The organism is Massilia aurea, from assembly GCF_024753205.1.
GTDB lineage: Bacteria > Pseudomonadota > Gammaproteobacteria > Burkholderiales > Burkholderiaceae_D > Telluria > Telluria aurea.
The window spans coordinates 689,982-805,324 of sequence record NZ_JANUGZ010000004.1 but is presented as its reverse complement, the minus strand read 5'-3'; the positions used below and the strand labels follow the sequence as shown (position 1 = coordinate 805,324).

Genomic DNA, 115,343 nt, shown 5'->3' with positions numbered 1-115,343 from the left:
CACCGGACTACATACCTGGGGCAAGCACTTCCTGATCGAGACACCCGACGTCATCCTGCGCGTCCACTTTCTGCTGTTTGGCACCTACCGCGTCGACGAGGACCGCGACAAGCCGCCGCGCCTGTCCATCGGCGTGGAAGACGGCGGCGCCATGAATTTCTATGCCTGCGCGATCCGCGAGATCGACCGCGCCACCTTCGACGCTTATGACTTCAGCGCCGACGTGATGGGCGCGACCTGGGACCCGGTCAAGGCGCGCAAGAAGCTGCGCGCCGCGCCCGATATGCTGGCCTGCGACGCCCTGCTCGATCAGGAGATCTTCTCGGGCGTGGGCAATATCATCAAGAACGAGGTGCTGTTCAGGATTCGGGTCCATCCCCTCTCGACGATGGGCGCGCTTCCCGCACCCAAGCTGCGCGCCCTGGTGGACGAAGCGCGGCAGTACAGCTTCGACTTCCTGGGCTGGAAAAAAGCGTTCACGCTCAAGGAACACTGGCTGGCCCACGCCAAGAAGATCTGCCCGCGCTGCGACATACCGTATTCAAAAGCCAAGCTCGGCACCTCGGACCGGCGCAGCTTCTACTGCGAGCGTTGCCAAAAACGCTATACCTGACGCGTTCTGTCACGTCGCTGCAACATCCTCACTGGCCCATGGGGCCAGTTGTTACATCCCCCTCTCAAAATTTAATATTGCTTCTTGTTAAGGGTCATGCGCCGTACTACAATCGACTTGACTCCGAGCTACTTTTGTTGTGAAAAACATAGTCTGCTCGCTTAACCCTGGCCTCCCCCACGAATCGGAATCGTCCATGTCCTTCTTGTCGTCCGCTGCGCCCAAACTCGCACCCTGGAAAGTCTTGCTGGTGGACGACGAACCCGATATCCACGACATCACCAAGCTGACCCTGACGCGCTTTCGCCTCGACGGCCGTGCGCTCGCCTTCATACACGCCTACAGCGGCGCCGAAGCCAAGGAAATCCTGGCGCGCGAGAAGGACATCGCACTGGTGTTCCTCGACGTGGTGATGGAGCGCGAAGACAGCGGCCTGGAAGTAGCGCGCTGGATGCGCCAGGACCTGGACAACCAGTTCACCCGCATCGTGCTGCGCACCGGTCAGCCGGGTCAGGCGCCGGAAGAACGGGTGATCGTCGACTACGACATCAACGACTACAAGGAAAAGACCGAGCTCGATCGCACCAAGCTATTTACGACGACGTTCGCCGCGCTGCGCGCCTACCGCGACATCATGAAGGTCGAGGAATCGCGCCGCGTCCAGCAAACCTACCGTGAAGGCCTGGAACGCGTGATCGCCGCGTCTGCGCACATCTTCCAGCAACGCAACCTGAAGGACTTCGCCAACGGCCTGTTGCTGCAGGTCGTGGCCCTGCTGCGTCTGGAACAGAGCATGCTGCTGCGCCTGAAGGCGGCCAGCGTGATCACCGGCCAGAGCCAGTACGAAGTGCTGGCCCAGATCGGTGACATGGAGGGCGACGAAATCGGCCCGGAACTGGTGGCGCAGCTGGACGATGCGCGCCACAACCGCATTTCACGCCTGCACGGCGACACCTATGTCGGCTACTTCCCGAACAACAGCGGCAAGGCGTCGCTGCTGGTGCTCAAGGGTGTGGACGAGATCTCGGACATCGATGCGCAAATGCTGGAGGTGTTCTGCTCGGGCGTGGCCATCGCGTTCGACAATATTTTGCTGAACCAGGAAATCACCGATACCCAGGCTGAACTGATCCTGCGCCTGGGCGACGTCGTCGAATCGCGCTCGCACGAGGCCGGCAACCACGTGCGCCGCATGTCCCAGGTCTGCCACATGCTGGCCCAGGCTTCGGGCATGCCCGAAGACGAGACGGCGGTGCTGATGCACGCCGCGCCAATGCACGACATCGGCAAGATCGCCACGCCCGATGCGGTGCTCCTCAAGCCAGGCAAGCTGACTGATGCCGAGTGGACCATCATGAAGCAGCACCCGACCGTGGGGCTGCAGATCCTGGACGGCTCGCAGCGCCCGATCCTGAAGGCAGCGGCGGTGATCGCGCACCAGCACCACGAAAAATTCGATGGCACCGGCTATCCGCAGGGGCTGCGCGGGCAGGACATCCACCCGTACGCGCGCATCGTGGCGGTGGCCGACGTGTTCGACGCCCTGAGCCACGCGCGCTGCTACAAGGAAGCGTGGCCAGCCGCCAAAGTGACCGAGCACCTGCGCGAGGTGGCCGGGCACCACCTCGACCCGACCTATGTCGACCTGTTGATCCGGAATATGGACAAGGCGCTGGCGATCAACGCGCAGTGGCCCGACTGAGCTGCGCTCCCTATGAGCCTATCGATTACTTGAACGCAGCGCGCAGCGCCGACGCATCGAAATAGATTTGACGGATCACCGGATGCTCGGCGGCCACTGCAGTTTCGATGCGGCCGATCGCCGCCTCCACCTTGTCGATCGACAGCCCCCGACGGAACTGAACCGACGCGGCCAGCAGCACTTCTTCTGGTCCCAATTGCATCGTGCGCAGGCTGGCCACGCTGTCCAGCGCCGGCTCGCGCAGGAACAGCGCTTTCAATGCGGCCAGCTCATCATGGTCGATCGCTTCGCCCACGAGCAGGCCGCCGGTCTCGCGCGCCAGCATGAAGGCGGCGCCGATCAAGAGCAGGCCGATCACGATCGAGGCGGCCGGGTCGATGTACGGATTATTGAAATAGTGGCCCAGCGCAATGCCCGCTGCGGCAATTCCAAGGCCCAGCAGCGCGGCGGAATCCTCGATGAAAATCGTGAAGACCGATGCATCCTTGCTCGCACGGACCGCTTGCCACAGCGTCGCACCGGGTTTGCGCGCTGTGTTGAGTTCCTTGCGCGACACGTTCCAGCTATACCCTTCGAACAGGGCAGCCACGCCAAGGACGACGTAGCTCCACATCGGGTCTTCCAGTGGCGGCGGGTTTTGCAATGCATCGACGCCGTGGTAGATCGATAATCCGCCGCCCAGCGAAAACACCGACAGCGCAACGATCAGCGCCCAGAAATACAGCGACTTGCCGTAGCCGAACGGATGCTTGCGGTCGGGCGCGCGGGCGCTGCGGCGTTCGCCCAGCAGCAACAGGAATTCATTGCCGGTGTCGACGGCCGAGTGGATGCCCTCGGCCACCATCGCCGCACTGCCGGTGATGCCGGCGACGATGAATTTGGCCACCGCGATGCCCAGGTTGGCGGCGATTGCCGCATAAATGACTTTTTGCGAGCCCTGGCGTGGCGCGTCTTGCTTGTTTTCGTTCATGGACTCTCCAAATGGGGAGCCCAGCGTAAAGAACCTGCAGCAACGCATCTGTACGGCGACGCACGTGCCCGCTCGATCGTGGCACTAGGCCGCCAGTTTTTCCTTGCGCTGCGAACGGGGAAAACGCAGGTGGTACGTCAGCCCCTGCCCCGGCGCGCTCGTGGCCCGTACGGTCCCGCCCAGCGCGCCGGTCACCAGGTTGTACAGGATGTGCGCGCCCAGGCCGCTGCCGCCGGTGCCGCGCCGCGTGGTAAAGAACGGATCGAACAATTTGTCGAGCGTGGCTGCATCCATCCCCGCCCCATCGTCCGCGTACTCCATGATCACCCAGCCATCGCTGCCGAGCGCGGCGCGCAGCGTGATGTTGCCGGCCTGCTCGTGCTCGAAGCCGTGCACCAGCGAATTCATGACCATATTGGTGAGGATCTGCGACACGGCCCCGGGAAAGCTGTCGAGCAGCAGGTCGGGCGGGCAATCGACCGCGACCTTCACCGGGCGGCCCTTGAGCTTCGGGTGCAGCGACAGGAGCACCTCGTTCAGGTATGCGCCCAGGTTGAAACTGCGGATATCGTCCGACGACTGGTCCACCGCCACCTGCTTGAAGCTGCGCACCAGGTTCGCGGCGCGCTGGGTGTTGGTGGTCATGATGCGCAGCGACTGGTCGACGATGTCGAAGAAGCTCGCCAGGCTCTCTGCCGTCATCTCGCCTGCCGCCAGTTCTTCGCGCGTGAGTTTCAGCTCCTGTACCAGGTGGCTCGTGGCCGTCACGCAGATGCCCAGCGGCGTGTTGATCTCGTGCGCCACGCCGGCCACCAGGCGGCCGAGCGAGGCAAGTTTTTCCTGCCGCACCAGTTCGGACTGCGCCTCCTGCAGCGCGTGCAGCGCGTCGTTCAGCGCCGCGTTCTGCTGCTCGAGGGCTTCCTTGGTCTTGCGGATCCGGCGGTCGGCCTGCATGCGCGCAATCGCCACGGCCACGTGGCTGGCCATGAACGCCAGCAGGTCGAGGTCGGCCTTGCTGTAGACGATCGCCGGGTCGTAGCTCTGCACGACGATCACGCCGTACGGCTGGTCGTTGACCAGCATCGGCGCGCCCATCCAGCTGGCAATATCGGTGCTCCCCATCGGCTCGGCCACGGTGCCGGCGTCAACGAGCGCCCTGAAGCTGGCCACGTCGTGCAGCTGCGCCTGCTTGGTCGACAGGATGTGCGAACACATCGCCTTGCCGAACGGAAAGCGCAGCAGCGGTGGCGCGCTGTCTTTCTGGTCGACGAAGTACGGGATGCTGATCTCTTGCGTGCGCTGGTGGTACAGCCCGATCAGGAAGTTGTCGGCCACCATCAGCTCGCCGATGATGCGGTGCAGGCTGGCGCTGAGCTGGTCGGTGTCGAGCGCCTGCGCCGACAGGTCGGCGATCTCGTACAGCGCGTGCTGGATCTTTTCGGCGCGGCGACGCTCGGCAACCTCGTGCGCCAGCGCGGCCGTGCGCGCCGAGACGGCGCGTTCCAGCCGGTCCATGCTTTGCAGGCCCTGCAGCGCGTTTGAGACATGGTTGGCGATCAGCCCGAACAGCGCAATGTCTTCCTCGCTGTAGGTCTGCTCGGCAGAGTAGCTCTGGATGACGATCGCGCCCAGCGCCTGGTGGTTCTGGTCGAGCAGCGGACAGGCGACGAAATGCTCCGGCGTGCTGCCGTTGCCCCAGCGTCCGGCCGCCTTGCGGTGGCGCTCGTTGAATTCGGCCGCCGTCAGCACCAGCCTCTGGCGGTTGAGCAGCACCCAGGCCGTGGGCGACTGATCGGGCGAGGCGAGCCGGATGCGTTCGAGCGGATCGCGCGCGCCGTCGGCTTCGTCGACAAAATAGGGAAAGCGCACGGTGCCGTCTTCACGGTCGGCCAGCGCCACATAGAAGTTGGCCGCATACATGATGCGGCCCAGCGCGCCGTGTACGGCCCGGATGAATGCGGTGATGTCGCTGCAGCTGGTCGAGAGTTGCCCGATATCGAGCAACATCGACTGCACCGCTTCCAGCCGGTCAAGACGTTCCATACGTTCCCCCACCTGTTCACAGAATGCATCTGATGATGCGCAGAGGAAATAGTAGCAGCTTGGGGCAGGACGCAGCAGCTTGCCGCGCCCGGCTGTGGCTTTTTAGCGCGGCGCGCGGAAGTCGTTCTCGACCCAGGCCTGCGCCGAACTCGGCGTGAGCTTGAAGGTGGGCGCCACGCGCACGCGCGCAACCTGCTCGCCCATCTCGTCGGTGGCGGCCAGCATCGCGTACGGGTCGTCGTCGTCCGGGACGATATCGAGCGTGACCTTCAGTTCGCCCTGCTCGGTGAAGATGTACAGGTTCTTGTGCAGGATCGCGTGCATGTGCTGCTCGTGGCGGCGAATGACTTCGGACGCCGTCTTGATCAGCGTGTTGAAGGCATTGGTGTCGAGCGGCTTCGGGTTCTTCTTGTCGCGGCCCATGGTCCAGGGACCAACCAGCGCCGGTTCGGGCTCGCCATCCTTGTACATTGCCACGGCCCAGCCTTCATCGTCGTCGTTCTTGATCACGCGCGCGGTCCAGCCATTGCCCTGCCACAGCCGGGGTTGCTGCACGGGGCCGGTGTCCTCGCTGCCGTCGTCGCTGTCGGGGTCCAGCATCTGGTCGTTCATGGGTCGGTGTCCTCGGCGCTTGCGCGCCCAAAACCACGATCATAGAGGAAACCGGCCCCATGAAAAAGGCCGCACGCCACTGCCGCGAGCGATTGACTGAAATAGTCGGTAACTAAGCCGGACAATCATCGACGATGCGCGGACAGCGCCACGACGGGCCGGGTGGTGGCATGATCGGCGGGCCAACGGGGATCGGGCGCGGATCGCCGTTGGGCGCCGGCGTATCGCGGTTGAACGGCGTGATGATGATGGGCGGAATGGCCGGTGGCGCCGAGGGCGGATCCTTCGGTCCACCGGACGCGCGGGCCAGGTCGTGGAAGGCGTTGGGCACAGCGTACATGGGGTCCCCCTGAAACAGAGCAGGCTGTCAGTATAGGAAACGCTGCCGTGATTACAAGGTTGGAATTGGCAGCGATTCTGCCCGACCCGGCGCATGCACATTTCATCCCGTTAAACATGCAGCCTGTCGCACGCGAGTGGCAGCGCACGTGCGCCGCGCCTACAGTTTGAGCATGCAAGACCGACACGCTCAACCCAACCATTCACGAGGACTGCCATGAAAAAATACGCCCCCTACGTCATCCTGTTCCTGTTTGCCGCCATGCTGTGGAATCTGTTCGACTGGAGCGGCGACATGACGGTCAATCTCGATGGCGACCAGATCGACGGCCCGCTGGGCTTCCTGCTCGCCACGCTGTTCACGGGTGGCGGCATGCTGCTGGCCGTGTTCATCTCGGTGATCACGGTGGCAGTGCTGGCGGTGGTGTTTGCCGGGGTCGGCGTGATCCTGATCGGCTCGCTGGCGATCGGCGCACTCGTGCTGGCGCTGGCGATGTCGCCGCTGCTGCTGCCGCTGGTGGTTGTCGTGGCGCTCGTGTGGTACGCCATGCGCCGGCCGCGCCCGGTCACGCTGGACAAGGCCGCGGCAGCGTAACAGCCTAGCGCGCCACGTACTGCGCGTAACCCCGCGCACGCAGGGCGCACGCCGGACACGTGCCGCAGCCGTGGCCCCAGGCATGCGCCTCGCCCCGCTCACCCAGGTAGCAGGTGTGCGTATCGAAGCGGATCAGATCGACCAGCGCTGCGCCACCCTCCTGCTCCGCCAGTTCCCAGGTCTGGGCCTTGTCGATCCACATCAGCGGGGTCTCCACCTTGAGCCGTGTGGCCATGCCCAGGTTCAGCGCCACCTGCAGCGCCTTCATCGTGTCGTCGCGGCAATCGGGGTAGCCCGAGAAATCCGTCTCGCACATCCCGCCCACCAGCACGTTCAGTCCGCGCCGATAGGCCACCGTGGCCGCCACCGTCATGAACATCAGGTTGCGGCCCGGGACAAACGTATTCGGCAAACCGTTTTCCTGCATCTCGATCGCGACATTGCTGGTCAAGGCCGTGTCGGAGATTTTGGAAATCAGGGACAGGTCGATCATGTGATCCTCGCCCAGGCGCGTGTCCCAGTCGGGATTGAGCGCGCGCAGCTTGGCCAGCACGCCGGGGCGCACGGCCAGTTCGATCGCATGGCGCTGGCCATAATCGAAGCCGATCGTCTCGACCCGCGCATAGCGCTGCAGCGCCCAGGCCAGGCAAGTGGTGGAGTCTTGGCCGCCGCTGAACAGGACGAGCGCGGTATCGGTAGAGAGGATGGTCATGGTGGTAAAAGAAGGTAAAAAGGCAGGGGTCAACCGTCAATTCTGGCACAGATCGCGGGCACCGTGGCCGATAAAGCCGTGTTTGTCCAGACGCGCGCGCGCAACATTTCACGTCCGCCATCGACTTTGCCAATCAGTTAAGATGCGAACGAGTCACCCAATGGAGCGTCACGTTGTCACGATCGAATCCCCACCCGCGCAAGGGTCCCCGCCAGCGCACACTTCCTCCGCTGTTGCAACGCTCCCTGCTGGGTGTCGGCGCATTCGTGTTTGCCACCACTGTCTATGCGCAAAGTACGACGGGCGTCGATTACACGGTGCGCATCGACGCACCGCGCGCGCTCGAGACGCTGCTTGAAGAGAACCTCGACCTGATGCGCTGGCGCGGCAATTCGCGCGTCGACATCGACCAGCTGCAACGCCTCGTCAAAGAAGCGCCGGCGCAAGCCACCAGCCTGATCGCCACCGAGGGTTATTACTCACCGAAAGTCTCGGTTGGCCTGGATACCAGCGGTGCACGGCCGGTCGCGCGCGTGATCGTCGATCCGGGCCAGCCGGTGCTGGTCGGTGATGTCGACCTGGTGCTGCAGGGCTTCGCCGCTTTTGAAGAAGGCGGCGCACCCTTCGACGCCGGCGCCCTGCGTAATCGCTGGACGCTGCCGGTGGGCAGCCAGTTCCGCCAGTCCGACTGGGAAGGCGCCAAGAAAGGCCTCGTGCGCGACATCGCGCAAAGCCGCTTTCCGCGCGCGCGCCTGGTCGAAACCAGCGCGACCGTCGATCCGGATTCGCGCCGCGCGCTGCTGCGCGTGGTGATCGATTCGGGCCCCGAGATGCGCTTCGGGAATCTGCGTATCCGCGGCCTGAAGCGTTATCCGGCCGAGGTCATCACCAACCTCAACAAGATCAATCCGGGTGACCAGTACAGCGAAGCCGCGCTGCAGGCGCTGCAATCGCGCGTGCAGGACACCGGCTACTTCGCCAGTGTCGAAGTGAGCGCCGACATGCGCGCCGTGCTCAATGCCGAAATCGCCGACATCAAGGAAGACGCCGACAGCGACGCCAACCCGGCCACGCCGGAACCGGCGACCGGCCCGACCACGCTGCCGGTGATCGTGCGCGTGACCGAAAACAAGCAGAAGAACGTCGAGGCCGGTGTGGGCTTTTCGACCGACACGGGCGGCCGCGCGCAGCTGAGCTACGACGACCTGAACGTGTTCGGCAAGCGCTTCAAGAGCGACCTGATCTACGAACAGAAGCGCCAGACCGCCAAGGGCGAACTGTTCTGGCCAACCACGGCCAAAGGCTACAACGACAGCATCAGCGCCGGTGTCGAACGCGAAGACCTGCGCGGCGAACTGACCACGCTGGCCAGCGTCGCCGCGCGCCGCGCCTGGGGCTCGCCGCTGCTGGAGCAAAGCGTGACGCTCGAAGCGCTGACCGAAGAACGCGAAGTGCAAGGCCTCGAACCCACCCGCACCAAAAGCCTGCCGCTCACCTACAGCATCACGAAGCGCAAGCTCGACAGCCTGATCCTGCCGACCAACGGTTATGTGGTCAATGCGCAGCTCGGCGGCGCCGTTCTGCCGATCCTGACGGACGAGAAATTCCTGCGCATGTACCTGCGCGGCATCTACTACAAGCCGCTGGGCCCGGCCGGCACGCTGATCCTGCGCGGCGAAACCGGCGCCGTGGCCTCGAAAGAGAAGCTCGGCGTGCCGAGCACCTTCCTGTTCCGCGCCGGCGGCGACCAGTCGGTGCGCGGCTACGGCTACCAGGAGCTGGGTGTGCAGGAAAACGGCGCCACCGTGGGCGGGCGCTACCTGGCCACCGCCAGCGCCGAATACCAGTACTGGTTCAAGCCGCCCTGGGGCGTGGCCGTGTTCTATGACGTCGGCAATGCCGCCGACAAGTTCGGCGACCTCAATCCCAAGTCGGGCTACGGCGTGGGCGCGCGCTGGCGCAGCCCGGTCGGTCCGATCAATGTCGACCTGGCCTACGGCCATGCGGTGCGCAAGGCGCGCCTGCACTTCTCACTCGGATTCACGTTCTGATGGATACACCTGAAAACACCCCGGCGCCGACGCCTGATCAACCCCAAACCAACCAACGCCGCTGGCCGCGCCGCGTCGCGATCGGCCTTGTCGCCACCGGCGTCATCGTCGGCGGCACGCTCTGGTACCTGGGCCGCGAAACCACCCTGCAGATGATCGCCCAGCGCGTTGCCAGCGCCACCGGCGGCAAACTCACGCTCACGGGCGTGAGTGGCAGCCTGTACGGCAAGATGCACATCGAACGCCTGATCTGGCGCACCGACGAACAGGTCATCACCGCCAACAAGATCGACATCGACTGGTCGCCGGGCCAGGTGCTGTCGGGCGGCATCCTGATCGACCAGCTGTGGGCCGCCAGCGTGCGCATGCAGACGCTGAAGGAAACCGACGAGCCGTCCGTGCTCCCGACCAGCCTGGCCCCGCCATTCCGCATCGAGGTCGACGACGCTCGCCTGGCCAATATGACGATGGTGAACATCGGCGGCGCCGAAACGCGCATCGACAATATTCGCGCGCGCGCCAAGGGCGACAAGCGCAGCTGGGTCGTGCAGAACGCAACGGCGGCCACGCCATGGGGCCAGGTCGCCGCCAATGCCACTGTCGGCGCGGCCCGTCCCTTCAAGATCGACGCCACCGGCAGCCTGACGCAATCGCAGGCCAGCGCCGGCGCACGCGCCGCGCAGTTGCAGATCAAGGTTGGCGGCGACATCCAGAACGCCACGCAGATCGACGCCACCGGCACCGCCGGGCGCGCCATCGGCGACGCTCACTTCACGCTGGCGCCGTACGCCGAGATCCCGCTGCGCGCGCTGCGTATCAATGGCCGCAACGTCGATCCGGGCTTCTTCAACCCTGCCCTGCCGACGGCTGACCTGACCTTTGCAGTGGCCGGCAAGCTGGACGAACAACGCAATATCAGCGGCAGCGTCGACATCACCAATACCGGGCCGGAAGGCACGATCGACCAGCAACGCCTGCCGCTGCGCGCAGCGCGCGGCCAACTGGGCGGCAACCTGTCAGCGCTGAACGTCTCGAACGTGCTGCTCGACTTCGGCGCGGCCGGCAAATTCACCGGCACCGGCGGCGTGCAGCGTACCAAGGACGAAGAAGGCATCGGCACCGCGCGCTTTGCGCTGCACACCGACCGCTTCAACCTGCGCGAAGTGCATTCGGCCATGAAGCCGACGGCGATCAAGGGCGATATCGCGGTCACCAACGAAGCGACGCGCCAGACGCTCGAGGCGAACCTGATCGACGCCGGCCTGCGCCTGACGGCACTGGCCACGCTGGAAAACAATGTGGCCACGCTGCGTGAAGCGACGCTGCGCGCAGGACGCGGCAGCGTCACGGCCAGCGGCACCATGAACCTCGAAGGCGACCAGGCCTTCAAGGCCACGGCCAACGCCAGCCGCTTCGACCCATCCGAATTCGGCGACCTGCCCGCGGCCGACATCAACGCCACGGTCAATGCTGCCGGCGTCCTCACGCCCGCGTGGAAGGTCGACGCCGACTTCGCCGTGCGCCAGAGCCGCCTGATGAACCAGCCGCTCAGCGGCAAGGGCAAACTCACGGCCGACGCCAAGCGCTTTGCCGGCATCGACGCCAACCTGGCGCTGGGCCAGAACACGGTCGACCTGAAAGGCGCGTTCGGCGGCGCCGGCGACCGCCTGCAATGGCGCCTGGACGGCCGCCAGCTCGCCGCCGTGCGCGCCGACCTGTATGGCGCGGTGGTGGCCAACGGCGTCGTCACGGGCACCATGGCGGCGCCGCGCACGACGTTCGACGTCAACGCGCGCAACCTGGGCTGGGTCGATGCCCAGCGCAAGAACAACAGCGGCGTCGTGCGTGCCCAGGGTGAAGCCTGGCTGGGCGGCCCCGAGGATGCACGTGTGGTCGAAGTCAAGGCCACCGGCGCGACCGAACGCTTCAACCCGGCCGCCTTCGGTTCGCCACTCGCCGGCAATATCAACTCGACCTTTACCGGCAGTGGCCGTGCCGGCGCCGACTGGCGCGGCGCGCTCGACCTCAAGGTGGTCGACTCGACGCTGGCCAATTCGCCGTTCTGGGGCCATGCGCGCCTGGCAGCAGACCGCCGCCACGTGTCCGACGCCAACGTCGACCTGCACGTGGGGCCGAACGTCATCGCTGCCACCGGCAGTTTTGGTGCCGCGCGCGATGCGCTCAACTGGCGCATCGATGCGCCGCAGCTGGCCGCGTTCGGCCCCGAGTACGGCGGCGTGCTGCGCGGCTCGGGCGTCCTGTCCGGCACCGCCGACACGCCATCGCTCACGGCGACCATCGCCGGCCAGAACCTGCGCGCTATGGGCACGCACACGGTGCGCTCACTGAAAGCCAGCGCCAACCTCGGTTCCGGCCGCGGCGCGAGCGACCCAATGGTGACCGATGTCGAGGTGCTCGACTACGTCAACGGCGACACGCGCGTGGCGTCCGTACGCCTGAAAACCGACGGCACCCGCGGCGCGCACACGCTGCGCCTGTCGGCGCTGGGCGATGCGTTCGATGCCAATGCCGAACTGCGTGGCGCCTTCTCGAAGGACACCTGGAGCGGCACGCTGGCCGCGCTGCAGAACCGTGGCCGCTATGCGATGAACCTGCAAAAGCCGGTGCCGTTGACGATCGGCGGCGCACCAGGCGTCGGTCTCGCTGGCCTGGCCAGCCCGGAGCGCATCGCCTTCAATGGCGCCGTGATCGCCCTGCCGAACGGCAGCATCACGGTCGACGCGCTGACCAAGGACGGCCCGCGCTGGGCCAGCCGCGGCCATGCCGACAATGTGCCGCTGACCTACCTGGCGCAGTTCTCGCCAGCGCTGGCCGACAACGCACGCGGCGACCTGACGCTGGGCGCTGCCTGGTCGGTCGACATGCGCGCGCCGCAGGCACCAGGCGCTGCGCCTTCGCTGGCCGGCAATGTGCGCGTGTTCCGCGAAAAGGGCGACGCCATCGTCGGTGGCGACACGCCCGTGCCGCTTGGCCTGCGCCAGCTGGAAGCGCGCGCCGAAGTGGTGGGCAGCAGCCTGCGCGTGAACCTGGACCTGGACGGCGCCCGCACCGGCGTGGCCAAGATCGACGCCAACGCGCAGATGATCAACGGTCGCCTGGAGAGCGCCAGCCCGCTGCGTATGACGGCCAATGCCAATATCCCGTCGATCGCCTGGCTCGCAGCGCTGGCTGGCCAGCCGGGCCTGGAACTCGACGGCGCGCTGCGCGTGGCGATGACGGGTGGCGGCACGATCGGCAAGCCTAGCCTGAACGGCAATCTCGATGGCGACAAGCTGGGCGTGCGCTGGGCCGAACAGGGCGTGAACCTGCGCAACGGCGAACTGCGCGCACTGCTTGGCGGCGACCAGCTGCGCATCGAGAAGCTGTCGTTCCAGGGCCGCCAGGGCGGCGCCGCCGCCAGCGGCTACGTGCGCTTCGCGGACGGCGCGCCGACGATGGACATTCGCCTGAACATGGACAGGCTCGAAGCCCTGTCGCGCCCGGACCGCACCGTGATCCTGAGCGGCCAGGCGTCGCTCGTGCGCGACGCCAGCCGCTTCGCACTGGAAGGCAAATTCCGCGCCGACCGCGCCCTGATCGAATTCGCGCCGCAAGGCACGCCGACGATTTCGGACGACGTCATCGTGCTGGGCCGCGCCACCACCAAGCCAACACCAAAAACCAGCGAGAAGGAAGTACCGCTGACGGTGGACCTGGCCGCCGATCTGGGCGACGACTTCCACATCCGCGCGATGGGCATCGACGCCTACCTGGCCGGCACCGCCCGCGTGCGCATGACGGGCAGTGGCCAGCCGCGCATCAACGGCACCATCCGCGCGCTGAACGGCACCTACGCCGCGTATGGCCAGAACCTGTCGATCGAACGCGCCGTGATGACCTTCAGCGGCCCTTACGACAACCCGTCGCTCGACATCCTCGCGGTGCGCAAGCGCCCTGAGGGCGAGCAGCTGTCCGAGACCAACGTCGAAGCCGGCGTGCAGGTGCGCGGCACGGCGCAATCGCCGACGGCACGGCTGGTGTCGACGCCGAACGTGTCCGACAGCGACAAGCTGTCGTGGCTCGTGCTGGGCCAGGGCATGGAAGCAGCCAGCGGCGACCAGAAAGGCGTGCTGGCGGCAGCTGCCGGCGCCCTGCTGGGCGGCAGCGGCGGCACCGGCGGCATCCAGTCGAAGATCGCCAACTCGCTGGGCGTGGATGAACTGGGCCTGAAACAGGGCACTGGCGGCGGCGATGGTTCGGGACTGGAAAGCACCGTGGTCACGGTCGGCAAGCGCATCTCGCAGCGTGCTTACCTGAGCTTCGAGCAAGGCACCAGCACCGCATCGAGCCTGGTGCGCCTGCGCTACAAGCTCACGCCGCGTATCTCGCTGCAGTTCCAGACCGGGACCAACAGCGCACTCGATATTCTCTATTCGTGGGCGTTTGACTAAGCTGGTCTAAACAGCAGCGGGCAACCCTGCCCGCTGCTGTCCCACGGCGCCCGCCATGCGCACCAGGCGGCCCAGCAGCACCCCGTTGAACACACCGAACACCAGGCAGATCGTCGCGGCCACCGCCAGCTGGTGCGCCAGCTGCGGCTGGATCACCAGCACGACCGACGTGATGTACTTTGTCAGAAAAATCGCCAGCATCAGGATCAATGGCATCACGCTGCCACGCACCAGCACGCAGTCCGGCGCCGTACCGGCTGCGATGCGCGTGCGGCCGAACCGCCAGGCCAGCAGCATCGCCGCCGCACAGCCGGTGACCCAGGCGGCTACCAGCACCATTCCCATGTCGAACTTGAGCGCCATATCGTTCAGCGACAATCCCAGCATCACCAGCGGCAGGATCAGCATCCGGCGCAGCGTCAGTTCGCGATCGCGCATCTCGGCGACGCCGCGCCAGAGCAGGAACGCGAGGATGGCCCAGACATACAGGGGCGTGTGGGTCAGGATCTGGATCAGCATGGCGGACTCCGTAACAGGTAGAAGGTGCATGCATTGTGCGGACGCGCCGGGCGCCGCGGCATCCCGTGCGACGAAGCAGTGCCCGGGCGGCGCGAACCGCCTGCCGCGCGGCGCGAACTTTGCGCTGGCCGGGTAGAATCTGGCCATGGCAAGCAAACATCCCATCTTTCCCGGCCCACGCACCGCACGCGGCGCAGTGCTCGCCGTGCTGTTGTCGAATGCCGACCAGGCCGGCAGCGAACCGCTGCGCGGGCGCGTCACGCTGGCCGCGATCGTGCGCGCGCTGAAACGCAAGTACCACTGGCCGATCGAGACCACCAGCTTCCCGTCCAACGATATCGACGGGCGCGCCACCTGGGCCACCGTCTACAGCCTGCCGCAGGGTGTCATCGATACGGCGCTGGCTGGCAAGGGCAGCGACTGGCTGCGCAGCACCCGCAGCGGCGGCGAGGCCGATCAGGCTTGATCCCGCATGGCCCGCGACAACATCAACGATATCCTCGTCTTCATCGCCGTTGCGCGCGAGCGCAGCTTCACGCGCGCCGCCGCCAAGCTGGGCATGAGCCAGTCGGCCCTCAGCCACATCGTGCGGGGGCTCGAGGAGCGCCTGGGCGTGCGCCTGCTCACGCGCACGACGCGCAGTGTCTCGCCCACCGAAGCGGGCGAGCGCCTTCTGCAGAACGTGGGGCCGCGGCTGGAAGAAATCGATGCCGAGATCACGGCCATCACCGACCTGGGCGACAAGCCCGCCGGCACCGTGCGCATCACCGCGATTGACCACGTGATTGACACGGTGCTCTGGCCGCGCATCGCCCCACTGCTGCCGCAGTATCCCGAGCTGCACATCGAAATCAGCTCGGACTACCGCCTGGTGGACATCGCGGCCGAGCGCTTCGACATCGGCGTGCGCCATGGCGACCAGGTAGAAAAGGACATGATCGCCGTGCGCCTGACGGCCGACGTGCCGATGCGGATCGTCGGCGCGCCCGCCTACTTCGCGCGCCGGCCGGCGCCGGCCTCGCTGCAGGATCTCATGACGCACAACTGCATCAATCTGCGGCTGGCCAGCAGCGGCGGGCTGTATGCGTGGGAGCTGCTGCATGATGGCCAGCCCATTGAGGCGCGCGTGCGCGGCCAGGCGGTGTTTACCAACGTCCATCACATGCTCGCTGCGGCGCTCGATGGCGTGGGCGTGACCTTCCTGCCCGAGAGCCTGATCGCGCCGCATGTAGAGGCCGGGCGCCTGGTCAGCGTGATGGAAGACTGGTGTCCCAGCTTTCCCGGCCTGCACGCCTACTACCCGAGCCGGCGCCATTCGTCGCGCGCGCTGGGCCTCGTGATCGACGCGCTACGTTATACCGAATGAACTACAGGGGCTGAACGACGCGGCCCGCGCGCGCCGCCAGCAATGCCAGCAAGCTGGCCGCGACCAGCACGGCGGCGCTGAACCCAAACGTGGCGCCATGGCCGCTGGCGTCGAACAGCAGACCACCACCGGTGGCACCGAGCATGATCGCCAGCTGCACCACCGCGACCATCAGGCCACCGCCAGCTTCGGCATCGCGTGGCAACGTGCGCGCCAGCCAGGTCCACCAGCCCACCGGCGCCGCCGTCGCCACCAGTCCCCAGATGGCCAGCAGCACCGTCGTTGCCGCCACTGACTGGCCGACAACGAGCAGCGCCGCCGCGATCGCCGCCATGATGAGCGGGATCGCGATCAGGACCGGGTACATGCGCGCCTTGAGCACGGAGCCGATCAGCGTTGTGCCGATGAATCCGGCCACACCCAGCACCAACAGCATCAGCGACAGCGTCGAGACATCCACGCGGGTGACGGTTTCAAGGAACGGCCGCAAATACGTAAACAGCGCGAACTGCCCCATGAAGAACAGGCTTGCCGCCGCCATGCCCAGGCACACCGCGGGGCGCTTCAACAACGCGAACATGCTGGCCGGCGCCTGCCGGTTCTCGGGGCGCAGCGCCGGAAGGCTGAACCAGAGCCAGGCCAGCGCCAGCGTCGCCACCGGCACCAGGCAAAAGAAGGCGCCGCGCCAGCCGATCACCCCGCCCAGGTAACTGCCCGCTGGCGCGGCAATCACCGTGGCCAGCGCATTGCCGCCATTGAGGATGGCCAGCGCGCGCGGCACGTCGGCCGTGGGCACCAGGCGCATCGCGGTGGCCGCCGACATCGACCAGAAGCCGCCGATGGCCACGCCGATCAGCGCGCGGCCGACCATGAACAGCGGATAGTTCGGCGCAAACGCGGCCACGGTGCCCGAGGCGATCATCAGGCCGGTCAGCGCCAGTAGCAGCGTCTTGCGGTCGAGCCGCCCCACGACCGACGTCAGGCATAGACTGGTCAGGAGCGCGAACGCGCCGGAAATGGCAATCGACTGCCCGGCCTGCCCTTCGGTGATGCGCAGGTCGGCCGCCAGTGGCGTGAGCAGGCTGACCGGCATGAATTCGGACGCGACGAGGGCAAAGGCGGCAAGCGACATCGCCAGCACGGCGCCCCACGCCGCGGGCGCGGCCGACTTGCTGTCGCAAGCGACGGAAATGGTTGGATTCATAGTGAAGGCAAGAGTGGAAAACAAACGCTCCTCCTGCACCGGGGGCGCAGGAGGAGCGGAGAGACGCGGCCCGCGACGGGGCCGAAGAAAACTTACGCGGCCAGCGTGGCGCTGTCGATCACGAAGCGGTACTTGACGTCACCCTTGAGCATGCGCTCGTAGGCGCCGTTGATCTCGTCGGCGCGGATCATCTCGATGTCCGACACGATGCCGTGTTCGGCGCAGAAGTCGAGCATCTCCTGGGTTTCAGGGATCCCGCCGATCATCGAACCGGCGATCGCGCGGCGCTTCATGATCAGGCTGAATACCTGTGGCGACGGATGCGGCGAATCCGGCGCGCCGACCAGCACCATGGTGCCGTCACGCTTGAGGATCTGCAGGAACGCGTCCAGGTCGTGCGGCGCAGCCACCGTGTTGATGATCAGGTCGAGGGTCTTGGCCTGCGCCGCCATGGCGTCGGCATCCTTCGAGATCACGACTTCATCGGCGCCCAGCGCCAGCGCATCGTCGCGCTTAGATGCCGACGTCGTGAAGGCCACGACGTGTGCGCCCATGGCGTGGGCCAGCTTGATGCCCATGTGGCCCAGACCACCGATGCCGACGATGCCGACCTTCTTGCCGGGACCCGCGTTCCAGTGGCGCAGCGGCGACCAGACGGTGATGCCGGCGCACAGCAGCGGCGCCACGGCGGCCAGCTGCTCTTGCGGGTGCGTCACGCGCAGCACGAAGCGCTCGTGCACGACGATCTGTTCGGAGTAGCCGCCCAGCGTGTGGCCCGGTGCATCCGGGGTTGGCCCATTGTAGGTGCCGACCATATTGTCGCAATAGTTTTCCAGGCCTTCGCCGCAATCGGCGCACGCCTTGCACGAGTCGACCATGCAGCCGACACCGACCAGGTCACCGACCTTGTGCTTCGTGACGTGGGCGCCGATGGCCGACACACGGCCAACGATCTCGTGGCCTGGCACGCAGGGAAACTGTGAGCCGGCCCATTCGCCGCGCACGGTGTGCAGGTCGGAGTGGCAGACGCCGCAGAAGTCGATCGCGATCTGCACGTCGTGCGCGCCAGGTGCGCGGCGCGTGATGTCCATCGATTCGAGGGCTTGGTCGGGCGCGTGGGCGCCATAGGCTTTGACAGTCATGGGAATCCTTGTGGTGGTCTTGCTTGTTTACTTGATGTAGCGGGATGGCCGCAGGGCCGCAGGTCACGCAAAGGCGCGGCGGCACTGGGTGAATCTACCAGCACTCACTATAGCCTTGCTGGCGCGCGAGAGTAAGGCCGATTCGCGCATGGGGGATATGACGCTCCCTCATGAATGCACCGCCCGGCCAGGCACGCCGGCTTGCGCCATACCATCGACGCCGGTGGCACAATACGTTCGGGAGAGCATGCATCATGCAGGGCGACGTGCATCCCCGGTCCCATTCCATGGAGCGCAGGCGCATTGACACCATCCAACGACAATCCGGCCCTCGATTTTCTGCGCTTGTCCAGCAAGCGCAGGCCCGTGGTGCGCTTCGTGGTCGCGGCGACGGTACTGGCCTGCATCCTGCTGGTGGCCTTTGCCGCGTGGTTTATCGAGACGACGCGCCAGGCGCAGATCGCGCAGACCACGGTCGCCACCAGCAATGTCGCGCGCATGGTCGGGGCCCAGGTCGAATCGGCCATGAAGACCACGAGCATGGCGCTGGCCAACGTCGCCGAGCGCGTCGAACACGATGGCACGCGCCCCGCGGCGCTGGCGCGGTTGCAGGCGCACCTGGTCGACCTGACCCACACGACACCCGAACTGCACGGCATCTTCGTGTATGGCGAAGATGGCGCTTGGCTGGCCACGTCGCTGGACCAGCCGGTCATGGCAAACAATGCCGACCGCGCGTATTTTCAGTACCACCGCGAGCATCCGGGGCGTGGCATCCACGTGGCCCATCCGGTGCGCAGCCGCTCGAGCGGCATCTGGATATTGCCGGTGTCGCGCCGCATCGACCATGCCGACGGCAGCTTTGCCGGCGTCGTGCTGGTCACGCTGAAGGTCAACTTCTTCGAACAGATCTACGACGACCTCGATGTCGGCCGCACCGGCACAGTGCTGCTGGCGCTGGGCGACGGCACCGTGGTCTACCGGCGCCCGTTCGACGAGAAGATCATCGGCACCAACCTGTCGCATGGCGCGGTGTTCCAGGCGATCCGCAACAAGTCGGCCGGCGCCGAGTTCCTGACCGCCTCGATCGACAAGATCGAGCGCCTGTACAGCTATCGCCGGCTCGACCGCTTTCCATTCGTGATCGCCGTCGGCCAGACCAAGGACGAGCTGCTGGGCGACTGGAAGCGCTCGAGCTTTTTGATTGGCGCGGTCACGCTGCTGATCGCGGCGCTGTTCACGCTGTTCGGGCGCAAGCTGGTGCGGCAGATCGCAATCCGCGACCGGCTCGACCAGACCCTGCGCGCCTATTCCGAAGACCTGCAGCGCGACAACCTGGGGCTGCACGAACTGGCGCACACCGACAAGCTCACGCAACTGGCCAACCGGCGCCGCTTCGATGACATGCTGGACCATGAATGGCGCCGCGCGCAGCGCAGCAATGCGCCGCTGGCGCTGATCCTGCTCGACATCGACTACTTCAAGAAGTACAACGACCATTACGGCCATCCTGCCGGTGACGCCTGCCTGCAGGGCGTGGGCGGCGTGCTGGCCGCCAGCCTGAATCGCACCGGCGACCTGCCAGCCCGCTACGGCGGCGAAGAATTCGCCATCATCCTCCCGGCGACCGATCTGCATGGCGCACTGGCCGTTGCCGAGCGCATGCGCCAGGATATTCTTGGCCTCTCTATCGTGCACGTGGAATCGCCCTTCGAGAACGTCACGGCCAGTCTCGGCGTGGCCTCCTTCGAGCCTGGCGGCAAGGAGTCATTGAGCACCGCCGACCTGGTCGTGCGCGCGGACATGCAGCTCTACCAGGCCAAGGCCGCGGGCCGCAACCGGGTGTCCGGCGCAGCCTTCAGCGCCACCGGCGCCGATTCAGGCGAGGGCCAGGCCGCGCAATGAGGCGTCGACGGCGTGCAGGCTGTCGACTTCGCAGGTGGGAATGGCGAGCGATTCGTTGGCCAGACGGCCTGGATTGAACCAGACGCTGTCAATGCCGAAGCGGTTCGCGCCAAGGATGTCAGCGTCCAGGCGATCGCCCACGATCACCGTATCGGGCTTGGTGAAGGTGCGCGCCATCTTGCTGGTGTATTCGAAGAAGCGGATGTCCGGCTTGGCGAAGCCGCAGGCTTCGGACGTGGCGACGAACGACAGCGACGGGGCCAGGCCCGAGCTGGCGATGCGCCGGTGCTGGATCGCGTGCGCGCCGTTGGTGATGATGCCTACTTCGCCGATGCAGGCCAGCGTTTCGCACAGCGCTACGGCGCCATCGACCAGCACGACGGTATCGGCAAGGGATTCGCTGTACACATCGCTGGCAACGTGTGGATCGAGGTCGATCCCGTTGTCGGCGAAGGTCTTGCGAAAGCGTTCAATGCGCAGGAAGTCCTTCGACACGGCGCCCTGTTCAAAGAGGCGCCACAGCGCGACGTTGGTCATCTGGTACTGCGCGAACAGGACATCGAGGCCCTCACGCAGATCGAGGTGCGCCATCGTGCGCTGGAAGGAAGCTTGTTCGGAAGCCCGGAAATCGAGCAGGGTGTCGTCGAGGTCAAACAGGAAAAGTCGGTGTTTCATTGCGTCCAACAGTAAAGCGGCAATGCTGCATGGTAGCACCCGCCGCCAACCTGCGTCAGCTGGGGTTCGGATCGGGCACCGGCTCGTCATCGTGTGGCAGATGGCCCGGCTGGTGGTGCGGATGCGGATGCGGCGCCTCGAACGGATCGGGCATCGGATCGTCGACGGGTGCCGGATCGGGCGCGCGATGGGCGTGGATGGAAAACGGCGGCGCTGATTGCGCGGTATGGGCTGCTTGCATGATGCGGTCCTCCTCGATTGGCTGATTGGACCACCTTAGCATGCGCTCCTGCGGCGCGGCGCGCGCCGGCAGTGGGCTACAATGCGGTCTTTCTGAACACCGCCTGCTGACCGTCCCCATGGAACTTTCGATCACCACCCTGGCCCTGCTCGTCCTGACCCCGCTGCTGGTCTGGCGCATCTACGCGCGCATCAAGAAGCAGATGCTGCGCCAGCGCTCGATCTACCAGCGCCATTACACGGGCATCCTGGTGTTTGGCGCGATGATCCTGGTGCCGGCGGCGCAGCTATTCGCCAGCCCGTACAACCTGGCGGCGCTGCTGGTGGGCGCCGTCGGCGGTATCGGCTACGGCGTGTGGGGCCTGAAGCTGTCACGTTTCGAGGCCACGCCCGAGGGTTACTTCTTCACGCCGAACGCCCGTCTGGGCCTGGTGATGGCGATGATCCTGGTGGCCCGCATCCTGTACATCGGCGTCGAGATCTACGCCAACCAGGGCAAGGGCTTGCCCACGCCCCAGCTGAGCGACAGCCCGCTGACCATGCTGTGCGTGGGTCTGACCAGTGGCTACTTCGCCTGCTATTCGGCCGGGCTGCTGCGCTGGCGGCGGCGGGCCAAGCGCGAGAGCTTGCAGGCATAAAAAAAGGCTCTGTCACTAAACTGTGTTGGTGATTCGATTCTCGCCCGTCTGCTGCCTTGGCGACAACCGTGGCGGCGTGCGAAGGACTTGATAAACTAACCTCCTTGCCTCGCATTCTATTAAAACCATGACTACAGCCTCCGACCTTCCGTGCCTCCCCCTCGACAGTTCGAGGTGGGGCGAGCTTGAACACGCTTACGGCCACGCATCCGACATCCCGGACCTCCTCCGGAAGCTCGATTCGATTCCTTCGGCTGTCGGCGACCAGGAGCCCTGGTTTTCCCTGTGGAGTGCCCTTGCTCATCAAAACGACGTTTACACTGCATCGTTCGCGGCAGTGCCCCATGTGGTGCGGGCACTGGCAACTGCTCCCTTAACCGCTGACTCGACCTACTTCCAATTCCCTGCCGTTGTAGAGACCTGGCGACAGGAGAAACAAGTCCCGATACCAGAAGATTTGCAGGTCGCTTATTCTGCAGCGCTCGCAGCGCTCCCGGGCTTGGTTGCTCAAGCGTCCGCTCGCGAATGGGATGGGGACTTCCTAGCTTGCGCACTCTCGGCGGTTGCCGCTGCCAAAGGATTTGGCAATGTAGCGGCGGCCGTGCTCGAGATGACTCCTGAGGTTGCTGACGAATTCACGGAATGGTTCTTTTCGCGTTGAATACCCTTGCATCAGTCGTCGTTGGCGCCAGTTGGTACGCCAATAGCGTCGAGTAGGAAGTGGTACGGTTTCGCGGTTCCGCCGCGGCGGTCGAAAAAGCGGAACCAGGCCAAGTAGAACGGTAGGTTCTTCGTCGCGACACCTCGGAAGGGCCGCATCGACGCTTTTATTCGGCTGTGGAGTGCGTTGACGTTCTGAATGTGGTACGGCCCCAACTTATGCGTGCCGCGCGGAATCTGGCGCAGTACGATGCCCAGCGCCTTCGCGGCTGTCTTGTACGCGCTCGCGGAGTCCGAAACCAAGACGGTGTCGCGCTTCAGCACGGGTCCAAGAGCAGCGCCTACCGTTGCAGCGCTCGGAACCGAGGGCAGGACCACCATGAAGCTGTCGCGCGAGCCCCGGGCCACAGCAGTGAGTACGGCAACCTGTTCACGGGAGATGCCCCGCTTGCTCGCCGGCGTACCGCGTTTATGCGCTGGTCTTGGCAGGCCTCGCTTCTGCCCTTTGTATGAGCGTCGAAAGAATGCCTCATCAGCTTCGGCTACGCCTAGCAGCTCACCAGGCTGATGCTTCTCAAGCAGTGGCATCATGAGGTGACGGTATCGGAATGCGGTGTTACGGTGCACGCCCAGGCGGTCAGCTGTATCTCGCACGCTGAGCACGTCCTTCATGCAAGCGGCATTCTCCAAGAGCTTCGCCTTATCGTGCACGCGGCTAAAGGGCGTGCCGGTAAGGCTGGTAAAGGTCTTGCGGCAACCGCCGCACCGGTAGCGCTGGTCTCCCGTGCCGGTGCGCCCTCATCGAGCGAACTCAGGGTGACCGCAAAGCGCGCACCCCGCAAGTGACGCGACTCGCTTGTCCGTAAGGTCCTGCACCTCTCGTTTGCCATTCAGCTCATCCACCCTCTGCGACACGTTGCGCAGCTGGGTAGGGCTAAGATTGCCGAGCATCTCAGTAAGCCGTTTGAAGTCCTTCTGTTTCATTGCAAGTCCGCCGCGTCAACACGAGGAAAATCATTGTACCAACACAATATGGTGACAGAGCCTAAAAAAAAGGGATCCACATCGGATCCCTTTTTTTCATCAAGCCGCCTTCGCGTCTTCCTTCCGGCGCTGCAGCACGAAGATCGGCTGCGCCCACTGCTGGTCCTTCTTCTTCTTGCTCGTGATGAGCGTCAGTTCCGACGGGTCGTAGACGTCCGTGTTGTGCGTCAGCGGGGTCGTCATCAGGTACTGGGCATCGGTGTTCTTCAGGAACTCGCCGACCAGCTGGATGTTGCGGATATCCAGGTGGGCAAACGGTTCATCGATGAACACGAAGCCGCCCGAGCCTTCTTCGGACTTGAGCAGACCAATCAGCAGCACCAGCGACTTCATGACCTGCTGGCCGCCCGACGCTTCGCCGTCGTTCATCCCGATCTGGTCCTTGCCGTCGAACTTGAAGCGCACGTGCAGGCCGGCCTGCGACAGTTGCACGTCGTCGTTCTCGAGCCGCACCGGATCGGCCTGTACATCGATCCCGGCCAGGCCACCCAGTTCGCGGATGTTCTTGGTATAGGTCTTGATCGTATAGCGCAGGCGCTCGATGTAGGCGCCGCGCGCATTGCCGGTCGCTTCGATCGCGCGGTTGTTCTGGTAGCGGCGCTCTTCGGTTTCCGTCTGGCGACTTTCGAGCTGGTCATGCAGGCGCGCGTACTGGTCGATCACCGTCGGGTCGAGTTCCCAGTCGTCACGCGCCAGCGACCCTTCAAGAGACCCCAGGCGCAGATTGACCTGGTGCGCATTCTGGTGTTTGGCCACAAGGTCGCCCCGCCAGCCCGGATTCTTCCACGCGCCCGGCACGGCGCGCCAGCTGCGGCGCAATTCCAGCAGCGCTTTGGCGTGCTCGGTGCGCTGGTCGATCTGGCGGCGATGGTTCAGGCGCATGCCCGCCTCGGCTTCCGACAGCGCCATGCGCGCGTTCTGCCACACGGTGTCGGCGCGGGTGCGCGCGACAGTGGCGTTCTTGCTCAGCGTTTGCAGCTCGCCCAGGCGCGCGCCCACTTCCATCCGTTCGGCTTTGAGCGGCGCCAGTGCGCGCGCGGCTTCCTCGAATTCTTCCTGACGGGCCGACAGTTCCTTGGCCGCATCCACGCCCGCAATGCGCGCCTTCAGGCCGCCCACTTCGGCGGCCAGCTTCGAGATCGCCAGCGTCAGCGCGTCTTCCTTCTGTTCCAGCGCCGGCAGCGATTTCTGGATGGCTTCCAGGCGCTGCGTCTTGCCGGCGGCGCCAAAGCGATAGCGCGATGCTTCGACGAACAGCGAGCGACCACCGCGGCGTTCGCGGTGGTAGGCGTCCGGCGTGATCCACTCATCCGAGCGGCTCTTGAAGCCGTCGTCGACCGAATCGACGCGCACGATGCGCTCTAGCTGGTCGATCAGCCAGCCCGGCGCCTTGCCAGAAAAGCTCACTACCGACAGCAGGCTGTCATCTTTCACGACCGGCGCCGTCACACAGTCGGGCACGATGAAGTGGCGGTAGCGCTCCTTCTCGGCCAGGCGGTAGGCGTTGGCGGCATCCGACGCTTTTTCGAGCAGCACGACCGATGCGTAACCACCGAGTACACCTTCGACCGCGCCCTGCCACTTCGGATCGGTCACTTCGACGATGTCCGACAGCATGGCGTGCGCGATGCCTTCGTCGCGCAGTGCGCGGCGCATCAGGCGCTGCGCTTCGGGTTCCGGCATCGCGCTCTTGCCCTGCAACTGGGAGATCGTCGCCAGCTCGCCCGCGATCTTCGTCGACACGGCCTCGCGCGCGCTCTTCTGGCGCGCCAGCTCGGCTTCTTTCTCGCCCAGCTGCTTGCCCACTTCGGCGATGTCGGCGCCGGCATCGGCCGACAGCTTTTGCAGGCGGTCGCGCTGTTCCAGCAGGCTTTCCAGCGGTTTCAGGCGCGTGTTTACTTCGGTCAGGCGGCGGGCAAGTTCGCCGCCCTCCTGCTCGAGCTGCGTTTCCTGCTTCTGCGCTTCGGTCAGCGCGCGCTGCTGACTGGCCAGCTGGCTGCGTTTCTCGGCCAGTTGGCCGTCAGCCTGGACCAGCGGCTTTTTTGCTTCGCGCAGCGTGCGCGAGACCAGGAGCGCTTTCTCGCGCGCTTCGTGGTACTGCAGCGCCGGCAGCACTTCTTCGTGCAGCTCGCGCTTTTCCTTGTGCAGGTCGGACCACTGATGGTGGTTGGCCACGCGCAGGCGCAAGCCTTCGAGATTGGTGCGCGAGGCTTCCAGCTCGGCCTCGAAGCGTTTCAGCTCCGTCTCGGTGTCGCGCTGGTGGCGCTTGGCTTCGTCGTAGGCATCCAGCACTTCCTTGTCGCCGAAGACCTGGAACACCAGATCAAGCAACTGGCGCGGCGCGTATTCGCACAGCTTGTCGGTTTCGCCCTGCTCGAGCGCCAGCACTTTCGACATCGCCGGCGACAGGCCGGCCGACGCCAGGCGCTTGCGGTAGTTTTCCACGCCCAGCCAGTCGGTCGCTTCGGTCACTTCCTCGATCTCGACGTTCCCGGGACGCATCAGGTACTGGCGTTTCCAGTCGCCGCCGTTCTTCTGCACCTGGCAAAAGAGCGTGACTTCATCGTCGGCGAAAAAGCCCGAATGGCGAAACGGCCGGTTCGACAACTGGCGGCCTACCGGCTTGTTGTCGACGACAGCGCGCAGCCAGGCGCTTTGCTGGCCCGAGTGGCGCGCATAGTGTTTATAGGTGCGACCCATCGAGCAATCGAGCCCGAACAGCGTGCGCATCGCGTCGAGCAGCGTGGTCTTGCCCGAGCCGTTCTGGCCGGCGATCGTGATGATCTTGGCGTCGAGCGGGATGTTCTTGATCCGCTGCCAGTAATCCCAGTGGACCAGTTCGAGTGATTTAATGTGGAACATCGGCTATCTCAATTCGGGGTGTCAGGGACATCAAGGGCGCCGTCGGGCGCCAGGGCATCGTTGGCGGCGTCGGCATCCACCGGGGCCACGCGGCGTGGGGCAGCGGCCAGCGGCGCGCGCTTGAAGACTTCGGACAGCGCGCCGTTGATGATGCGTTCCTTGAGCACGTCGGTGTCCATCATCAGGTCGAGCAGCGGGCCTTCCAGGATCACGTCGCCGCGGCGCTCGATGAAGCCCAGCTTCGACAGCACGCCCAGGTTCATGTCCATGCGCGTCTTCTTGCCCAGCTTGTCGCCGAAGTCCGACAGCAGCGCCGTGTACGAAATGCCGATCGACGTGTCTTCGGCACGCGGGATCGACAGCTCCTTTTCGAACATGTCGTTCTGGTCGTCGTCGATCGTCGTGTGGGTTTCCTGGCGCTCGCGCTTGGGCAGGATGATCTGCGCCCACAGCACGACGAGCAGCGCCACGCCATCGCGCGTCAGGCCGAAGTTATTGTTCTGCCAGATGTCCTTGGCCCCGAAGATCTTCGGCTCGACGTTGCGGTGCAGGGCCACGGTGACGTGGTCGGCGTAGACGTTGTCGAGCAGCTTCAGGCCCGATTCGAGCAGGCGCTTGTCGACTTCAGCGCGGAACTGGTCGTCCGACAGCGCGCGCTTGACCATCTTGTCGTCGCGGCGCAGGGTCTGGTGCGTCAGCAGGCGCGCGATCAGGATTTGTGCATCGTCATTCATGGGGCAGGCTGTCCATCAGGAGTGGGATCGGCATTCAGTGAAAGGGTCGCGACCGACATGGCCGCCACTTCCGGGTCGTTCAGCTGGACCATCTCGTCGAGCGAGACGAACGTGAGCGGCAGGCGCGCCAGTTCGGCGGTCGCGCCCTGCAGGCTCGCTTCGGACGCGTCGCCCAGGAGCGGCAGCAGCGAGGCGCGGTACGAGGCCAGCGCGAATGTCGCCGGCAGCAGCGATTCGTGCAGCTGCACCCGGCGCGGGCCGACACTCGAAAATTCGGGGAAGTTGCCCAGGTTGGCGAAGTCGGCCAGCTTGTTGATCCAGTCATTCAGCTCGAGCTGCATGGCCGGATTGTCGTTGATCGTCAGCGGTGCATCCTGGCCGCTCGGCAGGCCTTTCGGGCCGGTCGAGATGATGCGCTCGGCCAGCAGTTCGGTTTCGGCCACGTCGATCATCTCGGCCGGGGTGCCGAACAGCGGCGTGACCGGGCGGTCGATCGCGCCGGCGGCCAGGCTGGCGAGGTCGTCGTGCGCCAGCAGCCAGCGTTTCACGTCGGTGGTCGACAGGCCCGACTGGCCCAGGTGCACGCGCTGGCGTTCAATCTGGTTCAGCGCGCGCGAGAACATGCCCTGCATGTTCAGCAGTGCACTTTGCGCGCGGCCGATCGCCTGCGCCGCGCGGTGCGTGGCGGCGTCGGCCCGTTCGTCGGACGTGATCGCGCGCAGGATGACCGAGCCTTTCTCGACCCAGTCGCACGCCATGTGCCACTTTGCCTGCGAGGTACGGAGGCGAAACTCGGAGCCGGACGCGATCGCATCGCGAAATTCCTCGGTCAGTTCGACCAGGCGGCCCAGCAGGTGTTTCAGCTGGTCGACCGTGACGCCGCCCACGGCCTGGGCGCCGGCCACCTGCGACAGCAAAAAGCCCATCTCGGCTTCGTCGCCTTCGGGCTTGCCCAGCGCCAGCAGGGTTTCCAGCGCAGACAAGACGTTGCGCGCCAGCGGCGTGATGCGGTAGACGGCGGCCGGGGCGTCCCAGGCCAGCAGGCCGTGGCCGCGCAGGCGGTTGAGCACCGTTTCCAGGCTTTCGGGGACGAGATAGGCCAGCTTCTGGTTGATGTCGGCGCGCGAGAAGGCGGACGTGGACGCATCGCCGGCCAGTTCGCGCAGGACGAGCAGGCGCACCAGCACGCCGTCCTGCGTGCCGTGGAACAGGGCCGTGAAGGCCGACAGCATTGGCTGGGCACGCTTGAGGTGGAAGACTTGCTCGATTTCATCGGGAGCAATGCCATCCTGGAAGTGTACCTGCAGCGGATCAAGTTCCTGCGCTGTCGTCGAGGCGTCGGCAGCGTGCGCCGCGCCGGCTTGGGGGTCGATCATCGTGTTAATAACCAGTCTCGTGCGCGGCCGAGACGGGTCTGCATTGCATTTGTTACCACAGACCCGGCCAGCTTCGCGGGGGCGTCAGTATAACAGTTAAGACTGGGCAATTCCGGAATGGCTGCCTGCCAGGGCAGCCTCTGCAACACCGCTGCGGCTCAGGTCAGGCTCAAGACTTGGTCACGCTCTTGAGCGTCTGCTCAATGGTTTCCGTGTCGCCTTCGGTGAAGCGGATCTTGACCGGATAGTACTCGTGCGCGGGCGCCAGCCAGACGTCCACGCTCTGGTCGCGGCTGCCTTTCAGGGCGGCTCGCGTGACCAGAATCGCGTCGACCTCGCCCAGGCCCGTTTTGACTTTTTCGCTCCGCACGACCTTGAAGGTCCAGGTTTCGGCGCTGCTGCGCCCCGCCACGAAGAACGGCCACTCCGAGCCCGGCTTGAACTTGTCGCCGGCGGCGCGCGCCACGGCAGCCAGTTGCCAGGTGACCGACACGCGGTCCTGCTCCCCGCCTTTGAGCGGATAGGTCTTCTCGCCTTCCGAGAACCGCATCGTTTTGGCGGCACGATCAAACGTGATCGAGGTGGGATCCTTGCGCATGCGTTTTTCGGAAAACTCGGCCGGCGCCAGGCCGTAGGCGTCGATGACGCCCTGGCTCTGGTTGTCGAGCAGCGTGCCCAGGATCGCCACGCGCGACGCGACGCGCACGTCGTACTTGCCGTCGCCGGCGCGCCAGTTGACGGTGGCGTCGCCCTTCAGGGCCAGGCCCTTCTGGCGCGCGGCCAGGTCGTAAGCCAGATCGGCCGATGGCGGCAATTCGAACGCGCGCTTGACGGCCGGATGGGCGGGCTGGGCGGACGCGCCACCCAGTGCGAAGGTCAGCGCCAGGGCTGCACCGATGTGTCGAATGTTGTTCATAGGCATATCAAGATCCTGAATGGTCCAAGACGATATTATTCACTGTTTGCGTGGTTACTGCTCCGTTCGCCTCGCTATTGCGAATCCGCACCGGATACCACCCATACGCAGGGGCCAGCCAGATGTCCAGGCGCGACTTGTACGAGCCCGGTTGCGGCGGGCGCGTCAGGTGCCAGGTCTGCAGTTTGCCGAGACGGGTGTCGATCTCTTCCTGTCCCACCACCGTGAAGCGATAGACCACCGCGTCGCGGTCTTCGCCGACAAAAATATCGATAGCGCCAGTGAGCTGTTTCGGGTCGCCGCGCGCGATCGCCGCCAGTTGCAGCGGGATGCTGGCCTTGTCCTGGGCGCCGGCCGGCAATTCATACGATGCTTGCGATGCCGAAAACGTGATGCGGCTCTTGCCCCAGTCAAAATGGGTGGCCGTCATGGCGCGGCCGCGCCGCTTCTCGGTCATCGTGATCGGCGCGAAACCGGTTGCGGCCACTGCCCCCTCGCTCTTGAGCACCACCAGATTGACCCGCGCGAACACGACGCGGATGCCGGCTTCGATCTGAATGCGGTAGCTGTCCGCGTTCAGTTGCCAGGCCAGCAGCGCCTCGCCCGACCACTCGGTGCCGTCGGCGTCGGTGCGCGCGACGTCGAGCGTGATCTTCGCCGGCGGCGGCATGTCGACGACGTAGCGGCGCGCTTCCGGTTCTGCCGGTGGCGGCGGTGGCGGCGCCGCTGCCGGCGCGGACGCTGGCGGCGCCTGCGGGGCTGGCGCTGCGGGCGTGGGCTCGGCTGCCGGCGTGGCCGGCGCTGTGCCCGCACCGGCCCCGGAAGGCGCCGTATCGGTCACCGGCGTGATGTCCCCTGGCCGGTCGGGCACCGCGATCTCCACCGGCACCGGCGGCACGCGGGGCAACGGCGGCGGACTGGCCTCGGGCACCGGCACCGGTTCGGGCGCAGGCTCTGGCGGAGCAGCGGGCAGCAGTTGGGCCACCAGCGTCACTGGCGCGCCACCTGGCGTGGCCGCCGGCGGCAGGACCGGGCTGACGTGCCCCAGCTCGGTCAGGACGATCCAGTGCAGCAGCACGACCAGCACCACAGGCAGCAGCCGGTGGCGACGGGGAAGGAGAATCGGTGCGGATGGCATGACGCTAGTGTAGCGCGGGCGCCGGGATGGGCACGCGTGGCGGGATCAGGGCAACAGGATCGACAGCTCTTGCGCGCTCGCGCGCAGAACCGGCAGGAACTCTTCTTCCATCTTGCGCCGCGACACCCGCGCCGCGTGCGCCCCGATGTTCAGCGCCGCCAGCACATTGCCCGATGCACCGCGTACCGGGACCGAGATCGAGCGCAGGCCGACTTCCAGCTCTTCTTCGACCAGCACATAGCCGGCGCTGCGCACGTCCGCCAGGATGGCCCTGAGCCGCTCGGGATTGACCACCGTGCGCTCGGTCATGGCCTTGAGCGGCACGCGCGCCAGGTAGTCGTCCAGGTCCGGCGCCGGCAGGTGCGCCAGCAGCATGCGGCCCAGCGCCGTGCAGTACGCCGGCAGGCGGCTGCCGGTGGTCAGCGACACCGACATGATGCGCGAGGCGGCCGAGCGCCCCACGTACAGCACTTCGTCGTCCTGCAGCACGCCGAGCGAGCACGATTCGTTCAGGCTGCGGCTGACCTGGTTCAGGTAGGGATGGGCCGAAACCGTGAGCGGCGTGGACGACAGGTACGAGTAACCGAGCGACAGCACCTTGGGCTTGAGCGAGAACTGGTTGCCGTCCGCCCCGGCATAGCCCAGCGCGATCAGCGTGTGCAGGCAGCGCCGCACCGAGGCGCGCGGAATTGCCGTGCGGTGGCTGATCTGGGCAATCGTCAGGCTGCGGCGCTGGTCGCTGAACGCCTGCAGCACCGCCAGCCCGCGCGCCAGCGACAGCATGAAATTCGGGTCACTGGCGATGGGGTCCGCAGCTGGCTCAGTCTCGTGTGGCGTACTCATGGTGCTCCTTGGCAATGACGTGATAAACCGTTCGGCAATCGAACACATTCCATCGTGCCAGCTTGCGCCCCGGGCCGGCACACTCCTACACTCGGTTCATCTGTTCAGTGATCAGACATTAGGGCGATTATCGAACAGTGTCAACGCGCGTTGCGCTGGAAAGGACCTGCACCATGATCGACAAGATTTCCCCATCGGTGGACGCGGCGGTGGCCGACATCCCCGATGGCGCGACCATCCTGATCGGTGGCTTCGGCACCGCCGGCATGCCGGCCGCACTGATCGACGCGCTGATCGCACAAGGGGCGCGCGACCTCGTCATCGTCAACAACAATGCCGGCAACGGTGACACCGGCCTGGCGGCGCTGCTCAAGGCACGCCGCGTGCGCAAGATCATCTGCTCGTTCCCGCGCCAGGCCGATTCGCACGTGTTCGACGCGCTGTACCGGGCTGGCGAGATCGAGCTCGAACTCACGCCCCAAGGCAATCTGGCCGAGCGCATCCGCGCCGCCGGCGCCGGCATCGGCGGCTTTTTTTCGCCCACCGGCTACGGCACCGATCTGGCGGCCGGCAAGGAAACGCGCCTCATCGACGGGCGCCACTATGTGCTCGAATCACCGATCCACGCCGACTTTGCACTGATCAAGGCCTTCCACGGCGACCGCTGGGGCAACCTGGTGTACCGCAAGACCGCGCGCAACTTCGGCCCGATCATGGCGATGGCCGCGCGCTGCACCATCGCCCAGGTCACCCGCGTGGTCGAACTGGGCGAACTCGATCCGGAAGCCATCGTCACACCGGGCATCTTCGTCCAGCGTGTCGTACAGGGAGACGCCGCATGCAACGCTTGACCCGCGACCAGATCGCCGCGCGCGTCGCGCGCGACATTCCCGAAGGCGCTTACGTAAACCTGGGGATCGGCCTGCCGACGCTGGTCGGTGCGCACCTGCCCCCGTGCCGCGAAATCTTTTTGCACAGCGAGAACGGCCTGCTCGGCATGGGCCCGCCGCCCTCCCCCGGCGACGAAGACGAAGACCTGATCAACGCCGGCAAGCAGCCGGTGACGCTGCTGGCCGGCGGCAGCTACTTCCACCACGCCGATTCGTTCGCGATGATGCGCGGCGGGCACCTCGACATTTGCGTGCTCGGGGCGTTCCAGGTATCCGTGCAGGGCGATCTGGCCAACTGGCATACCGGTGCGCCGGACGCGATTCCGGCCGTGGGTGGCGCGATGGACCTGGCCATCGGCGCCAAGCGCGTGTTCGTCATGATGGAGCACCAGACGCGTGACGGCGCCAGCAAGATCGTCGAGCGCTGCACCTATCCGCTCACGGGCCTCGCGTGCGTGAGCCGCATCTACACTGACCTGGCCGTGCTCGATGTGACGCCCGCTGGCCTGGTGGTGCGGGACATCGTCGACGGCCTGTCGTTTGCCGAACTCGAACACCTCACCGGGCTGCCCTTGACGGATGCGACGCAGGCGCGCGCCGACGAGCTCCCTCTCATCACCCAACGCGTCTGACCACGAAGGAGAAGCCCGCCCTACCCTGGTTTGTCAAGCAGCCGGCGCCCGACGCCAGCGCTTTCCTATAAAAATACAAGGAGACAATATGCATCGACAAGACGTGACCCTGGTCACCGGCGGCAGCGCCGGCATTGGCCGGGCCATCTGCGAATCGCTGATCGCAGATGGCCGCACGGTCGTCAATCTCGACCATCGCCAGCCCGACTGGCGGCATGACCGGCTCGTGTCGTTCCAGGCCGACCTGACGCGCCAGAACGAGACCCGCATGATCGCGCAGCAGATCGCGGCCGCCTACAACGTGACGGCGCTGGTCAACAATGCGGGCGCCACCCGCCCCGGCACCATCGACACGGCCACGATGGAGGATCTCGACCATGTCGTGGACCTGCATCTGAAAGCCGCCATCCTTCTGGTCCAGGCGTTCCTGCCCGCGCTGCGCGCATCGGGACAGGGCCGCATCGTCAACATCGCCTCGCGCGCGGCGCTGGGCAAGGCCGAGCGCATCGTGTACGCCGCCACCAAGGCCGGCCTGATCGGCCTGACGCGCACGCTGGCGCTCGAACTGGGCGGCGACGGCATCACCGTCAATGCCGTGGCGCCGGGCCCGATCGCGACCGAGCTCTTCCACAACAGCAATCCCGACGGCGCGCCGCAGACCCGGCGCATCATCGACAGTATCGTGGTGGGCCGCCTCGGCACGCCGGCCGATGTCGCGCGCGCCGCCGCCTTTTTCCTGTCGCCCGACAACGGTTTCGTCACCGGCCAGGTGCTGTATGTGTGTGGCGGCACCACGCTGGGCGTGGCCCCGGTCTGATTCGATCTGCAACAAGGCCTGGCTGCCGTCCACGCGCGTGCCCGGTCCATTTCGCCGCATCCGTTGTCCTTATTGGAGACACATCATGTCACGTACCTTTTTGTCGACCCGCCGTACCCTCACCCTCGCCGCTGCGTCGGCCTTCGGCCTGCTGGCCCTGACGCCGCTGGCGGCGCAGGCCCAGGCCTTCCCCACCAAGGCCATCACGATCATCGTCCCGTTCTCGGCCGGCGGCACGACCGACATCCTGGCGCGCGTGCTGGGGCAATTCATCAGCAAGGACCTTGGCCAGCCGGTCATCATCGACAACCGCGCGGGCGCAGGCGGCAATATCGGCACCCAGCTCGTGGCGCGCGCCGCGCCCGACGGCCACACGATCCTCATGGGCACGGTCGGCACCCATGCCATCAACCAGAGCCTGTACCCGAAACTGGGGTTCGACCCGATCAAGGACTTCGCCCCGCTCACGCGCGTGGCCCTGGTGCCGAACCTGCTGGCGGCCAATCCGGCGCAGCCGTTCAAGACCGTCAAGGAGCTGATGGCCTATGCCAAGGCCAATCCCGGCAAGGTTACGTTCGGCTCGTCGGGCAGCGGCACATCGATTCACCTGTCCGGCGAATTGTTCAAGCAGATGGCCGGCGTCGACATCCAGCACGTGGCCTACAAGGGCAGCGCGCCGGCCGTCAATGACCTGCTGGGCAACCACATCGCGATCATGTTCGACAATATGCCGTCGGCGATCAGCCACGTCAAAGCCGGCAAGCTGCGCCCCCTGGCCGTCACCACGGCGCAGCGCTCGCCGGCACTGCCCGACGTGCCGACGATCGCCGAAGCGGGCGTGCCTGGCTACGAAGCCACATCGTGGTTCGGCCTGCTGGCGCCGGCCAAGACGCCGGCCCCTGTCGTGACCAGGCTGAACGCGTCGATCCTCAAGGCGCTGGCCGACCCGGACGTCAAGAAAAAGCTGCTGGAGCAAGGCGCCGAACCAGCCGGCGAGACGCCAGCGCAGTTCGCGGCCTTCATCGCCAGCGAGACGGTCAAGTGGGGCAAGATCGTCAAGCAGTCCGGCGCGACAGCGCAGTAAGCTGCCGTGGTGCACGGAGCGTGGTCCGCCCCGGCGTTATCTGCTACGCTAGCCGCACCACCACAGGAGACGCCACATGCTCAAGCCGCCCATGCCAGGAATGACCGACACCCTCGAATTCGTCAAGAACCTGTGGGGCGGCATGCAGATCCCCGGCGCCATGCCGGGCATGCCGCCGCTGCCCGGCGCGGGCATGTCGGTGGAAGACCTCGACAAGAAGATCGCCGACCTGAAGGCAGTCGAGGCCTGGCTCACCCTCAACCAGAACATGCTGCACGGTACGATCCAGGCCCTGGAAATCCAGCGCGGCACGCTGGCCACGCTCAAGGCGATGGGCGACAGCATGGCCCAGGCGATGGGCCAGACAAAGGTCGGCGAGTCGTCGGTTGCGCCGTTCGCGCAGTTCTTCGCCCAGATGGCGCAGACGGCAACGCCGGCTGCCCCGACGCCGCCAACCCCAACACCAACGCCGCCACCGCCACCAGCGCCCGATGCGGCGCAGGCCGCACCCGATGCCACGGGCGCCGCCATGCCGGCCGCTGTGGCGTGGTGGAACCTGTTGCAGGATCAGTTCCGTCACGCCGTGGCCAGCACCATACCGGCCGAGGGGGCGGCGGCTGCCGATGACACCAATGCCGCCGACGCGCCTTCTACTACGCCTGATGCGCCATCGGAAGAACCTGCCGCGCGTGCACGGCGCAACGGTCGCAGCAAGACAGACAAGACCTGACGCCAGCGCTGCATGGATGCCTTGAGGCGTCCCATTGACGGTGCTGGTAGCGCACGCGCATGAACCGTGCTGAACTGACCGGGCGGCCCCCTTCCCGGCCGATCAGTGCAGCCGGAGCGCCCCATGCTACCCAGTGACCTGTCCCACCTGACACCATCGCAGGTCGACGACCTGCGCCGCAAGCTGGCCGCCGCCGGTTGCCAGCCGCCTCCCAACCCTGGCACGATCAGCGAACTGCACGATGCATTCGCGCTGCTGCGCCGCCGGCACGGCCTGGCGCCGTCCAATGCCATCGATGCCGACACCCTGCGCTGCCTCGACCTCGACGCCGGCCTGCTGTTCGGCGAAGTGCTGCGCGACGAACTCGATCTGCTGCGCCCCGCCAGCAGCGAGGCACTCGACGCCGGCGTGCCGCCCGACCGCGCACGCCTGCGCGCCCGCGCCCACAGCGGCATGCTCACCGGCCTGGCCCTGTCGGGCGGCGGCGTACGCAGCGCCACGTTCGGGCTGGGCGCGCTGCAGGCGCTGGCGCGCTGCCGCTTGCTGGGCCGGATCGATTACCTGTCCACCGTGTCCGGCGGCGGATTTGTCGGCGGCTGGCTGGCGCGCTGCCTGCACGCGCATGGCAACGACATCCACGAAGTCGAAGCCCTCCTCGCGCCGCCCGCTGGCAGGGGGGAGGCGCCCGAGCTGCGCTTCCTGCGCCAGTACAGCAATTACCTGTCGCCGCAGGGCGGCATGTTCAGCGCCGACACCTGGACGCTGCTCGGCATCTATGTGCGCAACACGGGCCTGAACCTGACGATGCTGGTAGCCTGGCTGTGCGCCCTGCTGCTGCTGCCGCGCTTTGCCGTCTGGGGCGTGCACCGGGTCGTGGGACCTGGCGGACCATGGACGCGCCTGGGCGACGCCGCCTGGATCGCGGGCGTGCTGCTGTTCTTGTTTGCCGTGTTCTGCATCGCGTTGTCGATTTCCAGCAAGCCGGCAAGTTCGCGCGGCCGGCGCCGCTTTCCGCTGTCGCAGGGCGCGGTACTCTGGTGCATCAACCTGCCGCTGCTGCTGGCGGGCTTTCTCGGCAGTCTCGCTGTATGGCGCCACGGCGGCGCGACGCCGGCGACACTGCTGCCGCCGCAACTGGCCGACCGGCCGCAGTGGCTGCTGGCGCCGGGCGTGGTCTACTTTATTGTCTGGGCCTGCGGCTGGTACCTGGCGCACGACCGCGCCAGTTCGTACCGGGGCGCGGGCTACACCGTCTGCGGCGCCGGTGGCCTGGCGGTGCTGCTGGTCGTGCTCGAGGCTACGCGCACCTTCGCACCGGCGATGCTGGCGTGGCTGCCGGACGGCGGCGCCCAGCTGTCGTGGTGGCTGTGCGGCTTTGTCGCGCTGGTGCTGCTACTTGCGCTGTGGCTGGTCATGTACACGCGCCTGCGCGCCGACCCGCCGCTGCGCGACCTGACGCGCGCGGAACTGGGCGAAGGCCTGTCGCACTTTGCCTGCGCGATGGGCGCGCTCACGTTGGGCACCGTGCTGCTGCTGTGCGCGCTGGCGCTGCTACCGGCGCCGGGTGCGCATCCGCTGGTCAACAACGCCATCGCACTGGCCACCTTCGGCATGCCAGCGATGATGGCGCTGTTTGCCGTCACGATGAACCTGATGATCGGCCTGGTCGGCCGCCAGTACAGCGACGCGAGCCGTGAATGGTGGAGCCGCCAGGGCGCATGGACGGCGATCTTCGCGCTCGGCTGGCTGGCCGTGCACGGCGTGTGCTTCTTCCTTGCGCCGCTGCTGCACTGGGCCTGGCTCACCTACGCGCCGTGGTCCAACCTGGGCACGCTGGTCGGCTGGCTGGCGATGACCGCCTTCGGCCTGAAGGCCGGCAGCGGCGGCGCCACCGGGGCCCGCGCCGCGCGCGACCCGAAGCTCGAACTGGTGGCGCGCCTCGCGCCGTACGTGTTTACGGTCGGGATCTTCGCGCTGCTCGGCAGCCTGGTGCAGCTGACGGTGGCGCGCCCGCACCTGCACTGCCCGCATGCGACGCTCGCCTGCGTATTTCAGGCGCACGCCGCCGCCACGCTGGCGACCCGGGGCAGCACGCTGCTGGTGGCCTTTGCCTGCTTTCTCGGGGCGGCGCTGGTACTCGGCTGGCGCGTCGACATCAACAAGTTTTCGCTCTACATGCTGTACCGGAACCGCGTCGTGCGCGCCTGGTTCGGCGCCGCCAACCGCGCGCGCCGGCCCCACCCGTTCACCGGCTTCGATCCGGGCGACGACATCCTGCTCGCCGAGCTCAAAAACGCGCGCCCGTACCCGATCGTCAACACCGCGCTGAACCTGGTGGATGGCGAAGAACTGGCATGGCAGACGCGGCGCACCGCGTCGTTCGCGTTCACGCCGCGCTGGTGCGGCTATGAGCAAGGGGGGCCTGGCGGTACCGGTTGTTATCGCCCCACCGCCGCCTACGCAGCGCACGCTGGCGTCGGGCTGGACGACGACGCTGGCGTGCGCCTTGGGATGGCAGTGGCGTTGTCGGGCGCCGCGGCCAGTCCGCACATGGGCGCGCACTGGTCGGCGCCGCTGAATTTCCTGATGACGATGTTCAATGTGCGCCCGGGGCGCTGGTGCCCGAATCCGGCGCGCCCGACCTGGACCAGTTCATCGCCGCCCATTGGCCTGTTCAGCCTGTTGGCCGAGCTGTTCGGCCAGCTCGATGCCGACGCCGGCTATGTGCACCTGAGCGATGGCGGCCACTTCGACAACCTGGGCATCTATGAACTGGTGCGGCGCCGCTGCCGCCTGGTGATCGCGGTGGACGTCGGCAGCGACCGCGAACACGCCTTCGAAGACCTGGGCAACGCGATCCGGCGCTGCGCCACCGAGCTGCATGTGCGGATCGACCTGGATGTGGCGCGCCTTGCCATCGCGCCGGCCAGCGGCATGTGCAGCGCCAGCTGCGCCGCCGGCAGCATCCGCTACAGCCAGGCCGACGGTGCTGCCGGCGATGGCGTCATCCTGTACGTTAAGCCGGCCATCGTCGGGACTGAAAACGCCGACCTGCTCAATTACCGCAAGCTGCATCCCGACTACCCGCACGAGAGCCTGGCCGACGGCTGGTTCGATGAAGCGCGCTTCGAGAGCTACCGCGCGCTGGGCGAACACGTGCTGGCGGGTGCGCTCGCTGACGCAGCGCAGGCGGCAGCGCTGGCCGATGGCGGCTGTGATATCGGGAAGCTGTGCGCGGAATTACTGCGCAGGCACGGGCCGGCGCGCTAGGAGAAGCGGTTGCTGTGCGTTGGCTTGGCCACCGGAGCTGGTTCGGGCGACACATCGGCCACGGCTTCTTTCTGGTCGGCCGCATCCACGGGCACAGGCGGCGCCGCCGGATCGGCCTTTGGCTGCAAACCACGCAACTGTTCCATCAGCTGCGCGAAGCGCTGCTGCCCTGGCTGCAGCTTGTCGACATGTTCGAGCACCATGCGCGCCTCGGTGTCGAGTTCCTCGTCATAGCCTTCCTGCTGCATGTGCGAGATCGAAATCTGCACCGCGTTGAACAGCACCCGCACATTGTCCGGCACCCGTTCGCGCGCCATGCGCATCCACTTGACGGCGTCGGGCAGCTTCCCGCTCTTCCACAGCACGACGCCCTGGTTCATCAGATCCACCGCTTCCTTGCGCGCGGCGCGGATGATGGCCGCGCCCTCTTCGCTCAGGCGCGCCTTGTCGAAGATGGCCTGGACCTCGTCCTGCAGCAGGTTGTTGTCGTGGTTGTTGCGCACCACGTGGGCCAGCACCTCACCCGGCGTGTCCTTCACGCCCACGGCAAACAGCAGGATCGCCATCTCGATGCAGATTGCCGTGCCGGGGCGCTTGGGGTCCTCACCCAGCATCACTTCGAGCTCGTCGCCGGCGCGGCGCGCGTTGCGGTAGTCGCCGCTCTCGTGGTGGATCAGGCCTTCGGTGATCTTGGCGCGCAGCGCCATGTCGTCGTAGTCGCCGCCGAAGTCGCGCTGGGCCAGTTGCAGCAGTTGCAGCGCATCCTTGGTATTGTTTTTCAGGCCGCACACGCGCGCCAGGCCAAGGTAGGCGTCGGGCGTCTTGCGGATCGAGTATTCACCGATCACGAGGCACTTGCGAAACGCCTTTTCGGCCAGCACGACGTTGCCCAGCTTGAGCGCGGCCTGGCCCAGGTTGCGCTGGCGCGGCACCGAGTTGGGCGAGAGCTTGGCCGCGCGTTCCAGGATCGCGGCGGCTTCGTCGTGCCGCCCCAGGCCCTGATAGGCCTGGGCCAGCTGGTCATAGGCATCGATGTAGTGGCGGTTCTCGGCGATCACGGTCTGGAACATCTGGCGCGCCTGCTCGAAGTCGCCATCGGCCAGGCGGATCTTGCCCAGACCGGCGCGGGCCCAGTGGTACTCGCGCTGACCCAGCACCTGCTCGTACACCGCGCGCGCCAGCGCCGGCTGGCCGCTGCGCTCGAGCATGCGCGCCTTCATGCGCAGCAGCTCGATCACGTGCACGCGGTTGGCGGCGATCTGCTCGTCGCACAGGGTCGCGGCGCGCAGGTAATCCTTTTCCATGAAGGCCTGGTCGATCAGGCGGAAGATCTGCTTGCGGCGCCACACGCGGTTCAGGCGCGACAGCAGCACGCCTTCGGTGATCGGCTTGACCAGATAGGCGTCCGGCTGGTGCTCGGCCGCGCCCATCACCGATTCGACGCTCTTTTCGGCCGAGACCATGACGAACACGCTCGACGGCAGCAGCAACTGGCGGATGCGCGCTTCTTCCAGCACCTGCTGGCCGTTCTTGCCCTCGCCCAGGTTGTAATCGCACAGCACGACGTCGTAGCGCGTCTTGGTCAGGAGGCTCATGGCTTCGCCACCGCTCGAGGCCTGGTCGATATTGCGCGCACCCAGGCTGCGCAGGCTTTCGCGCAGTAGCTGGCGGATCCCGGCAAAGTCGTCGACGATCAGGTAGTGCTTGCCGGCCCAGTCGATCTGCTCGAGGACCTTGGGCAGCGCGGGCGCGGCCGGCGGTGTGGCGGGTGTCTGCACCAGCGCAGCAGGCATGGTCATGGCAGCGTCAGGATGAAGCAGCCGCCGCCCAGCTGGCCGCCGTTCTCGAGCCGTACGGCGCCATGGCGCCCGCGATGGTGATGCATGCGCGCCACCTCGCTCGAAAAATACAGGCCCAGGCCCGCGCTGTTGGTGGCGAAGTTGACGCCGATGTCACCGCTCGCGGGCGCGCCTGCCGCCAGCAGGCCTGGCGGAAAACCGGCGCCATTGTCTTCGACACGGATTTCTAACTGGCCATCGACGTCGCGCGCAGCCAGCAGGATGCGGTCGCGCGTGTAGTGCAGCGCGTTGTTGACCGCATGCGAGACGACGCCGACGATCAGGTCTTCGTCGACGTGGGCAATCAGGTCAGAGTCGACATCGAGTTCGAGCCGGATGCCGCGCGAGTCGAGCAGCACGCGCGACAGCGCCACGACCTGCTCGACGACCTGCCCGACTTCGAGCGGCTGCGCATCGAACGGGTAGCCGGGCTTGCCGACCTGCTTGTAGAGCGCGAGGAGCTGCATCAGGTTGTCGTTCAGGCGGCGCGTCTGGTACAGCATCTGCCCCATCTGGCCATACGCTTTCTCGGTTTCGGGCGTGGCGCCGTCGAGCAGCCGCTCGAGCGTACCGGACAGCACGCTGATCGAGTTCTTCATATCGTGAGCAGTCACCGCGAGAAACAGGAACAGCTCGGGCGAATGTGGTGCATCTTCCATCGCGGACCAGCCTCCTTCGGCGGTTAATAGTTGCTACCGGTAAATTATACCGGCTCGACCCGCACAGTCTGGACGCGATTGTCCCGGATGAGCGCACATTTGCGACAACACAACAGCTAAAGGTCTCCCGCGCTGCTGGCCGGCTGCCGGGCGCCACGGCGAGCGCGCAGCACGAAGCGGGCCGGATCGAGCGCATCGACCAGCGTCATCTCCAGCGGCAGCGGCTCGCCTTCCAGCTGCGCCGCCAACAGCTCGGCCGCCAGCGGCGCCCAGATCAGGCCACGCGAGGCATAGCCCAGAAGGCCATACAGCTCCGGATGGCGCGGCACGTCGCGCAGGCGCTCGGTGCTGCCGGCGGCGGCGATATCAGGCAGGCGGCCCACAAGTGGCAGGCGGTCCGGCGCCACGCAGCGAAACCCCACGCGCCCCGCCAGTGGCGCGTCGTCAGCCGCGTGCGGATCGGACACCAGCGCGCGCAGGCGCGTCACGTTTTCCAGCTGGCTGCTGGCGCGCAGCGCGGGATCGGCATCGAGGTCATAGGTCGCCCCGGCGCACAGCACGCCCTGCGCGGACGGCGTCAGATAGGCTTCGCGGCACAGCACCAGCGGCAACTGCGGCGCCGCCCCCGGCGGCAGATGCGTGACCTGGCCGCGCAGGGCCTGCAGCGGCAGATCGGCGGTGAGCGCCATGCGGCGCGCGCCGGCGCCGCTGGCCAGGACCGCCGATGGCGCCGTGGCCAGCACGGCGCCATCGGGCGAGCGCGCCAGCCAGGTGTCGCCTTCTCGCTCCAGCGTTACGTCACCGGCGCCAAAGCAGCGCGTCAGGCGCGCGCCGCACGAGGCCAGCAGCGCCTCGCAGACGCTGCCCGGGCGCGCCCAGCCGCCTTGCGGGAACAGCCAGCCGCCGTCCGGTGCCGGCAGGCCAAGCAAGGCCTCGGCCTGCGGAGATTCGAGCCAGCGCGCGAAATCCGGCGGGACGCTGCCATCGTTCGCGATGGCGCGCGAGACTGCGGCGTGATCGGCGTCGCGCGCCAGTTGCAGCACGCCGCAGGCAGCGCCGTCAAAGGCCTGGCCGACGCCGCCCAGCTGCTCCCACAGGCGCAGCGCGTACAGGTAGGCGGCGCGCGTCAGGCGGGTCGGGACGTTGTCGTCGCGCGAGAGCAGCGGCATGAAGATGCCGGCCAGGTTGCCCGACGCTTCCAGCGCTACCTCGGGATGCCGCTCGATCAGCGTGACTTGCCAACCCCGCGCGCACAGGCGCGCCGCCAGCGCGCAGCCGGCCAGACCCGCCCCCAGCACCAGCGCGTGGCGGACGGGTTGTGGCGTGACGGGCAGGCGCGGTTTGCGGCTGGAGAAGACCGCGTTGTCATTATTCTCGAACACGAAGCCTTGCGCCGTCAGCGCTTGTCTCTGCGCGTCATCCAGGCCGGATGCGGCAAGGCGCGCACCGAGCGTCGTCAGGCGCGCCAGCGGCCGGGCAAAGGCGCTGCCGGCGGGGTCGTGCAGCCGGATGCAGTCCAGGTGCGCACTGAGTTCGGCCAGCGCACTCTCGAGCGGCGCGGCCAGCAGGTCCAGCGTGATGCCGGCTTCTGCTTGCGGGATGCGGTGAAAGCCCGGCTGCAGATCGGACGCCAGCGCCACGATGTGCAGGTGCTGCGGACGCTGCGGGTCGGCGCACCAGGCCGCGATCAGGGCAGCGACACGTGCGCCATCGCCATGGTCGCTGTCGAATACGGTGTAGCGCGCGCGGCCGCGCCAGTGGTCCTGCATCGGCATGTCAGCGCCGCGTGCGACAGATGCAGTCGCGGTCATGGTCGTCCACCATGCCGATGCCCTGCATGTAGGCATACACGATGGTCGAACCAACGAATTTGAAACCGCGCTTGCCCAGGTCTTTCGACAGGCGGTCGGACAGGTCGGTGCGCGCCGGGCGGGCGCCATCCGGCCAGTCATTGACGATCGGCGCGCCATCGACAAAGCCCCACAGGTAGGCGTCGAGCGTCAGGCCCTGCTCACGCATGACCAGGTAGGCGCGCGCATTGGTGATGGCTGCCGCTACCTTGAGGCGGTTGCGCACGATGCCGGGGTTGGCCAGCAGCTCGGCCTTCTTGTCGTCGCCGTAAGCGGCAATCTTGTGCGCATCCCAGCCATCGAATGCGGCGCGGTACGTCTCGCGCTTGTTCAGGATGGTTTCCCACGACAGGCCGGCCTGCGCGCCTTCGAGATTGAGCATCTCGAACAGCGTGGTTTCATCGTGGCACGGCACGCCCCACTCGTTGTCGTGATAGGCGATGTAGCGCGGGTTGGCCATATTGGCCCACGAGCAGCGGGTGATGGTCATCGTTTGGCGCCGCGCGGCGGCATCTGGCGCAGGCAGGCCAGCACGTCATCAACACGGCCGGCAGCGACCAGCTGCGCAGGCGTGCTGTCGCCAAGCGCAGCCTGGGGCGTGGTCATCCAGGCGTCGGCGGCGTCAATGCTGCCAAGCACCTGGCGCACCTCGTGCATGACCGCATAATGGGTCTGGGCCTTGCGCGAATGGTCCTGGAAGCGGGCCTGCAAAGCACTGATATTATCGGGAGAAAGACGTTCGGGATCGGTCATGATGTGGGTCTCGGTAGCGTTGACGGCATCATACCTTGCCGCGGCGCGCGCCTGCCGGCCACTGCGCTTCGATCACCTTCGCCAGCGCCGCCACGCCGCGCCGGATATCCGCCGGCGGCACTGCCGAAAACCCCAGCAACAGCCCCGGCGCCACCGCGCAGGCCGGCGTGGCGGCGGGGTTCGCAAAATACCCGAGCGGGCGCAGTTCGATGCCGGCATCAAGCGCCGCCTGCGCCACCCGGGCTTCGAGTGGAATGCGACCACGCTCGTCGGGCCGGAAGTGCGTGCACAAATCCAGCCCCGCATCGGCCGGGCCACAGCGCAAGCGTTCGCCCAGACGGTCGCTCAGCGCCGCCATCAGCGCTGCGCGTCGTTCGGCATACGCGTCGCGCGTGCGCCGGATGTGGCGCATGAAGTGGCCTTCCCCGATGAAGTCGGCCAGTACCGCCTGCGGCAGGATCGCACCCTGGCGGTCGATCAGCGCTTTTGCGCGCGCGAGCGGTTCAGCCAGCGCCGGCGGCGCGACGACGTAGCCGAGCCGCAGCGCCGGAAACAGCACCTTCGAGAACGTTCCCACGTAGATCACACAACCGGCGCGGTCGAGGCTTTGCAACGACGCCAGCGGCGGGCCGGTGTAGCGGTACTCGCTGTCGTAATCGTCCTCGATCACCCAGGCGCGGTTGGCTGTCGCCCAGCGCAGCAGTTCGAGCCGGCGCGCGAGGCTCATCGTCACGCCCAGCGGCAGCTGGTGCGACGGGGTGGCGAACACCATGCGCGCGTCGGGATAATGCAGCGCGCCGTATGCCACATCCATCCCTTCGTCGGTCACCGGCACGGTGCACAGGCGCGCTCCGGCCACTTGTATCGGCGCGCTGGCGCCCTGATAGCCGGGCGACTCGAGCCAGACACCGTCGCCGGGCGCGAGCAGCAGTTGCGACAGCAGGTACAAGGCCTGCTGCGAACCGGACGTGATCACGATCTGCTCCGGTTCGCACACGACGCCGCGCGAAGCGCGCAGGTAAGCGCACAGCAGTTCGCGCAGCGGGGCATAGCCGTTGGCTGCGCCATAGCCGAGGTAGGGACCGGAACGATGCGCGCGCCGTAACTGGCGCGCTTCGAGCTTGCGCCACAGGTCGAACGGAAACAGGTCCAGGCCCGGCATGCTGGGGCGGAAGGCGCGCGGCGGACCATCGCGCAACGGCGCCCGGCCCATGGCGGTGGCCATGGCCACGCCGCGTGCCGGCAATGCCCGTAGCAAGCCATCGGTCCGGGGCGGCCTGCGCGCAAGCGGCAAGGCTTCGTCGACAAACGTGCCGTGACCCACGCCGCCACGCAGATAACCCTCGGCAGTGAGCTGATCGTAGGCAGCCAGCACGGTCTGGCGCGATACGCCCAGCACGACGCACAGCGTGCGTGTGGCCGGCAGGCGTGCGCCAGGGGCCAGTGCGCCCTGCAGGATAGCGTCTCTGAGCCGTGCGTGCAGCTGGCGAAACAGGGGGATCTCACCGCTGCGTTCAAGCGGCGTAGCGGCAATCAGGTCGTGGGCATGCATGGTGGGCAGAATCATATTGGTACGCCCATCTTTACTGTAATTGGCTATTTTGGAAAGCCAATTTGTATTCGAGGATACGGGTCTACTCTGGAGACACATTGCATGTATTGTCCTGCCCGTTTTGCCCAGCCTGACAGCACTAGCCTGCACGACCTGATTGCCGCCCACCCACTTGGCATGCTGGTGACGCACAGCGACGGACTGCCAGACGCCGATCACCTGCCATTTGATGTCTACGCGAGCGAGGGTATTTTGCGCACGCACGTCGCGCGCCGCAATCCCGTCTGGCGACGCGACGGGCAGCAGGTGCTGGTCGTGTTTAGGGGACCATCGGGGTATGCCACGCCGGATCGCGTGGAAAAAGAAGAAACGGGTGGCCGCGTGGTGCCTACCTGGACCTATAACGTGGTCCATGTGCACGGGCGGCTGCGCACGATCGACGAGCCGGCCTGGCTGCTGGCGCAGGTGACGCGCCTGACCGACCGCATGGAACACATGCAAGCTGAACCATGGGCGGTGAGCGACGCACCGAACGATTACATCGAGGGGATGCTGAACGCCATCGTCGGCATCGAGATCGTGATCGAACGGATTGAAGGAAAGTGGAAAACCGAGCCGCCGCCAAGGGTGCGAACCACCCCTGGCGGCGGCGCGATCAACGCCTGATCTTAGTGGCTGGCGCCGGTATGACCAGCGGCGCCCGAGCTGCCGGTGCTGCCCATCTTGCCGCTAGCAACTTGCTCGGCATGCTTCAGGTGCTCTTGCACGACCGGGATCATCTTGTCGACCTGACCCTTGACGTCAGCATCCTTGGCCGCTTTCGAGGCTTTTTGCAGCTTGGCCAGCGTTTCCTTGTGCGCTGCCACGCCGCCCTGCTTCGTGTAGGCCTTGTCGAACGCGTCGCCATTGGCCTTTTCCAGCTTGGCCGCCATCGCCTTGTGCTTGGCATCAAGTTCGGTTGGCAGGGTCACGCCCTTCGATTGCGCCAGGGTCTGCACTTCGGTCAGCGCCTTGCCATGGTCATCGACCATTTTCTGAGCGAACGCTTTCACATCGGCATTCTGGCTCTTGCTTTGCGCCATTTTGCCCATTTCCACCTCAGCCATGTTCGACATGCCCATGTCCATGATGGCCTTGCGATCGGCAGCGGCCAGCTTGGCCGTGCCACTGGCGGTAGCGGACGTCGCGCTGGCACCCATCTGGGTGGAGTTGGCGGTTTGCGCCTGGGCGCCAACCGAACCGAACATGGCTGCTGCGACCGACACTGCCAACAGGCGCTTGATGAGTTGAGTTTTCTGCATGGTGTATCTCCTGATTCTTGACATTGTAGGATTGGGTTGGACGCTGCACGATGGCCGGCGCTTCTTCCCTATATGTTTGGGCAATTCAATACTGCTTGTCGAACCCATCGTTATGACGGTTATCAACGAAACAACATCGAGTAGGCAAACTTTATACCTGTGTCATTGTTACCAGCGCGCGATAGCCAATAGGAAACTTTTAATCAAAAAGCCAGCCTTGATGACTGGCTTTGTATCACCGGAATTGCAATGTGGCCGTCAGATCGCCCGGCGGACGGGCGCCGCGCCCTTCGAACGCGGCGTTGCGTACAGCCAGGCCTTCCAGCAGCGGCAGACCGTGCAGGCGCGTGATGAAGCGCAGCACCGAGGTCGTGTCATAGAAGTTGTGGTCGACCACGCCCCGCTTGGCGTGCGGCGACACCACGATCGCCGGGATGCGCGAGCCCGGGCCCCAGCGGTCGCCCTTCGGCGGGGCCACATGGTCCCACCAGCCGCCGTTCTCGTCGAACGTGATCACCACCACCATGTCTTTCCACTGCGGTGACTTTTTCAGGTGCTCAATGACGTTGGCGACGTGGGCGTCGCCCGATTCGATGTCCGAGTACCCGGCGTGCAGGTTCAGGTTGCCTTGCGGCTTGTAGAACGCAACCGCCGGCAGCTTGCCGGCAATCACGTCCGCAATGAACCGGTTCGAGATCGGGCTGTCGCCCAGGCCGCCGTCACGCAGGTGGTCGGCGCGCGCTTTGGTTCCCGGGGCGAACTGCCTGAAGTAATTGAATGGCTGGTGGTGGTACTGGAAGTTGGGCTTCTGGCCGGCGCCGCGGCCATCGAGCGCCGCTTGCTGGCCGCCGCCATACCAGGCCCAGCTGACACCGCGCCGGGACAGCAGGTCGCCGATCGTGTCATAGGTTTGCGGCGGCAACACGCTGGCGTCCTGCGGGTCGGCGTGCAGCGGGTCGCCATCGACGGCCGGACGGACCCAGCTCGGCTGGTACGGCGGCGCCATCGTGTTGACGGCATAACCGTCCGGCGTCATCGCGCCATTGCGCACGACCTTGGGCGGACCGTCCAGCGCCGAGGCCGGCGAATCGGGGGCCAGCGCCAGGCGTACGCCCTGCGGGCCATCGTCCAGCACTGCAATCTTCGATTTGGCCATCGTCTGCGCGGCATCGAAGTATTCCGGCACCCGGCCACTGATCAGGAACTGGTGGTTCAGGTACGAGCCGCCAAACGCGGCCATGAAGAAGTTGTCGCACAGCGTGAATTCGCGCGCGATCTGCCACAGGCCGAGGTTCTTCGATGTTTCGCCGTAATAGCCCATCACCATGCCGCCGGCATCGGACCAGGCGGCAAAGCCGTCGTTGCGCCCGCCATTGATCTGCATCTGGTTGTGATAGAACTGGTGCACCAGGTCACGCGTGACGATGGATTCCGGCAGCGGCTTGCCATCGCCGTCGGTCAGCTTGAACGGCGCATTCGGCAATGCTGCCAATTGCTTTTCGTCGATCAGGTAATCCTTGCCGCCGATATTCTGGCGGCCCGGCACCATGCCGCCCCAGATGTTGGGCAGGGTCGGCAGGACCGAACCGTCGCGGTCGCGCTGTTGCAGGCGCGCCGCCGGCACGCTTGCCAGCGGCTCGGCCAGGCCGGGGAAATCGGCAAACAGATTGTTGAAGCTGCGGTTTTCCAGGTAGATCACAACCACGTTCTTGACGTGGGCGCGCAGCTTGGCGTCGAGCGAACTCCTGGCTGGCGCCTTCGCCGCGGTGGGCGCTGCGTTTGCCACGCCGGGCAGCGTGCCGGCGCCGGCCACCACGCCAGCGGCCGCGGCGGCCTGAAAAATGCGCCTGCGCGCGGGGTTGCCTGGCTGGGTGGACGCATCCGGTCCGGAATCTTGCTCGTGCACGTGCTGCTCCTGTGGCTGGCGGTCAAGGCGACCGCAAAGCAGGCATTATCCGTGAGCTTTACAAAGGGAAACAAGCAAGAGAAATCGAATTCGTCCGGATCGTCAAACGGTTGTCACATTTAAGCAGCACAATGCAAGTGCTCCTTGGGAAGGGAACGCGGCAGCGCGAGCTGCCCTACCGGCGCCGGCGGTCGGGAAATATACCGGCACCAATTTATAGAGATGCACCCACGACACGGCCCCGACGCGGGCCGTGTCCTTTATCTGTGCTTCATATCAGTTCAACCGTACAGCGGCACCAGGATGTCGTAGGCATTGTCCGGCCGCGCGCCATCGTCGACGGTCGGCGTGTAGCGGCGGTCGTACCGTTCCAGGCGGATACCCTCTTCATCGGCTTCCATGCCCAGTTGCTCCATCGCTGCCGTGCCGGTCACGCGCGAGGCTTGCGCATGCAGCATCGGGCCGCGGTGCGTCATCAGCGCATAACGGCGCGCCGGCACCTGGATGCCGATCATGCCGGGCGGGAGCTGGTCGAGGTCAGCGACCTCGACGGCCACGCATTCGACCTGCTCACCATTGTCCTGCCGCAGCGTTACGCCGTAGCGGACACCGTTGTGCTCGCCCAGCTCGCCTTCACGGGCGAGGAATGCTTTCCAGATCTCTGGCAAATCCGTTTCCGGCGCTGAAATTGGCGCAACTGCCGGTAGCCCGGCGAGCTTCATTTCAGGTAGTGTGATGGTCGAGATGTGCATGATGTGGACTTCAAAAGAGACGAAAAGATTATAGGCTTATCGCTTCGGCAATATTAGCAACGTCGCAATCGTGCGCCTCGATTCCCGGACAAAATGGAGACAACCGTTGACCACTTCACTTAAAGCCCTGCTGAAAGAGCTGGAAACCTTCGGCGCCAGTCACGATGCGGCCCACGAGAACCGTGCCAGCCGCATGCTCAACATCACCCACGATACCGGCGAGTTCCTGGCCGTTATCGTGCGGGCGATGGGCGCACGCCGCATTCTCGAGATCGGCACATCCAATGGTTACTCGACGCTGTGGCTGGCCGATGCGGCCGCGGCGCACGATGGTCTCGTCACGACGGTCGAACTCTCGCCCGCGAAGGTCGCGATGGCGCGCGCCAATTTCGCGCGCGTCGGGCTGCAGGACCGGGTGCATCAGGTCGAAGGCAACGCAGGCGACGTGCTGGCCGGCGGCGCCGATGCGGCGTTCGACCTCGTCTTCCTGGATTCGGAGCGCACCGCTTACCTCGCCTGGCTGCCGCAGATCGAACGTGTACTGCGACCGGGCGGGCTGGTCGTGGTGGACAACGCCACCTCGCACGCACAGGAACTGGCGCCGTTCATGCAGGCGCTGCGCTGCGCGCCGGGCTGGAGTACCAGCCTGGTCGCGGTCGGCAAAGGCCAGTTTCTCGCCACGAAGCACTGATTCCGGCGCCTGTGCAGTTCAACACCCGTTTCTTGCAATCCATCGCAAGGGCGGGGCTGCGGATGGGTGCCGTGCCTAGAATGGGCTCCATCAACTCACTGGAGAACATCATGAAACGTGCCGTCATCGTCGCCCTTTTCTCGCTCGCATCCCTCTCGATCCAGGCCGCCGAACAGGTGCGCAGCGTGACGCCGTTCAAGACCATCGATTCACAGGGCCCCGTGAGCCTGGTGGTCGAGGTAGGCAAGGCGTATTCGCTGCGGGTCGAGGGCAACCAGAAATTCATCGACCGTGTGAAGACCGAGGTCGTGAACGGCGAACTGCGCCTGTCGTTCGCGGACAAGAACAGCAAGAACGTCAATATCGACGATGCCGAACGGGTGGTCGTGACCATGCCCGAGCTCACCAGTTTTCGCGGCGAAGGCGCCGGCCTGATGATCCTGAATAATGTGCGCACCGAGCGCTTCGACGTGAATTACCGGGGCGCCGGCAGCCTGCAAATGAACGGCAAGGTAGGCCAGTTGCGCCTGAATGCCGAGGGTGTGGGCGAAGTCGACGCCAAGGCCCTGATCGCGCAGGATGCCGATGTGACCTTCCGCGGCATCGGCGACGTGAGCGTGCACGCCACCAACAAGCTCAATGCCAGCGTCCAGGGCCTGGGCAACCTGACGTATTACGGCAAGCCGGCATCGGTGAGCAAGTCGGTTTCGGGCATCGGTAACGTCACTGCCGCCAAATAACCATCACGCATTCACGAGATCGATCAGCACCTGCGCATGACACGGGGTGCCCGGCCGGCACCAGCATGCCAGGTCATGGCCGCACAGCGACGCATGTGCCTGTTGCGCCACTTGCTGCCCGGCCGGATCGATCTGCAGCCACAGGCGATACGCCGCCACGGCTTCTTCGACCGTCGGCATTGCGATATAGCGCCCGGCCGGTGTGCCGGGCGCCAGCTCGGGCAGCACCGAAAATGGATTACCCCACTTGCCAGGCCGCGCCACGGAAATCGTGTTGGGTGGCATGCGCCAACCTTTCTTGCGGCTCAGTTGCACCCGTTGCGGCGTGGTGGTTGACGTCATGGTGATCCTCGTCGATGGCAGCACCGGCAATTCCGGCATCGACGATCATACCGTCGCCAGACGCTCCTGCATCGACTGTGCACCTGCGTTGCCGCAGGTGGCCGACAGGAACTCCATCAGGCCCTGCAAGGTCTCCACGCGCGCGCGATAGAAGATGAAGCGGCCTTGCTGGCGCGGCGCGACCAGCCCCGCGTGCGTCAGTTCCTTCAAATGAAATGACAGGGACGATGCCGGCATATCGAGGGTTGCTGCAATATTGCTTGCGGACTGGCCCTGGGGGCCGGCCTGCACCAGTAGCCGAAACGCGGCAAAGCGGGATTCCTGGGCAAGCGCGGAGAGTGCAACGATGGCGAGATTGGTTTGCATGCGGTCATTCAAGGTTCGATTCAACGGTCCCGGACGCTTACACCGCCGGGCCACGGTTCGAATACTGTCGAATGACTTTGACAGGGTGATGACATGGGCGCGTGCCGGCGCAAATCAGCCACGCCGGCACGCCCGTCGTCACGCCTGCTGGCGCTGTGCGTCGTCCATCAGCTCGTACCACATTGCATTGAGGACGGCGAAGGCAGCCGCGAGCGGCAGGCCGAGTAGCCAGGCGAAATACCACATGGTGAAGTCCTTTCTGGTTGCGTTATTCGTTCAGTTAATACGCGTGACTCTTGCCGCCGCTGATGTCGTCTGGCACCACCTTGCCCCACAAGACCTTGTAGACCCAGCTCGTATAGGCCAGGATCAGGGGCAAAAAGATGCAGGTCGCAACGAGCATGATGAACAGCGTCAGATGGCTCGACGACGCATCCCACACCGTCAGGCTGGCCTGCGGCTGGATCGACGATGGCAAAATAAACGGGAACATCGATGCCCCCACGCTGAGCACGATGCCGGCGATCGACAGGCTCGACGTGAGCATGGCCACGCCTTCCCGGCGCCGCACCAGGGCCATCAGCGTCAGCAGCGCGCCGACGATGCCAGCCGCTGGCGCCAGCTGGGTCCATGGATGCGCGGCGTAATTGGCAAACCAGCTGCCCGCCACGCCCGCCTCGACAGTCTTGAACAGCGGATTGGACGGGCCGGTCGTCACCACCGCGCTCGTGATGCGGTAGCCATCGACAAAGCCCCACAGCAGCACGCCGGCCACGGCGTACAGCACCACGGTGGCAACCGCGGCGCGCATGCCCCAGGCGCGCGCACGGCTGGCCACCAGGCCATCGGTCTTGAGCACCAGCCAGGCCGCACCGTGCATGACGAGCATGGCCACCGACACCAGGCCGCACAGCACGGCAAACGGATTGAGCAGGGCAAAGAAGCCACCCTCGTAAAAGATCTGCTGATCGGGCGCGAGGCGGAACGGCACGCCCTGCAGCACATTGCCCATCGCGACGCCGAAGATCAGCGCCGGCACGAAGCCGCCGACGAACAGGGCCCAGTCCCAGGTCGCGCGCCAGCCGATGCTGTCGCGCTTGCTGCGATATTTAAAGGCGACCGGCCGCAGGATCAGCGCCAGCAGCACGGCCGCCATCGCCAGGTAAAAGCCCGAGAACGAGACCGCATACAGCTGCGGCCAGGCCGCAAAAATGGCGCCGCCGCCCAGCACGAGCCAGACCTGATTGCCTTCCCACACGGGGCCGACGGCATTGATGACGACCCGGCGTTCCAGGTCGGTGTTGGCGACAAACGGCAGCAAGGTGCCGGTGCCCAGGTCAAACCCGTCGGTGACGGCAAAGCCCACCAGCAGGATACCCAGCAGCAGCCACCAGATGATGCGCAGCGTGTCGTAGTCGAGAAGCGTATGAAGAATCATGGTGTGTTACTCCGCAGTGATCATGGGCGCAGTGCGCATTGCCGGCGTGGTGCCGACCAGTGGGCTGTGGGTGCCCGGCGCATGGGCCAGTTCGTCTTCCGGCCCCTTGCGGATGGCCTTGAACATCAGTTTCATTTCCACGACCAGCAGGATCGAATACAGCACGACAAAACCGATCAGGGTCGTCAGCACGGTCTGGATGCCCAGGTTCGATACCGCGACGGCGGTAGGCAGCACGCCCTCGATGGCCCATGGCTGGCGCCCCAGTTCGGCAACGACCCAGCCAGCTTCGGCGGCGATCCATGGCAGCGGGATCGACCACACGGCCACCTTCAGCAGCCACGGATAAGCGTCCAGGCGACGGCGCGCCGACAGCCAGAAAAACACCGCCGTGAGCACAATGAAGAACATGCCAAGCCCCACCATGATGCGGAACGACCAGAACAGCGGCGCGACCTGCGGCACGGTATCCAGGGCCGCTTGCCGGATCTGCGCGTCGCTGGCCTGGCGCGGATCGTCCACATAGCGCTTGAGCAGCAGCGCGTAACCCAGCACCGCGCTGTGCTCTTCAAAGCGCGCCTGCAAGGCCGGCGGCACCGGTGCGCGGCCGCCGAGCGCGCGAATCTCTTCGAGCGCGCCATAGGCCACGATGCCCTGGCGCACCCGCACCTCGGCCAGCTTGACCAGGTCACTGATGCCCGGAATCTGGTTCGACAGCGAGCGCGTGCCGATCAGGCCCATTGCCCACGGGATGTGGATCGCGTAGTGCGTCTCGCGCGCGTTCTGGTCGGGAAAGCCAAATGCGGTAAAGGCGGCCGGCGCAGGCTGCGTCTCCCACATGCCTTCGATGGCAGCGAGCTTCATGTGCTGGTGTTCGGTCGCCAGGTAACCGCTTTCGTCACCCAGCACCACCACCGACAGCGAAGCGGCCAGGCCAAACGACGCGGCCACCGTCATCGACCGTTTGGCCAGTTCGACATGGCGGCCCTTGAGCAGGTACCAGGCTGCGATGCCCAGCACGAACAGCGCTGCGATCACATAGCCGGCCGACACGGTGTGCACGAACTTGGCCTGGGCCACCGGATTGGCCAGTACCGCGCCAAAGTCCGTCACCTCCATGCGCATCGTCTGCGGGTTGAGCGTGGCGCCGATCGGGTTCTGCATCCAGCCATTGGCGATCAGGATCCACAGCGCCGAGAAGTTGGTGCCAAGAGCCATCAGCCAGGTCACGGCCAGGTGCTGCACCTTCGACAGGCGATCCCAGCCAAAGAAGAACAGGCCAACAAAGGTCGCCTCGAGGAAGAACGCCATCAGGCCTTCGATCGCCAGCGGCGCGCCGAACACGTCACCCACGTAATGGCTGTAGTAGCTCCAGTTCATGCCGAACTGGAATTCCATCACGAGGCCCGTCGAGACGCCAATCGCAAAGTTGATCCCGAACAGCACGCCCCAGAACTTGGTCATCTGGCGCCAGATGGGGCGCCCGGTCATCACATACACGGTTTCCATGATGGCGATGAGCATCGACAACCCCAGGGTCAGGGGGACAAACAGAAAGTGGTACAGCGCAGTCAAGGCAAACTGCAGTCGGGAGAGCCCGACAACGTCGAGATCCATGGTGAATCCTTTCTTCTTGAATACGTCAGTGGTTGGTTGTTCTTAGTGTTGGCGCAGCGCGTCCAGTGCCGCATCGAATGCCTGGGTGCCACGCCGCAGGTCGGCATCGATCCGCCCGTCTTTCATCACGAGCAGGCGGTCGGCCAGCGCCGCTTCGCGCCGCAGATGCGTGGCCACCAGCAGCGTGCGGCCCTTGGCGTGCAGCGCCAGGCGCGCCAGCACATCGGCCGCGGTGGCGCCGTCAAGCGCCTCGGTCGGCTCGTCCAGCAGCCAGAAGTCAGCCCGGCGCAACAGCAAGCGCGCCAGCGCCAGGCGGCGCGACTGGCCGCCCGACAGGCCAAGACCGCCCTCGCCCAGCAAGGTGTCAAGACCCTGTGCGAAGCCGCGTACGTCCTGTTCCAGGCCGGCGGCCTGCAGCGCAGCCCACAACTGCGCGTCGGTGGCGGCGGGATCGGCCAGGCGCAGGTTGTCGCGCAGGCTGTCGCAAAACAGTTCGGTACGCTGGGTCAGCCAAGTAGCAGGCCGCGCCCATACCTGGCCCGCCTGGGCGGCCAGTTCGCCGGCCGCCAGCGCCAGCAGCGTCGACTTGCCGACACCGCTGCTGCCGACCACGGCAACGCGCTCGCCAACGGCAATGTGCAGATCGACCGCATGCAGGGCCGCGCCGGTGCGGCCGGGATGGAACACGGTGGCGGCGTGCAGCAGCAACGCCGTGCCGGTGCCGGTGCCGGTGCCGGTGCCGGTGCCGGTGCCGGTGCCGGTGCCGGTGCCGGTGCCGGTGCTGGTACCAGCGGCGGGCGGCAGCGGTACGGCGGCGTCATCCTGCTGGCGCAGGCGCGGCGCCACGCGGCGCATGGCCAGCCAGCTGCGGCCAGCCTCGATCGCGCCGCGCCGCAGCGCGGCAAACGGCTCCAGCGCGGCCAGCGCGATCAGCAGTGCCAGCGCGGCGGCGGGTGCGCCCAGCTGCCCCACCTGCGCCTGTATTTGTGGCATCTGCTGCTGCACCGGATGCGATGCCAATTGCTGTGCCAGCGCCCCCACTGCCAGCAGGACGGCGGCGACGGTGACGTGGCCACCGACCGCATACAGCCAGCCGGCGCCGGTTTCCAGCCGGTGCAGCGCGGCGTCATGGCGCGCCAGGTTCGTATCGAGGCGCGCCAGTTGCGCACACTGCGCCGGCACCCGGCCGGCCAGCGCCAGGTCGGTCTGGCCGGCAACCAGGTCGATCGCCTGGGCGCGCAGCCGCTCCAGCGCGCGGACGCGGCGCAGCGCCACCGGCCGCGCCAGGCGCGCCACGAGCAAGGTCACGCCCCAGCCAACCGCCAGCAGCCAGCCGAACATCGCCAGGCCAAGGCGCCAGTCGAGGTTCGCCAGCACCAGGCCGGCCAGCAGCGCTGCGCCGCAGGCGGCGACAGCCGGCACGATCAGGCGCAGATAGACCGATTCGAGGGCATCGATGTCGCCCGTCAGGCGAAACAGCAGGCGCGACGGCCGGCGCAGCAGCGCCCGTGCGGCATCCGGCGTGGCCCAGCCGCGAAACAGCCGCTCGCGCAGCGCGGCCAGTACGCCAAACGTGGCGTCGTGCGTCACCGTGCGCTCGGCATAACGGCCAAAGGTGCGGCCCAGGGCCAGCAAGCGGATCGCCGCGCTTGGCACGAACACATTGAACATGGCGGCGCTGCCGGCCAGGCCGGCCAGGGCCGCCGAGGTGATGAACCAGCCCGAGGTGCCCAGCAGCGCCATTCCGGCCAGCACCACAAGCGTCGACAGACCCGCCCCCAGGGCCAGGCGCCGCCCGCCGGTGAGGATGAACAGGGACAGCACCGGCTGCATGTCGTTATTGCGCTTCATGTCGTTACCGCGCTTTGTTTCTTTGCCACGCTTTGTTTCTTTGCCACGTTTCATGCTGCGCTCCGTTGAATCAATGGTTCGCCGAGGCGCACGACACGGCCCAGACGCGCGGCCAGTGCCAGATCGTGGGTGGCGACAATCATGGTGCGGCCCTGCGCCAGTTGCAGCAGCGCGTCGATCACGCCGGCGGCCGTGTCGCGGTCGAGGTGGGCAGTGGGTTCGTCGACCAGCAGCAGGCCGGCATGCGGCGCGCACATCGCGCGGGCCAGCGCAAGGCGCACCAGTTCGCCGCCCGACAGGCCAAGGCCGCCCTCGCCCAGGCTCTCGCCCGGCGTCGCGTGCTCGATCTGGCCAAGGCCTGCGCGCGCCACGGCGCGGCTGACGGCGTCGACCGTCACGCCATCGCGCTCGAGCGCCACATTGGCGCGCACCGAGCCGGCAAACACGTGCGGCTTCTGGCCGATCCAGGCCATGCGCGCGCGCAGGCCAGCAGCCGACCCGGCGTCCAGCGGCACGCCGCCGATGCGCACGGTGCCGCTGTCAAACGGGACGAGGCCCGCGATGATCGACAGCAGCGTGGTCTTGCCGCTACCGCTGGGGCCGACCAGCGCCACGTGCTCGCCAACGTGCACATACACATCCTGGTTGTCGAACAGCGGCGCTTCACCCGGATGCGCAAAGCGCAGGCCCTCGATATCGACAGATGGCGCGCGGCCAATGCGCAGCGCTTCGTCCGGCCCTTGCAGCGCGCCCGGCAACGGCAAGCCGGCCGCCTGCAGCCTGGCCAGCGCCTCGAGCGCTGCTTCGCCGGCGGCCTTGTCGTGCCAGACCGCCGCCAGTTCGCGCAGCGGTTCGAAAAACGCCGGCGCCAGCAGCAGCACGAACAGGCCTTCGGCCAGCGTCAACCGGCTGCCCCAGTTGCCCGGCCCGATTTCGCCGAGCAGGTGGAAACCCACGTACACCGCCACCAGCGCCACGCCCAGCGCCGAAAACAGTTCGAGCGCGGTCGACGACAAGAAGGCAATGCGCAGCACGCGCATGGTGCTGGCGCGGACCGCTTCGCTGGAAGCCCTTACCCGGCGGGCGGTGGCGTCGACGGCGCCCAGTGCGCGCAGCGTCGACAGGCCGCGCAGCCGGTCGAGCAAAAACCCGCTCATGCCGCCGACCAGCTGCAGTTGCGCTTCGCTGGCAGCCTTGGCGCGCCAGCCGATAACGACCATGAACAGCGGAATCAGCGGGGCGGCCAGCACCAGGATCAGCGCAGCAAGCCACGAGAAGTAACAGACGACGAGTGCGATGACAGGCGGCGCCAGCAATACCCGCATGCGCGCCGGCCCGTATCGCAGCAACCAGGGCAGCACGGCTTCGGCCTGCTCGGCGACGATGCTGGCGGCCTGACCGGATGGCAGGCGCGCACGGTCCAGCGGCGAGCGCGCGGCCAGGGCTTGCACGGCTGTCTGGCGCATGGCGGCGAGCTGGCTGCGCGACACGGCGAACAAGCGGCGCGCGCCCCACGCTTCGCTGCTGGCGCGCAGCACGCCAAGGACGAGGAACCCCAGCACCGGCAGCAGCATGTCGGCCAGCCCGGCGCCTTGGGCCAGACTCCCCACCGCATGCGCCAGCAGCGCCGCTTGCGGAATCCACAGCAGCGCCGCACCGCTCATTGCCAGCGTGGCGCCACGGGCAGGGCCAGGGCCTGTAAGCAGTGCCGGACGGCGGGGTTGGCTGCGGTGCATGGTGGTTCTCCAAACGTTGTTGCAACAAAACGGCAGACGTACGGGGGCCATGGCCATCAGCGTCGGACGTGCCCCGGAATAAACTTTTTGGATTTTCTAAAACTTCAGGAATTTCGGAAGGTGAGCGGATTATGCGCTGAAACTTCTGGTCTGTCTGTAATGGGTGACCAGGTTAGTCGGGAATTACGAACGTATTAACAACAATGGCGGCAAACACGCGCATGCGTGGTACGTGTCCGGGTGACGTGGGATAATTCACCTTTCACAAGCATCGAAAAGTTCGCAACCATGACGCCACTTGTCCAAACGTTTGTCAGCCACTTCGGCGAGATGGGCAGCCGCTGGGGCATCAACCGCACGGTGGGGCAAATCTACGCCCTGCTCTTCGTTTCCGAAGAACAGCTGCATGCCGACGACATCGGCGAAAAACTCGGCATCTCACGCTCGAACGTGAGCATCGGCCTGAAGGAATTGCAGTCGTGGGGCCTGGTGCGCCTGTCGCGCATTCCGGGTGATCGCCGCGAATACTTCACGTCGCTGGGCGATGTGTGGGAAATCTTCCGCGTGGTCGCCGCCGAGCGACGCCGGCGCGAAGTCGCACCGACGCTGTCGGTGTTGCGCGAGTCGCTGCTGGCCAATGCCAGCCACCCCGAAGACAAGTTCGCGCAGGAGCGCATGCGCGAGATGCACGAACTGGTCGACCTGGCCAACAACTGGTTCGACGATCTGCAACGCCTGTCGCCCGAATCGATGGCGCAGCTGATGAAGATGGGTTCCAAAGTCCAGAAGCTGCTCTCGGCCAAGGACCGCCTGTTCGCTGCGAAAGACAGCAAGGCGCCGAAGCAAACGCCGGAAGAATAAGGCGGTCGGCAGAGCCGTGCTCGCCTCTTTCAGCCGACCGGCTAGACTGGGCTTTTCCTTTTCCTGTTACCAGTCCAGTTCATGAATATCGCTTGTATCGCCTGGGGCTCGCTGCTCTGGAAACCCCAGGGCCTGAAGCTCGCCTCCGGATGGCATCCGGACGGTCCCGCCATGCCCATCGAATTTGCCCGCCAGAGCGACGACAGTCCCGAACTGGCGCTCGTGCTGTGCGAAGGCGCGCGCCTGATGCCCACCTACTGGGCTTATGTCGCCACCGACGACCTGGATACCGCCCGCGCCATGCTGTGCACGCGCGAAAAGATCCGGGCCGCGTTTCCGGAATGGATCGGCAGCGTGCCGGCGCAGGACGGCGCAGAAGACAATCCGCGCGTGGCCGCCTGGCTGCGCGCCAAGGGCATCGACGCCGCCATCTGGACCGCGATCCCGCCGAAATTCGATGGCGTGAGCGGGCGCGTGCCGACGGTCGACGAAGCCGTGGCGTGGCTGGACAGTTGCAGCGGCGCGCAGCGCGACGCCGCCGAGGATTACATCCGCCGCACGCCGGCCCATATCGACACTGCGTACCGGCGCATCATCGCGGCGCGCCTGGGCTGGCACCCGCTGCGCGAGGCGCATGTGACGCAGATGCGCTGACCGGCGCGATGCGTTGCCGCACCCAGGCCTGTGCATGCGCCAGCGTCACCCTGGCCATCGCGGTCGGAAAGTGAATGAAACCATGTGGCGCATCGGGCGCCACGTTCAGTTCGACATCGGCCACCTGCTGCCAGCGCTGCGCCATTTGCAGCGTGTCGTCGAGCAGCGGATCGCCACTGCCAACGATCATCAACGCCGGCGGCATGCCGGCCAGGTCGCCGAACAGCGGTGACAGCGGCGGCTGGCGGCGCCCGGCGTCGTCCAGGTCGGGCGTGAGCCTGCGCAGCCCGGCCAGCATGCGCGGCCCGTCGAGCACCAGCGTCTCGGGCCCTGCCCTGCGCACGCTGTCGGTGCCGGCCATATCGTAGACGCCGTAGTACAGAACGGCGCCAGCGATGCGCGCCAGCAGCGCGGGCCAGTCACTTAGCCCTTGCAGCGTAGCCGCAGCCAGTTGCGCCCCCGCCGACTCGCCGACCACGATGATCGGCTTGCCCGCATACTCCGGCAAGCCGTCCTGCAACAGCCAGCGCGCCGCGGCCAGGCATTCTTCCATCTGCTGATGCACGAAGGCGCGCGGTGCCAGCCGGTAATCGACCGACACCACCGCCAGGCCGCAGCGGCTGGCAAAGGCCGCATTGAACGCATCGTTCATGGGCGCATTGCCGACCACCCAGCCGCCGCCGTGAATGTCGAGCACGACGCCGGCCACCGGCCCGCGCGGGCGGATGATCCGGACCTTCACCTGCACTCCCTCCAGCCCCACCATGCGCGTCTCGACCTGCAGGCCGGCGCGGCGCAGCTTGCCGTCGGCGCTGACCTGGGACAAGCGCAGCAGGCCCTGTACAAGCAGCGGCATGAAGCGATAGCGCGTACCAAAACGCGGCGCGCGCGCAAGCCGCGCATTGAAGCGTGCCGCTTCGTCCAGCGTGGCGTCGTCAAAGGTCAATGGCATCGGCTTTCCTGCAGGATGAAAGAGTCAAACGGCCGGCAAGCGTACCACCGCATTCAAACCACCCTCGGGATGGTTCGACAGCACCAGCCGGCCGCCATGCGCCTCGATCACGCCGCGCGCGATGCCCAGGCCCAGCCCCATGCCGCCGTCATTCTGCTCGCGCCCGTGCGCCAGCCGCACATACGGATCGAACAGACTGGCAAACGCTTCATCGGGTACGCCAGGCCCGTGGTCGCGCAGGCAGATCAGCACCCAGTCAGGCTCCTGGCGCACGCTGATCTCGGCACGCGCGCCGTAGAACAGCGCGTTGTCGAGCAGGTTGCCAAGCGCGCGCTTGAGTGCCAGCGGCTTGCCGCGCACCGTCACGCCGGACGGCTGCCAGGCCACCGCGTGCCCCGCCAGTTCGGCGCTGCGCACCATGCGGCCCAGCATCGTATCGAGCTTGATCTCGGTCGGATTTTCGTGGATGTCGCTGTCCTTCACGCATTGCAGCGCGCCCTTGACCATCATGTCGAGTTCATCGAGATCCTCCTCGAATTCGTCACGCAGGGCTTCGTCGTCCAGCAGTTCGGCGCGCAGCTTGAGGCGCGTGATCGGCGTGCGCAAATCATGCGAAATCGAGATGAACAAGCGCTCGCGGTCGTCGATATAGCGCCCGATGCGCTCGCGCATTGCACTGAAGGCGCGCGCGGTGTTGATGAATTCGCGGCTGCCGGTTTCGGGCAGCGGACGCGCTTCGTCGTCATGACCCTGGCCCAGCGCCGACGCGGCATCGGACAATGCCGCCAGCGGCCGCGTGATCGAGCGCACGACGAGCAGGCAAAGCAGCAGCACCACGGCCAGCGACAGGATCTGCGGCATCAGGCGATCCCACGCGAACGGGTCGCTGCTGTCGAGGAAATACGGGTTCGGCATCAGGGCCGCCATGTACAGCCAGTTACCGGGCTCGATCTCGGTCTGGATCACGAGGATCGGGGCCGGGTCGGGCTTGAGCAGCAGCACGTGCTGGACCCAGGCATTGGGCAGGTCGTCCAGGCGCACATCGTGTTCGGCCACCACCAGCCGGTCAGGCCGGGCAAACGCGAGCCGGAAGCCCGGCGAATGCGGCAGGTCGCTCCTGAGCGTGGCGTCGACCGTGGCAATCACGCTTTGCGCAAGCGGGTGCGGCGCGATCTGTTCGATCGGCACGTAGGCATGATTGAGGTTGACGAAAAAGCGCGTACCGCCCATTTCACGCAACTGCTGGATGATCAGCAGGCGATAGGCCGGCGGCAGGCTGCGAAAGAAGCGGATCGCGCCCGCTGCGCTGTGCGCCACGTACTGGGCCGACGACTGCGCCTCGACCTGCGATTTCGCGCGCAGCTGGCTGGCCCAGATCGCGCTGGCCGCCAGCTGCGTCACCAGCACCCCGGCCACCATCACGAGCGTCAGGCGGCCAAGCAGCGACGCCGGCAACCAGCGCTGCAACGGCTGGTGCAGCATGCGCGCGAGCGGGTTGCTGCTGCGGCTAGACACTGGACACGCTGACGTCGGCCGAGAACACATAGCCGGCCCCGCGCACGGTCTTGATCAGCGCCGGCTGCTTGCCGTCGTCGTTCAACCGCAGGCGCAGGCGGCTGATCTGCACGTCCAGCGAGCGGTCGAGCGGGCCGGCGTCGCGCCCGCGCGTTTCTTCGCACAGCAGGCCGCGATCGAGGATCTTGCCGGGGTGTTCGGTGAAGTATTTGAGCAGCTGGAAATCGAGCCCCGTGAGCGCCACCGGATTGCCGGCGCTGTCAGTCACCGTGCGCTCCATCAGGTCGAGCGTGAAGCCGACAAACCGGTGGTAGCGCACTGATGGCGTCTCGGGCGCGGCGCGGCGCAGGATCGCCTTGATGCGCGCCAGCAGCTCGCGCGGGCTGTAGGGCTTGGCGATGTAGTCGTCGGCGCCCAGCTCGAGGCCGACGATGCGGTCGGTTTCGTCCGAGCTGGCCGTGAGCATGATGATCGGCACGTTCGAGCGCTGGCGCACCTGCTTGCACAGCGCGAAGCCGTCGGTATCGGGCAGCATCACGTCCAGGATCACCATCGACAGCGTCTCGAGGTGCGCATGGAATTCGGCCAGGAAGCTCTCGCCGTTGTGCGACAGGATCACGTCGTACTGGTTTTTCTCCAGATACGTCTTGAGCAGCACGCAGGTTTTTTTGTCATCGTCTACGATCAGTATCTTGCGCACCCGGCGTCCCCTGGCTGGTTAGATTGAATAGTCTGAACAAGGCGGCGAGGCGGCGCTGGGCCACCGCCACCGGCACGGCGTCGTCGAGCAGGTAGCGATGCACCTCGGCGATGATGGCGTCGCGGCTGGCTTCATCGGTCGCCATCCGGTGCACGAGGCTGGGCGCCTGCACGGCCTCGCCGCCGGCGAAGGTCGTCCACGACGCCCGCGCGCAACTGTCCATGCGCGCCGGGTCGGCATCGCGCCGCACCGGCACTGCGCCCTTGAGCAGATTGAAGTCGGCCTGGATCGACGGCGACAGCAGCAGGCGCGCCATCTTTTCCTGGGCTTCCCGGTGCCGGTAGTCGCCGGCAAACATCGACAGCGTGTCGACACTGTACAGGTGATACGCGCCGGTGCCCGGTGCGCCGACGCAGCCGTAGTCCTGGTCGAGCACCATCCGGTGTTCGGCCAGCTCGGGCTTGGCCCAGTCGCCCATGATCATCATGCCGGCCTGGCCGGTGGCGAAGCGGCGTACGACCTCGGTCCAGGGCCGCTCGGCCAGCTGGCCGCCGGCCCAGCCCTTGATCGTGCGCAGGCGCTGCAGCGCGTGCGCGGTGCGCGCATCAAAAGCAGCGGCGGGACTGCGGCGCACGAACAGCGCGCGATAGAAGGCCGGCCCGCTCTCGGCCAGCACCAGGTTCTCGAACAGCGCCGCCACTTGCCACGCTTCGCTGCTTTGCGCCAGCGGTTGCACGCCCGCGGCCAGCAGACGCGCGGCGACGGCGTCAAATTCGGTCCAGGAGGTGGGCGGCGTGAGCTTGAGCCGAGCGAACAGCGCGCGGTTATAAAACAGCGTATTGACGCGGTGGATGCCGAGTGGCGCGGCCATCGTGTGCTTGCGGTACTTGATCAGGTTCTGGACCGTGGGGAACAGCACGCCGCGCCAGTTGTCGGCAACGGCCACATTGTCCAGTTCGAGCAGCAGGCCCATCTCGGCCCATTCGGCGACCGACACGCCGATGATCTGCGTGACTTCGGGCGCGTCGCCGGCCAGCACCCTGCCCTTGAGGACCTTGCCGGCGCCGATGCCGGCGCCACCGGGAATCGCGGCGTCTTCCCACTGCACGCCCTCCTTGCCGAGGCGCTGCGCCAGCAGATCGGCCGCGCGGCGTTCGCTGGCCGAGGTCCACCAGTGCAGCACCTGCAGGCCGGACGATGGCGCTGCAGACGACGTTGCGGGCGCCGGTGGCACGATCGCCAGCATCGGCGCCGCCGCCTGCACGGCGCCGTGGAAGGCGCCTGCGGCCAGGACGGCCAGGATGGCGCCAAGCCGCAGGCGTCGCCAGTCGCACCAACGTCCTGCCACTTTTCCGATCGACGCTCTCACCCGGTATCCCGCAGAAAACGCTGATTATAGCCCCGTGCTCCGCTACCCAGCAGGCATTTCGGCCACGCCGTCAGCGCCGGTCGATGCGCGCCACCAGTCCAGGCCTGCCATTGCGGTCGAATGCTGCGACCTGCACCAGCCCACGCTCGGTGATCGGCCCGGTCACCGGCCGGCTGCTGGCGGTCGGCGTGCTTCCGTCAACGGTATAGCGCAGCGCAATCCCCGGCAGCACGTGATTGACCAGAACCTTGTCGCCGTCGAGCAGCAGGCCCGGTGGCGCAATGCGATAAGCAACGCCGGTGCGATCCAGGTCGAGCCGCGGCAGCACGCGCTGGCCCAGCGCATTGACGAAGCCAGACCAGGCCGTACGGTGCAGCGCCGCCGCTTTCGTGGCATCGGGCTCGGTGGCCCAGGCCGGATCCGGCGCCCAGGCCCGTTCGGCCACCGCCAGCAGGCGCGGCATGACCAGGTAATCGATGCGGGCCGGGTCGCGCACGGTCTCGGTGAACAAGGTCGCTTCCAGGCCACGCACGCGGCGCTTGCCGAAATCGGTCAGGCCGTCCTTGCCCACGCGCGCAGCCTCGGTCGCGTTCTTCAGATAGTCGAACGGGATGAAGTCATAGGGGGTGTCAAGTTCAATGTAGTCGCCCCAGTTCACGCCCGGCTCTTCCGGGTTGGCGTTGTAGGCCATGTCCATGTACATCTTGGTCACGGGCGCGAGCACGATGTCGTAGCCGGCATTGGCCAGCCGATAGGCCAGGTCTTCGGCGCCTTCGGTATTGTTCCAGACCCAGGCGAGGAACCCCTTCTGCGTGAAGCGTGGGTTCGGGATCAGCTTGTTCTTGCCATGCAGCGTGGTCTTGCGCGCCGCCAGCTCTTCCCAGCCCGACGTGTAGAGGCCATGCTTGCGCAGCATGCCATCGACCCGTTCATAGAAATAATCCCACAGGTCGGCCGTGGATTCGAGGTGTTCGCGGGCCATCATGGCGCGGCTGGCCGGGGATTGTTCCCAGGCGCCGTTCGGCAGTTCGTCGCCGCCCATGTGGATCGTATGCAGCGGCACGCCCGCTTCGCGGTGCAGCTTCACCACTTCGTCGACCACGTGCTGGACGAACGTGAAGCTCGATTCCAGGCCCGGATTGAGCACGTGATCGTTGTACAGCTGCGGCGACTTGTAGACCGAGCGATCGGCGAAATCATTGAGCAGGTACTTGGCCGCGTCCTTGTCGCCGGCTGCCTTCAGGCGGTGGTAGCGCGCTTCCATTGCCTGCACGGCGGCGCGCGCGTGGCCCGGCATTTCGAGCTCGGGAATCACCTCAATGTGGCGCGCCGCTGCGTAGCGCAGGATCTCGATGTAGTCGGCGCGCGTGTAGTAGCCGCTGCCGCCCGTATCGCGCGGATCGGGCCCGGAGCCATAGGCCGGCTGCAGGCGCACGCCCGGCTTGGCGCTGTGGCCACGCACGGCGCCGATCGACGTCAGCTCGGGCAAGCCGGCGATCTCGAGGCGCCAGCCTTCGTCTTCGGTCAGGTGGAAGTGGAACTTGTTCATCTTGTAGCGCGCCATCAGGTCGAGCCACTTGAACACGGTTTCCTTGGTGTGGAAGTTGCGCGATACGTCGAGCATGAAGCCGCGATAAGCAAAGCGCGGTGCATCGACGATCGTCACCTCGGGCACCGACTGGTCGGCGGCGCCGGGCAACGGCAGCAGGTCGCGCAGGGTCTGCAAGCCATACGCCACGCCGGCCGGGCTGTTGCCGACGATCGTGATGCCCGCACCGGCGCCGCTGCCGGCGCGCACCGCAAGGCTGTACGCTTCGGGCGAGGTTTGTCCTTCGACCTTGCCCACGCTCAGGCGCAGCGCAGGCCCGGCTCCCTGCAGCGATGTCGGGAACAGCGAGCCCGCCAGATCGGCTTCGCCTGCCAGCGCCGCCGATGCGCTCACCAATGGCTTGCCCGTCAGGCGCAGCTTGCCGCTGCCCTGCGTCAGCTGCAGGGGCGTCGGCAGCACAAGGGGCACGGCGCTCGCCGGCAGCAGGTCGGCACGCTGGTTGCTGCGGTAGGTATCGGCAGCGGTGACCACGGGCCGCGCGCCCGTATCGCCCTTGTCCAGCTGCTCGGGGCGCGTCACCGGCAGCAGCGCAAAATCGCTGATCGCTACGCCGACCTCGGGCTGCGCGTCATACACCAGGTACGGCCCGATCGGCGCCCGCGCCATCTTGATGATCACCTGCGGATGGTAGTAATCAATGTCGAGCGACTGCCCCGGCGCCAGGCCCGCAAAGTTTGCCTGCGGGCGCAGGCGGTACAGATTGCCGGCAACCTGCTCCATGCGCAGATTGCCCGTCACCGCCCCCGGCACGACGCCATCCATGCTGTTGAAGTACAGCGTCCAGCCCTTGGCCGGCAGGCGCTGGCTGTCGTTGTTGGTCAGGGTCATGCGCGCCTTGGCGCGGCCTTCCGGCATCTGCGGCGTGTACTCGTTGCGCAGCAGTTCCCAGCGCATCTGCAGCCGGGCGCCGCTGGCGACGCCTTCCATGCCGGCCGCAGCGGATGCTGCCAGCGGGGTAGCCGGTGCAGCAGCCATGCCGGCCAGCGGCGTGGCCAGCAGCAGCGACGCCAAGGCGCAGCGTCGAACCAGGTGTGTGGTATCCAAGAGTGTCTCCAATCCAGCCAAAAGTGGGTTCGTCGTTCAGGGTTGCGGGGGCTTGTACCACCGGTCGAAATCGCGTTGCAGTCGGGCCGCCGCGGGTTCCGGCGCCAGCGTCCCTTTCAGCACGTCAGCGTTGACGCGCCATAGCACGCTTTCCATGCTGGGTTGTCCGCGATGCAGCACCTGCGCATTCAGGCGCACGGTCGACGCGCACCTGTTGCGCCATTCGACCATCTGCTTGGCCACCGGATCGCGCATCGCAATCAGGTGATTCGACAGCGTGAAAAAGCCGGTCAGCCGGTTGCTGTAGATGTCGGCAAATTCCTGCGAGCCGACCCAGGCCAGGAACTTGAAAGCGTCCTGCTTGTTCTTCGATGCGCGGTTCACGCCCAGCCCCAGGTCCATGTGGTCCGAGATGAAGCAGGCGTCGCCGCGTTTTTTGACGGGCGCGGCAAACACGCCCAGCTCCAGGCCCGGCGCGCCCGTAAACCGCGCGATATCCCAGGACCCGGCCGGATAGATCGCGGCGCGGCCGGTGGCGAACATCGCCTGGCTCTGGCCATAGGTTTGTGTCGCGGCGCCCGCGGGCAGATAGGCACCCATGCGCGCACCGAAGCGCAGCGCCTCGACGAACGGCGGATCGGTCAGGCGCGCGCGCCCGTCGGCCAGCGCCTTCTGGCCAGCTTCGCCGCGCCAGAAATTGGGCCCGATATTGGTAAATACCAGCTGGCTCGCTTCCCAGCCATCGGCCATGCCGAGCGCCAGTGGCGCGACGCCGTTCTTCTTGAGCACATCGAGCACGCGAAAGAATTCATCTACCGTGCGCGGCGCCTGCAGATCGTACTTGCGGAAGATCGCCTTGTTGTACATGAAGCCGTGGATCACCGACGCCACCGGCATGCAGAAGGCTTCCTTACCGCCGGCCGTCTGCCAGGCGACCATCGCGCCCGGCTCGAAATACTGCATGCCGGGCTTGCCATCCAGGCGCTCCAGATGCCCCTGCGCGTACAGGCTCAAAGACGCGTCGAACGGCCGGCACGCGACCAGGTCACCGGCGCTGCCCTCCGCCAGGCGCGCCGCGAGGCGGCCATCGTAGTCGGTGGGCGCGGTCGGTGCGAACTTGACGTCGATGCCGGGATGGCTGCGCTGGAACGCCGGGATCAGCACCTTTTCCCACAGCGCCTTGTCGTCCACGCGCCAGCTCTCGATCACGAGCGTGCCGGCGTGCGCGAGCGGCGCCACAAGGGTCAAGAGTGCGCACAGCATCCATCCGGCAAAGTGCATCGACCTGCCCTTCTCAGTAATGTGCGTACGGATTCTTGTTCCGGTTCGCGTAGTACAGCCAGGCGGTGCCTGCCACGCTGCCCGAACTGGTGAAGTCCGCATTGGTATTGCGCGTTGCGTACGGCATGCTGCCCAGCTTGTCGACCATGTAGTTCAGCGACTCGAGCGTCTGGCTGGCCCCGTTGCCTGCGCACTGCAAGGTGGGCGCGCCCTGGCGCATCGCCATGATCGCGCCCAGGCTGCCCTCGCTCCAGACGAACGGCGCGCTGGATGGCACGTTGTCGTAGATGACGTCGTAGAAGCCGACGATGCCAGTCACGTTGCGCGACGGGTAGTCCAGGCGCCCGGCGGTATTGAAATAGTCGCACATCCCCGGCAGTGCAGCGGCAAAGTTCTGTCCGGCGCTGCCGACGTTCCCCAGCGCCAGCACCGACCACGAATACGTGTCGAGATAGCGCTCGCTCGTATTGAGCGTGCCGGTATTGGCGTCGTAGCCGCCCAAAAAGCGCGTGCCATTCCACAGGCTTTCCGCCGTCTGCCGCAACTGCGTGGCGGCGGTCAGGTACTGGCTGCCGCCATTGAGCGCGTGGTACTGGTGCAGGCTGGCGTAGGCATCGAGCTGGTGCTCCAGCGCGAAGATGCCGGTGCGGCCCGCGACGTAGTTGGTCGGCGCAAAGCGCAAGCCGCGGCGGCCCACGCCATTGATCGTCACGGCCACGGTTTCTGCGCGCAGGTAGTCGTGCAGGCGCGTCGACATGGCCAGGTACTTCGTGCTGCCAAAGGCTTTCTGGTAGGCGTTGAGCGCCATGCCGAACCAGGCATTGGCGCCGGCGATGCGCATGTCCACGCCGGGATTGGCGTCGGCGCCATCGGTCAGATAAGCAAACACCCACGCGCCGGACGCTGTCTGCGACTTGGCCAGCGCGTTGATGATCTGCTCGGCGCTGGCCTGCTCGCCGGCCAGGCTGAAAGCAATCACGGCCAGCGCCTGGTCGTACAGGAAGGCCGAGCCCATGTCGTGGAAGCTGCGGATCAGGCGCCCCGCGCCATACGGCCCGCCCGTGACCTGCGGCGTATTCATCATGCGCTGCAGCGCGGCGATCTGCGCGTTGGCGGATGTTGCCGGCGCCGGGAAATAAGCGGCGGTGTAGGCCGTGAGCGCCGCCGGATCGATTGGCAGCGACAGCTTGGTCGCGCCCGTGATCTGGCCGCTGCAAAAGCCGCCGGCAGCATTGCAGTTGGGGCCCGACAGTGGATCGTACGATGCCGGGTGCAGCACCAGCACGGCGCGGTCGGCGCTGCCCACCGAACGTGGCAGGGTCAGCGTGAACGTGCCGTCGGCGTTGATGACGGCGTTCGCGTCGGCCTGGTAATAGAACACGTCGTGGTGGATGAACACGCCCAGCCGATAATTCTGCACGCTGCCCGCCGGCAGCGCATGCGCGCCGCGGAATACGGTCTGCGTGGCCGACTGCGTCAGTTGCGAGATGCCGAACGCCACGGCCGGCGCACTGGCGAGCGGCGGTTCGTTGTACGGAAAATCCCAGCCCGACCAGACCGGCCACGGCGACGCGGCAGCCACGGCAACGGGCGCCGCCGACAACTGCCGCGACATACCTGCCTGCACGCCACCATCGGCGGCGTTACCGCCACAACCGGCCAGCACCAGCGCCGTTGCTACCGCGGTCGCTTTCGCACCCAGACCATTGTTCGCACCACGCATCGCATTCTCCTGAAGGACACACTGCTGACAAATTGCTGTCCGGCCGCCGGGCGGCGACCGGATGATCACCGCGTTACCAGTCCACGCCCACGCGCACACCGAACATGCGTGGCTCGTTGTACTGGCCAATGACATACCCCGGGTCGACGATGCGCGCATTGTTCTTGGCAAGCACGTCGTTCAGGTTGTTCACGTACACCTCGGCGCGCCAGTTGCCGCCTGGTGCAGTCAAGCGCAGCGACGCGTCGTAGGTCGCGTAGGCGCCCTGCTGGTTGCCGACGTGGGCGTTGTCCAGGTTCTGGATACTGAAGTACATCTTGTCCTGCCAGCGTGCCGACAGACGCGGCGTGAGCTCGTAGTCGCCCGTCAGCATGAAGCGCTGCGAGACTTCGATCCGGGCCGAGTTGCGCGGCGCGTTCGGCAAATCATTACCCACCACGTTCGCCGGGAAGCGGCCGACCAGCGCCTGGTTCGGGCCCGTGTAGCGCACGCACGGCTCGACGCCGTAAGTGGCGCGGAATGGCCCGCACGGCACGTCACGCCAGGTCTGCGTGTAATCCGGGTACGACACCACCTTGGCCCGCAGATGCGAGTACTGGAAATTCACTTCGGCGCCCGCCCACGGGCGGTATTTGCCTTCCAGTTCGAGGCCCGATATCTTCGCTTCGGCCGCATTCGTGGTGCCGTACAACACCGCCGAATCGCACGATGGATTGGCCGCGGTGCACGGGATCGCCGGGATGATCTTGCCCATCTCGACCGCGCCCGTCATCTGCATGTCCTTGTAGCGGCTGTGGAAGGCGGTGGCCGAGAACGACAGGCGGTTGTCCAGCATGCGGCCCTTGTAGCCGACCTCGAAATTGGTCAGCGTTTCAGGCTTCCATGGCAGGAAGGTGTAGTGCGGGCCTGGCTCGCGGTCGGCGCAGTTGCCGCCCAGGCCGCGTGCGCAGATATTCTGCTTGTCGCTGAAGCCGCCGGCCTTGTAACCGGTCGAGAGCGAACCGAACACGAAGTCGTCCGGCGTGACCTGATAGCTCAGGCCCAGGCGCCAGGTGAACTTGTTCCACGAATCGCGATTGCTGCTCACGTCAGGCGTGATGCCGGCCATGCCGGCCACGCCGTAGTACGAACCCATGCCGGGTTTGAGGTCGCTGCTGTTGAAGAAGCGGCCCGGGATCGGCGTGTACTGGCCCTGGAAATACGAGTACGGATCGCCCGTGGTGCCCGAATCGTAGAACTTGCCGTTCTTGTCTTCGCGCTCGTCGCGCGTCATGCGTCCGCCAACCGTCAGGTTCCATTTCGGCGCGAAGGCCCAGTCGACCTGGCCGAAGGCGGCCATCGATTCGGACTGGCGGTCGGTCTGGTCGTACAGCGCGTAGTACGGCGCGCCCGGCGCATTGACCATCGCCGAGATCGAGTCTTCGCCGAACTCGATCGCGTTCTTTTCGTGCATCCAGAACAGGCCCGTGACGTAGCGCAGATTGCCCTGCTCGCCGCGCAGCTGCAGTTCCTGGACCGTGGTCTTGAACTTGGACGAATTGGTAAAGCCGGCCGAATCGTTGACGAAGCCGCCGTAGATGTTGATGTCTTCGGCCAGTGGCTGGTAGCCCGAGTCACCGTCGCGGATCTGGCGGCGGTTCTGCTCCGAGTACGACACGTTGTATTCGACGGTCGTGTGGTCGTTCACGCTCCAGGTCAGGCGGTTGCGGAAGGTGTCGATGTTCCAGTCGAGTTCACCCGGCCGGTTGATCTTGACGTCCCACTGCCCGCCCGGGCAGGCGTGGGCCGTGCCGGCCGCCATCGTGCAATCCTTGAGCGCGATGTCGCCGGCGCCCTTGTTGGTGTAGCGCTCGTAGGCGCCGAGCCATTCGAGATCGTTGCGGATCTTCCAGCGGCCCTGCAGGCGCGCCGCCCATTCGTCCTTGTTGCCATAGGCATCGCTGGCGCCGACCTTGCGGTTGTAGCGCTGGTCGACATCGGGAATGATGTTGCCGGCCGCATCGCGCGCCGGCGTCACGCCGAATTCCGGGAAGTTCGCGGCGTAGAAATCCTGCTCCTGGTTCAGGTAGCTGTCGCGCTTGATGACCATCATCGTGGCGCGCATCGCGAAGGTGTCGCTGACCGGGATGTTCTGCACGGCCGTCACCTGGCGCAGGTTGTAGCGCCCGAGCGTCAGGCCCGCATTGCCTTCGGTCGAATTGAACTGCGGCTTGTTCGGGATGATGTTGATGCTGCCGCCCGTCGCATTGCGGCCGAACAGCGTGCCCTGCGGGCCGCGCAGCACTTCGACCTGCTCCAGGTCGAACAGCAGCGCCAGCGCCGATTGCGGGCGCGGCGTGTAGATGCCGTCTACGTTCAGGCTGACCGCCGGATTGCCGATCTCGGTGAAGTCGTTGCTGCTCACGCCGCGCACCGAAATCTTCACGCCCGAGCTGCCATCGGTCGCACTGCCCAGTTGCAGGTTGGGCACTTCGCCACTCAGGCCGCGCACGTCGGTGATGCCCTTGCGGGTCAGTTCTTCCTGGCCGACGGCGGTCACCGACACCGGGGTGCGCAAGAGTGAGGTCGAATGGCGGGTAGCCGTCACCCGCACCTCGGCAATCGCTTCACCGGTGTTTTGCCGGGGCGTCGTCGCTCCAGCCGTGTCCTGCGCCAGGGCCGGCATGGCGATGCAGGCGCTGGCGACAGCCGCGCTGATCAGCGTTTTATGTGGTTTCAGTAGAGACATCCGGTGCTCCTGGTATGAAATGAAAAACGATGGACCGCGCAGCAGCGCCGTGCGGACAAGTCCTGGTGGGGTGGAAATCAGGGTCGGGCGGATGCGCCCGGATTGCGCCAGCGACGGATCTTGTGGCCGTAGGCCGCGTACCAGAGAATCAGGCCGTAGCACGGCAACAGCATCCAGTAAGCGCCGCGCGAGGTGTTCAGGTCGGCGAAGTGGCCATACAGCAGCGGCAGCACCGCGCCGCCGGAGATCGCCATGACCAGCAGCGCCGAGCCGCTTGCCGTGTAGCGGCCCAGGCCCTGCAGGGCCAGCGGCCAGATGGCCGGCCATACCATGGCGTTGGCCAGGCCCAGCAGCGCCAGGTACATGACCGTGTCGGGCACCGTTGGCACGCCGGCCCAGCCGATCAGGGCTTGCGAGACGCCGCTGTCAGTGGGCGAGCCGGTGGCCACGCCGATCGTCAGCAGCAGGCCGGCTACGGCCGAGAGCAGCAAGGCGCGCTGCTGCGACAGGTAGCGCGGAATCGCGACCACGCCGATCAGGTAGCCCAGCACCATGCACATCATCGTGTAGGACGTCAGCACGCCGAAGTTGGCCACGTTCAGTTCATGCCCATACAGGCCGATGGTGTCGCCGGCGATGACTTCCACGCCGACGTAGGCAAACAGCGCCATCGCGCCCAGCACCAGCTGCGGGAACTGCAGCACGCCGGTGCGCTCGACGCCAGATTCTTGGGTGTCGGCCTCGGGCTCGATATCGCGCAGGTTCGAAAAATGGATGAAGACCATGATCACGAACAGCACCGCCGCCATGCAGATGTACGGCAGCACCAGCCGCTCGGACAGGCCGGCCCGCGCAGCGCTGCGGGCGACCGGGTCGAGCGCTTCGAGCGCCGTGTGCGAGAAGCTGTCGATGTCGGCCAGCATCAGCGTGGAGAACACGAGCGGCACCACGACCCCGGCGCCCTTGTTGAACAGGCCCATGATGCTGATGCGCATGGCGGCGCTCTCGCGCGGGCCAAGGCAGACGATGTAGGGATTGATCGCGGTCTGCATCAGCGTCATGCCACTGGCGAGCGTGAACAGCGCCACGAGGAACAGTTCGTAGCGCGCGCTTTGCGCCGCCGGGATGAACAGCAGTGCGCCCACGCACATGATGCCCAGACCGATCGTCATGCCCTTCTTGTAGCCGGTGCGGACCAGCACCGCAGCCGATGGCAGGGCCATGGCCGTGTAGGCGATGTAGAACGCGAAGGTCACCCACAGGGCCTGGAAATTGTTCAGGCCGCAGACGATCTTCAAAAAGGGAACCAGCGAGCCATTGAGCCAGGTGACGAACCCGAGGATGAAGAACAGCAGGCCGACGAATGCCATGCCGAGGACAACGTCGCGCCTGGAATTGCCGGCAACCGGCGCGCTGGCGAGGGTCACAGCCATGCTGCGCTACCCGCGTCGATGGCTGCCAACAGTGCGCACGGCAAGCGGTGCGGGAGCGTTTTGAACTGTTGCATGAATGTCCTCGTGTTATCGATGATTCATGCTAGCAGTGGCGCCAGCGGGCGACTACCAGCTGCCAGGAAACACATAACCTCATGATTTCATTGAATTGTTGGTTGCTCACTCCCCGCTGTTGCTCACACTTCTTTACAAACGGGGTGCCCTGACGCTGCCAGGCACGGGAAATGCGCGGTGCTTGCTTGCAAAACTTTACAAAACGACGCGAGAAATTACAGGAGTGTGACGTCAGCGCCACATGAAGGCGGGTTTATCGACAGCGAGGTGCGGTGTCGGCCTGCTTTACACCCTGACAGCGTTATATGCAGCAGGCATCTATAACTGACTGATTATTCAGTAATATCCGTCGTCGGCATGCGACTTGCTTAATCTTGAACACCAACTAAAAAACACACTGGAGACTTTGATGACCATTCTTTGCAGCCTGCACCGTTCCGGCACGGTACTCTTCGCCGCAGTCGCACTGGGCGGCCTGGCCCTGCCCGCGTCCGCCACGACCATCCTGTTTGTCGGCAACAGCTTCACCTATGGCGACCCGGCCGGCGCCAAACCACCACTCGTGCAGAACTACCGTCCCGATACCGTGACCGACCTGAATGGTCTGGGCATCGGTGGTGTACCGGCGCTGTTCAAGGCCATGACGATGCAGGCCGGCCTGGATTATCAGGTCAGCTTGGAAACCGAGCCCGGCTCGGGCCTGGATTTTCACTACAACAACCGCTTCAACACAATCGTGAAGCCGTTCGACATGGTGCTGCTGCAAAGCTACAGCACGCTCGACGGCGCCAAGCCGGGCAACCCGGAAACGCTGATCCGCTATTCCGGCCTGCTGGCCAATGCGCTTCGCGAGCAGAATCCGGATGTCGACGTGCGCCTGACGTCGACCTGGTCGCGCGCCGACCTGACGTACAAGAACGCCACCAGCCCGTGGTTTGGCAAGTCGATCTACGCAATGGCGCAAGACGTGCGCGCCGGCTATGATGCCGCCGATTCGGCCTCAGGCATCATCAATGGCGTGATCCCCGTGGGCCAGGCGTGGAGCCAGGCGATCGCAGGCGGCCTGGCCGATGCCAACCCGTACGACGGCACCGGCGCCGGCCAGATCAACCTGTGGGCGCCGGACTCCTACCACGGCAGCAACTACGGCTACTACCTGGAAGCGCTGACCATCTTCGGCAACGTGACCGGACTCGATCCACGCTCACTGGGCGCCGACGATTACGTCGCCCGCGACCTTGGCATCAACGTGGCGACTGCACTGGCCTTGCAAGGCTTCGCTGCCGCGCAGCTGGAGGCAGAAGAAGTGCCGGAGCCTGGCATGCTGGCCATGTTCGCGACCGTCGGCGGCTTGCTGGTCGCCGTGCGCCGCCGTCGTGGCAATGCCAAGGCACCCCACGGCGCACACGCCTGATATCGCGCGTTCGCGCGTCGACATTCCTCATCTGCTGATCTTGGCGGCGCCTGCCCTGGCGCCGTCACGGTCACGGTCACGGCCACCCTCACCGTCGTCGCCCACGCCCTGGCAGCACACGATTGCAACACCTGCTGTTGCGTCTGTACGAATTGCCATAATTTCTGGCTGATTTGCACGATTTGCTCAGCGCACGCGGCCATCCTACGGATTCTGCGAAATTTCTTTAAAGAAATAATCACACTTTCTCACTTTGAACATCATATTTACTGACCCTGGCACTGTCAGTATGGCAAGAGAGCGCAGAACCAGCACGCTTTTCATAATCAGAAGATATTGAACGACTGCAAGCGTTTCCTCCAGTCTATATTTTTCAGGTTAAATAGTGAAAAAATTCACTTTACGAGACCCTGATGCCGACCCAACCCAACCTGCTGCCTGTCTACCGCCATGCCGACCGCTTGCTGATCATCGTGCTGTGGGCGATGTTGGGCTTTTCGCTGGCGTTGACCGGCATGCACGACACCATGAGATGGTCGCTGCTGGTCGGTCTGCCGATCGTTGCGATCGCAAGTGGTGTCACGTTCCTGGCCAGCGGCACGCTCACGAGCCGGCTGGTCAATGCCGGCGCGCTGATGGCCATGTGCGCGCTGCACATCCATCAAGGTAACGGCCGGGAAGAACTGCATTTCGGGATCTTCGTATCGCTGGCGATCCTGCTGTGCTACCGCGACTGGCGCGTGATCCTGTTCGCCGCAGGTCTGACCGCCGTGCACCATTTCAGCTTCAACTACCTGCAAGAGCTCGGCTACGGCGTCATTTGCCTGACCCGGCCGGGACTGGCGATCGTCTTCATCCACGCCGGCTACGTCATCGTCGAAACGATGGTGCTGTGCTACATCGCGCTGGTACTGCAACGCGAAGCGCTGCGCTCGGCCGAACTGCGCGCCAGCGTGGCGATGCTGCAGGCCCAGCACGGGATCATCGACCTGCGCTCGCTGGCGCCGGTTACCAGCAGCAGCGGCCGCGCCCTGCGCGATGTGCTGCACACGCTGCAGACGGCGATTGGCCAGGTGCGCGACACGGTCGAGACCACGCGCGGCGCCGCCAGCGACATTGCCGAAGGCAGCGCGCTGCTGTTCGAACACTCGCGGGACCAGACCGAGGCCTTTGGCCGCGCCGCCGCCTCCATCGACGAACTGGGCGACATCATCCGCGCCAATGCCGATCATGCCCGGCAAGCCAATGCGCTTGCCACGCAGGCATCGGGGATTGCCGTCGTCGGCGGGCGCCAGGTCAGTGCGGTCGTCGAGCGCATGGGCCTGATCGACACGTCGTCGCGCCAGATCGCCGAGATCACCGCCGTCATCGACGGCATCGCGTTCCAGACCAATATCCTGGCCCTCAACGCTGCGGTGGAAGCCGCCCGTGCCGGCGAACAGGGACGCGGTTTTGCGGTCGTCGCTGCCGAAGTGCGGCAACTGGCCCAGCGCTCGGGCGCGGCCGCCCGCGAAATCAAGGGCCTGATCGAGGAATCGGTGCGCCAGGTCAGCGCCGGCAGTGCGCTGGCCCAGGAGGCCGGCCGCACGATGGACAACATCGTGCAAAGCGTGACCGACGTGACTGGGATGGTCGGCCGGATCAGCGCGGCTGGCGACGATCAGGCCGTGCGTGTGGAGGCGGTGGCCGACGCCATCGGCGCCATGGACAGGTCGTTGCAGCACAACACCCAGATGGTCAGCAAGACCGCCGCCGCGGCCGATTCGCTGCAGCAGCGGGCCCATGGCCTGGCGCAGATCGTGCGCATCTTCCGGCTCGACACGCCAGGCACGGCGCAGTTGGGACTAACCTGAGCGCAGTACAATGACGACGTCATGCCATTCATATTGACTACCCCGGCGGCGCGTGGCGTCGCCCCCGTCGCCCTGCTGCTCTGCCTATTGGCCTGGCCGCCGGGCGATGCGCGCGCGCAGGCAACGTGGAACGTGACCGGGTTCGGTACCGTTGCCGCTGTCCATGCCACGCAGGACCAGGGCGACTACACGGTCAATCCCAACTCGCCTGGCCAGGCGGGCTACTCCAAAGCGTGGGCGTTCGACGTCGATAGCCGCGCCGGTGCGCAGCTCGATGTCCGGTTCGACAAGCGCTGGTCGGCCGTGGTCCAGGCGACACAGGAAAAAAGCATCGAGAATTCGTACAAGACGTACCTTACCTGGGCCAACGTGAAGTTCCAGGCAACGCCGGAGCTGTCGCTGCGCGCCGGACGCATTGCGCTGCCGCTGTTCCTGGCCGCCGACTATCGCAAGGTGGGCTACGCCCTGCCCTGGATGCGCGCGCCCGTCGAACTGTACAGCCTGATACCGATTTCCTACAGTGACGGCGTCGACGCCTCGTACCGCTGGCATACCGGGCAGGTCAAGCACGAGACCACGCTCTCGCTGGGCCATGCGGCCGCGCGCCTGAACAAGGACCTTACTGGCAAGGCCCGCAACATCGTCGGCCTCACCGAGAGCGCGACCGCCGGCGCACTGACCGTGCGCTTCACGGCGGCCCAGGCGCTCTTGGTGGTGCCGGGTGCGGAAGCGTTGTTCGACGGCTTGCGTGCCTTCGGCCGGCCGGGCGAGGCGCTGGCAGACCGCTACGATATCGCCAAGCGCCATGTGCGCGTGTTCAGCGCCGGCTTCAACTACGATCCGGGCGACTGGTTCATTACCGGCGAGAGCGGGCGCATCAACACCAGCTCGCTCCTGGGCGACCAGACCGCCTCGTATCTGTCGGCCGGCCGGCGCTTCGGCAATGTCGCGCCCTACGTCACCTATGCGCGCCTGGTCGCCAACCTCGCCACGCAGACAGCCGGGCTGCCGCTGGACGGCTTGCCGCCCGAAGCGGCGGCGGTGGCGGGCTCCTTGAACAATGCATTGAATGACCAGCTGCGCCAGATTGGCGTGCAGGACACGGCCAGCGTTGGCGTGCGCTGGGATGTCGCGCCGAACATTGCACTCAAAGGGCAGTTCGACCGCGTCAAGCCGCGCGGCGGCTCGATCGGCACCCTGATCAACGTTCAGCCGGGGTTCCGTTCCGGCCAGGCGTTCAACGTCATCAGCCTTGGCATGGACGTCGTTTTCTGACCATGATGAACCGTTCGCTTCCCACACTGTTGCTGGCCCTGTGCCTGGGTCCCGCACTTGCGCTGGCGCCCAGCGCTGCCCCGGCAGCGGAGCTGGCCGTGATCGTCTCAGCGCGCAGCAACATCAGCATGCTCAGTGCCGACCAGGTTGCCGAGATCTTCCTGTTCCAGACCAACCGCTTCCCGAACGGCAGTGAAGTGGTGCCCATCGACCAGGACCTCGGTTCACCGCTGCGTAACGAGTTCTACAGCAAGGTCACGCACCGCACCCCGGCGCTCGTGAAAGCGCACTGGGCCAGACTGATCTTCACTGGCCGCGGCCAGCCACCGGCCGAGGTCGATGGCAATGCCGCCATGCGCAGGATGATTGCGGAGAATCCGGGGATGATCGGCTATGTCGAGCGCACGGCGCTGGATCCCAGCGTGCGCGCGGTGTTGATCGTGCGCTGACAGGCGTTGCTGCCAGCGGACGATCAGCTGTTTTCAGCGATTTTCGGGATCGGCACGCCGTTCCGGCGGGTCGCCCTCTTCGAAGCCGGCGACAAACACCAGCAGCACATCATTCAGGATTTTTTCCTGGCCTGCTTCGAGCAGCGCATTGGCCACCCGTGACAGTTCGACCGGATCGGCCTTGCCATAACTGCCATCGATTGCTCTGCGCGTTACCTTGCCAAGTTCAAACGCCAACTCGGCGACCGCAGTATTTTCCGTCGTTCTCATATCACCCTTTTTTTAGCAAGCGCCCGCCGCATGAAGATCGTTATCGGTGGCGGGCACGGTTCGGCACATGATACCGGCGAACGGCCATGGGGGTGCGCCCCGGTGCCGCCCGTTCGCCGGCTGGCCGACTAGTCGAACTTGCTGAAATCCGGCTTGCGCTTTTCGAAGAACGCGGTGAAGGCTTCCTTCGCTTCGGCGCCGCCCAGCATCGCGCTGAACTGTTCGTTTTCAGCCGCAATGGTGTCCCGGACGTGCGCGGTGCGCGCGCGGCGCATCAGCGCCTTGGTCGTGCGGATCGAGGCTGGGGGCAGCTTGACCAGTTTTGCCGCTTGCGCCTGCGCGAACGCGAGCAGTTCCGCTGCCGGCACGACGCGCGCGACGATGCCCATCTCCAGCGCTTCCTGGGCCAGGAACGGCTCGCCCAGCATCAGCTTTTCAGCGGCGCGCGTGTAGCCGGCCGACTGCGCGACCAGCAGCGACGAGGCAAATTCAGGACACAGGCCCAGCTGCGAGAACGGCATCGAGAATTTGGCGTTGTCGGCCGCGTAGACCAGGTCGCAATGCATCAGGAGCGTGGTGCCGATACCGACGGCGGCGCCGGCCACGGCCGCGACCACCGGTTTGGTGCAGCCTTCCAGCGCCAGCATGAACTGGAACACCGGACGCTCTGGCGTCATCGCGCCTTCGCCGGTGTTGTTCAGGAAATCGTCGAGGTCGTTACCGGCGGTGAAAATCTCGGGCTGGCCGGTGATCAGGATGGCGCGGATCGTCGTGTCCTGCTCGGCGGCGCGCAAGGCGTCGGCCATCGTCTGGTACATCGCGCCGGTGATCGCGTTCTTGCGTTCGAGGCGGTTGAAGGTGATCGTGAGGATGCCGTCGGCGGTGGTGGTGAGGATGCTCATGGTGGTTGTCTCCCGTTGTTTCTTGGGCTGGTTGGACGCGTGGGCGGGAGACCCGCCCACCCTACATAGTCGATTGTAGGGTGAGCGGATCTCCCGCCCACGCGGTGATCGTACTGGCTTGCTTAGACGCGTTCGATAATGCCCGCAGCGCCCATGCCGGCGCCGACGCACATCGTCACCATGCCGTACTTCAGATTATTGCGACGCAGCGCGTGCACGACGGTCGCGGCGCGGATCGCGCCGGTTGCGCCCAGCGGGTGCCCCAGAGCGATCGCGCCGCCCAGCGGGTTGACCTTGCTGGTGTCCAGGCCCAGGTCGCGGATCACGGCCAGCGCCTGCGCGGCGAAGGCTTCGTTCAGCTCGATCCAGTCCAGCTGGTCCTGCGTGATGCCGGCGGCGGCCAGCGCGGCAGGAATCGCAAACTTCGGACCGATGCCCATGATTTCCGGCGGCACGCCGCGCACGGCGAACGACGAGAACTTGGCCAGCGGCGTCAGGTTGTGCTCGCGCAGGATTTTTTCGCTGACGACGATCAGGGCGCCGGCGCCATCGGACATCTGCGACGACGTGGCGGCCGTGACCGAACCCTTGGCGGCGAACACGGGCTTGAGTTTGCCCATGCTTTCCATGCTGGCGTCGGCGCGTGGGCCTTCGTCGGTGTCCACGGTGCGGGTCTTGACGTCGATCTGGCCGGTGGCCAGGTTCGGCGTGCGGGTGATGACGTCGACCGGGGTGATCTCGTCCTTGAAGTGGCCGGCCTGCTGCGCAGCGATGGCGCGGCGGTGCGATTCCAGGCCGAAGGCGTCCTGGTCTTCGCGCGAGATCTTCCACTGGTTGGCGACGTTCTCGGCCGTCAGGCCCATGCCGTAGGCCAGGCCCACGTTCTCGTCCTTGAACGTGTCCATATTGATCGACGGGTGGTGGCCCATCATCGGCACCATCGACATCGATTCGACGCCGCCGGCGATCATCACGTCGGCTTCGCCCACGCGGATGCGGTCAGCGGCCATCGCCAGTGCGGTGATGCCCGAGGCGCAGTAACGGTTGACCGTCACGCCGCCCACGGTGTTCGGCAAGCCGGCCAGCACCACCGAGTTACGGGCGATGTTGAAGCCCTGCTCGGCTTCCGGGAACGAGCAGCCGATGATCGCATCGATGATCAACGCCGGGTCCAGGTTCGGCACGGCCGCCATGGCGCCGCGGATCGCGTGCACCAGCAGATCGTCCGGGCGGGTCTTGTTGAACATGCCGCGCGGCGCCTTGCCGATCGGGGTGCGGGTCGCTGCGACGATGTATGCGTCTTGAAGTTGTTTGCTCATGTCAGTGTCCTGTTCTGTCGACGCTTAGTTGCGCACTGGCTTGCCGGTCTGCATCATGCCCATGATGCGTTCCTGCGTTTTCGGATTGTTCAGCAGCGCCACGAAGGCCTTGCGCTCCAGGTCGAGGATCCACTGCTCGCTGACCACACTGCCCTGGTCGATGTCGCCGCCAGTGACGATCTCGGCGATGGTGTCGCCCAGCTGGTAGTCATAGGCCGAGATGAAGCCGCCGTCGCGCATATTGACCATCTGGCCGCGGATCGTGCCCCAGCCGTAACGGCCGGTGACCGGGAACGTGCGGCGCGCCGGGGCGCGGTAGCCAGCATCGGCCATCGCGCGCGCCGTGGTTTTCGCCACGTGCAGCAGTTCGTAGGCGTTGAAGACAATCACGTCGTCTTCTTTCAGGTAACCCATGGCCTTCGCTTCCAGCGCCGACTTCGACACTTGCGCGGTGGCCGCGTTCATGAAACCGTTCTTCAGGAATTGCAGGATGTCGTTGCCCTTGGCTTCGGTTGCGGCGCGCAGCGCTGCTTCCTTCAGGCCGCCGCCGGCAGGCACCAGGCCCACGCCCACTTCGACCAGGCCGATGTACGACTCGATCGACGCGACACGCTTGCTGGCATGCAGCGCCAGCTCGCAGCCGCCGCCCAGCGCGAGGCCCGCCACTGCGGCCACGACCGGCACGTTCGAGTACTTGAGCGCCATGAAGGTGTCCTGCAGCTCGCGCACGATCGGCTCCATCGCCTTCGCGCCGCCGGCCATGAAGGCTGGCAAAGCAGATTGCAGGTCGGCGCCGGCCGAGAACGCGCCGCCTTCGGCTGCGTCGGTGTTCCAGATCACGATGCCCTTGAAGCCGGCTTCGGCTTCTTTCAGTGCGCGCTGCAGACCCTTGATGACGCCATCGCCGATGACATGCATCTTGGTCTTGAGCGAGACGACCAGGACTTCGTCGTCCGAATGCCACAGGCGCACGGACTCGTCTTCGAACACGGTGGTGCCGGCGGTTTTCGGATCGGCGCCGCCCAGGCCAACGACCGGTGCGCGGAACTGCTGGCGCTGGTAGACCGGCAGATCGGACAGTGGCACATAGCCGCTCTTGGCCACCGAGTACGAACCCTCAGGGGTATGCACGCCCTTCTCGGCGACCGAACCCTCGAACACCCAGGCTGGCAGCGGTGCCGTCGACAGTGCCTTGCCGGCGTCGATGTCTTCCTTGACCCACTGCGCGATCTGCGTCCAGCCGGCGCCCTGCCACGTTTCGAACGGGCCGACGCTCCAGCCGAAGCCCCAGCGCATCGCAAAATCGATGTCGCGCGCGTTGTCGGCAATCGATTCGAGGTGGAACGCGATGTAGTGGAACGCGTCACGGAAGATCGCCCACAGGAACTGCGCCTGCGGGTTGGTCGACTCGCGCATGGCCTTGAACTTCTTGACCGGGTCTTTCTCTTTCAGGATACGGCCAACGATGTCGGCGGCCTTGGCGCCGCCGGCGACGTATTCACCCGTGGCGAAGTCCAGGCGCTGGATCTCCTTGCCGACCTTCTTGTAGAAGCCGGCGCCGGATTTCTGGCCCAGTGCACCTTTTTCGATCAGCTTGGCCAGGATGTCCGGCGTTTTGTAGACGCTGAAGAACGGGTCGTCCTTCAGGTTGTCCTGCATCGTCTTGATCACATGGCCCATCGTGTCCAGGCCGACCACGTCCGCGGTGCGGAAGGTGCCCGACTTGGCGCGGCCCAGCTTGGCGCCGGTCAGGTCGTCGACCACGTCGACCGACAGGCCGAATTTCTCGGCTTCGACGATCGTGGCCAGCATGCCGAAGATGCCGACGCGGTTGGCGATGAAGTTTGGCGTGTCTTTCGCGCGCACGACGCCCTTGCCCAGGGTCGAGGTCAGGAACGTTTCGAGCTGGTCGAGGATGTCGGGACGGGTGTCCGTGGTCGGGATCAGTTCGACCAGGTGCATGTAGCGCGGCGGATTGAAGAAGTGCACACCGCAGAAGCGTGCCTTGAGCTCTGAATCAAAACCTTCGGCCAGCTTGTTGATCGACAGGCCCGACGTGTTCGATGCGAAGATCGCGTTCGGCGCGATGTGCGGCGCGACCTTGGCGTACAGGTCGTGTTTCCAGTCCATGCGCTCGGCGATGGCTTCGATGATCAGGTCGCAACCGGCCAGCACGTCGAGGTTATCCTCGTAGTTGGCCACTTCGATCAGGGCCGCGTCATCCTTGTTGCCCAGCGGGGCTGGCGAGAGCTTTTTCAGGTTCTCGATGGCGCGCAGGACGATGCCGTTCTTCGGACCCTCTTTTGCAGGCAGGTCGAACAGCACGACTGGCACCTTGGCGTTCACGCAGTGGGCGGCGATTTGCGCGCCCATCACGCCGGCGCCCAGCACGGCGACTTTCTTGACGATGAAATTGGACATGTAAGATTTCCTTGTTGGGTTGGGCGTGAGTGCTTAGAACAGGTCGGCGTCCAGCGCCGTCAGGTTCGCGGCGCCCGAGCGTGCCTGGCGGATCAGCATCGCGGTTTCCGGATACAGACGTGCGAAGTAGAAGCGGATCGTCGCCAGCTTCGATTCATAGAAGCGGTCGCCCGAATCGAGCTTGGCCAGTGCGATCTTGGCTTGCTGCGCGAACAGGTAGCTGTAGACCAGGTGACCGGCTACGCGCAGGTAAGGCACGGCGGCGGCGCCCACTTCGTCCGGGTTCTGGAAGGCCTTCATGCCGATTTCCATCGTCAGCTTGGTGACCTTGTCGCCCAGCTCGCCCAGCGGCGTGACGAATTCGGACATGTTCTCGTCCAGGCCATTGTCTTCAACAAAGTTCTTGATCTTCTCGCCGAACTTGCGCAGCTTGGCGCCGTTGTCCATCAGGATTTTGCGGCCCAGCAGGTCCAGCGACTGGATGGTGTTGGTGCCTTCGTAGATCATGTTGATGCGCGCGTCGCGCACGTACTGCTCCATGCCCCATTCGGCGATGTAGCCGTGGCCGCCGTAGACCTGCATCGCTTCCGAGGTCGCGATCCAGCCGTTGTCGGTGATGAAGGCCTTGATGATTGGCGTGAGGAGGGCCACTTCGTCAGCGGCTTCCTTGCGCACGTCTTCATCGGTGTGGTTCAGTTCGCGGTCGATCTGCAGCGCAACGTACGACGAGAACGCGCGGCCGCCTTCAGCGAAGGCTTTTGCGGTCAAGAGCATGCGGCGCACGTCCGGGTGCACGATGATCGGGTCGGCTGGCTTGTCCGGTGCTTTCACGCCCGACAGGCTGCGCATCTGGATGCGGTCTTTTGCATAGGCCAGCGCGTTCTGGTACGCCACTTCGGTCAGGCCGAGCGACTGCATGCCCACACCCAGGCGGGCGGCGTTCATGAACACGAACATCGCCTGCAGGCCCTTGTGCGGCTGGCCGATCAGCGTGGCGCGCGCGTTGTCCAGGTTCATCTGGCAGGTCGAGTTACCGTGGATGCCCATCTTTTCTTCGATGGCGCCGCAGGCGATGCCATTGCGCTCGCCGATCGAGCCGTCTTCGTTCGGCATGAACTTCGGCACCAGGAACAGCGAGATGCCCTTCGAGCCTTCCGGTGCATCCGGCAGACGTGCCAGCACCAGGTGGACGATGTTGTCCGAGATATCGTGTTCGCCGGCCGAGATGAAGATCTTCGAGCCGGTGATCAGGTAGGCGCCGTCGCCTTGCGGTTCGGCTTTCGAACGCAACAGGCCCAGGTCAGTGCCGCAGTGCGCTTCGGTCAGGCACATCGTGCCGGTCCATTCACCCGAAACGAGCTTTGGCAGGTACAGGCGTTTCTGGTCGTCGGTGCCGTGCTCGAGCAGGCACTCGTAGGCGCCGTGCGACAGGCCCGGGTACATCGACCAGGCCTGGTTCGACGAATTGAGCATCTCGTAGAACGAGTTGTTCAGCGTGATCGGCAAGCCCTGACCGCCGTATTCCGGATCGCACGCCAGCGCTGCCCAGCCGCCTTCGACATACTGTTTATACGCTTGCTTGAAGCCCTTCGGCGTGGTCACGCTCTTGTCGGCGGCATTGAAGGTGCAGCCTTCGCGGTCGCCCGAGTGGTTCAGCGGGAACAGCACTTCCTGGGTGAACTTTGCACCTTCTTCGAGTACCTGGTTGATGATGTCGGTATCGATTTCCTGGTATTTCGGCAGATTCTTGAATTCTTCGGTGACATTGAGGAACTCGTGCAGAACGAACTGCATATCCCGGATTGGCGCGACGTACTGACCCATGGTTTTCTCCTGAAGAGTGTGACGATTGTTGGACGTGACAGGCGGCCTTATGCCGCCTGGTGGTCTTGCGATTGTTGGGAATTGCGGTAATTCTCGATCAGGCGTTCAAAGCCGGCCCGTGCCCGTTCGACGGCGCCCGGATTGCGCAGGAAACGCGCATCGTGGTGCAGCGCCAGGATCAGGCCGTGCATTTCAAACACCAGCTGCTCGGCATCGAAACCGGTGTGCAGATGCTTCAGTTCCATTGCCTGCTCCACGCTGCGCAGCAAGGCGCCCTGCCACGCGCGGACCATCGACACCAGCTCTTCGCGGATCGGGCCTTCGCGGTCGTCGTATTCGACGGCGCCACTGATATAGATGCATCCGGACGCGATTTCGACCGACACCCGCTTGACCCAGCGCGTGTACATCGCCACCAGGCGCGGCAGACCGCGGGTTTCCTTGATGCTCGGGTAAAAGACCTCTTGCTCGAAGCGGTGGTGGTATAGCTTGACCACCTCGAGCTGCAGGTCTTCGCGCGAACCGAAGTGCGCGAACACGCCGGACTTGCTCATGCTCATCCGGTCAGCCAGCAGGCCGATCGTCAAGCCTTCAAGGCCGTTGCGGCTGGCGAGCTCGAGCGCGACGTCGAGAATTGCCGCCCGCGTCTGCTCGCCCTTGCGCATGAATTTTGCTGAAGTACTGATAGCTTCCCCTGGTCTCGAAAAAATCCGAACGCTCGTACTATTATCTATCGGGCCTGGAATGTCAAACGGGAACTTAGAGGTGCGGTTCTATTGATGAAAAACAACCCGCGACACCCGGAGAAAGCGTCTTTTGCTGACGGCCCGGCGTGCAGGCGAGCGGCAGAAAACAGTTGTTTGATCTGCTAAAGGTACAGCATTTTCGGGGTGTCCGGTGCGTGATTTACGAGCATGGCGCACCTGTTTGCAGCTGGACTGTTACCATTAATAATCCAGCAACATTCAGCGCGCAGACGAAAGGTCCACAGCATGAGCAGCACCGATCAGAATCAACAGGTCGTCGAACCCGACGACAGCGCGCTGCAGCTGGCCATTCGCGCCTTCTCGCTCCAGGAAGGTGGCACCGAACCCGCTCAGCCAGCGACAGCAGGCGCGGATTCAATGCAGCACTTCCTGGTGCTGATCGGCCACGCCAGTGCGCGGCTGGACAGCGGCGCGGCGGCGGACGACGCGATTGCCGACCTGGTCCGGCGCGGACTCGACCGCGACACGGCGCAGGTCGTCGTCGACAAGGCCGTCGATGTCGTCGCGTCGAACCGGGCGCTGGAAAGCGCGCCGCCCGCGCAGCAGGTACGGACAAGATCCGGCAAGAGCATCCGGGTATTCGCCATCGTGCTGGTGGTCGTCGCGCTGGTCGTCGCCTTGCTGGTCATGCGATAACGCTGACTACGCCTATTCGCCCGCCTGCTCCATCGCCCGGCGATCGCGCTTGGTGGGCCGCCCCTTGATTTCCAGGCTCGGTTCCGGATACAAACGCCGCGCCACTTTATCGTTTTCGCGCTTGGCGATGCTTTCGTCAGTTTCGAAATACAGCGTGCGCGCCACCGGGGCGCCGCCGCGTGCGCCAGAGATGGCCGCGACGATGATTTCCCAGCGATCCGAGCCGTTGTCGATCAGCATCTTGTCGTTGATCTTGACCGTGCGCGCCGGCTTGACCGGTTCGCCGTCGATCCGCACCCGGCCCCGCTCGACCGCATCCTGCGCCAGCGAGCGTGTCTTGAAAAACCGTGCTGCCCACAGCCATTTGTCCAGCCGGACGTTTTCTTTGTCTTTATCCATCGTGTCCTCCTTGATCATGCATACCCGATGGCGCACACGCGCATCACCAGTTTGTAGCCGACATACGCGCAGCCGTTGACGGCGCGGCGCAGCCAGCCGATGTCGGCAAATTCCTGCGGACAGACTTCGACCCCGTCCGCGATGCCCCGTTCGATGTGCGCGCGCATCGACGCGGCGAAGACCGGATCGTCCACGACGATATTGGCTTCCTGGTTCACGAACAGCGACAGGCCGTCGCAGTTGCTTGAGCCGACCGTGGCCCAGTGGTCGTCCGCCACCGCCACCTTGGCATGCAGTTGCGTCCTGCGGTATTCGACCACGCGGATGCCGTCGGCCAGCAGTTTCGGATAGAACGATTGCGCCACCGCGTCCTGGATCGCGAACTCCCCCACCCCGATCAAGAGCGTGACGGCGACGCCGCGCTGCGCCGCATGCGCGAGCGCCTTGCGAAACTTGCGGCCCGGCGCGAAGTACGGCGTGGCCAGCAGCACGCTGTGGCGCGCATGGCCCAGCGCCTGCAGGTAGGCGCGCTGGATCGTGGTGCGGTTGCGCAGGTTGTCGCGTACGACGAAGGCGGCGCGCGCGGGACTGGCGCACGATGGCGGCGGCTGCTTGCGCATTTCGCGGAACAGTTCCAGGCGCTTGCGCAGCCGCAGGCGGCCCGTGCGGGTCCACTGGCCTTGCGCTTCATGGTGAATTTGCGCGACGAGCGGGCCCCGCACCCGCACCGTGAAATCCCAGCGCGGCGCCGGCAGGCGACGGCCGTCGGCGTGGTCGCACAGCCAGTCGTCGTTGACATTGATGCCGCCGACAAACGCAACCTCGCGGTCGATCACGGTGATCTTGCGGTGCGAGCGGGCGATGCCGCGCTTGCACAGCGGATTGAAGACGCGGTACTGGGCGCCGGCATGGGTCAGCACCTGGCCCAGCCGGGAGGTGACGCGGTGGCCGGTGCCGAACCAGTCGACCAGCACCCGCACCTTGACGCCGCGCCTGGCAGCGCGCGCAAGCGCATCGCGCACGGCGTCACCAGTTTCGTCCTCGGCAAAAATATAGGTTTCGAACAGGACCTCGTGCCTGGCGGCGTCGAGCGCGGCGATCAGCGCCGGGAAGAACGCAACGCCGCTCTCCAACAGCGTGATGTCGTTATCGTCGACGAAGGTGACGCTGCGCATGGCCTCAGGCCAGCTCGAGTTCCGCCACGATCGGTGCGTGGTCGGACAGCTTGGCCCACAGGGGACCGTGCATCACTTGCGCCGCGTTGACCTTGAAGCCGCGCACGTAGATGCGGTCCAGGCGGAACCACGGCAGCATCGCCGGGAACGTGCGCGCCGGCGCCAGGCGCGGCTTGCGCCCGGCCCAGCCGCGCACCATGTCGCCCATCGGCGAGCGCGGGCCCAGCTCGTCGAAGACTTCGGTCACGCCCAGGCCGCTGCGCAGCTTGTCGCTCAGGGTGTTGCGCCAGTCGTTGAAGTCGCCCGCGATGATGACCGGCTCGCCATTGGGCGCCGACGAATTGACGGCATCGATCAGCGACTGCGTCTGGCGCCCGCGTCCGCCTTCGAACAGGCCCAGGTGCACGACGTAGCAGTGTACCGGACACTCGGGCGTACCCAGCACGCAGTGCAGGATGCCGCGCTGCTCGTAGGCGTGGTCCGAGACATCGTGGTTGTGCGAGTTTTCGATCGGGTAGGTACTGAGCAGCGCATTGCCGTGGTGACCGTGGTCGTAGACCGCGTTCATGCCATACGCCGTGTGGTGCAGGTCGGAGGCAAAATAATCGTACTGGGCTGTTTCAGGCCAGTGCCGATGACCACGGTCTTCCTTGCCGAAGCGTGCCTGGTGCCGGTCATGCCGGCCTTGGACTTCTTGCAGGAAGACGACGTTGGCGTCGAATTCAGCGATCGCTTTCTTCAGTGCGATCACGCGGGGCGTGCTGCGCAGCGAGGAAACGCCCTTGTGAATGTTGTAGGTAGCCACACGAATTTTCATGGAAACATTCTACCCGGATCGGACCGCCGTTCTCGTGAAACGGACCCAATCGTGCGCTTATTAAAGCGCTGGCGCGTTCGGCAGGTTGCCAGCTCTCGCACTCTTTTTAGATACCAACAGTAACAAATTACCTTCAGGCGATCGCGTGCGCCTGGTCGTACACCGCTTCGTGGCCCGAGACAATCATGCGGCGCGGGCGGTGTGCAGCCGCCTCATCCTTTTGCGCGCGGGGCGCCATCGGGCCACACAGGCGCAGTCCATCCATCAGGTCGATATAGATGCAATCGTCGCCGAGTGTGATTGCTTTTACTTTCTTGTCGCTATTCAGTTTGAAGTTATCCATTTTTCTCTCAGAATCATCCACTTAAAAGTTGCACATCGAAAATTCACACTGGGTGAACTATTGACCTTAGACTACTGATTTCTGACTGTCAACCGTGGAATATATGGTGCCCGTCCGTTGCTCGCCATATTTAATTCATTTTCGCAACGTGTCATCAAGTGTCTCCAAATGTATCTTCATAGGAGAACTCCTACTTTTTCGTGCTTATGTGAGCGCCAGCGAACAGAGCGAAATTAAAAAAAGCACTTACGTACTTTTGCTGTAAAACGTCATTTTATTGCTGTGTATGAGCAATATTCAATGATGATTTACTGCAAATTTGCTTCTTTGAAGAAATTTTGTTTGCTTTGGGGATCAGACAGCGAGATGGCGCGGCAATTGCAGAATGGCTTCGGCATTCGAGGCCGAGAAGCAGCGATCGGCCGCTTCCAGGTAGGGCAGCCAGGCGTGGGCAATGTGCTCGCGTGGACTGAGGATGATGGGGATGTCGCGCGGCACGCAAACAGAAAACACGTGTTCGGTGTTCTGCGTTACGCCGGGGGCGTAGCGATGGCGCCAGAGAGGGTAGATCTCGTAGATATTGGCTAACTGCCAGTCACACAGGACGATCTGTTTGCCGTCAGCCACGATGCCGGTCTCTTCGAACAGTTCGCGCGCTGCCGTCTCCGGCAGCGGCTCGTCGAGCCGGTCAAGGGAGCCGGTGACCGATTGCCAGAAACCCGGCTGACCGGCGCGTTCGATCACCAGCACGTCCAGCTCGGACGTGTGGATGACGACCAGCACCGATTCAGGGATCTTGTAGGCTTGCATGACAGGATGAGCGGGGTTGGCAGCCAGGCCACCTCCCCCGCCCGCCATTACGCGACCTTCGGCTCGTTACGCAGGCGGATATGCAGCTCTTTCAATTGCTTCTCGTCGACTTCAGACGGTGCATTGGTCAGCAAGCACTGCGCGCGCTGCGTTTTCGGGAACGCGATCACGTCGCGGATCGACTCGGAGCCAGTCATCAGCGTGATCAGGCGATCCAGGCCGAAGGCCAGGCCACCGTGCGGCGGCGCGCCGTACTGCAGCGCATCCAGCAGGAAGCCAAATTTGAGCTGGGCTTCTTCGGCGTCGATCTTCAGCGCGCGGAACACCTTGCTCTGGACTTCTTCGCGGTGGATACGGATCGAACCGCCGCCCAGTTCCCAGCCGTTCAGGACCATGTCGTAGGCCTTGGCGATGCAGGCGCCCGGATTGGTCTCGAGCATGTCTTCGTGGCCGTCTTTCGGGGCCGTGAACGGGTGGTGGGTCGCGGTCCAGCGATCGCCGTCTTCGTCGTACTCGAACATCGGGAAGTCGATCACCCACAGCGGCGACCAGACGTCGTCGAACAGGCCGGCCTTCTTGCCGAATTCCGAGTGACCGATCTTCACGCGCAGCGCGCCCAGGGCGTCGTTGACGACCTTGGCCTTGTCGGCGCCGAAGAAGATCAGGTCGCCGTCTTCTGCGCCCGTCAGTTCCAGCACCTGCGCCAGCACTTCGTCGGACAGGTTCTTGACGATCGGCGACTGCAGGCCGTCACGGCCCTTGGCCTTCTCGTTGACCTTGATGTACGCAAGGCCACGGGCGCCGTAGATCGCGACGAACTGGGTGTAGGCGTCGATCTCGGAACGTGGCATCGAGCCGCCCTGCGGCACGCGCATGCCGACCACGCGGCCGTTCGGCAGGTTGGCGGCGCTGTTGAACACCTTGAACTCGACCGTCTTCATCAGCTCGGTAAGTTCGGTGAATGCGAGCTTGACGCGCATGTCCGGCTTGTCCGAACCGTACATCGCCATCGCGGTGGCGAAGTCCATCACCGGGAACGGGTTCGGCAGTTCGATGCCGGTCGTGTTCTTGAACACGACGCGCATCATTTCTTCGAACATGTCGCGGATTTCTTGTTCGGTCAGGAACGAGGTTTCGCAGTCGATCTGGGTGAATTCAGGCTGGCGGTCGGCACGCAGGTCTTCGTCGCGGAAGCACTTGGTGATCTGGTAGTAGCGGTCGAAGTTGGCGACCATCAGCAGCTGCTTGAACAGCTGCGGCGACTGCGGCAGCGCAAAGAAGTTGCCCGCGTTGACACGCGACGGCACCAGGTAGTCGCGCGCGCCTTCCGGGGTCGACTTGGTCAGCATCGGGGTTTCGATGTCGATGAAGCCCAGGTTGTCGAGGTACTTGCGCACTTCCATCGACACCTTGTAGCGCAGCTTCAGGTTGTGCTGCATCTGGCCGCGGCGCAGGTCGAGCACGCGATGCGTCAGGCGGGTGGTTTCCGACAGGTTGTCGTCGTCCAGCTGGAACGGCACCGGCACCGAGGCGTTGAGCACTTCGACTTCGGTCGCGGTCACTTCGATCTTGCCCGAGGCCAGGTTGGCGTTGACGGTGCCGGCCAGACGGTTGGTCACGGTGCCGACGATGCGCAGGCAATACTCATTACGCACGTGCTCGGCTGCCTTGAAGACGGCGGCATTGTCCGGATGGCAGACCACCTGCACCAGGCCTTCGCGGTCGCGCAGGTCGATGAAGATCACTCCGCCGTGGTCGCGGCGGCGGTGCACCCAGCCGCACAGGCTGACGGTTTGGCCCAGCAGTTCCTCGGTGACGAGGCCGCAGTAATTGGTACGCATGGTGGACATAGTTTTCGTTCCAGGTTGATTGATTTGTCGGCGCCGCCATCGCGGGCGGCCCAGATTCTGTGATGCGTTATTTGACTGCCGCAGGATTGGCGGCGCCGAGCGGCACATGGCTCGGTGCAACCACACCCATCGAGACGATGTACTTGAGCGCCGCGTCGACGGTCATGTCGAGTTCTTTCACGCGGCTGCGTTCCATCATCAGGAAAAAGCCCGAGGTGGGGTTTGGCGTCGTGGGCACGTACACGCTCACGAAGTCGCCCACCAGGTGGTTGGTCACGTCGCCGCCCGGCACGCCGGTCAGAAACGCGATCGTGTACGAGTCGGCGTGCGGATACGGGATCAGCACCGCCTGGCGGAAGGCATTGCCGGACGACGAGAACAGCGTGTCGGACACCTGCTTGACGCTGCCGTACAGCGAGCTGACGACCGGCACGCGCTTGAGCAGGCGCTCGCCCACGCGCACGATGTACTTGCCGACCAGATTGTTGGTGAGAAGACCCGTGATGAACACGATCGCCAGCGTCAGCACCGCCCCGATGCCCGGCACGTCCATGCCGATGAACTGGCGCGGCTGCCAGGCGGCCGGCACGAACATCAGCGACTGGTCGAGCGTGCTGATGATCAGGCTCAGGACCCAGGCCGTAATCGCCAGGGGCACCAGCACCAGCAGGCCGGTGATGAAATATTTACGCATCGGATATCCCGTTATTCTTGTTGGCGCGGCGCAGGGACGCGCCGGGCTCAGGTGCTGCTCTTGTCGCCGCCACCGCTGGTGCTGCCACCATTGCTGTTGCCCGTGCCAGGTGCGGCAGGCGCTGGCGTGGCCGGTGCAGCTGCGGCAGCCGGCGCGGCCGCTGCACCCGTGTCAGCGCCGCCCGTGCCCGCAGCCGTGCCGGTGGCAGGCGGCGTGCCGCCACGGAAATCGGTCACGTACCAGCCCGAGCCCTTGAGCTGGAAACCGGCTGCAGTGACCTGCTTCTTGAACGATGGCTTGGCGCAGGACGGGCAGACGGTCAGGACCGGGTCCGATATCTTTTGCAGTACATCTTTGGAAAAACCGCATTCTTCGCAGCGATAGGCATAAATCGGCATTCTGGTGCTCCGCAAAAATCTTCAAAACCCTGAATTATAAAGCTTTTGCCGCAGCATTTACGGCATTGCGGCGGCCCGGGGACAAGACAGCACCGCGATCGGCAAACGCGGGCCTCATCGTGTTGTTTTTCACCACGTCAGCAGGCGAACTGTTTGCTCGTGCACAGTATCGGTGATTTAATACGGCTTCCTTACCGGATGTTGGTCGCAGGAAAGTTCTGCCACTGCGAGAACACAAGAAACAGAAGGCTGCGAGATGTTCGTATCAGCGCAGCCCATAAAAGAACACAGCTTATCAAGCCCGCTCACGCGGGCTTTTTTCTTGGGCGCGCGTCAGAGGAAGTACAGCGCAGCCAGCGCGGTGCAGGCGCCCGTCGCCAGCAAGGTCAGGAACGTCAGCATGCGATTGGTGCGGCGCTGTTCCACCACCAGCATCGCCATCATCTCGCTGTTGGCGATGTGCGGATGGTGCCCTTTCGACTCGCGTTCCAGCGCCTGGTGCACGAGGCGCGGCAGTTGCGGGAAGATCTGGGCGTAGCGCGGCGCTTCGGCCTTCAGGCGCTCGACCAGGCCTTGCCAGCCCACCTGCTCGGCCATCCAACGCTCGAGATACGGCTTGGCCGTCTTCCACAAATCCAGGTCAGGGTCGAGCTGGCGGCCCAGGCCTTCGATATTGAGCAGCGTCTTTTGCAGCAGCACCAGTTGCGGCTGCACTTCGACATTGAAGCGGCGCGAGGTCTGGAACAGGCGCAGCAGGATCTGGCCGAACGAGATGTCTTTGAGAGGGCGATCAAAGATCGGCTCGCAGCAGGCACGCACGGCCGATTCGAGTTCATCGACACGCGTGCTCGGCGGCGCCCAGCCCGATTCGATGTGAGCCTCGGCCACGCGCTTGTAGTCGCGCTGGAAGAAGGCCAGGAAGTTCTGCGACAGGTAATCCTTGTCAAAGTCGGTCAGCGTGCCGACGATGCCGAAGTCGAGCGCGATATAGCGGCCCAGCGTTTCCGGCGCGGTCGACACCAGGATATTCCCGGGGTGCATGTCGGCGTGGAAGAAGCCGTCACGGAACACCTGCGTGAAGAAAATTTCCACGCCATCGCGTGACAGCTTCTTGAGGTCGACGCCGGCGGCGGCCAGACGGTCGATCTGCGATACCGGCAGGCCGTGCATGCGCTCCATGACGATCACGCTGCTCGAGCAATAGTCCCAGTACATCTCAGGCACCATCAATAGCGTCGAATCGGCGAAGTTGCGGCGCAGCTGGCTGGCGTTGGCGGCCTCGCGCATCAGGTCGAGCTCGTCGTGCAGGTATTTGTCGAATTCGGCCACGACTTCGCGCGGCTTCAGGCGCCGCGCTTCGCTCCAGACCTTTTCGATCAGGTTCGCAGCCATGCGCATCAGCGCCATGTCCTCGTCGATCAGCTTCTTCATGCCCGGGCGCAGCACCTTGACGGCGACTTCCTTGCCGTTCTTGAGCGTGGCGAAGTGGACCTGGGCGATCGACGCCGAGGCGATCGGCTCGCGCTCGAAGTGGGCAAACAGCTGATCAGGATGGGTGCCGAGCGAGCGCGTAATCTGCGCCACCGCCAGGTCGGAGCCGAATGGCGGCACCCGGTCCTGTAGCATGGCCAGCTCATCGGCGATATCGGGCGGCACCAGGTCGCGCCGGGTCGACAGCACCTGGCCGAACTTCACGAAGATCGGGCCCAGTTCTTCAAGCGCCTGGCGCAGCCGCACGGCGCGTGGCGACGTGATCGTGCGCCAGAAGAAGAACGTGTTCATCAGGCGCGCGGTGCGCGGAGCGTTAATGCTGGTGACGGCGATTTCGTCCAGGCCGTACTTGGTAAAGACGGTGAGAATGCGCAGCAGGCGCAGGAATTTCAATATCATCGACGATCCGGATTCTGGTCTGCGCTTACAGCAAAGGTGGAAGAAGGTTTGGCGGCGCTGTGCTGGGCCAGCGCCTGTTCGAGCCGTGCAATGCGCTTGGCGCTGCGCTCGACGTCGTCGCGCAGGCGCACGACATCGGCGGCAAAGGCGTCGCGCTGGACCGGCCGCACCAGCACCGGCCGTTCGTCGGCCAGGAATTCAGCGAGGTTCTCGGCCAAGCGGCGCCCTGCTTCGCCCAGGCCACTGACGGTGCGGCGCGCGCCCTGGTGCAGGCGGTAGGCGGCCACCGGCCCGACCACGCGCTCGAGGTCATATTCAGCATCCCAGCGCAGGCCGTTGGCCAGTTGCGAGATCACGTTGGCAAATTCGGCGTCGCCCTCGATCTTCACGTACGACAGCGCACGCGTGCGGTCTTGCGCGATCAGCGGCAAATCGGCCGGCTTGATGCGGATGGTGACGTTGGCCGGCGCTGCATCCTGGCTGGCCTCGAACAGGCCGTCAGGCGCCACCAGCACGCGCAGCTGGGCCACGCCGGCATCGATGCACGCCTGCTTGCCGACATGGCGCGCGAGCGCGGCCCGGGCCCAGGCTTCCTGGGCCAGCAGGTGATTGATCGCGGCAACGGCAGGCACGGTCAGCGCATGCTGGGGTGACAAGGTCGATAGGGATGGAAGATTCGGAAACATGGCGGGACTACCCTCAAAAAACAAAACCGCCCGGAGTGATTCGGGCGGTTTTGATCTTACCAGTTCGCCGGGCACGCACCCGGCGTTACGGAATCGGCAAACAAAATAATTCCGGTTCGCCTGCGGCGTACTTAGTTCGGCTGCTGAATGCCAGCCAGCACCCAGCCACCCGCGCCCGACAGCGGCTTGGACATGTTCCAGACCTCGACGAACGGCTCTGGCAATGCGTCTTTCGCGCTGCGGATCATGGCGTTGAACTGCACGCTGGCCAGGTAATCGGTGGCCGTCTGCTCGATGCCCAGCAACTGCGCATCGACATTGACGACGTCGGTGAAATCAGCGACCGCGCCACGTTCCTGGATCTGCAGCTTGAGTTCAGCGAAGACTTCAGGCGACGTGAATTCGCGCAGGTCGTTCGTGTCGCCACGATCCCAGGCTGCCTGCATGCGAATGAACGACGACTTCGCATGACGCAGGAAACTTTCGCTGTCGAAGTCGGCCGGCACGCCCCATTGCTGGTGCGCTGCCGGGGTAGCGGCATTGCCGAAATTCGCTGCATTCAGGCCGCCGCGGTCCTTTTCCAGTGCGACGCCGCCCTGGAATGCGGTCGGCTGCGGACGCAGGCCCGAACCGATTTCAGGCGTGCCAACGCCACCGGCCGCCTGCGGCTTGAAGCCGCCGCTGAAACCCGCTGCAGATGGATTGGCCGGCGTGTCCTTGCGGCGGAACATGCGCACCAGGAACATTATGACGAGGCCGAACAGCGCGAACATCAGGATGCCCGCGATGATGCTGGCCATCGCGCCGCCAATACCAAGGTGCGACAGCAGCATGCCCAGGCCAAGGCCCAGCAGTGCGCCGCCGAGGATATTGCGCATCATGCTTGGCTTCTTGGCGGCAGCCGCAGCGCCTGCGGCGCCAGCGCCGGCAGCAGCTGGCGCGGCCTGGTTCGGGGTCTGGCGCTGCATGTTCTGTGCGGGCGCCGGCGCCGGGGCCGGCATCTGGCGCACGGCCTGCGACTGGCGGCCGACCGAGCGCTTGCCGCCCATCGGCCGTGCGTAGGCCTCGGCCACCATCGAGAATGCAGTGACTGCGAGGAGCGTCGTGACCAGGAATTTTTTCATTGTCTCCGTCCTTGATTGGAACTTCAGTTAAAACTACAGCTTGATACCGGTGTGCAAAGCGGCCACACCCGCCGTCAGGTTGAAATACTGGACCCGCTCCAGTCCCGCGTCTTCCAGCATGCCCTTCAGGGTGTCCTGATCGGGATGCATGCGGATCGATTCGGCCAGGTAGCGATAGCTTTCGGCGTCGCCGGCAATCCGCTGGCCCAGCCACGGCAGTACCGAGAACGAATACACGTCATATGGCTTTTGCAGTGGCGCGATCACTTTCGAGAATTCGAGCACCAGCAATTTGCCGCCCGGCTTGAGCACGCGGCGCATTTCGGCCAGCGCCTGATCCTTGTGCGTCATGTTGCGCAGGCCGAAGGCAACGCTGACCCGGTCGAAGTAATTGTCCGGAAACGGCAACTTTTCGGCGTTACACAACATGGTTGGGGTGACAAGTCCTTTATTCAAGAGACGGTCACGGCCAACGCGCAGCATCGACTCGTTGATGTCGGTGAGCCAGACTTCGCCCGTCTTGCCGGCCTGCTTTGCGAAGGCCTTGGCCAGGTCGCCCGTGCCGCCGGCGATATCGAGCACCTTGAAGCCGGGCCGCACGCCTGCCTGCGCGATCGTAAACAGCTTCCAGGCGCGGTGCAGGCCGGCCGACATCAGATCGTTCATGACATCGTACTTCGCGGCGACCGAGTGGAAGACCTTGGCGACTTCCTGGACCTTCTGGTCCTCGGCGACGGTCTTGTAGCCGAAGTGGGTGGTGTTTGTCATAGTGGCATGCAGGTTGGGGGTTGCCACATTATACAAGGACCCGGCAGGAGGGCCGCGCTGCTGAGCTGGCTGTCACCAATGGGTTCCACGGGGACGCTCGCAAGGCCGATTACGCGCCTTATGTCCGGTTGGATTCAACTTTTTACGCTTGTTGGTTACCCACAACGCATCTGCCCGATAGCGTGCAATTAGGCCAGAATCATCGCACGTGCCTCTTTTCCAAGCCGCTCAGCGCGACTAAGATCATTAGCAACAAACAAACTCTATTTTCAAATAGTTATGCGAAGAATTAAACGTTTGATTCAATATTGCATTTCTCATTAGATTTTTATCAACAGTTGTGCGCCATGTTCGCCACAGTTTTGGTTTAATTAACACGATGTTTCAGCCGGCAAGCGCCGGTCGTTGCGCCCATCGACGTTGCATGGTCCCATGGTGTGCCGGGACGCATGGCTGCGTAGCGGGTGCCAACCAGTCTGATGAGGATACCGGTGCCTGTAAAACGTCTTATCTGCATTACGCGTGAAGGCAGTGCGCACGCCCGCGCCTGCCATGGCGCCCTGCCCGGCTGGGATGTCTGCGTCGTTGAGCATCTGGCTGCGGCGCGCAAGGTCTTGTCCCAGCAACACTACGGCGTGGGCCTGCTGCTCGACAGCAGCGACAGCGCAGACGATGCCGAGCTCGAACGTTTCCTGCATCAGCATCACCACATGCGCTGGGTGGGCGTGTTCGACGCGCACCGTCTAGTCCAGCCGGCCCTGCGCGAACTGATCGCAGCGCATCTGGTCGACTTTCATACGCTGCCGGTCGACACACTGCGGCTGCAGCACTCACTGGGCCACGCCCACGGCATGGCGAGCATGGCCACGCGGTCGGCGCCGCACGACGGCGCACTGCGCGTGAGCCACATCGACGGCACGTCGGCCGCTATTGCCCGCCTGCGCTCGCATATCGACAAGATCGCCGCCGTCGACGCGCCGGTTCTGATCTGCGGCGAAAGCGGCAGCGGCAAGGAGCTGGCCGCGCAGGAAATCCACCTGCGCTCGCCCCGCGCCACGGGTCCGTTCATCGCCATCAATTGCGCGGCCATGGCGCCGGCGCTGATCCACTCTGAACTGTTCGGTCACGAACGGGGCGCCTTCACCGGCGCCATGCGCGACAAGCAGGGCCTGCTCGAAGCGGCATCCGGCGGCAGCATTTTCCTCGACGAAATTGGCGACCTGCCGCTGGACCTCCAGGCAAGCTTGCTGCGCTTCCTGCAAGAGCGCGTGATCTACCGGGTCGGCGGCACCCGCACCATCGCGGTCGATGCGCGCGTGATCACCGCCACCCACGTCGACCTGCCCCAGGCCGTGGCCGACGGCCGCTTCCGCGAAGATCTGTACTACCGCCTCAGCGTGTTCCCGATCCGCGTACCGGCGCTGCGTGAACGCAAGGAAGACTTGCCGCTGCTTACCGATCTCATCTTCAACAAGTTCGCCAGCGAACGCAGCCCCCAACTCAAGGGCGTGAGCCGCGAAGCCTTGCAGGCCATGACGCGCTACGACTGGCCCGGCAATGTGCGCGAACTGATCAACCGCGTGCGCCGCGCCATGGTATTGGCCGAGCATCGCCTCGTGATGCCGGAAGACCTCGATTTGCCAGGCGTCGGTCCCATCTGCCCGCATGGCGTCGGCCTGGGCACATCGCGCCTGAGCGCCGAACGCGTGGCCATCGGGGAGAGCCTGGCCCGCAGCGGCAACAACATCAGCCGGGCGGCACGCGAACTGGGTGTATCGCGCATGACGCTGTATCGCCTGATGGCCAAGCACGAGATTTCGGTGTAGGCGTCATTCCTGGCCCGGCGTCGGCCCTGTCCTACCGTGTTTGTCCTTGAATTCACAGGGTTTTTATGCAGCGTGCTTGCCACAAGGCAGCAGGCTGATGAGTCGCGCCCACTCTGTCAACCATGCGTCACGGTTGCAATTTGATACAGTTTTCCCTTCAATTCTGCAACAGTGTCACACGACTGAGACACTTGTCGTTCTAGCTATTGGCGTGTTTCATCGTTCTGTTGACGGCGCTGCGAGCTCATCAAATTAGTCCTACAAAATCAATGACTTGCTCAAGTGGCCTGTGCTGGCACGAGACCTGCTAATACAGAAGTGGACCGGGCGTCACGAGACCTCGGGAAACTTAAACCGTGATATTAGGGGAGCAACAATGAAGCGCACTATCCTGGCAACCGCGATCGCCCTGGCTTTCAGCATGGCCCACGCACAAGAGAACACCGTTAATGACGTCCGTGGCGGCAATACCCAAACGTCGACGATGACCAACACAACCAACACGGACAGCAGCTCCCTGACGGATTCCCGGAACAGCAACAACACCGCGACCAATACCAACAACAGCCAGGCCGACAGCAACAACACGGCAACCAGCACCAACACCAACAACAGCCAGACGGACAGCAACAACACAGCAAACAATACGAACTCCAACGCGCAGACCGACAACAGCCAGCGCACCAACACGAACACCACCACAAGCACCACCAATAACCAGGTGGACAACTCGGACAACCGCGTCTCGAACAACACGACGAACAACAGCAACAGCCAGACCAGCAACCAGTCCGATACCCGCAACATGCAGGTTGACAGCAACGACACCACGGACATCGCCACCACGACCACCAACAACAGCGACAGCAGCCAGAACAGCTCGGGCCAGAACAACAGCTCGGGCGACGCCAGCGCCCAAGCGGCCGGTGCTGCGGCAGCCAACAACGGCGGCACCGCCAGCTCGTCGGTGGCGAATTCGTTCAACACCTCGTCGGCAACCTCCACCAGCGCCCTGACCGGCAACGTCAGCGGCAATAACATCAGCAATATCGGCAACACCGCACAGAACAACGGCGGCGCCAACGGTGCAACCGGTTCCGGCGCGGCAGGCGGCGTGGGCTATGGCGGCGGGGCGAACGGCACCGGTGCTGCTGGCGGCGCGGCCTCGGGTGCGGCAGGCGCGGCAGGCGGGGCTGGCGGCTATGCTGCTGCCGGCACCGCCTCGACCGGCGCATCGACTGTCGGCAACGCAGCTGGCGGCGCAAGCGGGTCCACGGGTGCTGCAGGCGCCACGGGCGGTGCGGGCGCAGCGGGCGCGATGGGCGGCTACGCTGCCGGCGGCAACGGCGCGGCAGGCGGCGCCGGCCTGGGCGGCGCGGGCGCATCGGGTGGCGCGGCCAATGGTGGCTCGGGCGCGGCAGGCGGCTCGGCCATGGGCGGCGCAGGCGGCTCGACCGGCTCGCTGGCTGGCGGCAATGGCGGCGGCACCGGCGCTGCAACAGGCGGCGCGGGCGGCGCGGGTGGCAACACCGGCTCGGCATGGGGCGGCGCGGGCGCAGCAGGCGGCACGGGCGGCGCAGGCGGCATGGGCGGCACCTCGGCCGGTTCGACCCTGACGGCCTCGAACGGCGCAAGCGGCGGCGGCGCCGGCATCGGGGACGCCACGGCGACTTCGGGCGCAGGCGGCATGCCGGGCAGCGAAACGGCAGGCACGGGCGGCGCCAGCGGCGCACCGAGCAATACCGGCGGCACCAGCACGGCCGGCAGCCCGACCAGCGGCGCCAGCACCAACGGCGCAGGCGACTCGACGGCAGGCCTGGGCGGCGCCGGTGCAGCGGGCGGCGCGGGCGGCTCGGGCGCCGCATCGTCGAACACCTCGGGTAGCGGCGCAGCAGGCGGCGCCTCGACCGGCGGCACCGGCGGCGCCGGCGCGGCACTGGCCGGCACGGGTGGCGCGGGCGCCACTGGCACGGCAGGCACCGGTGGTTCGGGCGCAGCCGGTACGGCTGGCATGGGCGGCAACGGTGCGACCGGCACTGGCGGCGCGGGCGGCGCAGGCCAGGGCGGCACGGCAGGCACTGGCGGCATGGGCGGTTCGGGCGCGGAAGCGACTGCATCGACCGGCGCCAGCGGTGCAGGCGGCGCGGCCACCAACGGCGGCGCCACGGGCGGCTCGGCCACCTCGGGTGACGCATCGTCGGGCGCTGGCGGCAGCGGCGGCGCAGGCGGTGCAACCACGTCCGGCGCAGGTGGTTCGGGCGGCGAAATGACGGCCGGTGCAGGTACCGGCGGCTTTGGCGGCTCGGGCACCGGCGGCAATGGCGGCACCAACAACGTCAGCTCGGGCTCGTTCGACATGTCGAACTCGATGAACAACATCGCCCAGTCGGCAGCCGGCATCTCGATCATCAGCCAGAACAACGGCTTCTCCTCGCTGATCCAGCAAAGCGTCAACGTGCAGTCGAACATGAACGTCGGCGGCGCAGGCCAGTAATCAGGCAATGGGTGCAGGGCACGCTGCGCGCCCTGCACTCCCGCCATGCGGCGCTTTGCCCGCATGGCGGTCCTTTCGAGCGAGGCATCATGAAACAACTACACCAGATTGGATTTCTCGTGCTGACGGCAGGCGCTGCTCTGCCAGCGGCAGCCCAGATCACCGAGCCGGCCAGATTGCCGGTGGCGGTGAGCTTTTTGTCGACAGTGAACGTGGCGCCGGCCGCCGGCGACGATCTCGCGAGCGGCTGGGGCAAGACCACCGACGCTGCTGTCCTGGGCGACCTGCGCGGCGGCACCGACATCATTACCACCGAAGCGACGCTGGGCGGCACGGTCGGCAACAACACGGCCACCAACGTGACCACCGGCATGAACGTGATCAGCGGCGGCTCGTTCGCCAACGCATCGGGCTTGCCAGTCGTGATCCAGAATTCCGGCGCGAACGTCCTGATCCAGAACGCGACCGTCATCAACCTGCAACTGCAATAAGCATGACACCAGGCCCTTATTTGCTGATGATCCTCGCACTGTGCGGTGCCCTGCTTGCGCCGCACAGTGCGCATGCGCTGGATCTGGCCGGCGTCGGGCGCGTCAACGTGCCGGTGACCAGTCTCAAGGACATCAAATTCCAGCGCACGCTGCGCCAGCAATATGACTACAGCTGCGGCGCCGCCGCGCTGGCCACCTTGCTGTCGCACCACTATCAGACGCCCACGCCCGAACAGGACGTGTTCCAGCAGATGTATGCCAGCGGCGACAAGACCAAGATTCACAAGGAAGGTTTTTCGCTGCTCGACATGCAGCGCTTTCTTGCCACGCGCGGGTTTCGCGCCGACGGCTTCAAGCTGCCCATTGAAAAACTGATCGCCGAAAAACTGCCCGCCATCGTCCTCATCACCGACCGCGGCTTCAACCATTTCGTGGTCATCAAAGGCGCCGAAGACGGCCGCATCCTGATTGGCGACCCGTCCACCGGCAACCGCGTCGTGAGCATGGAACGGTTCCAGGAAATCTGGCGTAACAAGATCTTGTTCGTGATCCACAGCCACAAGGACCAGGTTGCCTTCAACACACCGGAAGACTGGCGTGGCGCGCCGCGTGCGCCACTGGGCACCGGCATGCACCAGGACCAGCTGAGCGCGACCCTGCCCAAGTTCGGGCCGGGCGATTTTTAACGGGGACCACCATGCGCCTTCCACCCTACCCTTCGCACACTGCCTTGCTGGGCCTGTTGGCGGGCGCCCTGACGCTCGCCCAGGCCGCCGAGCCGATCGTACCGGTACTTGGCACGCCGGTTGCCGCCACGACGCTGGACGCCACCCGTGGCGGCTTCGAGGTGGCTGGCGGCCTGTCGCTGTCGCTCGGCATCGAGCGCGTTGTGTCGATCAACGGCGAAATCATGGCGCGCACGAATATCGCCATCCCCGATCTGGCGGCCATGACAGCCGAACAGGCGCGCCTGACCCAGGATGCGCTGGGCGCGGCGCGGATGATCCAGATCGGCGGCAACAACTATGCCGCTACCGACCTCAACCTGCCCAACGGTGCGACGCTGGTCCAGAACACCCTCAGCGGCCAGGATATCCGCACCGCGACCACCATTTCGTCAACAGTCAACAGCATGTCGCTGATCAAGGACATCAATTTCCAGTCGACGATCCGGGACGCCGTCGTGCGTTCGCCGGGCGGGCTATGAATGTTCAATACCACCAACAATAACTCTGGAGAATCTGGATGTATCCACACGTCGCGCGGCTCGGCGCTGCGGGCCTGGCGGCGGCCCTTATGGCGCCGCCTGCACTCGCTCAACAAGTTGCTCCCCTGTCGAACAATGGCGCCCAGCCATCCCATACCGAACTGTCACAGCTGAAGGACGAACTGGCGCAGCAACGCGCGTTGGTCAATCGTCTGCTGCTGGAGGTGCAGGCGCAGCGTGAACAATTGCAGCGCATGGGGACGCCGGCCGATGGCGTACTGCTGTCGCAGCAGCGCGGCACGGGTGGCTCGATGAGCGGCCAGGCGCCGGTGGCCGAGCCGCCCGTATTGCCGCCTGCGGTAACGGGCGTGCCGGCGCCGCTGCCGCCACAGCAGCGACCGGACCAGCCCGGCGTACCCGCCCCGGCACCGGTCCAGCCGGCCCCGCCGGCGCAGGCGCAAAACACCAGCCGCCAGCAACCGAACCGGCCGCCGGAAGTCGCACCGATCGGCGACCAGCCGGGCGTGCTCACGGCGCCCGGGACCTATGTGCTCGAACCGTCGATGCAATACGGTTACTCGTCGAGCAACCGCGTGGCGCTGGTCGGCTACACGGTGATTCCAGCCCTGCTGATCGGTCTGGTGGACGTGCGTGAAATCAAACGCAATACCTTCACCACCGCGATTACCGGCCGCACCGGCATCAGCAACCGGATGGAGGTCGAGGTCAAGGTGCCTTATGTGTACCGCTCCGACGCCACCGTCAGCCGGGAAATATTCACCGGCACGGCGGTCGAACGCGTGTTCGATACGACCGGCAAGGGCATGGGCGACGTTGAAGTGGCCGGTCGCTACCAGCTCAATAACGGCGGCGCCGACAAGGGCTATTACATTGCCGGCCTGCGCTACAAGAGCCGCACCGGGCGCGATCCGTTCGAGGTCATCACCGATTGCGAACGCCGCTGCATCGGCGAGAACGTCACCGGCACCGGCCTGCCGCTGGATCTGCCCACGGGCTCGGGCTTCCATTCGCTGCAAGGCACGCTGACCTGGCTGTATCCATCCGATCCGGCCGTCTTCTTCGGCAACCTGAGCTACGTGCACAACTTCAAGCGCGACGACGTGACGCGCCTGGTACGCAATGGCGAACGCGAACCGCTCGGCTCGCTGCAACCGGGCGCCGTGCTGGGCTTTAACTTTGGCATGGGCCTGGCGCTCAACGACAAAGCGTCGCTGAGCCTGGGCTATGACCACAGCACGATCGGGCGCATGCGCCAGAACGGCGCGACCTCGATCGGCTCGGTACGCACCCAGCTGGGGACGCTGCTACTGGGGTACTCCTACCGCCTGAGTCCGCAACGCTCGCTCAACATTGCCGTCGGCGCCGGCGTCACGCGTGACACGCCGGACGTGACGCTGACGCTGCGTTTGCCAATGACTTTCTGAGCAGAAATTTATTCCTGAAATCGGTCATGCAGGGGGGATGACTTGTGGTAAATACGGAGACGATTGAAAAATCTTGCTTCCGTTTTAAGAGTTTGCCCTATAATCAGATTCGCAATGTAAGGCGTCACCCTGGTTTTTGTCCTAGGTACGCAAACAGGGCATCAACGTAAAATTAATTTTTGAGGGAATAAAAATGGCGACTGGCATTGTTAAGTGGTTCAATGACGCAAAAGGTTTCGGTTTCATCACGCCTGACGGCGGCGGCGAAGATCTGTTCGCGCACTTCTCGGCGATCAACGCCAACGGCTTCAAGTCGCTGCAAGAAAACCAGCGCGTGACGTTCGACGTCACCACCGGTCCTAAAGGCAAGCAGGCTTCGAACATCCAGCCGCAAGCTTAAGGTCCGCTGGCCCGCTACGGCGGGCAAGCAACGCAAAAGAGCACATCTTCGGATGTGCTCTTTGTCTTTGTGGAGACTAAAAAAGCGAGGGTCAGGTCTGACATTCGGACACGATCTCGACAGTTGCTATCCGAACTGGCTAGCACCGGGCCATGCCAACACTGGGCAAGCCGCTATTGGAAGTCGTTAAGGCTGAGGTCGTGTCTGAATGTCAGACCTGACCCCGGCTGTTACGGTTGTTCGTCCGTGCTTGCTTGCCCCAAGAAAAAAACCTCCCGTCAGGGAGGTTTTTCAATCGATAGCAGCAATGTTATTTGCCGATGCGACGGCGTGCCAGGCCTAGACCGGCCAGGCCGAGACCCAGCAAGGCGAGCGAGGCTGGCTCAGGCACCGGCGCAACGTTATAGCCGACCACCAGGTTATCCACCTCAAACGCGTGGGCGGTGGTGCGGAAGCTGAACGACGTGAACTCTTCTTCGGGTGTGAAGAACAGGTTGACGTAGATGTTCGAACTATCCGCATTTGGGTTACCCGGCTCGCCGTTGAACATGGCGATCAGCGATGCGCCCGTCACGGTCTGAATGACAGCACCGACAGTGTTGTAGAAGATCAGGTCGTTGTACATATCGATCGATCCGTAATACAGGCCGAGATAGTTCAGGGTCGCACCGTTGCCAAGCGAGTTCAGCAAGCCGGTGTAATTGAAATTGACTTCTGATGTGTTCGCACCACTGCCGGCGCTTGGGCCGTAGGCAAAATACGTCGTGTCGTTGGCTGGCGCTGCATACACGCCTGGCAGGTGACCTTGGCCATACGCCAACCCGCCACCTGATACGGTCGAAATAGCGACCATATTGGCTGTCATTGTTGGCCCACCGCCAGGCGCATCGAACGTTTCGACAAACACATTGTTCGTTTGCAGACTCGTCTTGCCAGACCCGTCCGCCGCAACTGCCGACGCGTACGTGATTTCTACAGCTTGTGTCACAGAAGCAGACATCAGCAATACCGATGCCAGGCAAGGAACCAAGGCTTTTTTCATGATAGGTCTCCGGTGAGTTGAGACATGGTAATTAGCACTAACCATGCCACCGAAAAAACACTCTACCAAACAGCCACTTAGCAATAAATCTTTGCGGAAACGTAATTGTTATCGACAGTATGTTACTTTAATATACTTTACGTTACGCGCGTGTCGAAGCTTGTATTGAAGGGACGGTATTCGACGGTCACGCCCCCGTTTGCGGCGCAGGGAATGCGCCGCGCTGACAATCAGCAGCCGCAGCTACCCGAGCCGCAGCCACCGCCGCCCGACTTCGCCGCCGCCACTTCTGCGAACTGCGTCACCGGCGCGCGGCCACTCTCTTCATCGTAGCCAGCCGCTTGCAGGCGCGCCACGTACTGCTTCCACAGCGATTGCTGGCTTTGGCCCAGCTCATACAGATAATCCCAGCTGAAGATGCCGGTATCGTGACCGTCCGAGAAGGTTGGCTTGATTGCGTAGTTGCCGACCTGCTCGACGTCGGCAATGCCGACTTCGCGCTTGCCAAGTTGCAGCACTTCCTGGCCCGGGCCGTGGCCCTTCACTTCGGCCGATGGCGAATATACGCGCAGATATTCAAACGGGAGCGAAAAGGCGCTGCCGTCGTCGTAGGCGACGTCGAGCACGCGCGATTTCTGGTGGACAGTCAATTCGGTTGGATGTGGCATGACACTCTCTTTATCAGGAAAAACGGCGCGCGATGGCAGCGCCCAATTGGTCGTGCAGCGCACGACGCGCCGCGAGGATAGCAGGTTCCGTCGCACGCACCGCCTGCGCCCATACAGGCGCCGGAAAGTGCGCATCGTCGGCATAGCGCGGGATGATGTGCCAGTGCAGATGCGGCACCACGTTACCGAGGCTGGCCACATTGACCTTCAATGGCTGCATCACCTCGCGCACCGCCGTCTCTACCTGGAACACGGCGTCGTTGATCAAGAAGCGGTCATCCGCCGACAGGTCGCTCATCTCGCGCACGTGGTCGTGCCAGATCACGCGGCAAAAGCCTGGATAGCTGGCGTCGTCGACGACGATGACGCTGAATTTCTCGCCGGCCCATGCAGCGGGCAGCGACAGGTCGCACAGCTCGCAACCCGGTTCGCGCAGCGCCGTCATACCAGCACCCGCTCGATGCCGCCCGCATTAGCGCGTGCGACGTACTCGGGCAGCCAGTTCTCGCCCAGCAGATGCTTGGCGATTTCGACGACGATGTAGTCGGCCGTGGTGCCCGAATCATCGTTGTAGCGGCTCAGGCCCTGCAGGCACGACGGGCAGCTGGTCAGGATCTTGACATCGCCCTTGAAGCCGTCTTCGCGCAGCTTGTCGGCGCCCTTGACCATCTCGCCTTCCTTGCGCGAGCGGACCTGGGTCGCGATGTCCGGGCGCGAAACGGCAAACGTGCCCGACTCGCCGCAGCAGCGGTCGTTCTTCTCGATCTTCACGTTGTCCACCGTCGACACCAGCGCGTTGACCGTCTTGATCGAATCCTGCAGCTTCATCGGCGTGTGGCACGGCTCGTGGTACATGTAGCGGGTGCCGTTCACGCCTTCGAGCTTGACGCCCTTTTCGAGCAGGTATTCATGGATGTCCATGATGCGGCAGCCCGGGAAGATCTTCTCGAACTGGTACGTTGCCAATTGGTCGTAGCAGGTGCCGCACGAGACCAGCACCGTCTTGATGTCGAGGTAGTTGAGCGTGTTGGCCATCCGGTGGAACAGCACGCGGTTGTCCGTCACCATCTTCTCGGCCTTGTCGAACTGGCCGGCGCCGCGCTGCGGATAACCGCAGCACAGGTAACCCGGCGGCAGCACGGTCTGCACGCCCACTTCCCACAGCATCGCCTGCGTGGCCAGGCCCACCTGCGAGAACAAACGCTCGGATCCGCAGCCAGGGAAGTAGAACACGGCCTCGGTGTCGGCATTGGTCTTCTTCGGGTTGCGGATGATCGGGACGATCTTGTCGTCTTCGATGTCCAGCAGTGCGCGCGCCGTTTTCTTGGGCAGGTTCCCCGGCATCTTCTTGTTGATGAAGTGGATGACCTGCTCGCGCACGGGCGCCTTGCCAGTCGTCGGCGCGGGCGCGGCCAGCTGCGGCTTGGCAAAGCCCTTGAGCATGCGGTTACCGAAGCGCTGCGCCTTGAAGCCGAAGTCGACCATCACCTTGCGCGTCGCATTGATGGTGGTCGGATCGGTGGCATTCAGGAAGAACATCGCCGCGCGGTTGGCCGGCTTGAAGCTGCGCTTGTCCATCTTGCGCAGCAGGTTACGCATGTTCATCGACACGTCGCCGAAGTCGATGTTCACCGGGCATGGCGTGACGCACTTGTGGCACACGGTGCAGTGGTCCGAGACGTCCTCGAACTCTTCCCAGTGCCGGATCGAGACACCGCGGCGGGTCTGCTCTTCGTACAGGAACGCTTCGATCAGCGCCGACGTGGCCAGGATCTTGTCGCGCGGCGAATACAGCAGGTTCGCCTGCGGCACGTGCGTCGTGCAGACGGGTTTGCACTTGCCACAGCGCAGGCAGTCCTTGATGCTGTGGGCGATTTCACCGATATCGCTTTGCTGCATGATCAGCGACTCGTGGCCCATCAGGCCGAACGACGGCGTGTAGGCGTTGCGCAGGTCGGCGTGGGCGCCTTCCAGATTGAGCAGCTTGCCCTTGTTGAAGCGCCCTTCCGGATCGACGCGGATTTTATAGTCGCGGAATTCCTGGATTTCTTCGTCCTTCAGGAATTCGAGCTTGGTGATGCCGATCCCGTGTTCACCCGAGATCACGCCGTCGAGCGAGCGCGCCAGCTTCATGATGCGCTCGACCGCCTTGTGCGCATCCTGCAGCATCTCGTAATCGTCCGAGTTCACCGGCAGGTTGGTGTGGACGTTGCCGTCGCCGGCGTGCATGTGCAGTGCGACGAACACGCGCGAACGCAGGATGCGTTTGTGGATTGCCGTGCTCTCGTCGAGGATGCAGGTGTAAGCGCTACCGTTGAAGATCTGGCGCAGTGGCGCGCGCAGCTCTGCCTTCCACGAGATACGCACCGTGTGGTCCTGCACCAGGTCGAACAGGCATGCATCGGGCTGGATCGCCAGGCGCGCATCGAAGGCGGCCGACAGATGGTCGAGCCCGAGCGATTCGAGCTGCTCTCGCACGTCGACCAGCGGCGCATCCAGATTGGCCAGGATGAAGGTCCAGCGTTTGGTCACCAGGTCGACCAGCGCGCGCGCCTGCAACGGGCGGTCGCCCATGATTTCGTCGCGCTCGACGCCCTCGCCGCTGCTGGCGTCATCACTCTTGGCCAGCGGGAGATGGTCGCTCGCCAGGTAGTCGCGCAGGCCGTCGGCCAGCTGCAGCTTGTTCTTGATCGACAGCTCGACGTTGATGCGCTCGATGCCGTCGGTGTATTCGCCCATGCGTGGCAGCGGAATGACCACGTCTTCATTGATCTTGAAGGCATTGGTATGGCGCGCGATGGCCGCCGTGCGGGCGCGGTCGAGCCAGAACTTCTTGCGCGCTTCGGGGCTGACGGCGACAAAACCTTCGCCCACGCGGGTGTTCGCGATGCGCACGACTTCCGAGGCCGCCAGCGCCACCGCGTTCTCGTCGTCGCCGACGATGTCGCCGAACAGCGCCATTTTCGGCAGCACGCCGCGCTTGGACTTGGTGGCGTAACCGACCGCGCGCAGGTAGCGCTCGTCCAGGTGTTCCAGGCCTGCCAGGCGCAGCGTGGAAAACGCGGGGTCGCCGTTCTTCGGCAAGCCGTTGAGGTAATTCGTGATCTCGACGATCGACGGAATCGCATCGCGCGCCTGGCCGAAGAATTCGAGAGCCACGGTGCGCGTGAACTTCGGCATCTTGTGCAGGATCCAGCGGCCCGACGTGATCAGGCCATCGGTGCCCTCTTTCTGGATGCCCGGCAGGCCGGAGAGGAATTTGTCGGTAACGTCCTTGCCCAGGCCTTCCTTGCGAAAGCGCTTGCCGTCGATGATCAAGGTCTCGGTGCGAAACGGCGCGCCTTTCGGTGCGCCCTTGACCGACGGATGCGTCCACTCCAGCAAAAATTCGGCCTTTGGCGCATCGTGGATCTTGCCCAGATTGTGGGCAATGCGCGTGACATCGAGCCAGTCGCCGTTGGGGTCGACCATACGCCATGAGGCCAGGTTGTCGAGCGCAGTGCCCCACAACACGGCCTTCTTGCCGCCCGCGTTCATCGCGATATTGCCGCCCACGCAGGATGCGTGCGCCGACGTCGGATCGACCGCGAACACGAAGCCAGCCTTCTCGGCCGCCTGCGACACGCGCTGCGTGACCACGCCCGCATAGGTGTGGATGGTCGCGTAATCCTGTTCCAGGCCCGGCATGGCGGTCATTTCGACCTCGCCGATGCCGATCAGCTTTTCGGTATTGATCACGGCCGACATGGGCGTGAGCGGAATCGCGCCGCCCGTGTAGCCGGTGCCGCCGCCGCGCGGGATGATGGTCAGACCGAGCTCGATGCAGCCCTTGACCAGGCCGGCCATCTCGTCTTCGGTGTCCGGCACCAGCACCAGGAACGGATATTCGACGCGCCAGTCGGTGGCGTCGGTCACGTGCGAGATGCGGTGCATGCCGTCGAAGCGGATATTGCGCTTGTCGGTGTACGCGCCCAGCACCTTCAGGGCGCGCTTGCGCAAGTCGTACGTCTCGGAGAATTCGCGGCCGAAGTCGTCGACCGCACGGCGCGCAGCCGCCAGCAACTGCTCGACGGCGCTGCTGCGCGCTGCGACTACGGCCGGGTCGCCGTCATCCTGGGCGTCGACCGTGGTGCGGCGCTTGTCGACTTCGGCCAGGCGGTGGTGCAGCGCCTCGATCAGGTTGGCCCGGCGCTTCGGGTTGTCCAGCATGTCGTCCTGCAGGTACGGATTGCGCCGCACGACCCAGATGTCGCCCAGCACCTCGTACAGCATGCGCGCGGAGCGGCCGGTCTGGCGGGCGCCGCGCAAGCTGCCCAGCAACTCCCACGACGACTCACCGAGCAGCCGGATCACGATTTCGCGGTCCGAGAACGAGGTGTAGTTGTACGGAATCTCGCGCAGGCGCGCGGGGGCGTTATCGGCTAGCAGGGTATGGATGTGTGCGGGGGCGTTCATGAATACTCGTCGACAGTCGGACAGGCCCGAAGGACGTTCATTCTATCGTATTGCGTTGCACCACGCTTGGGGCGGCCCCGTCCGTCGTTGCGTGCGACGCAACAAAATATTCATACTTTGTCGGATATGCAAACATTATTCACCCACAGGCGCGGGCGCACAGTATTTATCAAGCACGCCGCCGCGAATGACATATGTCGTCCGGCCTGGTTTGCACCGTTATCGTGGACTGTCCGGCACCTCGAACGCCTCGCCGGTCTCGAAGAAATGCCCACCGGCCACATAGTGAATGCTTTTCTTGCCACCCGCTGCCATATTCCAGTGGCCATCCGCAAACACCGCAGGGTCGGCCCAGGCCGCCACCACCTCACCCAGGAACAGGTCATACGTGTTCTGGATATGTGGTTCAGGGAGTACGCGACACTCGAGCCACGCCAGGCAGCCGTCGAGCAGCGGCGCACCAACCTGCTCGCCGGTCCAGGCACCCGCATTGAACGCAGCGAACTTGTCCACCTCGCGGCCCGACGTCGACCCCACCTGCAGGGTCAGGCGCGCCAGCTCGCGCGATGGGATGTTCAGCGCGAATTCGCCGGATGCCTCGATCATGCTGCGGGTGAGTGTGTTCTTGTCGATCACCACCGCCACCTTGGGCGGATCGAAATCGAGCGGCATCGACCAGGCGGCCGCCATCACGTTGACGGCGTCGCCGTGGCGACTGGACACCAGGACGGTCGGCCCATGGTTCATCAGGCGGTAAGCTTTGGCGAGGGGTACAGGAACGCGGTTGGTCATGCAAGTATCCTTGAGGTGATGGTGCCGGCAGGATGCCCACCTGTTCAGGCATTGCCTCCCGGGTCTAGCCGGTAATGCGCGTGAGCATGTCGCCGAGCGACTTCCAGAAGCTGTCCGGCACGTACAGCAGCGCCAGCGTCATGGTCAGGTAGCGCGCGAACTTGCCGATCGCCATATACATCAGGCTTGGCCAGAACGGCAGGTGCAGCCAGCCGGCCAGCGTGCACAGCGGATCGCCCACGCCTGGCAGCCACGACAGCAGCATCGTCTTGGCGCCGTAGCGCTTGAGCCAACCGAACCAGCGGCTCTGGCGCTCTTTGGCAAACGCCACCTTGGCGCGGTAGCCAAGGAAGTAATCGACCGCCCCGCCCAGCGTATTGCCAATGGTCGCGACCAGGATCGCGGGCCAGAACAGCGCGGGATTGGCCTTGATCACCGCAAACACGGCCGGCTCGGAACCCAGCGGCAGCAGCGTGGCGGAAATAAAACTGATGATGAAGACGGATGTCAGCCCGACAGTCGGCGCCGCAACGAGGTCAAGCAGCCATTGGACAGCGGTTTCGATCATGCGAGCTTAGGCGAGGGAAATAGGCGTCCATTATAATGGTCCGGAACTTTCGTCACGACACGATACGATCGCCTGTCACCCAGCGCGCCGTATCGTACTGCGCGCCACGGTCACCCACCTTAGCGGAACAGTTTGCGTCGTCCGTCCCGCCAGCCGCATTGGCCTGACCCTTGTGTTTCGACCATGACTACCGACTATCTCAAAAAAATCCTGACCGCGCGCGTCTATGACGTTGCCGAACAAACGCCCCTCGATCTGGCCCCCACGCTGTCCGCGCGCATGGGCAACCGCATCTATTTCAAGCGCGAAGACATGCAGAGCGTGTTCAGCTTCAAGCTGCGCGGCGCCTACAACAAGATGGCCAACCTGACGCCCGAGCAGCGTGCCCGCGGCGTGATCTGCGCCTCGGCCGGCAACCACGCCCAGGGCGTGGCCCTGTCGGCCTGCCGCCTCGGCTGCCGCGCACTGATCGTGATGCCCACGACCACGCCCGGCGTCAAGATCGACGCCGTCAAGGCGCGCGGCGGCGCCAGCGTCGAGATCGTGCTGCACGGCGACTCGTACACCGACGCCTACAACCACGCCCTGCTGCTCGAAAAAGAACAGCGCATGACCTTCGTGCACCCGTTCGACGATCCGGACGTGATCGCCGGTCAGGGCACGATCGGCATGGAAATCCTGCGCCAGCATTCCGGCCCGATTCACGCGATCTTCGTTGCCATCGGTGGTGGCGGCCTGATCGCGGGCATCGGCGCCTACGTCAAGGAAATTCGCCCGGACATCAAGATCATCGGCGTGCAGACGCTCGATTCGGACGCGATGGCGCGCAGCCTGAAGGCCGGCCACCGCGTCACGCTGAACGATGTTGGCCTGTTCTCCGACGGCACCGCGGTGCGCCTGGTGGGAGAAGAAACCTTCCGCGTCGCCCAGATGGTGGTCGACGAGATCATCCTGGTCGACACCGACGCGATCTGCGCCGCGATCCAGGATGTGTTCCAGGACACGCGCAGCATTCTCGAGCCGGCCGGCGCGCTGGCCATCGCCGGCGCCAAGGCGTATATCGAGCGCTCGCAGATGGACCGCGAGCCCATCAAGGGTGAAACGCTGGTGGCCGTGGCCTGCGGCGCCAACATGAACTTCGACCGCCTGCGTTTCGTTGCCGAGCGCGCCGAGCTGGGCGAGTCGCGCGAAGCGGTGTTCGCGGTCACCGTGCCGGAGCAGCGCGGGAGCTTCCGCAGTTTCTGCGGCCTGGTCGGGCCACGCAATGTGACCGAGTTCAATTACCGCATCAGCGATGCCAGCGAAGCACATGTGTTCGTCGGCGTGCAGGTGGGCAGCCGCAGCGAGTCCGGTCTGCTGGCGCGCACGTTCGAAGAGCATGGTTACAAGACGCTCGACCTGACCGGCGACGAGCTGGCCAAGCTGCATATCCGCCACTTGGTGGGCGGCAAAAGTTCGCTGGCCCACGATGAATTGCTGTATCGTTTCGAGTTCCCTGAACGGCCGGGCGCGCTGATGCGCTTCCTGGACAGCATGGCGCCGAACTGGAATATCTCGCTGTTTCACTACCGCAACCAGGGTGGCGATGTGGGCCGCATCCTCGTGGGGCTGCAAGTACCGCCGACCGAAATGGCCGAGTTCAGGCAATTCCTGGCGTCGCTTGGTTACCGTTACTGGGACGAAAGCAGCAATCCCGTCTATAAATTGTTTTTGGGCGCCTGACGCCCCATCTCCATGAATACACCTGACCAATCGCCCCTCG

99 protein-coding genes and 1 pseudogene (2 of these 100 cut by a window edge) are annotated in these 115,343 nt (G+C 65.1%); 34 read left to right on the top strand and 66 right to left on the bottom strand.

What is annotated here, in order from left to right; all coding sequences use genetic code 11:
* Positions 1–613 carry the 3' portion of a DNA-formamidopyrimidine glycosylase family protein gene (locus tag NX775_RS18650; RefSeq protein WP_258837314.1) on the top strand. It extends 125 nt beyond the left edge of the window, so 613 of the gene's 738 nt are visible here — the last part of the coding sequence; its start codon lies beyond the left edge, outside the window; its stop codon occupies positions 611–613.
* A 196-nt stretch (positions 614–809) separates the two neighbouring features.
* Positions 810–2,315 (top strand): HD domain-containing phosphohydrolase, encoded by a 1,506-nt coding sequence (locus tag NX775_RS18645; RefSeq protein ID WP_258837313.1) that lies wholly within the window; start codon positions 810–812, stop codon positions 2,313–2,315.
* Between the two features lie 25 nt (positions 2,316–2,340).
* On the opposite strand, the gene NX775_RS18640 is transcribed toward NX775_RS18645, so the two are convergent.
* The 4 genes from NX775_RS18640 to NX775_RS18625 form a co-directional block, all read right to left on the bottom strand.
* Positions 2,341–3,285, bottom strand: coding sequence for a cation diffusion facilitator family transporter (locus tag NX775_RS18640; RefSeq protein WP_258837312.1), 945 nt, complete (start codon positions 3,283–3,285; stop codon positions 2,341–2,343).
* 84 nt (positions 3,286–3,369) lie between these two features.
* On the bottom strand, positions 3,370–5,328 hold the full coding sequence (locus NX775_RS18635) for a GAF domain-containing sensor histidine kinase (protein ID WP_258837311.1): 1,959 nt from the start codon (positions 5,326–5,328) through the stop codon (positions 3,370–3,372).
* Positions 5,329–5,430: 102 nt separating this feature from the next.
* The gene (locus NX775_RS18630) at positions 5,431–5,940 is read right to left on the bottom strand and encodes a hypothetical protein (RefSeq protein WP_229424703.1); all 510 of its coding nucleotides are present in this window, start codon (positions 5,938–5,940) and stop codon (positions 5,431–5,433) included.
* Positions 5,941–6,052: 112 nt separating this feature from the next.
* Positions 6,053–6,280 carry a hypothetical protein gene (locus tag NX775_RS18625; RefSeq protein ID WP_258837310.1) on the bottom strand — a complete coding sequence of 76 codons (228 nt, stop codon included), beginning with the start codon at positions 6,278–6,280 and terminating at the stop codon, positions 6,053–6,055.
* Between the two features lie 216 nt (positions 6,281–6,496).
* Between NX775_RS18625 and NX775_RS18620 the strand changes: the two genes are divergently transcribed.
* A complete protein-coding gene (locus NX775_RS18620; protein ID WP_258837309.1) occupies positions 6,497–6,874 on the top strand; it encodes a hypothetical protein in 378 nt (125 codons plus the stop codon).
* Between the two features lie 4 nt (positions 6,875–6,878).
* Here the strand turns inward: NX775_RS18620 and queC are convergent, their stop codons facing one another.
* Positions 6,879–7,586 carry a 7-cyano-7-deazaguanine synthase QueC gene (queC, locus tag NX775_RS18615; protein ID WP_183553952.1) on the bottom strand — a complete coding sequence of 236 codons (708 nt, stop codon included), beginning with the start codon at positions 7,584–7,586 and terminating at the stop codon, positions 6,879–6,881.
* Positions 7,587–7,852: 266 nt separating this feature from the next.
* Here queC and NX775_RS18610 point away from each other — a divergent pair, with 266 nt between their 5' ends.
* Both NX775_RS18610 and NX775_RS18605 read left to right on the top strand, forming a co-directional pair.
* Entirely contained in the window at positions 7,853–9,637 is a 1,785-nt protein-coding gene (locus tag NX775_RS18610) for an autotransporter assembly complex protein TamA (RefSeq protein WP_258837308.1), read from the top strand.
* Positions 9,637–14,088: a translocation/assembly module TamB domain-containing protein gene (locus NX775_RS18605; RefSeq protein WP_258837307.1), complete on the top strand. Its 4,452-nt coding sequence runs from the start codon at positions 9,637–9,639 to the stop codon at positions 14,086–14,088. The genes NX775_RS18610 and NX775_RS18605 overlap by 1 nt, the downstream gene beginning before the upstream one ends.
* Before the next feature lie 6 nt (positions 14,089–14,094).
* On the opposite strand, the gene NX775_RS18600 is transcribed toward NX775_RS18605, so the two are convergent.
* Positions 14,095–14,607: a DUF6622 family protein gene (locus tag NX775_RS18600; protein ID WP_258837306.1), complete on the bottom strand. Its 513-nt coding sequence runs from the start codon at positions 14,605–14,607 to the stop codon at positions 14,095–14,097.
* Between the two features lie 145 nt (positions 14,608–14,752).
* On the opposite strand from NX775_RS18600, the gene NX775_RS18595 reads away from it, so the two are divergent.
* Both NX775_RS18595 and NX775_RS18590 read left to right on the top strand, forming a co-directional pair.
* On the top strand, positions 14,753–15,073 hold the full coding sequence (locus tag NX775_RS18595; RefSeq protein WP_183553958.1) for a hypothetical protein: 321 nt from the start codon (positions 14,753–14,755) through the stop codon (positions 15,071–15,073).
* 6 nt (positions 15,074–15,079) lie between these two features.
* Positions 15,080–15,973: a LysR family transcriptional regulator gene (locus NX775_RS18590; protein ID WP_258837305.1), complete on the top strand. Its 894-nt coding sequence runs from the start codon at positions 15,080–15,082 to the stop codon at positions 15,971–15,973.
* A gap of 1 nt (position 15,974) precedes the next feature.
* Here NX775_RS18590 and NX775_RS18585 read toward each other — a convergent pair whose 3' ends face one another.
* On the bottom strand, positions 15,975–17,177 hold the full coding sequence (locus NX775_RS18585) for an MFS transporter (RefSeq protein ID WP_258837304.1): 1,203 nt from the start codon (positions 17,175–17,177) through the stop codon (positions 15,975–15,977).
* 92 nt (positions 17,178–17,269) lie between these two features.
* Positions 17,270–18,319, bottom strand: coding sequence for an NAD(P)-dependent alcohol dehydrogenase (locus NX775_RS18580; protein WP_258837303.1), 1,050 nt, complete (start codon positions 18,317–18,319; stop codon positions 17,270–17,272).
* Between the two features lie 303 nt (positions 18,320–18,622).
* Here NX775_RS18580 and NX775_RS18575 point away from each other — a divergent pair, with 303 nt between their 5' ends.
* Complete coding sequence (locus tag NX775_RS18575) at positions 18,623–20,224, top strand: GGDEF domain-containing protein (RefSeq protein WP_258837302.1); 1,602 nt, start codon at positions 18,623–18,625, stop codon at positions 20,222–20,224.
* Here NX775_RS18575 and NX775_RS18570 read toward each other — a convergent pair.
* Both NX775_RS18570 and NX775_RS18565 read right to left on the bottom strand, forming a co-directional pair.
* Complete coding sequence (locus NX775_RS18570) at positions 20,198–20,899, bottom strand: YjjG family noncanonical pyrimidine nucleotidase (protein WP_258837301.1); 702 nt, start codon at positions 20,897–20,899, stop codon at positions 20,198–20,200. The genes NX775_RS18575 and NX775_RS18570 overlap by 27 nt on opposite strands.
* A gap of 55 nt (positions 20,900–20,954) precedes the next feature.
* Entirely contained in the window at positions 20,955–21,140 is a 186-nt protein-coding gene (locus NX775_RS18565; RefSeq protein ID WP_258837300.1) for a hypothetical protein, read from the bottom strand.
* 118 nt (positions 21,141–21,258) lie between these two features.
* On the opposite strand from NX775_RS18565, the gene NX775_RS18560 reads away from it, so the two are divergent.
* The gene (locus NX775_RS18560) at positions 21,259–21,777 is read left to right on the top strand and encodes a CcdC protein domain-containing protein (RefSeq protein WP_258837299.1); all 519 of its coding nucleotides are present in this window, start codon (positions 21,259–21,261) and stop codon (positions 21,775–21,777) included.
* A 672-nt stretch (positions 21,778–22,449) separates the two neighbouring features.
* Here NX775_RS18560 and NX775_RS18555 read toward each other — a convergent pair.
* The 7 genes and pseudogenes from NX775_RS18555 to NX775_RS18525 all read right to left on the bottom strand — a co-directional run bounded on the left by NX775_RS18555 (position 22,450) and on the right by NX775_RS18525 (position 31,350).
* Positions 22,450–23,421, bottom strand: a pseudogene (locus tag NX775_RS18555) (IS1595 family transposase).
* Between the two features lie 99 nt (positions 23,422–23,520).
* The gene (locus tag NX775_RS18550; protein ID WP_258837297.1) at positions 23,521–26,343 is read right to left on the bottom strand and encodes an ATP-binding protein; all 2,823 of its coding nucleotides are present in this window, start codon (positions 26,341–26,343) and stop codon (positions 23,521–23,523) included.
* A gap of 8 nt (positions 26,344–26,351) precedes the next feature.
* Positions 26,352–27,077 carry a hypothetical protein gene (locus NX775_RS18545; RefSeq protein ID WP_183553974.1) on the bottom strand — a complete coding sequence of 242 codons (726 nt, stop codon included), beginning with the start codon at positions 27,075–27,077 and terminating at the stop codon, positions 26,352–26,354.
* Complete coding sequence (locus NX775_RS18540; protein WP_258837296.1) at positions 27,074–28,453, bottom strand: hypothetical protein; 1,380 nt, start codon at positions 28,451–28,453, stop codon at positions 27,074–27,076. Before NX775_RS18540 ends, NX775_RS18545 begins: the two co-directional genes overlap by 4 nt.
* 169 nt (positions 28,454–28,622) lie before the next feature.
* Entirely contained in the window at positions 28,623–29,369 is a 747-nt protein-coding gene (locus NX775_RS18535; RefSeq protein WP_307732302.1) for a DUF3108 domain-containing protein, read from the bottom strand.
* Positions 29,370–29,376: 7 nt separating this feature from the next.
* Entirely contained in the window at positions 29,377–30,507 is a 1,131-nt protein-coding gene (locus NX775_RS18530) for a DUF3108 domain-containing protein (protein WP_258837294.1), read from the bottom strand.
* 45 nt (positions 30,508–30,552) lie between these two features.
* The gene (locus NX775_RS18525; protein ID WP_258837293.1) at positions 30,553–31,350 is read right to left on the bottom strand and encodes an IclR family transcriptional regulator domain-containing protein; all 798 of its coding nucleotides are present in this window, start codon (positions 31,348–31,350) and stop codon (positions 30,553–30,555) included.
* A 173-nt stretch (positions 31,351–31,523) separates the two neighbouring features.
* Here NX775_RS18525 and NX775_RS18520 point away from each other — a divergent pair, with 173 nt between their 5' ends.
* The 6 genes from NX775_RS18520 (at position 31,524) to NX775_RS18495 (ending at position 38,773) form a co-directional block, all read left to right on the top strand.
* Positions 31,524–32,201: a 3-oxoacid CoA-transferase subunit A gene (locus NX775_RS18520; RefSeq protein WP_258837292.1), complete on the top strand. Its 678-nt coding sequence runs from the start codon at positions 31,524–31,526 to the stop codon at positions 32,199–32,201.
* Positions 32,189–32,872 (top strand): 3-oxoacid CoA-transferase subunit B, encoded by a 684-nt coding sequence (locus NX775_RS18515; RefSeq protein ID WP_258837291.1) that lies wholly within the window; start codon positions 32,189–32,191, stop codon positions 32,870–32,872. Before NX775_RS18520 ends, NX775_RS18515 begins: the two co-directional genes overlap by 13 nt.
* Before the next feature lie 88 nt (positions 32,873–32,960).
* Entirely contained in the window at positions 32,961–33,689 is a 729-nt protein-coding gene (locus tag NX775_RS18510; protein ID WP_258837290.1) for an SDR family NAD(P)-dependent oxidoreductase, read from the top strand.
* Positions 33,690–33,774: 85 nt separating this feature from the next.
* Entirely contained in the window at positions 33,775–34,773 is a 999-nt protein-coding gene (locus NX775_RS18505; protein WP_258837289.1) for a Bug family tripartite tricarboxylate transporter substrate binding protein, read from the top strand.
* Between the two features lie 76 nt (positions 34,774–34,849).
* A complete protein-coding gene (locus tag NX775_RS18500) occupies positions 34,850–35,503 on the top strand; it encodes a PhaM family polyhydroxyalkanoate granule multifunctional regulatory protein (protein WP_258837288.1) in 654 nt (217 codons plus the stop codon).
* Between the two features lie 123 nt (positions 35,504–35,626).
* Positions 35,627–38,773 carry a patatin-like phospholipase family protein gene (locus NX775_RS18495; RefSeq protein WP_258837287.1) on the top strand — a complete coding sequence of 1,049 codons (3,147 nt, stop codon included), beginning with the start codon at positions 35,627–35,629 and terminating at the stop codon, positions 38,771–38,773.
* Here NX775_RS18495 and NX775_RS18490 read toward each other — a convergent pair.
* The 6 genes from NX775_RS18490 to pdxR form a co-directional block, all read right to left on the bottom strand.
* Positions 38,770–40,572, bottom strand: coding sequence for a tetratricopeptide repeat-containing response regulator (locus tag NX775_RS18490; RefSeq protein ID WP_258837286.1), 1,803 nt, complete (start codon positions 40,570–40,572; stop codon positions 38,770–38,772). The two genes, NX775_RS18495 and NX775_RS18490, sit on opposite strands and share 4 nt — an antisense overlap.
* Positions 40,569–41,270 carry a sensor histidine kinase gene (locus tag NX775_RS18485; RefSeq protein ID WP_258837285.1) on the bottom strand — a complete coding sequence of 234 codons (702 nt, stop codon included), beginning with the start codon at positions 41,268–41,270 and terminating at the stop codon, positions 40,569–40,571. Before NX775_RS18485 ends, NX775_RS18490 begins: the two co-directional genes overlap by 4 nt.
* Positions 41,271–41,386: 116 nt before the next feature.
* Positions 41,387–43,081, bottom strand: coding sequence for an FAD-dependent 5-carboxymethylaminomethyl-2-thiouridine(34) oxidoreductase MnmC1 (mnmC1, locus tag NX775_RS18480; RefSeq protein ID WP_258837284.1), 1,695 nt, complete (start codon positions 43,079–43,081; stop codon positions 41,387–41,389).
* Complete coding sequence (locus tag NX775_RS18475; RefSeq protein WP_258837283.1) at positions 43,047–43,610, bottom strand: DNA-3-methyladenine glycosylase I; 564 nt, start codon at positions 43,608–43,610, stop codon at positions 43,047–43,049. The genes mnmC1 and NX775_RS18475 overlap by 35 nt, the downstream gene beginning before the upstream one ends.
* Positions 43,607–43,873: an antitoxin Xre/MbcA/ParS toxin-binding domain-containing protein gene (locus NX775_RS18470; protein WP_258837282.1), complete on the bottom strand. Its 267-nt coding sequence runs from the start codon at positions 43,871–43,873 to the stop codon at positions 43,607–43,609. The genes NX775_RS18475 and NX775_RS18470 overlap by 4 nt, the downstream gene beginning before the upstream one ends.
* A 28-nt stretch (positions 43,874–43,901) precedes the next feature.
* A complete protein-coding gene (gene pdxR, locus NX775_RS18465) occupies positions 43,902–45,440 on the bottom strand; it encodes a MocR-like pyridoxine biosynthesis transcription factor PdxR (RefSeq protein WP_258837281.1) in 1,539 nt (512 codons plus the stop codon).
* 87 nt (positions 45,441–45,527) lie between these two features.
* On the opposite strand from pdxR, the gene NX775_RS18460 reads away from it, so the two are divergent.
* Positions 45,528–46,091 (top strand): FMN-binding negative transcriptional regulator, encoded by a 564-nt coding sequence (locus NX775_RS18460; protein WP_258837280.1) that lies wholly within the window; start codon positions 45,528–45,530, stop codon positions 46,089–46,091.
* Positions 46,092–46,093: 2 nt separating this feature from the next.
* Here NX775_RS18460 and NX775_RS18455 read toward each other — a convergent pair whose 3' ends face one another.
* The 3 genes from NX775_RS18455 to NX775_RS18445 form a co-directional block, all read right to left on the bottom strand.
* The gene (locus NX775_RS18455; protein WP_258837279.1) at positions 46,094–46,726 is read right to left on the bottom strand and encodes a DUF4142 domain-containing protein; all 633 of its coding nucleotides are present in this window, start codon (positions 46,724–46,726) and stop codon (positions 46,094–46,096) included.
* Positions 46,727–46,961: 235 nt separating this feature from the next.
* Positions 46,962–48,632, bottom strand: a complete 1,671-nt coding sequence (locus NX775_RS18450) for an acid phosphatase (protein WP_258837278.1) — start codon at positions 48,630–48,632, stop codon at positions 46,962–46,964.
* Between the two features lie 281 nt (positions 48,633–48,913).
* Entirely contained in the window at positions 48,914–49,384 is a 471-nt protein-coding gene (locus NX775_RS18445) for a GyrI-like domain-containing protein (protein WP_258837277.1), read from the bottom strand.
* A gap of 106 nt (positions 49,385–49,490) precedes the next feature.
* On the opposite strand from NX775_RS18445, the gene NX775_RS18440 reads away from it, so the two are divergent.
* Together NX775_RS18440 and NX775_RS18435 are read left to right on the top strand one after the other, a co-directional pair.
* Positions 49,491–50,075 carry an O-methyltransferase gene (locus NX775_RS18440; protein WP_258837276.1) on the top strand — a complete coding sequence of 195 codons (585 nt, stop codon included), beginning with the start codon at positions 49,491–49,493 and terminating at the stop codon, positions 50,073–50,075.
* Between the two features lie 110 nt (positions 50,076–50,185).
* Entirely contained in the window at positions 50,186–50,815 is a 630-nt protein-coding gene (locus NX775_RS18435) for a head GIN domain-containing protein (protein WP_258837275.1), read from the top strand.
* Between the two features lie 3 nt (positions 50,816–50,818).
* Here the strand turns inward: NX775_RS18435 and NX775_RS18430 are convergent, their stop codons facing one another.
* From NX775_RS18430 to cydD, 7 genes are all read right to left on the bottom strand, one after another.
* On the bottom strand, positions 50,819–51,157 hold the full coding sequence (locus tag NX775_RS18430; protein ID WP_258837274.1) for a DUF4326 domain-containing protein: 339 nt from the start codon (positions 51,155–51,157) through the stop codon (positions 50,819–50,821).
* Positions 51,158–51,202: 45 nt separating this feature from the next.
* Complete coding sequence (locus tag NX775_RS18425; RefSeq protein WP_258837273.1) at positions 51,203–51,523, bottom strand: ArsR/SmtB family transcription factor; 321 nt, start codon at positions 51,521–51,523, stop codon at positions 51,203–51,205.
* A 138-nt stretch (positions 51,524–51,661) separates the two neighbouring features.
* Positions 51,662–51,769, bottom strand: coding sequence for a cytochrome bd-I oxidase subunit CydX (gene cydX, locus NX775_RS18420; protein ID WP_183554018.1), 108 nt, complete (start codon positions 51,767–51,769; stop codon positions 51,662–51,664).
* Between the two features lie 34 nt (positions 51,770–51,803).
* The gene (gene cydB / locus NX775_RS18415) at positions 51,804–52,961 is read right to left on the bottom strand and encodes a cytochrome d ubiquinol oxidase subunit II (protein WP_258837272.1); all 1,158 of its coding nucleotides are present in this window, start codon (positions 52,959–52,961) and stop codon (positions 51,804–51,806) included.
* Positions 52,962–52,967: 6 nt separating this feature from the next.
* Positions 52,968–54,578: a cytochrome ubiquinol oxidase subunit I gene (locus NX775_RS18410; RefSeq protein WP_258837271.1), complete on the bottom strand. Its 1,611-nt coding sequence runs from the start codon at positions 54,576–54,578 to the stop codon at positions 52,968–52,970.
* Positions 54,579–54,620: 42 nt separating this feature from the next.
* Entirely contained in the window at positions 54,621–56,429 is a 1,809-nt protein-coding gene (locus NX775_RS18405; RefSeq protein ID WP_258837419.1) for an ATP-binding cassette domain-containing protein, read from the bottom strand.
* A gap of 50 nt (positions 56,430–56,479) precedes the next feature.
* Positions 56,480–58,165, bottom strand: a complete 1,686-nt coding sequence (gene cydD, locus NX775_RS18400) for a thiol reductant ABC exporter subunit CydD (RefSeq protein ID WP_258837270.1) — start codon at positions 58,163–58,165, stop codon at positions 56,480–56,482.
* Positions 58,166–58,453: 288 nt separating this feature from the next.
* On the opposite strand from cydD, the gene NX775_RS18395 reads away from it, so the two are divergent.
* Positions 58,454–59,026 (top strand): GbsR/MarR family transcriptional regulator, encoded by a 573-nt coding sequence (locus NX775_RS18395; RefSeq protein ID WP_258837269.1) that lies wholly within the window; start codon positions 58,454–58,456, stop codon positions 59,024–59,026.
* Between the two features lie 81 nt (positions 59,027–59,107).
* Positions 59,108–59,680, top strand: coding sequence for a hypothetical protein (locus NX775_RS18390; RefSeq protein ID WP_258837268.1), 573 nt, complete (start codon positions 59,108–59,110; stop codon positions 59,678–59,680).
* On the opposite strand, the gene NX775_RS18385 is transcribed toward NX775_RS18390, so the two are convergent.
* The 9 genes from NX775_RS18385 to NX775_RS18345 form a co-directional block, all read right to left on the bottom strand.
* The gene (locus tag NX775_RS18385) at positions 59,619–60,632 is read right to left on the bottom strand and encodes an alpha/beta hydrolase (protein WP_258837267.1); all 1,014 of its coding nucleotides are present in this window, start codon (positions 60,630–60,632) and stop codon (positions 59,619–59,621) included. The genes NX775_RS18390 and NX775_RS18385 overlap by 62 nt on opposite strands.
* A 24-nt stretch (positions 60,633–60,656) precedes the next feature.
* A complete protein-coding gene (locus NX775_RS18380; RefSeq protein WP_258837418.1) occupies positions 60,657–62,114 on the bottom strand; it encodes an ATP-binding protein in 1,458 nt (485 codons plus the stop codon).
* A 25-nt stretch (positions 62,115–62,139) separates the two neighbouring features.
* Positions 62,140–62,847 (bottom strand): response regulator, encoded by a 708-nt coding sequence (locus tag NX775_RS18375; protein ID WP_183554044.1) that lies wholly within the window; start codon positions 62,845–62,847, stop codon positions 62,140–62,142.
* A complete protein-coding gene (locus NX775_RS18370; protein WP_258837266.1) occupies positions 62,819–64,195 on the bottom strand; it encodes an ABC transporter substrate-binding protein in 1,377 nt (458 codons plus the stop codon). The genes NX775_RS18375 and NX775_RS18370 overlap by 29 nt, the downstream gene beginning before the upstream one ends.
* 91 nt (positions 64,196–64,286) lie before the next feature.
* Entirely contained in the window at positions 64,287–66,869 is a 2,583-nt protein-coding gene (locus NX775_RS18365; protein WP_258837265.1) for a family 20 glycosylhydrolase, read from the bottom strand.
* 36 nt (positions 66,870–66,905) lie between these two features.
* Positions 66,906–68,150, bottom strand: a complete 1,245-nt coding sequence (locus NX775_RS18360) for an ABC transporter substrate-binding protein (RefSeq protein ID WP_258837264.1) — start codon at positions 68,148–68,150, stop codon at positions 66,906–66,908.
* 13 nt (positions 68,151–68,163) lie between these two features.
* Positions 68,164–69,873 carry a hypothetical protein gene (locus tag NX775_RS18355; protein WP_258837263.1) on the bottom strand — a complete coding sequence of 570 codons (1,710 nt, stop codon included), beginning with the start codon at positions 69,871–69,873 and terminating at the stop codon, positions 68,164–68,166.
* Between the two features lie 73 nt (positions 69,874–69,946).
* Positions 69,947–72,601 (bottom strand): TonB-dependent receptor, encoded by a 2,655-nt coding sequence (locus NX775_RS18350; RefSeq protein ID WP_258837262.1) that lies wholly within the window; start codon positions 72,599–72,601, stop codon positions 69,947–69,949.
* Positions 72,602–72,678: 77 nt separating this feature from the next.
* Positions 72,679–74,034: a sugar MFS transporter gene (locus tag NX775_RS18345; protein ID WP_258837261.1), complete on the bottom strand. Its 1,356-nt coding sequence runs from the start codon at positions 74,032–74,034 to the stop codon at positions 72,679–72,681.
* 484 nt (positions 74,035–74,518) lie between these two features.
* Between NX775_RS18345 and NX775_RS18340 the strand changes: the two genes are divergently transcribed.
* From NX775_RS18340 to NX775_RS18325, 4 genes are all read left to right on the top strand, one after another.
* Complete coding sequence (locus tag NX775_RS18340) at positions 74,519–75,523, top strand: PEP-CTERM sorting domain-containing protein (protein WP_258837260.1); 1,005 nt, start codon at positions 74,519–74,521, stop codon at positions 75,521–75,523.
* A 413-nt stretch (positions 75,524–75,936) separates the two neighbouring features.
* Complete coding sequence (locus NX775_RS18335; RefSeq protein WP_258837259.1) at positions 75,937–77,376, top strand: methyl-accepting chemotaxis protein; 1,440 nt, start codon at positions 75,937–75,939, stop codon at positions 77,374–77,376.
* A 21-nt stretch (positions 77,377–77,397) separates the two neighbouring features.
* On the top strand, positions 77,398–78,651 hold the full coding sequence (locus NX775_RS18330; RefSeq protein ID WP_258837258.1) for a hypothetical protein: 1,254 nt from the start codon (positions 77,398–77,400) through the stop codon (positions 78,649–78,651).
* 2 nt (positions 78,652–78,653) lie between these two features.
* Positions 78,654–79,100: a phosphate ABC transporter substrate-binding protein gene (locus NX775_RS18325; RefSeq protein ID WP_258837257.1), complete on the top strand. Its 447-nt coding sequence runs from the start codon at positions 78,654–78,656 to the stop codon at positions 79,098–79,100.
* Positions 79,101–79,133: 33 nt separating this feature from the next.
* On the opposite strand, the gene NX775_RS18320 is transcribed toward NX775_RS18325, so the two are convergent.
* The 6 genes from NX775_RS18320 to NX775_RS18295 all read right to left on the bottom strand — a co-directional run bounded on the left by NX775_RS18320 (position 79,134) and on the right by NX775_RS18295 (position 86,501).
* Positions 79,134–79,370, bottom strand: a complete 237-nt coding sequence (locus tag NX775_RS18320) for a hypothetical protein (protein WP_183554058.1) — start codon at positions 79,368–79,370, stop codon at positions 79,134–79,136.
* Between the two features lie 128 nt (positions 79,371–79,498).
* Positions 79,499–80,272 carry an enoyl-CoA hydratase gene (locus NX775_RS18315; RefSeq protein ID WP_258837256.1) on the bottom strand — a complete coding sequence of 258 codons (774 nt, stop codon included), beginning with the start codon at positions 80,270–80,272 and terminating at the stop codon, positions 79,499–79,501.
* Between the two features lie 122 nt (positions 80,273–80,394).
* Entirely contained in the window at positions 80,395–81,591 is a 1,197-nt protein-coding gene (locus NX775_RS18310) for an acetyl-CoA C-acyltransferase (protein ID WP_258837255.1), read from the bottom strand.
* A 24-nt stretch (positions 81,592–81,615) separates the two neighbouring features.
* A complete protein-coding gene (locus NX775_RS18305; protein ID WP_258837254.1) occupies positions 81,616–84,012 on the bottom strand; it encodes a 3-hydroxyacyl-CoA dehydrogenase/enoyl-CoA hydratase family protein in 2,397 nt (798 codons plus the stop codon).
* A 33-nt stretch (positions 84,013–84,045) separates the two neighbouring features.
* Positions 84,046–85,836 carry an acyl-CoA dehydrogenase C-terminal domain-containing protein gene (locus NX775_RS18300; RefSeq protein ID WP_258837253.1) on the bottom strand — a complete coding sequence of 597 codons (1,791 nt, stop codon included), beginning with the start codon at positions 85,834–85,836 and terminating at the stop codon, positions 84,046–84,048.
* Positions 85,837–85,883: 47 nt separating this feature from the next.
* Positions 85,884–86,501 (bottom strand): TetR/AcrR family transcriptional regulator, encoded by a 618-nt coding sequence (locus NX775_RS18295; protein WP_258837252.1) that lies wholly within the window; start codon positions 86,499–86,501, stop codon positions 85,884–85,886.
* A 327-nt stretch (positions 86,502–86,828) separates the two neighbouring features.
* Here NX775_RS18295 and NX775_RS18290 point away from each other — a divergent pair, with 327 nt between their 5' ends.
* On the top strand, positions 86,829–87,239 hold the full coding sequence (locus NX775_RS18290; RefSeq protein ID WP_258837251.1) for a hypothetical protein: 411 nt from the start codon (positions 86,829–86,831) through the stop codon (positions 87,237–87,239).
* A gap of 12 nt (positions 87,240–87,251) precedes the next feature.
* Here NX775_RS18290 and NX775_RS18285 read toward each other — a convergent pair whose 3' ends face one another.
* From NX775_RS18285 to ubiE, 12 genes are all read right to left on the bottom strand, one after another.
* Positions 87,252–87,638, bottom strand: a complete 387-nt coding sequence (locus NX775_RS18285) for an RNA-binding S4 domain-containing protein (protein WP_258837250.1) — start codon at positions 87,636–87,638, stop codon at positions 87,252–87,254.
* A 14-nt stretch (positions 87,639–87,652) separates the two neighbouring features.
* The gene (clsB, locus tag NX775_RS18280; RefSeq protein WP_258837249.1) at positions 87,653–88,813 is read right to left on the bottom strand and encodes a cardiolipin synthase ClsB; all 1,161 of its coding nucleotides are present in this window, start codon (positions 88,811–88,813) and stop codon (positions 87,653–87,655) included.
* Positions 88,814–88,817: 4 nt separating this feature from the next.
* The gene (locus NX775_RS18275; RefSeq protein WP_258837248.1) at positions 88,818–89,630 is read right to left on the bottom strand and encodes an endonuclease/exonuclease/phosphatase family protein; all 813 of its coding nucleotides are present in this window, start codon (positions 89,628–89,630) and stop codon (positions 88,818–88,820) included.
* Between the two features lie 133 nt (positions 89,631–89,763).
* Positions 89,764–89,973: a hypothetical protein gene (locus NX775_RS18270; protein WP_183554079.1), complete on the bottom strand. Its 210-nt coding sequence runs from the start codon at positions 89,971–89,973 to the stop codon at positions 89,764–89,766.
* Between the two features lie 354 nt (positions 89,974–90,327).
* A complete protein-coding gene (gene nudB / locus NX775_RS18265; protein WP_258837247.1) occupies positions 90,328–90,783 on the bottom strand; it encodes a dihydroneopterin triphosphate diphosphatase in 456 nt (151 codons plus the stop codon).
* A 47-nt stretch (positions 90,784–90,830) separates the two neighbouring features.
* Positions 90,831–92,633, bottom strand: coding sequence for an aspartate--tRNA ligase (aspS, locus tag NX775_RS18260; protein WP_258837246.1), 1,803 nt, complete (start codon positions 92,631–92,633; stop codon positions 90,831–90,833).
* 67 nt (positions 92,634–92,700) lie between these two features.
* On the bottom strand, positions 92,701–93,327 hold the full coding sequence (locus NX775_RS18255) for a DUF502 domain-containing protein (protein ID WP_258837245.1): 627 nt from the start codon (positions 93,325–93,327) through the stop codon (positions 92,701–92,703).
* Positions 93,328–93,374: 47 nt separating this feature from the next.
* A complete protein-coding gene (locus tag NX775_RS18250; protein WP_258837244.1) occupies positions 93,375–93,725 on the bottom strand; it encodes an FmdB family zinc ribbon protein in 351 nt (116 codons plus the stop codon).
* A gap of 333 nt (positions 93,726–94,058) precedes the next feature.
* Positions 94,059–95,615 carry a ubiquinone biosynthesis regulatory protein kinase UbiB gene (ubiB, locus tag NX775_RS18245; RefSeq protein ID WP_183554085.1) on the bottom strand — a complete coding sequence of 519 codons (1,557 nt, stop codon included), beginning with the start codon at positions 95,613–95,615 and terminating at the stop codon, positions 94,059–94,061.
* Positions 95,612–96,301: a ubiquinone biosynthesis accessory factor UbiJ gene (locus tag NX775_RS18240; RefSeq protein WP_258837243.1), complete on the bottom strand. Its 690-nt coding sequence runs from the start codon at positions 96,299–96,301 to the stop codon at positions 95,612–95,614. Before NX775_RS18240 ends, ubiB begins: the two co-directional genes overlap by 4 nt.
* A gap of 131 nt (positions 96,302–96,432) precedes the next feature.
* Entirely contained in the window at positions 96,433–97,425 is a 993-nt protein-coding gene (locus tag NX775_RS18235; RefSeq protein WP_258837242.1) for a Tim44 domain-containing protein, read from the bottom strand.
* 33 nt (positions 97,426–97,458) lie between these two features.
* The gene (gene ubiE, locus NX775_RS18230) at positions 97,459–98,193 is read right to left on the bottom strand and encodes a bifunctional demethylmenaquinone methyltransferase/2-methoxy-6-polyprenyl-1,4-benzoquinol methylase UbiE (RefSeq protein WP_183554091.1); all 735 of its coding nucleotides are present in this window, start codon (positions 98,191–98,193) and stop codon (positions 97,459–97,461) included.
* Between the two features lie 491 nt (positions 98,194–98,684).
* On the opposite strand from ubiE, the gene NX775_RS18225 reads away from it, so the two are divergent.
* From NX775_RS18225 to NX775_RS18195, 7 genes are all read left to right on the top strand, one after another.
* Positions 98,685–100,019 (top strand): sigma-54 dependent transcriptional regulator, encoded by a 1,335-nt coding sequence (locus NX775_RS18225; protein WP_258837241.1) that lies wholly within the window; start codon positions 98,685–98,687, stop codon positions 100,017–100,019.
* Between the two features lie 376 nt (positions 100,020–100,395).
* Entirely contained in the window at positions 100,396–102,513 is a 2,118-nt protein-coding gene (locus NX775_RS18220; RefSeq protein ID WP_258837240.1) for a hypothetical protein, read from the top strand.
* 89 nt (positions 102,514–102,602) lie between these two features.
* Complete coding sequence (locus tag NX775_RS18215) at positions 102,603–103,004, top strand: hypothetical protein (RefSeq protein WP_258837239.1); 402 nt, start codon at positions 102,603–102,605, stop codon at positions 103,002–103,004.
* A 2-nt stretch (positions 103,005–103,006) separates the two neighbouring features.
* On the top strand, positions 103,007–103,690 hold the full coding sequence (locus NX775_RS18210) for a C39 family peptidase (RefSeq protein ID WP_258837238.1): 684 nt from the start codon (positions 103,007–103,009) through the stop codon (positions 103,688–103,690).
* Positions 103,691–103,701: 11 nt separating this feature from the next.
* Positions 103,702–104,211, top strand: a complete 510-nt coding sequence (locus NX775_RS18205; protein WP_258837237.1) for a hypothetical protein — start codon at positions 103,702–103,704, stop codon at positions 104,209–104,211.
* 38 nt (positions 104,212–104,249) lie between these two features.
* Positions 104,250–105,656, top strand: coding sequence for a hypothetical protein (locus NX775_RS18200; protein WP_258837236.1), 1,407 nt, complete (start codon positions 104,250–104,252; stop codon positions 105,654–105,656).
* Between the two features lie 193 nt (positions 105,657–105,849).
* Positions 105,850–106,056 carry a cold-shock protein gene (locus tag NX775_RS18195; RefSeq protein WP_183554103.1) on the top strand — a complete coding sequence of 69 codons (207 nt, stop codon included), beginning with the start codon at positions 105,850–105,852 and terminating at the stop codon, positions 106,054–106,056.
* 310 nt (positions 106,057–106,366) lie between these two features.
* Here the strand turns inward: NX775_RS18195 and NX775_RS18190 are convergent, their stop codons facing one another.
* The 6 genes from NX775_RS18190 to NX775_RS18165 form a co-directional block, all read right to left on the bottom strand.
* Positions 106,367–107,098, bottom strand: coding sequence for an Npun_F0296 family exosortase-dependent surface protein (locus tag NX775_RS18190; protein WP_258837235.1), 732 nt, complete (start codon positions 107,096–107,098; stop codon positions 106,367–106,369).
* A gap of 230 nt (positions 107,099–107,328) precedes the next feature.
* Complete coding sequence (locus NX775_RS18185) at positions 107,329–107,766, bottom strand: gamma-butyrobetaine hydroxylase family protein (protein WP_258837234.1); 438 nt, start codon at positions 107,764–107,766, stop codon at positions 107,329–107,331.
* Between the two features lie 13 nt (positions 107,767–107,779).
* Positions 107,780–108,211, bottom strand: a complete 432-nt coding sequence (locus tag NX775_RS18180) for an HIT family protein (RefSeq protein ID WP_258837233.1) — start codon at positions 108,209–108,211, stop codon at positions 107,780–107,782.
* Positions 108,208–112,221 (bottom strand): DUF3683 domain-containing protein, encoded by a 4,014-nt coding sequence (locus NX775_RS18175; protein ID WP_258837232.1) that lies wholly within the window; start codon positions 112,219–112,221, stop codon positions 108,208–108,210. Before NX775_RS18175 ends, NX775_RS18180 begins: the two co-directional genes overlap by 4 nt.
* A gap of 219 nt (positions 112,222–112,440) precedes the next feature.
* A complete protein-coding gene (locus tag NX775_RS18170; protein WP_258837231.1) occupies positions 112,441–113,013 on the bottom strand; it encodes a flavin reductase family protein in 573 nt (190 codons plus the stop codon).
* Positions 113,014–113,077: 64 nt separating this feature from the next.
* Positions 113,078–113,581 (bottom strand): YqaA family protein, encoded by a 504-nt coding sequence (locus NX775_RS18165; RefSeq protein WP_258837230.1) that lies wholly within the window; start codon positions 113,579–113,581, stop codon positions 113,078–113,080.
* Positions 113,582–113,764: 183 nt separating this feature from the next.
* Here NX775_RS18165 and ilvA point away from each other — a divergent pair, with 183 nt between their 5' ends.
* Both ilvA and queF read left to right on the top strand, forming a co-directional pair.
* Complete coding sequence (gene ilvA, locus NX775_RS18160) at positions 113,765–115,303, top strand: threonine ammonia-lyase, biosynthetic (RefSeq protein WP_258837229.1); 1,539 nt, start codon at positions 113,765–113,767, stop codon at positions 115,301–115,303.
* A gap of 12 nt (positions 115,304–115,315) precedes the next feature.
* Positions 115,316–115,343, top strand: partial view of an NADPH-dependent 7-cyano-7-deazaguanine reductase QueF gene (queF, locus tag NX775_RS18155; protein WP_183554115.1) — the beginning only. Its footprint extends 809 nt past the window's final position; the window shows 28 of its 837 coding nt (coding positions 1–28); it begins with the start codon at positions 115,316–115,318; its stop codon lies beyond the right edge, outside the window.

What these genes read in the sequence shown, in the direction of transcription:
- NX775_RS18385 (WP_258837267.1), bottom strand. Translation starts at nt 60,632, where the DNA reads ATGCCATTGACCTTTGACGACGCCACGCTGGACGAAGCGGCACGCTTC.
- cydD (WP_258837270.1), bottom strand. Translation starts at nt 58,165, where the DNA reads ATGCACCGCAGCCAACCCCGCCGTCCGGCACTGCTTACAGGCCCTGGC.
- NX775_RS18550 (WP_258837297.1), bottom strand. Translation starts at nt 26,343, where the DNA reads ATGTTCCACATTAAATCACTCGAACTGGTCCACTGGGATTACTGGCAG.
- NX775_RS18360 (WP_258837264.1), bottom strand. Translation starts at nt 68,150, where the DNA reads ATGCACTTTGCCGGATGGATGCTGTGCGCACTCTTGACCCTTGTGGCG.
- NX775_RS18425 (WP_258837273.1), bottom strand. Translation starts at nt 51,523, where the DNA reads ATGCAAACCAATCTCGCCATCGTTGCACTCTCCGCGCTTGCCCAGGAA.
- mnmC1 (WP_258837284.1), bottom strand. Translation starts at nt 43,081, where the DNA reads ATGACCGCGACTGCATCTGTCGCACGCGGCGCTGACATGCCGATGCAG.
- ilvA (WP_258837229.1), top strand. Translation starts at nt 113,765, where the DNA reads ATGACTACCGACTATCTCAAAAAAATCCTGACCGCGCGCGTCTATGAC.
- NX775_RS18640 (WP_258837312.1), bottom strand. Translation starts at nt 3,285, where the DNA reads ATGAACGAAAACAAGCAAGACGCGCCACGCCAGGGCTCGCAAAAAGTC.
- NX775_RS18590 (WP_258837305.1), top strand. Translation starts at nt 15,080, where the DNA reads ATGGCCCGCGACAACATCAACGATATCCTCGTCTTCATCGCCGTTGCG.
- NX775_RS18620 (WP_258837309.1), top strand. Translation starts at nt 6,497, where the DNA reads ATGAAAAAATACGCCCCCTACGTCATCCTGTTCCTGTTTGCCGCCATG.
- NX775_RS18560 (WP_258837299.1), top strand. Translation starts at nt 21,259, where the DNA reads ATGGAACTTTCGATCACCACCCTGGCCCTGCTCGTCCTGACCCCGCTG.
- NX775_RS18635 (WP_258837311.1), bottom strand. Translation starts at nt 5,328, where the DNA reads ATGGAACGTCTTGACCGGCTGGAAGCGGTGCAGTCGATGTTGCTCGAT.
- NX775_RS18510 (WP_258837290.1), top strand. Translation starts at nt 32,961, where the DNA reads ATGCATCGACAAGACGTGACCCTGGTCACCGGCGGCAGCGCCGGCATT.
- NX775_RS18215 (WP_258837239.1), top strand. Translation starts at nt 102,603, where the DNA reads ATGAAACAACTACACCAGATTGGATTTCTCGTGCTGACGGCAGGCGCT.
- nudB (WP_258837247.1), bottom strand. Translation starts at nt 90,783, where the DNA reads ATGCAAGCCTACAAGATCCCTGAATCGGTGCTGGTCGTCATCCACACG.
- NX775_RS18325 (WP_258837257.1), top strand. Translation starts at nt 78,654, where the DNA reads ATGATGAACCGTTCGCTTCCCACACTGTTGCTGGCCCTGTGCCTGGGT.
- NX775_RS18295 (WP_258837252.1), bottom strand. Translation starts at nt 86,501, where the DNA reads ATGCGCAAGGGCGAGCAGACGCGGGCGGCAATTCTCGACGTCGCGCTC.
- NX775_RS18220 (WP_258837240.1), top strand. Translation starts at nt 100,396, where the DNA reads ATGAAGCGCACTATCCTGGCAACCGCGATCGCCCTGGCTTTCAGCATG.
- NX775_RS18535 (WP_307732302.1), bottom strand. Translation starts at nt 29,369, where the DNA reads ATGAACAACATTCGACACATCGGTGCAGCCCTGGCGCTGACCTTCGCA.
- NX775_RS18240 (WP_258837243.1), bottom strand. Translation starts at nt 96,301, where the DNA reads ATGTTTCCGAATCTTCCATCCCTATCGACCTTGTCACCCCAGCATGCG.
- NX775_RS18300 (WP_258837253.1), bottom strand. Translation starts at nt 85,836, where the DNA reads ATGGGTCAGTACGTCGCGCCAATCCGGGATATGCAGTTCGTTCTGCAC.
- NX775_RS18585 (WP_258837304.1), bottom strand. Translation starts at nt 17,177, where the DNA reads ATGAATCCAACCATTTCCGTCGCTTGCGACAGCAAGTCGGCCGCGCCC.
- cydB (WP_258837272.1), bottom strand. Translation starts at nt 52,961, where the DNA reads ATGATTCTTCATACGCTTCTCGACTACGACACGCTGCGCATCATCTGG.
- NX775_RS18310 (WP_258837255.1), bottom strand. Translation starts at nt 81,591, where the DNA reads ATGAGCAAACAACTTCAAGACGCATACATCGTCGCAGCGACCCGCACC.
- NX775_RS18540 (WP_258837296.1), bottom strand. Translation starts at nt 28,453, where the DNA reads ATGATCGACCCCCAAGCCGGCGCGGCGCACGCTGCCGACGCCTCGACG.
- NX775_RS18505 (WP_258837289.1), top strand. Translation starts at nt 33,775, where the DNA reads ATGTCACGTACCTTTTTGTCGACCCGCCGTACCCTCACCCTCGCCGCT.
- NX775_RS18185 (WP_258837234.1), bottom strand. Translation starts at nt 107,766, where the DNA reads ATGCCACATCCAACCGAATTGACTGTCCACCAGAAATCGCGCGTGCTC.
- NX775_RS18485 (WP_258837285.1), bottom strand. Translation starts at nt 41,270, where the DNA reads ATGGAAGATGCACCACATTCGCCCGAGCTGTTCCTGTTTCTCGCGGTG.
- NX775_RS18200 (WP_258837236.1), top strand. Translation starts at nt 104,250, where the DNA reads ATGTATCCACACGTCGCGCGGCTCGGCGCTGCGGGCCTGGCGGCGGCC.
- NX775_RS18380 (WP_258837418.1), bottom strand. Translation starts at nt 62,114, where the DNA reads ATGCTGCACCAGCCGTTGCAGCGCTGGTTGCCGGCGTCGCTGCTTGGC.
- NX775_RS18285 (WP_258837250.1), bottom strand. Translation starts at nt 87,638, where the DNA reads ATGGATAAAGACAAAGAAAACGTCCGGCTGGACAAATGGCTGTGGGCA.
- NX775_RS18270 (WP_183554079.1), bottom strand. Translation starts at nt 89,973, where the DNA reads ATGGATAACTTCAAACTGAATAGCGACAAGAAAGTAAAAGCAATCACA.
- clsB (WP_258837249.1), bottom strand. Translation starts at nt 88,813, where the DNA reads ATGCGCAGCGTCACCTTCGTCGACGATAACGACATCACGCTGTTGGAG.
- NX775_RS18430 (WP_258837274.1), bottom strand. Translation starts at nt 51,157, where the DNA reads ATGACGTCAACCACCACGCCGCAACGGGTGCAACTGAGCCGCAAGAAA.
- NX775_RS18180 (WP_258837233.1), bottom strand. Translation starts at nt 108,211, where the DNA reads ATGACGGCGCTGCGCGAACCGGGTTGCGAGCTGTGCGACCTGTCGCTG.
- NX775_RS18580 (WP_258837303.1), bottom strand. Translation starts at nt 18,319, where the DNA reads ATGACTGTCAAAGCCTATGGCGCCCACGCGCCCGACCAAGCCCTCGAA.
- NX775_RS18205 (WP_258837237.1), top strand. Translation starts at nt 103,702, where the DNA reads ATGCGCCTTCCACCCTACCCTTCGCACACTGCCTTGCTGGGCCTGTTG.
- NX775_RS18175 (WP_258837232.1), bottom strand. Translation starts at nt 112,221, where the DNA reads ATGAACGCCCCCGCACACATCCATACCCTGCTAGCCGATAACGCCCCC.
- NX775_RS18190 (WP_258837235.1), bottom strand. Translation starts at nt 107,098, where the DNA reads ATGAAAAAAGCCTTGGTTCCTTGCCTGGCATCGGTATTGCTGATGTCT.
- NX775_RS18250 (WP_258837244.1), bottom strand. Translation starts at nt 93,725, where the DNA reads ATGCCGATTTATGCCTATCGCTGCGAAGAATGCGGTTTTTCCAAAGAT.
- NX775_RS18255 (WP_258837245.1), bottom strand. Translation starts at nt 93,327, where the DNA reads ATGCGTAAATATTTCATCACCGGCCTGCTGGTGCTGGTGCCCCTGGCG.
- NX775_RS18570 (WP_258837301.1), bottom strand. Translation starts at nt 20,899, where the DNA reads ATGAAACACCGACTTTTCCTGTTTGACCTCGACGACACCCTGCTCGAT.
- NX775_RS18335 (WP_258837259.1), top strand. Translation starts at nt 75,937, where the DNA reads ATGCCGACCCAACCCAACCTGCTGCCTGTCTACCGCCATGCCGACCGC.
- NX775_RS18595 (WP_183553958.1), top strand. Translation starts at nt 14,753, where the DNA reads ATGGCAAGCAAACATCCCATCTTTCCCGGCCCACGCACCGCACGCGGC.
- NX775_RS18500 (WP_258837288.1), top strand. Translation starts at nt 34,850, where the DNA reads ATGCTCAAGCCGCCCATGCCAGGAATGACCGACACCCTCGAATTCGTC.
- NX775_RS18170 (WP_258837231.1), bottom strand. Translation starts at nt 113,013, where the DNA reads ATGACCAACCGCGTTCCTGTACCCCTCGCCAAAGCTTACCGCCTGATG.
- NX775_RS18390 (WP_258837268.1), top strand. Translation starts at nt 59,108, where the DNA reads ATGAATATCGCTTGTATCGCCTGGGGCTCGCTGCTCTGGAAACCCCAG.
- NX775_RS18165 (WP_258837230.1), bottom strand. Translation starts at nt 113,581, where the DNA reads ATGATCGAAACCGCTGTCCAATGGCTGCTTGACCTCGTTGCGGCGCCG.
- NX775_RS18470 (WP_258837282.1), bottom strand. Translation starts at nt 43,873, where the DNA reads ATGACCGATCCCGAACGTCTTTCTCCCGATAATATCAGTGCTTTGCAG.
- NX775_RS18545 (WP_183553974.1), bottom strand. Translation starts at nt 27,077, where the DNA reads ATGAATGACGATGCACAAATCCTGATCGCGCGCCTGCTGACGCACCAG.
- NX775_RS18330 (WP_258837258.1), top strand. Translation starts at nt 77,398, where the DNA reads ATGCCATTCATATTGACTACCCCGGCGGCGCGTGGCGTCGCCCCCGTC.
- cydX (WP_183554018.1), bottom strand. Translation starts at nt 51,769, where the DNA reads ATGTGGTATTTCGCCTGGCTACTCGGCCTGCCGCTCGCGGCTGCCTTC.
- NX775_RS18630 (WP_229424703.1), bottom strand. Translation starts at nt 5,940, where the DNA reads ATGAACGACCAGATGCTGGACCCCGACAGCGACGACGGCAGCGAGGAC.
- NX775_RS18600 (WP_258837306.1), bottom strand. Translation starts at nt 14,607, where the DNA reads ATGCTGATCCAGATCCTGACCCACACGCCCCTGTATGTCTGGGCCATC.
- NX775_RS18645 (WP_258837313.1), top strand. Translation starts at nt 810, where the DNA reads ATGTCCTTCTTGTCGTCCGCTGCGCCCAAACTCGCACCCTGGAAAGTC.
- queC (WP_183553952.1), bottom strand. Translation starts at nt 7,586, where the DNA reads ATGACCATCCTCTCTACCGATACCGCGCTCGTCCTGTTCAGCGGCGGC.
- NX775_RS18395 (WP_258837269.1), top strand. Translation starts at nt 58,454, where the DNA reads ATGACGCCACTTGTCCAAACGTTTGTCAGCCACTTCGGCGAGATGGGC.
- NX775_RS18525 (WP_258837293.1), bottom strand. Translation starts at nt 31,350, where the DNA reads ATGAGTACGCCACACGAGACTGAGCCAGCTGCGGACCCCATCGCCAGT.
- NX775_RS18410 (WP_258837271.1), bottom strand. Translation starts at nt 54,578, where the DNA reads ATGGATCTCGACGTTGTCGGGCTCTCCCGACTGCAGTTTGCCTTGACT.
- NX775_RS18515 (WP_258837291.1), top strand. Translation starts at nt 32,189, where the DNA reads ATGCAACGCTTGACCCGCGACCAGATCGCCGCGCGCGTCGCGCGCGAC.
- NX775_RS18210 (WP_258837238.1), top strand. Translation starts at nt 103,007, where the DNA reads ATGACACCAGGCCCTTATTTGCTGATGATCCTCGCACTGTGCGGTGCC.
- NX775_RS18460 (WP_258837280.1), top strand. Translation starts at nt 45,528, where the DNA reads ATGTATTGTCCTGCCCGTTTTGCCCAGCCTGACAGCACTAGCCTGCAC.
- NX775_RS18435 (WP_258837275.1), top strand. Translation starts at nt 50,186, where the DNA reads ATGAAACGTGCCGTCATCGTCGCCCTTTTCTCGCTCGCATCCCTCTCG.
- NX775_RS18290 (WP_258837251.1), top strand. Translation starts at nt 86,829, where the DNA reads ATGAGCAGCACCGATCAGAATCAACAGGTCGTCGAACCCGACGACAGC.
- ubiB (WP_183554085.1), bottom strand. Translation starts at nt 95,615, where the DNA reads ATGATATTGAAATTCCTGCGCCTGCTGCGCATTCTCACCGTCTTTACC.
- NX775_RS18625 (WP_258837310.1), bottom strand. Translation starts at nt 6,280, where the DNA reads ATGTACGCTGTGCCCAACGCCTTCCACGACCTGGCCCGCGCGTCCGGT.
- NX775_RS18350 (WP_258837262.1), bottom strand. Translation starts at nt 72,601, where the DNA reads ATGTCTCTACTGAAACCACATAAAACGCTGATCAGCGCGGCTGTCGCC.
- NX775_RS18355 (WP_258837263.1), bottom strand. Translation starts at nt 69,873, where the DNA reads ATGCGTGGTGCGAACAATGGTCTGGGTGCGAAAGCGACCGCGGTAGCA.
- NX775_RS18305 (WP_258837254.1), bottom strand. Translation starts at nt 84,012, where the DNA reads ATGTCCAATTTCATCGTCAAGAAAGTCGCCGTGCTGGGCGCCGGCGTG.
- NX775_RS18605 (WP_258837307.1), top strand. Translation starts at nt 9,637, where the DNA reads ATGGATACACCTGAAAACACCCCGGCGCCGACGCCTGATCAACCCCAA.
- NX775_RS18345 (WP_258837261.1), bottom strand. Translation starts at nt 74,034, where the DNA reads ATGGCTGTGACCCTCGCCAGCGCGCCGGTTGCCGGCAATTCCAGGCGC.
- NX775_RS18475 (WP_258837283.1), bottom strand. Translation starts at nt 43,610, where the DNA reads ATGACCATCACCCGCTGCTCGTGGGCCAATATGGCCAACCCGCGCTAC.
- NX775_RS18565 (WP_258837300.1), bottom strand. Translation starts at nt 21,140, where the DNA reads ATGCAAGCAGCCCATACCGCGCAATCAGCGCCGCCGTTTTCCATCCAC.
- NX775_RS18340 (WP_258837260.1), top strand. Translation starts at nt 74,519, where the DNA reads ATGACCATTCTTTGCAGCCTGCACCGTTCCGGCACGGTACTCTTCGCC.
- NX775_RS18195 (WP_183554103.1), top strand. Translation starts at nt 105,850, where the DNA reads ATGGCGACTGGCATTGTTAAGTGGTTCAATGACGCAAAAGGTTTCGGT.
- NX775_RS18320 (WP_183554058.1), bottom strand. Translation starts at nt 79,370, where the DNA reads ATGAGAACGACGGAAAATACTGCGGTCGCCGAGTTGGCGTTTGAACTT.
- NX775_RS18530 (WP_258837294.1), bottom strand. Translation starts at nt 30,507, where the DNA reads ATGCCATCCGCACCGATTCTCCTTCCCCGTCGCCACCGGCTGCTGCCT.
- aspS (WP_258837246.1), bottom strand. Translation starts at nt 92,633, where the DNA reads ATGTCCACCATGCGTACCAATTACTGCGGCCTCGTCACCGAGGAACTG.
- NX775_RS18405 (WP_258837419.1), bottom strand. Translation starts at nt 56,429, where the DNA reads ATGAAGCGCAATAACGACATGCAGCCGGTGCTGTCCCTGTTCATCCTC.
- NX775_RS18235 (WP_258837242.1), bottom strand. Translation starts at nt 97,425, where the DNA reads ATGAAAAAATTCCTGGTCACGACGCTCCTCGCAGTCACTGCATTCTCG.
- NX775_RS18315 (WP_258837256.1), bottom strand. Translation starts at nt 80,272, where the DNA reads ATGAGCATCCTCACCACCACCGCCGACGGCATCCTCACGATCACCTTC.
- NX775_RS18490 (WP_258837286.1), bottom strand. Translation starts at nt 40,572, where the DNA reads ATGACCATGCCTGCTGCGCTGGTGCAGACACCCGCCACACCGCCGGCC.
- ubiE (WP_183554091.1), bottom strand. Translation starts at nt 98,193, where the DNA reads ATGACAAACACCACCCACTTCGGCTACAAGACCGTCGCCGAGGACCAG.
- NX775_RS18445 (WP_258837277.1), bottom strand. Translation starts at nt 49,384, where the DNA reads ATGCACATCTCGACCATCACACTACCTGAAATGAAGCTCGCCGGGCTA.
- pdxR (WP_258837281.1), bottom strand. Translation starts at nt 45,440, where the DNA reads ATGATTCTGCCCACCATGCATGCCCACGACCTGATTGCCGCTACGCCG.
- NX775_RS18520 (WP_258837292.1), top strand. Translation starts at nt 31,524, where the DNA reads ATGATCGACAAGATTTCCCCATCGGTGGACGCGGCGGTGGCCGACATC.
- NX775_RS18455 (WP_258837279.1), bottom strand. Translation starts at nt 46,726, where the DNA reads ATGCAGAAAACTCAACTCATCAAGCGCCTGTTGGCAGTGTCGGTCGCA.
- NX775_RS18275 (WP_258837248.1), bottom strand. Translation starts at nt 89,630, where the DNA reads ATGAAAATTCGTGTGGCTACCTACAACATTCACAAGGGCGTTTCCTCG.
- NX775_RS18495 (WP_258837287.1), top strand. Translation starts at nt 35,627, where the DNA reads ATGCTACCCAGTGACCTGTCCCACCTGACACCATCGCAGGTCGACGAC.